We start from the raw sequence: 115,343 nt of genomic DNA, 5'->3' as shown, positions 1-115,343 counted from the left end.
CACGTCGCCGCCGTCCACCGACGCGAAGGTGAGCCGGTAATCGGCGCCGAACCGGTTGGCCTCGACGAAGACTTCGCCCGCCCCGGCGACGTCCAGCAGCGTCACCCCGTCGAAGACGACGATGACCACCACCCGGGAACGCGCTCCACCTGTAGCCACGTGAGCCATTGTGTCGCTTTCTGGGGAGTTGACGGCTGAAACGACCGGCGTCGGATCGTCCGGACCGTCGCACACTGAGCACGACGGTCACCGGAGAAGGAGACGACAAGATGACCACCAGTTCGATCGACACCATCGCCGGCATCCACGTGCCCGACACCGCGCTGGTGCGCGAGGTCACCGACTTCATTCGCGACAGCGCAGACGAGTTGCTGTTCAACCACTCCCGGCGGGTGTTCTTCTTCGGCGCGCTGCAGGGCATGCGCCGCGGGGTGCAACCCAACCTGGAGTTGCTCTACGTCGCGGCCATGTTCCACGACCTCGGCCTGACGGAGCACTACCGCAACTCGACCGTCCGCTTCGAGGTCGACGGCGCCAACGCGGCGCGGGACTTCCTGATGGACGCCGGCGTCGACAAGGCCGACGCCGACACGGTGTGGCTCGGCATCGCCCTGCACACCACCCCCGGCGTGCCGGAGTTCCTGGCGCCCGAAGTCGCGCTGCTGCAGGCCGGTGTGGAAGTCGACGTGGTCGGCGTCGGGCGCGAGCAGCTGGCCCCCGAAGCGCTCGCCGCGGTGATCGCCGCCCACCCGCGCCCGCAGTTCAAGCAGCGCATCCTGGCGGCGTTCAACGACGGCATGAAGCACCGCCCGCACACCACGGCCGGCACCATGAACGCCGACGTCCTGGCGCACTTCGATCCGGCGTTCGAGCGCGTCGATTTCGTCGACAAGATCCTCAACAACGGCTGGCCGGAATAGCCCGGACGGGAGTAGACAGATGGACATCTACGAAGCGCTGTACACGACCAGGATGATGCGGCGCCTGCGGCCCGATCCGGTTCCGCTGGACACGCACGCCCGGATCCTCGACGCGGCCGTTCGCGCCCCCAACGGGGCCAACACCCAACGCTGGCACTTTGTGGCCGTTGACGATCCGGCGCTCATCCGCGAGTTCGCTCAGCTGTTCCGGCAGGCCCGCGCCCTCGAATACGAGAAGTTCGGGGCGGGGACGGGGCCGATGGTGGCGCCCGCGCCCGGCGCCGACGCGGCCGCACACGCCGAAACGATGCGCCGGATCAAAGGTTCGGGGGACTACCTCGCCGACCATTTCGAAGAAATTCCCTTGTTGCTCTTCGTCTTCGCGATCGACGACCTCGGCGGCGCCAACATCTTCCCGGCGATCTGGAGTGTGCTGCTCGCCGCCCGCGCCGAGGGTGTCGGCGGCGTCATGACGATGGTGCTCCGCAACTTCGAGGACAGGGTCGACGAGTTGTTGGGCGTGCCCGTCGAGGAGGGCTGGACGATGTCGGCCATGCTGGCCCTCGGCTACCCGCGGGGCACATGGGGTGTCGCGGCCAATCGCCATCCCGTGCACGAGGTTTCATCCCGTAACGGCTGGGACACGCCGTTCGGTGTCGAAGTGCCGCAGCCGCTTTGGCCGCCCCAGGGCGACACGGCGACCGCGGTCGGGTTCTGAAAAGGAGGAACGTCAGATGAGCGGCGCGAACGAAATCGGGGTCACGGTCGTGCAGCCGGGGGAGGGCGATTACGTTGCCCTGCCTGGGTTTGGGGCCGTCTTCAAGCTGTCCGGCAAGACCAACGGCGGCGAGGTGTCCATCGTCGAGCACCCGTTTGCGGTCGGCCTGCTCACCGCCGCGCACCGGCACACCCGCGAGGACGAGCATTCGATCGTGCTGGCTGGCGAGATCGGCTTCCGCTCGGACGACAGTGAGGTCGTCCTCGGGCCCGGCGGCTACATCACCAAGCCCCGCGGGCAGATGCACGCGATGTGGAACGCCGGCAGCGAGCCGGGCCGCATCATCGAAGTCATCACCCCGGGCGGGTTCGAGAACTATTTCCGCGAACTCGGTGAGCTGCTCCTCGAGCACGCCGACGACCCGGCCGGCAAGCCGCTGCACGAGTTGCCCGAGTTCGGCGAACTCGCCGACAAATACGGGCTGACCTACGGGTCACCGGAGTGGATGGACGACATCGCCCAGCGATATGGACTGAACCCGCCGTCACACTGAACGAGGCCGCCCGCCCCGCTGAGCGCGCGATTTGGTCGCCGTGACACCGGTTCGGTAACCTGGCATTCACCAACGCGGGGTGGAGCAGCTCGGTAGCTCGCTGGGCTCATAACCCAGAGGTCGCAGGTTCGAATCCTGTCCCCGCTACCAGGTAAAACGGCCCCCGGAGATGGCTCCGGGGGCCGTTTTCATGCCGGGTGGGACGCGTTCGCAAAGCGAATGATCCGTTGGGAATGTGTTCGCGAGGCACGCGATGGCCTATCTTTACCTCCGTCCGTCGCATCGGTACCGCGAGTTGTCGGAGGAGATCCCACATGCGCAGCTTCAAGGTGGCAGCGTCCGCCACGGCCCTCGTCCTCTTCGGCCCGGCTGGCGTCGCCGCTGCCGCGCCGCCGAAGGACTACTGCGCCGAACTCAAGGGTGCCAACACCGGCCAGGCATGCCAGATCCAGATGGCCGACCCCGGCTACAACGTCAACATCAGCTTCCCGGTGAACTACCCCGACGAGAAGTCCGTGGCGGAGTTCATCGCCAAGGAGCGCGACGATTTCGTCAGTGCCGCCAAATCCTCCGCACCCCGCGACCAGCCCTACCAGCTGACTATTTCGTCGACGAACTACGGGTCGGCGATACCGCCGCGCGGCACCGAGGCCGTGGTGTTCAAGGTCGTCGAGAACACCGGCGCCCCCAAGACGACGTTCAAGTCGTTCAACTGGGACCAGACCTATCGCAAGGCGATCGTGTGGACCGCAGCCTCAGACGACAAGAACAACACGCCCTTGTGGCGCGTCGACGACCCGCTGCAGACCGTCGCGCCCGTCGTGCAGAGCGAGCTGCAGAAGCAGGCCGCGCCGCCCGCGAACCCGGCGCAGACCCCGCCGGGGAACCAGCCGCAGACCGCACCGCCCGCGAGCCCGACGCAGACGGCACCGCCGGTGACGATCGCGCCGGCCGCCGCCTACGACCCCGCGAACTACCAGAATTTCGCCGTCACGAACGACGGTGTGATCTTCTTTTTCGACCAAGGTCGCATGCTGCCCGACGCCACTCAGGTGCTGGTGCCGCGCTCCGCGATCGACCCGATGCTCGCTTAGCGAGCGCAGATCTACCGCGGCAGCACGGCCTCGATGGCGCTGATGACCTCGGGGGCGTCGGGCTCGGTGCGGGGCCGGAAGCGCTGGACCACCGCGCCGTCGGGTGCGAGGAGGAACTTCTCGAAGTTCCACTGGATGTCTCCGGCCTGGCCCTCGGCATCGGAGGCTTTGGTCAACTCGGCGTACAGCGGGTGCCGGTCGTCGCCGTTGACGTCGGTCTTCGCCAACAACGGGAACGTCACCCCGTAGGTCCTCGAGCAGAACTCCTGGATCTCGTCGGCCGTGCCCGGTTCCTGGCCCATGAACTGGTTGCAGGGCACGCCGACGACCGTCAGGCCGCGCTCGCCATAGTCCGTGGCCAGCTTCTCGAGGGCGGTGTACTGCGGGGTCAGACCGCATTTGGAGGCGACGTTGACGACCAGCGTTGCGCCGCCGGACAATTCGGCAAGCGTGGTGGGCCGGCCGTCAAGGGTGGTAAGGGCGATGTCTTTGAGGGTCACGCCGACGACGCTAACGCAGATCAGAGCCAGCCGGTACGGGCGGCCGCAACCGGCTCGGCGGGGGCCGGGGCCAGCTCCCCGTCCCGCACCCCGTCGAGCAGCCGCTGCACCGCGGCGACGATCTCCGGCGCCGCGGCGGCGAGCCCCTTCTTGTCGGCCTCGCTGACCTCGTCGGCGTCGACGCCGGCCCGGGCCAGCACGGCGGACGGGTCGGCCAACTGCTCGGCCAACCACGACACCGGGTCGGCCGACAGCTCGGGCACGAAGTGCCGGCGTCCGGGTTCCCAACCGTCGAAACGCGGGTGGTGATGGGCCCGGTCCAGCGTCCCCGGCGGGCTTTCCGCCGATCCGAATAGGTCCACCCGCCACACCGGGCGGGTAAAGGCGATCGGGACGCCGGCATAGATCGAGCCCTGCGGCTCGGCCCGGTCGACGAGGCGCAGTTCCAGTCTGACTCCCCGCTCCGGGGTTTCCTGACCTTCGAGCGGGGACGGGTCGACGAAATACATGTCCCCGACGACCACACCCAGGGATTCGAATCCGAACGCTGCGAGCATTGCGCCCCTTTCCTGACCGCTATCCGAGCGTAGACCCGGACGTGGACGGGCGTGCCGCTACCGGAGACGGGTCGCGCCGTCGCGTCTCGTAAAATTGAGCGCGCTGCAAAAGGCGTCAGACGAATTTGTTAATGACGGTTCGCACAAGCGGGGCCGTCGCGGTACATTTCAGTGAACCTTGTTGCAAGGGCCCCTGGTATCGGCTCTGACCCGGGGGACGCGGTTCGCCACAGCACCGGGAAGGCGCGTGGCGCGAACGTGAGGGGCGGCGACGGTGGTGTCGGAACAGCGAAGTCCCGGTTCACCCGTGCAGATCAACTCGCAACGAACACCGCCCTACAAGTGGATCGCCCTCGTCACGCTGCTCGTGCTCGCGGTGATTTTGGCCTTGGTGTATGGGCAGTTCCGAGGGGGCTTCACCGCTAAGACCAACCTGACGATGTTGGCGTCGCGGGCGGGGTTGGTGATGGATCCGGGGTCGAAGGTCACTTATAACGGGGTGGAGATCGGCCGGGTCGGCAAGATCGCCGAGACGGTGCGTGACGGGAAGCCGGCGGCGAAGTTCACGCTGGAGGTCTATCCGCGGTACCTGAAGCTGATCCCGTCGAATGTGAATGCTGATATCAAGGCGACGACGGTGTTCGGCGGCAAGTATGTGTCGCTGACGACGCCGGCCAACCCGTCGGCGCAGAAGATCTCGGCGCACACCGTGCTCGATGCGCGTTCGGTGACCACCGAGATCAACACGTTGTTTCAGACGATCACCTCGATCGCGCAGAAGGTCGATCCGGTCAAGCTGAATCTGACGTTGAGCGCGGCGGCGCAGTCGTTGGCCGGGCTGGGGGACAAGTTCGGCCAGTCGGTGGTGAACGCGAACGCGGTTCTTGATGAGGTGAATCCGCGGATGCCGCAGGCGCGCAAGGATATTCAGCAGTTGGCGGCGTTGGGGGACACCTATGCCGACGCGTCGCCGGATCTGTTCGACTTCTTGAACAACGCGGTGGTCACCGCGCGCACATTCAACGCGCAGCAAAAGGATTTGGATCAGGCGTTGTTGTCGGCGGCGGGGTTCGGTAGCACCGGGGCGGAGATCTTCGAGAAGGGTGGGCCGTTTCTGGCGCGCGGCGCCGCCGATCTGGTGCCGACGGCCCAGCTGCTGGACACCTACAGCCCCGAACTTTATTGCACCCTGCACAACTACCACGACATCGTGCCCATCACCGGCGCCTCCGAGGGCGGCTTCAACGGCTACTCGCTGAACATGGACACCGAGGTCACCTCGGGCTTAGGTCTGTTGCTCAACCCGGTCGCCACCGTCCCCGTCCTCGCCTCGCTCCTCGGCGGCATCGCCGGGGTGGTCGGCGGGGCGCCCAACCCCTACGTCTGGCCCGAGAACCTGCCGCGGGTGAACGCCCGCGGCGGCCCCGGGGGTGCGCCGGGTTGCTGGCAGCGGGTCACCCGCGATCTGTGGCCCGCACCGGAATTGGTGATGGACACCGGCAACAGCCTTGCGCCCTACAACCACCTGGACACCGGATCGCCGTACGCGATCGAGTACGTCTGGGGCCGTCAGGTCGGCGACAACACGATCAACCCCTAGCGCGCGAAAGAGTTGCCGGGAACCATCATTCGCGCGCCGGCATGATCGGTGGTCCGCCGCGCTCGGCGCGAGTATTCGGTGTTGCTTTGTTCGTGCCGCCGCGTCGCGGTACATTGCACTGGTCTTCGTTATTGCATCTGTGTACAGAGCCCCTGGTAACGGACAGTAAGTCGGGGGAGTGATTTGCCGCAGCGCCGTCAGGCCGCGGCACCGACCATGAGGGGCAGTGGTGGCGTCGGTGGGTTATCTGAATAACCAACCGCATCCCTGGCTGTCGCCGAGCGCGGAATACCGGCCGACCTTCGGACTCCTGGTGTAACGCCATGGAAGGTTCACCTGTTCAGATCAACGACTCGCGGGAGCCGCCCTACAAGTGGATCACCCTCGTCGTCGTGGTGGTGCTCGCGGTGATCTTCACCTTGGTGTACATCCAGTTCCGAGGGGGCTTCACCGCTAAGACCAACCTGACGATGTTGGCGTCGCGGGCGGGGTTGGTGATGGATCCGGGGTCGAAGGTCACTTATAACGGGGTGGAGATCGGCCGGGTCGGCAAGATCGCCGAGACGGTGCGTGACGGGAAGCCGGCGGCGAAGTTCACGCTGGAGGTCTATCCGCGGTACCTGAAGCTGATCCCGTCGAATGTGAATGCTGATATCAAGGCGACGACGGTGTTCGGCGGCAAGTATGTGTCGCTGACGACGCCGGCCAACCCGTCGGCGCAGAAGATCTCGGCGCACACCGTGCTCGATGCGCGTTCGGTGACCACCGAGATCAACACGTTGTTTCAGACGATCACCTCGATCGCGCAGAAGGTCGATCCGGTCAAGCTGAATCTGACGTTGAGCGCGGCGGCGCAGTCGTTGGCCGGGCTGGGGGACAAGTTCGGCCAGTCGGTGGTGAACGCGAACGCGGTTCTTGATGAGGTGAATCCGCGGATGCCGCAGGCGCGCAAGGATATTCAGCAGTTGGCGGCGTTGGGGGACACCTATGCCGACGCGTCGCCGGATCTGTTCGACTTCTTGAACAACGCGGTGGTCACCGCGCGCACATTCAACGCGCAGCAAAAGGATTTGGATCAGGCGTTGTTGTCGGCGGCGGGGTTCGGTAGCACCGGGGCGGAGATCTTCGAGAAGGGTGGGCCGTTTCTGGCGCGCGGCGCCGCCGATCTGGTGCCGACGGCCCAGCTGCTGGACACCTACAGCCCGGAAATCTATTGCCTGATGCGCAGCGAAGTTGACGCGTTGGGCCCCACGGGCGCTGCCGAAGGCGGGTTCAACGGCTACTCGCTGAACATGGACACCGAGGTGCTCTCCGGGCTCGGACTGATCGCGAACCCGGTGTCTGCGGTGCCCGTCATCGCGTCGCTGGTGGGCGGCGTCGCCGGGGTGGTCGGCGGGGCGCCCAACCCCTACATCTGGCCCGAGAACCTGCCGCGGGTGAACGCCCGCGGCGGCCCCGGGGGTGCGCCGGGTTGCTGGCAGAAGATCAGCCGCGACCTGTGGCCCGCACCGGAATTGGTGATGGACACCGGCAACAGCATCGCGCCCTACAACCACCTGGACACCGGATCGCCGTACGCGATCGAGTACGTCTGGGGCCGCCAGGTCGGCGACAACACCATCAACCCCTAGCGGCCCAGCCCCGACAACGCTTGGCGCAAGCCAGGTTTCGCGCTTTCAAGGATTGGTGAAGCGCCGTAAGCGCGATGCTTATTTCGCGTGCACGCGCCCGGCTGGAGCACTTAGGTAAGGCTAACGTAAGCTCACTGAGTTGTGGGCGCCGTTGCCTGGATCGAGGGGGGCGTAGCCACTGGTCGTCCGTCACGAGCTACAAGGGGTTCACGCATGCGCATCGTCTTTTTCGGATTCCAGACCTGGGGCTACCGGACCCTCGAGGCGCTCACCGAGATGGACCATGAGGTCCCCCTGGCGGTCACCCACCCTTCCAGCGAGGAATCGTACAAGGCGATCTGGTCGGCGCCGGTGGAGGACCTCGCGCGTGACCACGGCATCCCGTTGCATCTGACCGAGACGGTCGACGCGGAAACCATCGATCTGGTCAAGCGCGCCGAGCCCGACGTCATCGTCGTCAACAGTTGGTACTACCGGATGCCGGCGGAACTGTACAACCTGCCGCCGCACGGAACCTTGAACTTCCACGACTCGCTGTTGCCGAGGTTCACCGGGTTTTCGCCCGTGCTGTGGGCGTTGATCAGCGGCGAGTCCGAGTTCGGGCTGACGGTGCACCGGATGGACGACGGCCTGGACACCGGGGACATTCTCGTGCAGCGCTCGGTGCCGATCGGTCCCGACGACACCGGCACCGAACTGGTGCTGCGCGGCATGGATCTGATCCCGGAAGTGCTGGCCGAGGCACTCGGTGCGCTGGAGTCCGGCACTGCGGTCTGGCGACCGCAGAACAAGGCCGAGCGGACGTACTTCCACAAGCGTTCGGAGCGTGACAGTTTGATCGACTGGGGTTGGGCGGCCGAGGACCTGGAGCGGTTTGTGCGCGCGCTGTCCGACCCCTACCCGCGCGCCTACAGCTTCTACCGAGGCGAGCGGATCGAAATCCTCGAGGCGCGCGTTTCCGAGGCCGGTTACGGTGGCACGCCGGGCCGGGTGATCGTCCAGGAGGAGGGCGGCGCGGTGGTCTGCGGCCCCGACTCGAATCGGGGCAACAACCGCGGGCTGGTGATCACCCGCGTCCGCTCTGCGGACGGAGTCGAGTGCGGCGGGGGAAAGTTCTTCCGGCGAGGCGGTTACCTGACCAGCCAGCCCTGACACGTTGCCTGTTCTGAAAGGCTGCGATGGACAACGCATCTTCGGCCACTAGCGCTGCATTGATATCCGCCGTCCCCGCCGGGCAATCGGACGCACACGCCCCCGATTACCCGGACAAGATCGACGGCAGATTGCTCTGGATCGGCGCGGTGTGCGGTCTGGCCAGCACGATGGGAAACCTGGACGGTACCGCGGTCGCCGTCGCTCAGCGGACCTTTGTCACCGAATTCGGCTCTACCCAGGCGATCGTCTCGTGGACGATGGCCGGCTACATGCTGGCGTTCGCCGCCGTCGTCCCCGTCACCGGTTGGGCCGCCGACCGATTCGGCACCAAACGCCTCTTCATGGGCGGTGTCCTGGTGTTCACGCTGGCCTCCTTGCTCTGCGCGATCGCCCCGAACATCGTGCAGCTCGTCGGCCTCCGTGTGCTCCAAGGGATCGGCAGCGGCATCATGACGCCGCTGTGCTTCGTGATCTTGACCCGCGAGTCGGGTCCCAAGCGACTCGGCCGCCTGGTCGCGATCGGGGCAGTTCCGTTCCTGCTCGGCCCACTTGGCGGGCCGATCCTGGGCGGATGGTTGATCGGCACCTGCGGCTGGGAGTGGATATTTTTGATCAACCTGCCGATCGGGCTGAGCGCCCTGGCGGTCGCGGCGGTGATGTTGCCGAAGGACCGTTCCGCGCCCTCGGAAACGCTCGACGTGACCGGAGTGCTGCTGCTCTCACCCGGCATGGCGGCCTTGCTGGGCGGGATGTCGTCCATCCCGGGACGTCGCACGCTCGCCGACCCCCATGTGCTGTTGCCCTCGATAGCCGGCCTGACACTGATTGCCGCCTTCGTTTTTCACGCCTGGCGTCGGGCGGATGCCCCACTGATCGACCTACGCCTGTTGAAGAATCGCGTGGTCCGGCAGGCCAACCTGACATTGCTGATCTTCGCGGTCACCTATGTCGGAATCTTGTTGCTTGTCCCAAGCTATTTCCAGGTTGCGCTGCACCAGACGCCGATGCAGGCCGGGGTGCACTTGATCGCCATGGGATTGGGCGTCGTACTGACCACACCCGTGGCCGGAATAGTCATGGACCGACACGGGCCGGGCAAGATCGTCCTGGCCGGCTTCCCGCTGATCGCAGCGGGATTGGGCATCTTCACCATCGGAGTCGCCCGGCAAGCAGACTATGCACCGACGCTGATGGCCGGCCTGCTGCTCATGGGCATGGGAATGGGCTGTGTCGCAACGCCTCTCTCCGCGGCGTGCGTGCAGCCGTTGGCGCCGCATCAGATCGCCCGCGGCGCGACCCTGCGCAGCGTCAACAATCAGCTCGGCGGGGCGGTCGGGGCCGCCCTGATGACGGTGCTGTTGACGAATCAGCTCATCCACCGCGAGGACACCGGCACCGCGTCCGCCCACCTCGTCCACGCCTACACGCTGGTATTTGCGGTTGCCGCCGCGGTGGCGGCGGTCGCGATCGTCGCCGCGGCGTTCCTGCCGGCGACTGCTGATGACGCAGCGCGACGAGGCCAACCTGACGAGCGCCCGAGCGCTCGCCCAATGAGAAAGTTCGTTGCCTGATGCTCAATTACGGGACGCAACCAGACACGCTGGGGCCGTTGACCGCCGCCCAGCGGGCACTATGGGCCGCGCAGCAACTTCGGCCCGAGATCCCTTACAACTTCGCCGGTTATCTGGCGATCGACCACGACGTCGACGCCGACAAGCTCATGGTTGCCTGCGAATCGGCGGCCGCGCGGTTCGGTACGCCCTGCGCGCGGCTGTCCCTCGAGGACGGCGAGCCGGTCTTCATCGTCGACCGCACTTTCCCGCTGACCCTGTGCTGCGTCGACCTGCGCGCCGCGGCCGACCCGGCGGGCGCCGCGCACAGCTGGATGGAAGACGACTACTGCCGGCCCGTCGACCTGCTCGCCGACCGGCTCATCAACTTCGCGCTGCTGCGGATCGCCGACGATCTGTCCTACTTCTACCTGCGTACCCACCACGTCCTCGTCGACGGCTACGGCGCCAACAACATCATTCGCCACGTCGCGGCGGTCTACTCGGGAGACCGGCCCCACACCGGCGAAGTCGACTTTTCCGCGTTCGCCCTGCTGCCCGAGGCCGACGGGAAGTATCGGCAGTCTTCACGCAGCGCCGCCGACGCCGAGTACTGGAAGACCGTCGTGCGGGGGCCGCTGGACATCACCGACCTGGCGGGAACGCAACGCCCCGTCGCGCCACGCCATCCGATGGTGCGCGAGTTGGTGTGCACGCACGGACTCCTGGGAAATGGCCAAGACCAGTTCGACGTCGCGAGGGTCGTCGCGGCAACGGCGGCGTTCGTCGCGAAAACGACTGGACGGCAGACTATTTCGCTGTCGCTACCGGTGTCGGCGCGGACCACCGCGGCGCTGAAGAAAAGCGCGGGCATGGTATCCAACATGGTGCCGCTGGTCATCGGCGTCGATGACGGCGACACCGTCGGCGACCTGACCGATCGGGTCGGCACGGCCGTCATCGGTGCCCTGCGGCATCAACAGTTCCGGGGCTGGCCGGACCTGGTCGCCGACGCGACCGGTCACGACACCAACCTCGAGTTCGGACAGGTGGTCAACGTCTTCAACTTCGCCGAGCCGATGCGGTTCGGTCCGTCGCTGCCCATGTGCAATGTGTTGACCACCCTGCCGATCCAAGACATGGCGATCAACATCTATCCGCCGCTCGGTGGCGGCACGCCGCGAATTCAGTTTGCCTGGAACCCAGATCGATACACCGCCGACGAGGTCGACCGGCACATCACACGTTTGGAGTCGCTGTTCGACCGCCTTCTGATGGCGGACGCATCGGTGGTGCTGCGGGAGGTGCCGCTGCTGGATCGCGGCGAACGCGATCTGCTGCTGTCGAGGTGGTCCGGCGCCGGTGTGGATGCCCCGGTCGGCTTGGCGCCGGAGCTGTTGGCCGCCGCGGTGACCGCCGATCCGGACGCGGTGGCGATCGTCGATGGTGACCGTGAGTTGTCGTACCGAGAGCTCGACGAGTCCTCGACGCGGTTGGCGCGGGCGCTGATCGATGTCGGCGTCGGCCCCGAGCGCGCGGTGGGCGTGGCGATCGACCGTTCCGCGGAATTGGTGGTCGCCTGGTGGGCGGTGGCCAAGGCCGGCGGCATGTATGTACCGGTGGATCAGGCCCAGCCGGTCGAGCGCGTCGCCGCGGTGCTCGATGCGGTGGCGGCCGTGTGCGTATTGGCTTGCGGCAGCGGCGATGTGGCCGGTGCCGGGGCGCGGCCGGTGCTCCGCGTGGACGACCCGGAGCTGGCCGGGCGAAGCGCGGATCGCATCACCGACGCGGATCGGGTGGCGCCGCTGGACGTGGACGGCGCGGCGTATGTGATCTTCACCTCGGGGTCCACCGGCACCCCCAAGGGCGTGACCGTCACGCACGCCGGCCTGTTGGGGGTGGCCTCGGCGCAGCGCGCGGTGTTCGGGTTGGGTGCGGACGCGCGGGTGCTGATGGTGGCTTCCCCGGTCTTCGATGCGTCGGTGTTCGAGATGCTCTGGGCGGCCGGCTCACGGGCAACGCAGGTCGTTGCGTCGCGCGACGTCTATGCCGGTGACGCGTTGGCCGCGTTCCTGCGGGCGCACCGGGTGAGCGCCGCCGTGTTGACGCCGACGGTGCTCTCGTCGTTGGATCCGGCGCGACTGGATGGGCTCGGCACGGTGATCACCGCCGGCGAGGCCTGCCCCGCCGAGCTGGCGGCCGTCTGGGCCACGGGCCGGCGGATGGTCAACGCCTACGGCCCGACCGAGGCCACCATCTGGGCCACGTGCAGCGCGCCGCTGGCCGCGGGGCAGCCGGTCCGCATCGGCGCCGCCATCCCCGGGGTGCGCACGCTGGTGCTCGACGCGCAACTGAACCCCGCGCCGATCGGGGTGGTCGGCGAGCTCTATCTGAGCGGGCCCGCGCTGGCGCGCGGATACGTGGGCCAGGCGGCCTTGAGCGCAGAACGCTTCGTCGCCAACCCCTTTGGCGGCGCCGGATCGCGGATGTATCGCACCGGCGACCGCGTGTGCTGGGATCCGGACGGTCAATTGCGTTACCTCGGGCGGACCGACGCGCAGGTCAAGGTTCGCGGCTATCGCATCGAACCCGGCGAGGTCCAAAGCGCCATGGCGGCGGTGGACGGGGTGGGGCAGGCGGTCGTGATCGCCCGCGAGGGGCACGGAGGCGACACGCGTCTGATCGGTTACATCACCGGGACGGCCGATCCCGTGGCGATCCGTGACCAACTCGCCGAGCGGCTCCCGGCCTACATGGTGCCCGCCGCGGTCGTCGTGATCGATGCGCTGCCCCTTACGGCCAACGGCAAGTTGGACACCCGGGCCCTGCCCGCGCCGGAATACACGGCCGGCGCCTACCGGGCGCCCGCCGACGCCGTCGAGGAGATCTTGGCCGGCATCTACGCCCAAGTCCTCGGCGTGGAGCGGGTCGGCGCGGACGACTCGTTCTTTGATCTGGGCGGCGACAGCATCATGTCGCTGCAGGTGGTGGCCCGCGCGCGGGCCGCCGGCGTGATGTGCCGTCCGCGTGACGTTTTCGTCGAGCAGACGGTGGCCCGGCTGGCCCGGGTGGCCACGGTGACCACCGGCGACGACGACGCTCTCGACGATGGCACCGGGCCGGTGACCGCGACCCCGATCATGCGGTGGCTGCACGACATCGACGGCCCGGTCGACCAGTTCAACCAGACGATGCTCGTGCAGGCCCCGGCGGGGGCGGGCGAGGCCGACGCGGTGGCGGTCCTGCAAGCGCTGCTGGACCGGCACGCCATGTTGCGGCTGCGCGTCGACGATGACGGCGCCGGCGGATGGTCGCTGTCGGTGCTCGACGCGGGTTCGGTCGATGCCGCCGGGCGCGTGCGGGCGGTGGACGTGTTGTCCGATGAGGCGCTCGTCGACGCGCGCTCGCGGCTGAACCCGGGCGCCGGGGCCATGCTCAGCGCGCTGTGGGTGTCCACCACCGGCCAGCTGGTGTTGATGATTCACCACCTGGCCGTCGACGGGGTTTCGTGGCGAATCCTGTTGGAAGACTTAAATATCGCGTGGGCCCAGCACCGTAGCGGTCAGCCGGTGGTCTTGCCGCCGGGCGGCACGTCGTTTGCCCGGTGGTCGGCGCTGCTGAACGAGCACGCGCGCCACCCCGAGGTGGTGGCCCAGGCCGACGCATGGCGGCGGGTATCGGCCACGCCCCCGGCGTTGCCGGCGGCTCACGTTACCGATACCCACGCCAATGCCGGCCATCTGTCGGCCCAGCTGGATGTCGAAACCACCCGCATGCTGCTGGGCGAGGTGCCCGCCGCGTTTCGCGTCGGCGCGCACGATATCTTGCTGATCGCGTTCGGCATGGCGGTCACGCAGCTGTCCGGCAACGGCGGCACACCGATCGGCATCGACGTGGAAGGCCATGGGCGCCAGGAGCTGAGCGCCACTGTGGACCTGTCGCGCACGGTGGGTTGGTTCACCGCCACGTACCCGGTTGCATTGCATCTTGGCGGCCTGGACTGGGCGCAGGTCGCGGCTGGTGACACCGCCCTGGGAGCGGTGCTCAAGGGGGCTAAGGAACAGCTGCGCGCCCTGCCGGACGGCCTCACCTATGGGCTGTTGCGCTACCTCAATCCCGATGCGGGCCTGGATGATTGCGATCCCACGGTCGTGTTCAATTACCTGGGACGACTCGCCGGTACGGCGGAGCTCTCCGACGACGTGTGGCGGCCAAGCCTCGACAGCTTGTCGGCCACCGCCGTCGCGTCGGCGGTGCCCGTGCCGCTGTCCCACACCGTGACGCTCGACGCCGGTGTCCTGGACGACGAGGGCGGACCACGGCTGCACGCCAACTGGACCTGGGCGACGTCGGTGCTGGATCACGCGGACGCAACACGCCTGAGCGAGTTGTGCTTTGAGGCACTGCGGGGCATCTGCGCGCACGTGCGCCGCGGTGGCGGCGGCCTCACCCCGTCGGACGTGGCCCCCGCACTTCTCACCCAGCAACAGATCGATGTCTTCGAGCGGCACGGGCGCGTCGCCGACGTCTTGCCGCTGACCCCGCTGCAGCAGGGGCTGTACTTTCACGCCGCGGCCGCGCAGGCCGGCGGCGTCGACCTGTACGCGCTCCAGCTCGAAATCGGCATCGCCGGTCCCCTCGACCCGCAGCGGCTGCGCGAGGCGGTCCACACCGCCGTGCGCCGCCACCCCAACCTCGCCGCCCGCTTCTGCGCCGACATCGACCCGCCCGTGCAGATCATCCCCGGCGACCCCACGATCCCTTGGCATTACGTCGATCTCGGCACCGATCAGGCCGACCTTGACGACCGCGTCCAACGGTTGTCCGCCGCAGAACGCGCCGCGGTCTGCGAACTGGCCGACCCGCCCGCCTTCCGGGCGACGCTTATTCGCACCGCCCACGACCGCTACCGGTTCGTGCTCACCGCCCACCACGTCGTGCTCGACGGCTCATCCCTGCCGATCCTGCTGCAGGAAATCTTCGCCGCCTACCACGCACAGCACCTGCCCGCGCCGGTGCCCTACCGGAGGTTCGTGGCCTGGCAGGCCGGCCGAGACCTCGACGCCGCGCATGCCGGCTGGCGAGAAGTGCTGGCCGGCTTCGACACTCCCACGCTGGTGGGACCGCCGCACCGGCAGAGGCTGGGGCGCCAAGGCCTGGAATCGCGCAGGCTCTCCGAACAGACCACTCAGGCGCTGCACCACTTGGCGCGGGCCCACCACACCACCATCAACACCGTGCTGCGGGCCGCGTGGGCGCAGCTGTTGATGTCGCTGACCGGGCAGCGCGATGTGGTCTTCGGCGCCGCGGTCTCGGGACGCACGGCCGACGTGGCCGGCGTCGAATCGATGGTGGGCCTGCTGATCAACACCGTGCCGGTGCGGGCGCACGTGTCCCCGCAGACCACCATCGCCGGCCTACTGAGCAAGCTGCACAACGACTTTCAGCAGACTCTGGATCACGAACACCTGGCGCTGACCGAGATTCACCGCATCACCGGTCACGACCAGCTGTTCGACACCCTGTTCGTCTTCGAGAACTACCCGCTGGATGCGGCGGCCTCGATGGAGCTCGGTGAGCTGTCCGTCACCGACTTCCGCAGTCACGAATCCACCCACTACCCACTGACCCTGCAAGCCACACCGGGCCGCGAGCTCGCGCTCGGCATCGAATACGATGCTGATCTTTTCGATGCGGGAACCGTTGCAGCGCTTGCTGACCGAGTTGAGCGAGTCCTGCTGGCGATGATCGACGACCCGTCACGGCGGCTGTCATCGGTGGACATGGTCGCGCTGGACGAGCACGAGCGTTTCGACGAGTTCGGCAATCGGGCGGTGCTTGCCCGCGCGGCGGGCGGGGCTTCCATTCCTGAACTGTTCGCCGCACAGGCGCTTCGCACACCGGACGCCGTCGCACTGAGCTGCGGCCAAGTCTCCTGGACCTACCGCGAGCTCGATCTGGCGTCTAATCGACTGGCGCACCTGTTAATCGGCCACGGCGCGCGCCCCGGACAGTCTGTGGCGCTGATGTTCGGACGATCGGCGGAGGCAATCGTCGCGATCTTGGCGGTGCTCAAGTCGGGGGCGGCGTATCTGCCGATCGACCCCGCCGTGCCCGACGCGCGCATCGAATTCGTGCTCGGCGACGCCGCGCCCGTCGCGGCGGTGACGACCGCGGAGCTGACATCGCGGTTCGACGGCCACGCACTGACCGTGATCGACGTCGCCGATCCCGGCATTACCACCCAGCCCGATGCGGGGCTGCCGCCGCCGGCCGGCGCCGACATCGCCCACATCGTGTACACCTCGGGGACCACCGGTGTGCCCAAGGGCGTAGCGACCACGCACCACAACGTGACCCAGCTGCTGGAGTCACTGCACATCGGGTTGCCGTCGGGGCCGGGGCAGGTGTGGTCGCAGTGGTATTCGTACGCGTTCGACGCCTCGGTCGAAGAGATCTGGGGCGCGCTGCTGCACGGCAGCCGCCTGCTGGTGGTGCCCGAATCGGTGGCTGCCGTCCCAGAACACTTTCAGGCCTTGCTGGTTCGCGAACGCGTCACCGTACTGCATCAGACTCCGTCCGCGCTGGCGGCGTTGTCGCCGCAGGGCCTGGAGTCCGCGGCGCTGGTGGTGGCCGCCGAGCCGTGCGCGGTGGAGATGGTGGACCGCTGGGCGCCCGGCCGGATCATGACCAATGCTTACGGCCCGACGGAAACCACGTTGTGCGTGACGGTCAGCGTGCCGCTGGTGCCCGGCGCCGGGGTGGTGCCGATCGGTGTGCCGGTCCCGGGTGCGGCGTTGTTCGTGCTCGACGCGTGGCTGCGCCCGGTGCCAGTCGGTGTGGTCGGCGAGTTATATGTGGCCGGCCGTGGTGTGGGGGTGGGGTATGTGCACCGGGCGGGGCTGACGGCGTCGCGGTTCGTGGCATGCCCGTTCGGCCAGCCCGGACAACGGATGTATCGCACCGGGGACCTGGTGTCCTGGGGCGCCGACGGCCAGTTGCGCTATCTGGGCCGCGCCGATGAGCAGGTCAAGATCCGCGGCTATCGCATCGAGCTCGGCGAAATCCAGTCGGCGCTGGGCGGTTTGGCTGCGGTGGATCAGGCCGTGGTGATCGTCCGCGAGGACCGCCCCGGCGACAAGCGCCTGGTCGGGTATGTCACCGAATCGGGGAGCGGCGCGCTGGATCCCGCCGCTGCGCGCACCGAGCTGGGTGAGCGGTTGCCCGCCTACATGGTGCCGGCGGCGATCGTGGTCGTCGAGGCGCTGCCGTTGACGGTCAATGGCAAGCTGGACGCCCGGGCACTGCCGATACCGGAATATCGCGACACCGCATATCGCGCTCCGTCGAACGCCGTCGAGGAAATCCTCGCCGGTGTCTACGCCCAAGTGCTCGGACTCGACCGCGTCGGCGTCGACGACTCGTTCTTCGACCTCGGTGGTGACTCCCTATCCGCGATGCGCCTCATCGCGACCATCAACACAACGTTGCACACAGACCTGACCGTGCGCTCCCTCTTCAACACCCCCACGGTCGCCCAGCTCGCGCCGCAACTCCGCGAAACCGCGGGGAGGGACGAGCCCTTGGTCGCTGCCGACCGGCCCGACTTGATTCCGCTGTCGTATGCCCAAAGCCGATTGTGGTTCCTCGGCCAATTGCACGGGCCCTCACCGGTTTACAACATGACCGTGGGGCTGCGGCTACGCGGGCGACTCGATGCCGGCGCGTTGGGCGCCGCGCTGCGCGACGTCGTGGCCCGCCACGAATCGTTGCGCACGATCTTCCCCCACATCGAGGGCGTGCCATACCAGGAGGTGGTGTCACCGGAGCGGGCGGACCTCGGCTGGGAGGTGGCGGATGCCACCGGGTGGACACAGGCCCGGCTGGCCGATGCCATCGACGCCGTGGCGCGCCACGCGTTCGACCTGGCGACCGAGACCCCGCTACGCGCAAAGCTTTTCAAGCTCGCCGAAGACGAGCACGTGCTGGCGGCCGTCGTGCACCATATCGCCGCCGACGGATCCTCGATCACCCCGCTGGTGCGTGACCTGGGGATGGCCTACGCCGCCCGCTGTGGCGGACAGGCCCCCGACTGGAACCCGCTGGCGGTGCAGTACGCCGACTACACGTTGTGGCAACGAGCCCGCTTCGGTGAGTTCGACGAGACCGACGGCCCGATCGCCGACCAGTTGGCCTACTGGCAAGGGGCTTTGGCCGGGATGCCCGAACGCCTGGAGCTGCCCACCGATCGGCCGTATCCCGCGGTCGCCGACTATCGGGGTGCCAATGCGGCCGTGGAGTGGTCCGCCGACGTGCAGCAGCGGGTGCGCGCGTTGGCCCGTGAGCACGACGCGACGAGCTTCATGGTGATGCAGGCCGCGCTCGCGGTGCTGCTGGGCAAGCTATGCGCGACCGACGATGTGGCCGTGGGGTTCCCGGTCGCCGGGCGGCCCGACCCCGCGCTGGATGACCTGGTGGGCTTCTTCGTCAACAGATTGGTACTACGGGTCGAGCTGGCCGGCGATCCCACCGTCGCCGACGTGCTGGCTCAGGTTCGCTCCCGCAGTCTCGCCGCCTACGAGCACCAGGATGTGCCCTTCGACGTGTTGGTGGACCGGCTCAATCCGGCCCGATCGATGGCGCAGGCCCCGCTGGTCCAGGTGTCGTTGGCATGGCAGAACCTGCCCGGGCAGCACGACCCGGCGGCCGGACTGGACTTGGGCGATCTGCATATCACCCCGATGCCGCTGGACACCCACACCGCGCGCATGGACCTGACCCTCTCGCTGGCCGAACGGTGGAATCAGGCAGGCGAACCCGCGGGGATTTCCGGGGCGGTGGAATTCCGCACCGATGTGTTCGACGCGAAAAGCGTTGAGGCGCTGATCGCCCGGTTGGAGCGGGTGGTGGCGGCCATGACGGCGGATCCCACCCGCCGGTTGTCGTCCATCGATGTGCTCGACGAAGGCGAATACGCGCGGCTGGACGAGATGGGCAACCGCGCCGCGTTGACCCAGCCCGTCGCCGGCGTGTCGATACCGGAACTGTTTGCGGCGCAGGCGAATCAAACGCCCGACGCGGTGGCGATCACCTGTGCGGGCCGCTCGATGACCTACGACGAGTTGGAGCGGGCCGCCAATCGGTTGGCGCACCACCTGGCCGGCCAGGGTGTGGGGCCGGGTCAGTGTGTGGCGCTGCTGCTTTCGCGCTCGACCGAAGCCATCATGGCCATCCTGGCCGTTTTGAAGACGGGGGCGGCATACCTGCCCATCGATCCCGCGGTGCCCGATGCCCGGATCGGGTTCCTTGTCGGCGACGCCGGACCGATCGCCGCGCTCACCACCGCCGAGTTGGCCGGCCGGCTCGAAGGTTACGACCTGCGCGTCATCGATGTCGACGTGCCGGTCGACGCCCAGCCCGGCTTCGCGCCCCCGGCGCCGGCCGCTGACAACATCGCCCACATCATCTACACCTCGGGCACGACTGGCGTCCCCAAAGGTGTTGCGGTGACACACCACAACGTCACACAGTTGATGCGGGGACTGGACGCGGGCATGACCGCACCCGGACCGGTGAAGGTGTCGACGCAGTGGCATTCCTATGCGTTCGACGCGTCGGTCCGCGAGATCTGGGGTGCGTTGCTGCACGGCGGGCGGCTGGTCGTGGTGCCCGAGGCGGTGGCGGGATCACCGGAAGAGCTGCGCGCCCTGCTGGTCGACGAACGGGTCGACGTGGTGAGCCAGACCCCATCCGCCTTGGCCGCGTTGGCCCTCGACGGTCTGGAATCGGCGGCGTTGATCGTGGGCGGAGAGGCCTGCCCGACCGAGTTGGTGGATCGGTGGGCGCCGGGGCGGGTGATGACGAACGCGTACGGCCCCACGGAAACCACCGTGGACGTGACGATCAGCGCCCCGCTGGAGGCGGGCGCCCCGGCGGTGCCCATCGGCGCGCCGGTGGCGGGTGCGGCGCTGTTCGTTCTCGACAAGTCGCTGCGCCCGGTGCCGCCCGGGGTGGTCGGCGAGTTGTATGTGGCCGGCCGCGGCGTCGGCGTCGGATACCTGCGCCGCGCGGCGCTGACGGCATCGCGATTCGTGGCATGCCCGTTCGCGGAAGTACCCGGCGCCCGCATGTACCGCACCGGTGACCTGGTGCGCTGGGGCGCCGACGGGCAGCTGCACTACGTGGGGCGCGCCGACGAGCAGGTCAAGATCCGCGGCTACCGCGTCGAGCTCGGCGAAATCCGCACCGCGCTGGCCGGTTTGGACGGCGTGGAGACCGCGGCGGTGATCGCCCGCGAGGACCGCCACGGCGCCTTGCGACTCGTCGGCTACATCACCGGCACCGCGGACCCGGCCGTCGCGCGCGCCGAGCTGGCCACCCGGCTGCCCGCCTACCTGGTGCCTGCCGCGATCGTGGCGATCGACGCGTTGCCGCTGACCGTCACCGGCAAGCTGGACACCCGCACACTGCCCGCACCGGAATACCGCGACGCCGCATACCGCGCCCCGGGCAACGCCATCGAGGAAATCCTGGCCGACACCTACGCCGAAGTTCTCGGCCTGGACCGCGTCGGCGTCGACGACTCCTTCTTCGACCTGGGCGGGGATTCCCTGACCGCGATGCGCCTGATCGCCGCGATCAACAAGACGCTGAACACCCGCCTGGGCGTGCGCGCCCTCTTCGACACACCCGACATCGCCCAGTTGGCCCCCCGGGTCCGCGCGGGCGAGGCCGGGCTGGAGCCGTTGGTGGCGGGGGAGCGGCCCGACGTTATTCCGCTGTCCTACGGACAGAGCCGGCTGTGGTTCCTCGACCAATTGCACGGCGCCTCACCGGTTTACAATATGGCGGTGGCGCTGCGGTTGAGCGGGCGGCTCGACGCCGACGCGTTGGCTGCGGCGCTGACCGACGTGCTGGCCCGCCACGAAGCGCTGCGCACCGTGTTTCCGCACACCGACGGCGTGCCTTACCAGGACGTGGTGGCGACCGAGCGCGCGGACTTCGGTTGGGAGGTCGTCGATGCCACCGCATGGCCGCCCGCCCGGCTGGACGACGCCGTCGGCGCCGCCGCCTATCACCGGTTCACGCTGGGTACCCAGATTCCCTTGTTCGCCAAGCTTTTCCGCCTCGCCGAGGATGAGCATGTGCTGGTCGCCACCGTGCATCACATCGCGGCCGACGGCTGGTCCGTGGCCCCGCTGGTGCGCGACCTGGGAGCGGCCTATGCCGCCCGGCGGGCAGGCCAGGCCCCCGGGTGGGCCGCGCTGCCCGTGCAATACGCCGACTACACGCTGTGGCAGCGCGCCAAATTCGGCGACCTCGAGGACAGCGACAGCCCCATCGGCGTCGAGCTGGCCTACTGGCAGGAGGTGCTGGCGGGGATGCCCGAGCGGCTGCCACTGCCCACCGACCGGCCCTACCCGCCGGTCGCCGACTACCGCGGTGCGAGCGTGGCCGTGGAATGGCCGGCGGAGCTGCAGCAGCGGGTGCGTGCCCTGGCCCGCGCGCACAACGCGACCAGCTTCATGGTCATCCAGGCCGCCCTCGCCGCGCTGCTCTCCAAACTCACCGCGATCAACGACATTTCGGTCGGGTTCGCCATCGCGGGTCGCACCGACGCCGCGCTCGATCAGCTGGTCGGGTTCTTCGTCAACACCCTGATCCTGCGCGTGGACGTCAGCGGGGACGCCACGGTCGCCGACCTGTTGGCCCAGGTCCGCTCCCGCAGCCTGGAGGCCCTCGAACACCAGGATGTGCCCTTCGAATTGCTGGTGGAAAGGCTCAACCCGATCCGGTCTTTGGCCCACCACCCGCTGGTCCAGGTTTCGATGACCTGGCAGAACCTCCGCGAGCACGGCAACGACCCCGCCGCGGGCCTGGACCTGGGCGACCTGCAGGTCACCCAGCTGCCCCTGGAAACCCGCACGGCCCGCATGGATCTGACCTTTTCCCTCGGCGAACGCTTCACCGAGGACGGCGAGCCCGCGGGCATCGGCGGCGCGGTGGAATTCCGCACCGACGTGTTCGACGCCAAAACCGTTGAGGGCCTCATCGATCGGCTGGAACGCGTGTTGGCGGCGATGACAACCGACCCGGCCCTGCGGCTGTCGTCGGTGGACGTTCTCGACGCCGCCGAACGTGCGCACTTGGATGCGCTGGGGAATCGGGCGGCGTTAGACGCGCCCACCGCCGGTGTGTCGGTCCCGGAGCTGTTCGCCCGGCAGGTGGCTCGCACCCCGGACGCGGTGGCGGTCAGTTGCGGCGGCGGCTCGATGACGTATCGGGAGCTCGACGAGGCCGCCAATCGGTTGGCGCACTTGCTGATCGACCATGGTGCCCGCCGCGGTGAATGCGTGGCGGTGTTGTTCGAACGCTCGGCGCCGGCGATCGTGGCGATTTTGGGGGTGCTCAAGTCCGGGGCGGCGTATCTGCCGATGGATCCGGCGGTCCCCGACGCCCGTATCGAGTTCATGGTCGGCGACGCGCGCCCGGTCGCGGCGGTGACCACCACCGGGCTGGTCGATCGGTTCGCCGGGCTCGTGGTTCCGGCACTCGAAATGAATGACCCCGCGATGACGCGCCAACCGTGCACCGGGTTGCCGATGCCGGATGGCGAGGACATCGCCCACATCATCTACACCTCGGGCACGACCGGGGTGCCCAAAGGCGTTGCAACCACGCATGCCAATGTGACGCAGTTGCTGGGGACGCTGCACGTCGGGTTGCCCTCGGGGCCCGGACAGGTGTGGTCGCAGTGGTATTCGTATGCCTTCGACGCCTCGGTGGAAGAGATCTGGGGCGCCTTGCTGCACGGGTCGCGGTTGGTCATCGTGCCTGAGTCGGTGGCCGCGTTGCCAGAAGACCTGCAGGCCTTGCTGATTGACGAGCAGGTCACCGTATTGCACCAGACCCCCTCGGCGGTCTCGGCGCTGTCACCGCGGGTGCTGGGGTCCACGGCGTTGGTGGTGGCCGCCGAGGCGTGCTCGGCCGAACTGGTGGATCGGTGGGCGCCCGGGCGGGTGATGACCAATGCCTACGGGCCGACCGAGACCACGATGTGCGTGGCGGTCAGCCCGCCGCTGAGCGCCGGGATGGGGACGCCACCGATCGGCGCGCCCGTGCCCGGGGCGGCGTTCTTCGTCCTCGACCCGTGGCTGCGGCCGGTGCCGATGGGCACCGTGGGCGAGTTGTACGTGGCCGGGCGCGGGCTCGGCGCCGGCTATCTGCGGCGGCCGGGCTTGACCGCGTCCCGGTTCGTGGCGTGCCCATTCGGACAGCCCGGACAGCGGATGTATCGCACCGGGGATCTGGTGCGCTGGCGTCCCGATGGACAGTTGCAGTACCTGGGCCGCATCGACGAGCAGGTCAAGATCCGCGGATACCGCATCGAGCTCGGCGAAATTCAGGCGGCACTAAGCGGTTTGGACGAGGTGGATCAGGCCGTCGTGATCGTGCGTGAGGACCGCCCCGGCGACAAGCGTTTGGTGGGCTATGTCACCGAGTCGGCCCCGGGGGCACTGGATGTGGTCACCGCGCGGGCGCGGCTGCGAGAAGGGTTGCCGCCCTACATGGTTCCCGCCGCCCTGGTGGTGATCGAGGCGTTGCCGCTGACGGTCAACGGCAAGCTCGACACCCGCGCGCTGCCGGTGCCGACCTACCGCGACGCAGACTATCGCGCCCCGGGCAACGAACTCGAACACCTGCTCGCCGAGACCTACGCCGAGGTTCTGGGCCTGGACCGCGTGGGGATGGACGACTCCTTCTTCGACCTCGGCGGCGACTCCCTGTCCGCGATGCGGCTGGTCGCCACCCTCAACAAGGCTCTGCAGACCCACCTGAGCGTGCGGACCCTGTTCAACGCCCCTACCGTCGCCGCCCTGAGCCAACAGGTGGACAAACACACCGATGACCCGCGCTTCGTCGCCGTCCACGGCGCGCAGGCCGCCGAGGTGTATGCCCGTGACTTGACGCTGGACAAGTTCATCGACGCCGCGACGCTGGCCGCGGCTTCGTCGTTGCCGGGACCCGGCACCGAGATACGTACCGTGTTGCTCACCGGGGCAACGGGATTCCTTGGACGGTATCTGGCGCTGCAGTGGCTCGAGCGGCTGGAACTGGCCGACGGAAAGCTGATCTGCCTGGTGCGCGCCGGCTCCGACGAGGAGGCGCGCCGCCGCCTGGAGAAGACCTTCGACAGTGGGGACCCACAGCTGCTGCGGTATTTCCACGAGCTGGCCGGCGACCATCTCGAGGTCATCGCGGGCGACAAGGGCGAGGCGAACCTGGGCCTCGACGAGCAAACCTGGCGCCGGCTGGCCGAATCCGTCGATCTGATCGTGGATCCCGCGGCCGTCGTCAACGGCGCGCTGCCCTACAGCGAGTTGTTCGGACCCAACGTGGCGGGCACCGCCGAGCTGATCCGGTTGGCCCTCACCGCGAAACTCAAGCCTTTCACCTACGTGTCGACGGCCAACGTCGGCGATCAGGTCGCGCCGGCGGCGTTCACCGAGGACGCCGACATCCGGATCATCAGCTCCAGCCGGCGCAACGACGGCAGCCGCGCCAACGGCTACGGCAACAGCAAGTGGGCCGGTGAGGTGTTGCTGCGGGAGGCCAACGACCTGTACGGGCTGCCGGTCGCGGTGTTCCGCAGCGGAATGATTTTGGCCGACACCACCTTTGCGGGCCAGCTCAACCTGTCGGACCTGGTCACCCGGATGGTGCTCAGCGTGGTCGCCACCGGTGTCGCGCCGCGGTCGTTCTATCAGCTTGACGCCCAAGGCAATCGGCAGCGGGCGCACTATGACGGGCTGCCCGTGGAATTCGTCGCCGAGGCGATCGCCACGTTGGGGGCCCGCGTCGGCCGGGAATCGGGGAGCGGGTTTGAGACCTATCACGTGATGAACCAGCACGACGACGGCATCGGGCTCGACGAGTACGTCGACTGGTTGATCGAGGCCGGTCATCCGATCGAGCGCATCGACGACTTCGGCGACTGGCTGCGCCGGTTCGAGGCCGGGCTGCGTGCACTGCCGGATCGGGTGCGCGAGCATTCCATCCTGGCGGTGTTGATGTCGACGAATGCGCTTCAGTTGCAGCCCGCGGACCCGGCCTGGAATTCCGCCGTCTCGACCGATCGGTTCCGCGCCGCGGTCCAAGACGCGAAAGTCGGCCCCGACAAGAACAATCCGGACATTCCGCATGTCACGCCGGGAGTGATCATCCAGTACGTCGTCGGCTTGCAGCTGTGCGGGCTGCTCTAACCCCGGGGACCGTCAGCCGCTCAGGCCCGCCTCGAGCTTGGTGTCGGTGGATTTCACGTCGCGCCCCGCGCCGGCCGACACGGTCGCCGCCTCACCGCGGGCCAGCCCCACCGTCGCGACGATCACCACCACCGCCGTCGCGGCGAGGGCGAGCCACTCCCAGCCGCTGGCCGCCAACGTCTCGCCGAGCACGACGATCCCGAGGATCCCGCCCACCACGGGCTTCGCCACGATGATCGTGGGCAGGGATGCGGTGAGCGCGCCGGCCCGATACGCCGATTGGTGATAGATCATGCCGGCCACCCCGCAGGCCACCAGCGCGTAGAGCTCGAAGGAACGCCACACCTGGCCCGGGTGGCGCTCGAGGATGTCGACGACGCCCTTCATCAGGACCGCGAACACCGCCAGCAGCGAGCCGGCCACCGCCGCAAGCAGCAGCGCCGCGACGGGACGATCCACCCAGATGCGGGCGCCCAACAAGCCCAGCAGCAACAGCGGGCCGATCACCGCGGCCACCACGAGCCACGTCTGCAGCGGCGCCCGCTGCTGACCGCCGGTCGGGTCTCCGATCGCGATGAGCACCGCCAGCGCGACCGCCAGTAGTAGCGCCCAGGTCCACTCCCGGCGGGTGATCGGGTGATGGCTCATCCGCGCGTAAATCGGCAGCGCGAACAGCAGCGCCGTCACCTGCAGCGACATCACCAGCAACACCGAGCCCTTGTCGAGGGCGGCGGCCAGCAGCAGGTAACTGCCGATGTCGCCCAAACCGCCCAGCCACCACCGGGTGTCGCGCAGCAACATGCCGAACAACGTCAGGTGGCCCACCCGCCTGTCGGTGACCTCCTGCGCGGACCGCTGACGCACGACGTTGCCGATCGCAGATGCCAGCGCGGCGCACAGGGCAAGAATGGCCGCCAGATGCACGTCGGACATGGCATAACCTCCTCACCCAGCTGGCTTGCGCTTGAACTACCAATTTAATGCGGCCCGGGGCGACCGGCGCGCCCGAGGTTGTCCGGCCGCAAAGACCCGGCCCGCTCAGAGCGGGAATGTGGTTCCGGTGAGCCGCTCGGACAGCTCCCAGAGCGCGGCGGCGGTGCCCGCGCGCCTGGCCGGCCAGTTGCGCCACGTCGGCTGGGTGCGGCCGTACAGTCCGAACCGCGGACCGACGAAGGTGTTGCCCGGCAGATCCTGCGACACCGCATACAGCGTCTGGCGGGCGCCGAAATCGGCGTCGGTGGACACGATGCGGTCGACCGCCAGGACCGCCGCGTCGCCGAGTTTGCGCCCGGAGTTGCCCTGCAGGTTCGTGTGCGACCAGCCGGGGTGGGCGGCCAGGGCGCGCAGCGACGAACCGACGCCGTCCAGGCGCCGTTGCAGCTCGCTGGTGAACAGCAGATTGGCCAGCTTCGACTGGCTGTAGGACAGCCACGCCGAATACGGCCGGGACCGAAAGTTCAAGTCTTTGAGGCTGATATAGCCGAAGTGGTGCATCAGCGAGGACACCGTCACCACGCGGTCGGTCAGCTTGGGCAACAGCAGGTTGGTCAGCGCGAAATGGCCGAGGTGGTTGGTGCCGATCTGACCCTCGAAGCCGTCGACGGTCACCGCGTGTTTGGTGGCCATGATGCCCGCGTTGTTGACCAGGATGTCGACCTTCTCGATGCCCTCGGCGAAGCGCCGCACCGACCCCAGATCTTGCAGATCGAGCTCGCGCACCTCGACCCGGCCGGCGGCCGAGCGCGCCATGCGGGCGGCCGCGGCGTGACCCTTGTCGGTGTTGCGGACGGCCAGGATGACGTGGCCACCGACCCGGACCAACTCGCGGGCGGTGATCTCACCCAGCCCGGCGTTGGCGCCGGTGATGATGATGGTCCGTCCGGCGAACGAGGGCAGCTGGGCTGCGGTCCAATCGGCCATGGCAGACACCCTAACCACGCAGCCGCGAACGCCGCCGCGGGGCCGAGCGGCCTCGCGGTGGCGCCGAGGACGCGTTCGGGGTCCGGCGGTGCTCCCGGGTATCGTGCCTGGGATGACCAGCGACATCCCACCGGCGCGGGTAGCACGACAGCGGTGTTTTGTCAGGTACGCGCGGGGGATCGCCGGATGTTTCTAGGCGTCATCGTCAATCCGAAAGCGCGGAAGAATCGTGCCGCTCCCCGCGATCGCATCGACGAGCTGCGTCGCCTCGTCGGTCCCTGGGGCGAGGTGCACGAGACCGCATCCATCGACGATCTCCGCGACACCATCAAGCGGATCGGCCCGCGCGTCACCCACCTGGTGGGCGACGGCGGCGACGGCGCGCTGCATTGGTTGATCAACGAAACCGAGCAATGCGAACCGGACCCCGAACGCTGGCCGGCGTTCGTCCCCTCCAACGGTGGCAGCGTGAACGCCGTTGCGCGCAAGGCCCGGGTGCGCGGCCGGCCGGAGACGATCATCCGCGCATTGACGGCGGCCGCCGAAGCCGATCGACCTCCGCCCGAGGTGCGCCTGGACACGTTGGTGCTCGACGGCGAAACCGCCGACGGCGCGGCGTTTCATCGGCTCTGCTTCGGGCTGGCCGCCGGGGGTGTCGGCAACCGCTTCTATGACCGGTACTACGCGGCCCCCGACCACGGTCGGCTGGCCGTCGCGCGGGTGATCGCCCGCAGCTTCGGCGACTACATCACGTCCAAGGTCGCCCCGAGCCGGGTGAAGACCCCGAACTACGCGTCGATCCTGTTTACCCCGACGAGCGCCCGCGTCGTCATCGACGGCGACGAGGTCCCGTCTCGCACGCACAGCCTGCTGCACGCGGGCGCGATCGACCTGCGCATCGGTGGCCCCCTGCGGTTGTTCCCGAAGGCGGCCGAACCCGGCGCGCTGCACTTTCAGGCCGGATACCTACGGCCCTCGAGAATCGTGGCGCAGCTTCCCACCGCCCTCACCAACGGCATGCTCCGTGGCAAGGGGCTGCGCGACGTCAACGGCCACGAGATGATCATCGAAGCCGAGGGCGAGCCGCTGTCGCCCATCATCGATGGGGAGCGCTTCCTGGGCATCGTGAAGCTCGTGGCCCGGGCGGGGCCGCGGATCCGCATCGCGCAGGTCGCGCCGTCCAGCATCGCCCGGGCGCGCAGCGCGACGGCGTCGTGACGCACGCCACGTCATAGTTCCGCAATCCGGTTCCGACACCGTGCGGCGCGCGTAAAAGGCCCGGTAAATCCGACCCCGGAAATGCTTTATGGCTTTGCGAATTGACGCCTCGGCCAAGCGGATGAAAGACTATTACGGCCCGCACTATAGGCATCTGAATTACGCGAATTAGTACATCCGTAGGTCAGTATCTGAGGAGCCTGTTCGGGCAATAACGCCAGGTCGCTGACCACTGAGATACTGAAGTCCGTATCGTCGCAGATCAGCATTTGCGGAATTAATTTCGCCGCTTAAGCCAGAGCTGTGAATGTGTTGTGCATAGCCCATTAATGGCGCTGAATGTTTTGCTCTTCACCGGTCGGCGGCGCTACATTGGTTTTATATTCATGACGGAAGTCGTTCCCGGGCTCAGCCCGAACCGGAAGGGGGTCGCTCCTACGATGGAGACGCTGATCGATTACCTGCACAAGTGGGAAGCGCTGAAGCCGGACCAGACCCTTTTCCGCTTCGTCGACGTCGACGGGCGCGAACTCGAGCACTACACCTATCAGGGCTTCGCCGACCGTACCCGCGAGCTGGCCGCCTACCTCTCCAAAGAGGCCGGCCTCAAGGCGGGTGAGCGGGCGTTGCTCGTCTACCCCCCCGGCCTGGAGATGATCGCGGCGCTGTATGCCTGCGCGCGCATCGGGGTGATCGCCGTTCCGGTCAGCCCTCCGCTGCCCATGTCGTTCGATTCCGGGCTGGCCAAGCTCAGCTTCATCGCGCGGGATTGCGGCGCCAGGGCCGTGCTGTCGACGAAGCAGTTCGAGTACGACTTCCGGCTGCTGCTCGGCCAGCGGCACGGTGGGCAGGGCTGGTCCGACGCCGCCCTGCCCGAGCTGCCCTGGTTCGCCACCGACGGTGCCCAAGAGTTCGGCGGCGCCCCGGTGGCGGACACCCCGGGGGACGTGCTCTTCCTGCAATACACGTCGGGCTCGACGAACGACCCCAAGGGCGTCATCGTCAGCCACGCCAACGTGATTGCCAACGGGTCCGCCTTCACCGGCGACGTGGTGCTGGCCTCGTGGCTTCCGCAGCATCACGACATGGGCCTGATCTCAGCCTACATGTTCATCCTGCTGCTGGGTGGGTCCACCCATGCGATGTCGCCGTTGGACTTCCTCGCACGGCCCTCGTCGTGGCTTCGGCTCATCAGCGACGTCCGCGCCACACACACGCCGGGACCGAACTTCGCGCTCGAATACTGCCTGCGTGAGGACAAGCTGCCCGCCGCCGAGCTCGCCGGTGTCGACCTGAGCAGCCTCGAGTGCATCGTCGTGGGGGCGGAACCGTTGCGGGCCAACACCTTCGACCAATTCCGGCAGCGGTTCGCCGACTATGGCCTGCGGCCCGAAGCGCTGACGGGCGCTTACGGCATGGCCGAGTCCACGCTGATCGTGTCGATCCGGGGGCGCCAGACCATCGCGGTGAACAAGCGGGGGCTGGAAAAGAATGTCGCGCGGGTCGAAAAGGCGTTGCCGGAGAACAGCAATCAGGTGCCGTTGGTCAGCTGCGGCAAGCCCATCGACGACACGCTGGTTCGCATCGTCGAACCCGAATCGCGAAAGGCGCTGGGCGAGGGCCGGGTCGGCGAAGTCTGGCTGGACGGGCCCTCCAAGGGCGGCGGCTACTGGAACCGCCCGGAGCTCACCGCGGAGATGTTCGGCGCCCGCATAGCCGGCGATGACGAACACACCTACCTGCGCACCGGCGATCTCGGCTTCCTCTACGAGGGCGAGCTGTTCGTCTGCGGCCGCAGCAAGGATCTGATCATCGTGCGCGGTGTCAACTGCTACCCCTCCGACATCGAAGCCATCGTCGAACGCTCGGACGCGCACGTCCGCAGCGGGTGCGTCGCCGCGCTGTCGGTCGAGCGCGACGAGCAGGAGGCGTTGGTCGTGGTCGCCGAGGTGCGAGACGAGCACAACCTGCCCGACGCGAAGGCCCTGGCCCGCGCCATCCGGCGGCACTGCCACGTCGATCCGCACACCATCGTGTTCGCGCCGCCGCGCAGCATCCCCAAGACCACCTCGGGCAAGATCCGGCGCGCGCGGACCCGCCAGCTGTGGCTGGACGGCACGCTGCCCGCGTTCACTAGTTGGGTCAACCCGGCGGTCACCCGGGCCCACGAGGGTCTGGAGGTCGGTGCGGGCCCGCTGGAGCGGTTCCGCAATCTCATCGAGAGCTACGACCTCACCGGCGACGAGGACTGCTCGTTCGCCGACCTCGGCATCGATTCGCTGGCGCTGGCCGAACTGCGCACCGACCTGCAGGCCGTGCTGGAGGAGCACGGCGCGGGCGAGCTCGCCGAAGAGGTCAACACGCGCCTGCTGCAGCGGCTGACGGTGGCCGAATTCTTCGGGCTGATGCGGCAATTCGGGGAGGGATCCGGGCAGCCGCTGGACGCCCTGCGCCGGGCGCTGGACCAGATCTCCGCCGACTACGAGGCATACGAGACCGCCCAGATGCGCGCCGACGCCGCCCTGCCGCTGCCGGAGCCGGCACCGGCGCGGGCGGGTGCGCCCACCGACATCCTGCTGACCGGCGCGACCGGGTTCCTGGGGCCGTTCCTGGTGGGCAGCCTGCTCGGCAGGACGTCCTACAAGGTGCACGCACTGGTGCGCGCCACGGACGCGGCGCACGGCTTGGACCGCATCGTCGCGTCGCTGCGCCGCGCTCAGCTCTGGACGCCGGCGCTGGAGGCCGAGGTCCGGGCGCGGGTGCGGGTGATCTGTGGCGATCTCGCCGAGCCCGCGCTGGGCATCGGGGAGGCGGCCTTCCAGCAACTCGCCGAGGACGTCGACGCCGTCGTGCACAACGGCGCCCTGGTCAACTACGTGCGGACCTACGACGCCCTGCGGCCCGCCAACGTGGAGGGCACCCGCGAGCTGTTGCGGCTGGCGATGACCGCCCACCGCAAGACTTTCCACCTGGTCTCGAGCACCTTCATCTACGGCTGGAGCACCGAGCCGGTGGTCGGGGAGTGGGACGCGAACGAGAAGATGGCCGGGCTGGACTTCGGCTACTCGCAAACCAAGTGGGTCGGCGAGCAGCTGGCGCTGGCCGCGCAGCGCAAAGGGCTCGACGTCCGCATCTACCGGCCCTCGCTGATCTCTCCGACCCGGGCGGGCTTCGGCAGCCAGGACGACATCTTGGTGCGCCTCACGGCGTTCATGATCGAGCACGGCCTGGCCGTCAACGCGCTCAACCAGATCAGCCTGCTGCCGGCGGACCTGATCGCGGACCACATCGTCGCGCTGATGGATCTCCCGGACGAGTCGGGCAGTGTTTTCAATATGACGGCCGACGACTACTACAACCTGACCGACATCACCCGGATCCTGTCCGAACGCTACGGGTATCGCTTTGACTACCACGACATTCCGTCGTTCGCCGAGCAGCTGGACCGCCGCTGCACGCCGAACGACCAGATGTATCCGCTGGTTGACTTCCTCACGCGGTCGGCGGGCAAGATCGCGGCGATGCGCGACAAGCGCTACGACAACACCCAGTACCGGCACCGGCGGGGGCTCGCCACGGTCCGCCTGCGCGAGCCGGCCCTGACCGAGACGGTCGATTACCTCGTCCGGTTCTTGCGCAGCGAGCGTCTGATCACTGAGGTAGAGGATGAGGCGCAACGCAGCGCCTAGCACGGAAAGGGATGGCAACGATGTTCACCGTCGACGACAAGGCGGCGGGCCCGCATGACGCCTCGCTCGATCACGAGCGCATCGTCCTGCAGGCGCGTGACGTCGACTTCGATTGGTCGACGCTCCCGTTCTATTACGTGCCGAACGAGCCCTTCACCACCCACTTCTGCAACGTGCTGCACCTGCTGCTGCCGGCGGGTGAGGAGTTCATCGTCGACGCGTTCAAGGACACCCTGCCGCTGATCAAAGACGATCAATTGCGGCGCGACGTGCAGGGATTCGTCAGCCAGGAGGCCATGCATTCGCAGGCGCACGCCGGGGTGCTCGGGCACTTCGCGGCCAACGACATCGACGTCACACCGTTCACCGACCAGATGCGTTGGCTGTTCGGCCAACTCATCGGTGACCGCCCGCACTGGAGCCGGCGCCGGCGGCAGAGCTGGTTGCTCGAACGGGTCTCGATGGTGGCGGCGCTCGAGCACTACACCGCGATCCTGGGCGAGTGGATCCTGGATACCCCCCAGCACGACGCCCTGGGCACCGATCCGGTGATGCTGGACTTGCTGCGCTGGCACGGCGCGGAGGAGGTCGAGCACAAGGCCGTCGCGTTCGACACCATGAAGCATCTGCGCGCCGGGTACTGGCGGCAGGTGCGCACCCAGCTGCTGGTGACGCCCGCGCTGCTGTGGCTGTTCATCCGCGGCGTGCGATTCATGTATTCGGTCGACCCCTATCTGCCGCCGGGGACCAAACCGCGCTGGCGCGACTATTTCCGCGCGGCCCGAAGGGGCTTGGTGCCGGGGCCATTCCAGTTCCTGCGGGTCATCGGCGCCTATTACACGCCGAGTTTCCATCCGTCCCAGCTGGGCGGGGTGGGACGCGCGGTCGACTATTTGGCCCGCTCGCCCGCCGCCCGAGCGTCGCACTGAATACGGGAGCGTTCGGGATGACTCAGTCCAGCACCGTGATCGCCTCCGACGGGGTTTCCTTGGCGGTCCACGCCTATACCGAGATCGACCCGCGGCGGCCCACCGTTCTGGCGATCCACGGCTACCCGGATAACCACCGCGTGTGGGACGGCGTCGCACACGAACTCGCCGACCGGTTCAACGTGGTGGCCTATGACGTGCGCGGGTCCGGCGAATCGTCGAGGCCGACGGGGCGATCGGGTTACGTTCTGCCGCAGCTGGTTTCCGATGTCGGCGCGGTGATCGACAGTCTCGGGGTGGGCCAGGTTCACCTGTTGGCCCACGACTGGGGTTCGATCCAGGGCTGGGCGGCGGTCACCGACGACTCGGTGATGGCCAAGGTCGCCTCGTTCACGTCGATCTCCGGGCCGCACCTGAACTATGCGGGCAGGTTCCTGCGGTCTCCGCGCACACCGCGCGCCGTTTTCGACGTCGTCAAGCAGGCCCTGGCCTCCTCCTACATCTGGTTCTTCCTGTGCCCGGGTGTGCCGGAGCTGGCGATCCGGTCGCGGGCGACCGTGAAAGTCTTTGCCGCGGTGGAACGTATCGGCCGCGGGCGCAGCAGCGATCGGCAACGCGCGGCCACGACCCGCTCGATCGAGGACTACCTCAACGGGCTGAACCTGTACCGGGCGAACATGCCGGCGCCGTTCTTCGTCCCGGTGCGGCAGTTGCCGCAGACCCGGGTGCCGGTGCAGGTGCTCGTCGCGCGGCGGGACTATTTCGTATCGCCCGCCCTGCAACGGTTTACCGGCTCTATTCCCGACCGCGGCAGGATCGTCCCGATCGAGGGTGGCCATTGGGTGGTCACCTCCCATCCCGACGTCATCGCCGGGTTCACCGGCGAGTGGGTCAACCTGACGTCGGAGAGTGCGGGCCGCCGCGAAATGGGGCAGGCGTGAGAACGGCTGTGACACGGGCTATTTGGGACAGCATTCCGGCCGATCTCTACGGCCGGCGCAAACGCGACCGGATGTACACGGCGTTGTACGGGGTCGGCACGCTGTTCGGGGGCATGGCGTCGGCGTCGCGGTGGACGCCCTCCCGGGTACAGCCCGTGCAGCGGACCACCACCGCGGTAGTCACCAAACGTGAGGAACTGACGCCCGATGTGGTCGCGTTGACGCTGGCCGACCCGGACGGTGGGTTGTTGCCGTCCTGGACACCCGGCGCGCACATCGACGTTCGGCTCCCGTCGGGCCGGCGCCGGCAGTATTCGCTGTGCGGGCCACCCGGGCGGCGCACCGACTATCGCATCGCCGTGCGCCGCATTGCCGACGGCGGCGGTGGCTCGATCGAGATGCACGACACCTTCACCGTGGGGGACCCGCTCGAGTTCGAAGGGCCCCGCAACGCGTTCTATCTCGTCACCGACGAGCATGAGGTGTTGTTCGTGATCGGCGGCATCGGGGTGACGCCCATCCTGCCGATGATCCAGACCGCGCAGCAGCACGGAATCGCTTGGCGCGCCGTCTATGCCGGGCGCAGCCGGGACTACATGCCGCTGCTCGACGAAGTGGTGGCGGTCGCGCCGGACCGGGTCACGGTGTGGGCCGACGACGAGCGCGGCCGGATCCCCACCGCGGCGGACCTGCTCGCCGACGCCGGCCCGACGACCGCCGTCTACGTGTGTGGCCCCACGGCGCTGCTGGAATCGGTGCGCACCGTGCGTGACGAGCACGCCGGCGCGCCGCTGCACTACGAACGTTTCGGGCCGCCGCCGGTGATCGACGGCGTCCCCTTCGAACTGGAACTGGCGCGTTCGCGGCGGGTGCTCACGGTGCCGGCCAACCGTTCGGCGCTGGACGTCATGCTCGACCGCGACTCGACGACGGCCTATTCCTGCCAGCAAGGCTTCTGCGGCACCTGCAAGGTGAAAGTGCTTGCCGGACAGGTCGATCGGCGGGGTAGCGCCGCCGAGGGGGACGACGAGATGCTGGTCTGCGTGTCCCGGGCGAAAAACGGGCGTGTGGTCATCAACGCCTGACCGTTTCGAATCGCCTACATGGGGCCGGGAAGCTCTCCCAGGCTGGAAAGTTCGGCATGCACGGGTCCAATGGCGGCCTGATATTGCTCGTCGGTGAGGGTCTTGGCGTAGTAGCGGCTCATGCGGAGCTGGTATTGCTGGTCCCGAAGTTGGCGGATCCGATCGAGCCTGGCGGCGTTTGCCGCGCCGAATTTGAGCTGCTCGACGCTGATGTGGCCGGCCATGACCTGTTCGATCGGCGAGAGCCGGTAGCCGCAATGGGCGAGCAACTCCAGGTAGGCCTTGCAATGTGCCCGTTCCCCCTCCCGCCACGTGCCGCGTTGGGTTCCCCATTCGAAGGCGGCCAGCACCATCGCGAGCGTCACGACGTTGGGGCGCGCGTCGGCATGGGCCAGCGCCGCCAAGTCCTCGCTCCGGGATCCGTCGACGCCGAGGAGCTTTGCGGCTATTGACATGCTGGCCGGGCAGTGCAATTCGGTCAGGTAGTGGAAGTTGCGTGCGATGAAGATGTCGATCCACGGCGGCGGCGCCGCAAGCAGATTGGCCCGAACCCAGTCGCGGCGCGCCCCGGCGACGCTCCGCGCGAGTCGGTCCAGCTCGCGCATCAGCACCCAGTCGCGGTTGGCGTCGGCGGCGGCCTCGGATTCCAGCTTGGTGGGCCGGCACCCAGTGAACGTGGAGCATCCTTCAACCTCGTCGAGACTCCAGGGTCGCGCTTCGTCGAAGGTCAGGTAGGACGCATAGACACCCAATTCCGGGCACCCCACGCGTTTTGCCAAATCGCTCACCGTCGTTTTTCCGGGCAACAACCTGCAGATGTGATCCCGCTGGCCGAGGTCATCCCGGCTATAGATGAGGCCGATTTCCCGGTGGCGCGATCGGTCGTCGTTGTCCAGAAACACGCACCACCCGGCCGGCCCGGCGATTCCCGGTACATAGTGGGTAGAAATCTCGATCAGCAGGTCATCGATGGTCGCCGAGGCGGGATAGACCCAGAACTCGCGATGGGAGTCGACATCGTCGCCCATGGCGACCGAGTCCCGGTCGACGGTCACCTTCACCGTGTCAGACATATTGAGCCCCACCTACCTCGACCCTGGGCTACCAACGTATCGGAACGCGTTGGTGTTCGGTGTTCGATTGCGCGGCGCTGCGTCATGCTTAGCCAATGCCGAAGAAATCGTTGCGCCCGCCGGCGCAGCCGGAATCTGGGCCGCAGGGTCCGCTGCTGGGGACGTGGCGAGCGGCCGGCCTGAGCATGGCCGTGATCGCGTCTGCGGCGGCGGATGGGTTGGGCGCGCTGCTCGGGGCGGCGATCGTGATTCCGGTGATCTATGCCTTGACGCGACTGCGCGCGTACGCCCCGCACGCGCGCAGTACCGCCGAATTGATCGGCGCCACGCTGGGCCCCAGGGCTGGGTTCGCTGCGGGCGCCATTCAGCTGCTTGCCTACCTCGCCTTGGCGGCCAAGTTCGCCATCACGCTCGGAGCGGTTGTGCTGGTGGACGTTTCATCCGGTGACGACCCCGCCAAGGTTGTTTCGTGGTTGCCGGTTGGCGCACTGGTGGCCGCGATCGTCGTCGGTGCCGTCGTCTGCTGGGCGTCGACCCGGGCCGTCGCCTCGGTGGTGGCGCCGCTCGTGGTCGCGGGTTTGCTCGTGTGCGTCTACCTCGCCGTGGCGGTCGCCGCCCGCGTCGCCGCGGGCAGTGACGCGGTCGTCATCGGTACGGCCGCAACGCCGCACCAGCTGTCCGACCAACTCGTCGGCTTCGGTCTGGGGATGGTGGGCGTCGAGCTCGTCACGGTCCGCGGCGCGCGCATCGGCAGGCCGGGCCGGTCGATGTCGCTGGCGGTCGCGGTGATGGCCGGGGCGGCTGTGGTGTTGTGGGTGGCCGACCATCAGGGTGTCGCGGGGCCGTGGCGGTGGAGCGCCAAATTTCTGTCCGAGGCTGTTCCGGAGTTCTACGCCGATGCCGGTTGGATGTGGATGGCCGTCGCCGGCGTCACGTTGGCGACGGCGGCCGCGTTGGCTTCGGGGTGGGCGGTGGTGCGCGTCGCCGTTGGCCTGGCGGCCACTGGTGAGGCAACGCCGAATACTGGCCTGCGAGTGGCGGTGGCAGTGCTTGTCGCGGCGATGGCGGCCGTCTTGTCCGCGCACGGGGCTCGCGCGGTCGCCGCGGTCGTTTTCGGCGCGGCGGCGCTATTGCTGGTTGTGTTGTATGTCGCCGTCGCAGAGGCCAATTCACGAATTCCCGGTGACAGCGTCGTGGCCTGGTGGGTGCGGCTGATCATGCCCGCGCTGGCAGTGGTGGCCGTGGTCAAACCGGTGGTGGATGCCCACCTCGGTGTGGTGGAGGTGGCGACGGTGATTGTCGCAATGCTCGGGGTGTGCGCCGCGTTGGCCGTGGCGTCGCTGTCGAGGGCGCCAGGGGTGCCCGGCCAAATCTGAGTAGTCTTACGGATCCCACCAAGGGTGCGCCGTCGCAGGCTTATTCGCATGACCGTTCCCAACAGCATGTCAAAAACCACCGCCGCCTTCTTCGTTCAGGCCGCCGTCGCCTTCGCGATCAGCTTTGTGACCGCGCTGGCCGGGATCTACTTTCTTCCCCTTGACGCGTGGCAACGACTGTTCCTCGGCATCACCTTCCTCTTCCTGGTATCGAGCGCGTTCACGCTGGCCAAGGTCATCCGCGACCACCAGGAAGCCGCGACCGTTCGGGTCCGACTCGATGAAGCCCGCATCGAGAGGCTGCTGGCCGACTACGACCCGCTGGGCGCCGCGAGCTGAGTAGTACTACTCAGGCTCAACGCGCAGAACTGCGCAGGCCCTGGGCGGCCTGCTCGGCAACGCTTCTTTCATCGCACGACTTCGACTCCGCCGCAACGCTTCTATCCCTATTCACAGAAGGACACCCATGACAACTCTCGCGAGATTTCCCGACGCCGCCGAGGTGGCCGTGCGCACGCCGGCCGACCGTGATCGCGTCCTGGACGTCATCCGCATCACCTCCCTGATCGGTGTGGTGCTCGGCCATACCGTGATGGCCATCAGCGTCATCGAAAACCATGTCCTGATCTGGGATAACCTGCTCACCACCTCGACGCTGTTCCAGGTAGCGACCTGGCTGCTTCAGATCATGCCGCTGTTCTTCTTCGCCGGCGCCGCGGCCTGCCTGTCCTCCTGGTCCCCGGGCACCAACTGGGGAGACTGGCTGATGAAACGCTGCACCAGGCTGTTCCGGCCCGTGTTCTACTACCTGGCATTCTGGGCGGTCGCACTGACCGTGCTGTATCGGGCGCTGCCCCAACACATCTACGAGCCGATCGCCGGCGTCAGCACACAGCTGCTGTGGTTCCTGGGCGCCTACGTCCTGGTGCTCGCCGCCATGCCGGTGCTGCACCGCATCACCACGGCGCGGCGCCTCGCCGCGGGGGTGGCCGCCGTCTACGGGGCGATCGCGGTGATCGACCTGATCCGGCTGCACTGGCCGGCGGCGATGCCCCTGGGCTACCTCAACCTCGCCGTCTGGCTCATCCCCGCCATGTTCGGGGTCGCCTACCGCCGCCGGCTACTCAGCGGTCGCGCCGCGCTGGCCGTGGCCGGCGCCTTCTTCGCCGTCGACGTCGCACTGGTGCGCTGGGGGCCGTACCAGATCAGCATGGTCGGCACCGGGGATCACCACCTCTCCAACACCAGCCCGCCGTCGCTGCTGTTGGCCGGGCACGCAATCATCTTGAGCGCCTTGGCCATCGCGGCCGCACCGGCGATCGCGCGCTGGGCGCAGCGGCCACGGGTGTGGTGGTGGACCGCAATCGGCAACTCCGGGGCGATGACCCTCTACCTGTGGCACATGCCGGTGCTGCTGGGCGTGCACCTGCTCTTCGATTACCTTGACTGCCCGCGGTTTCCGGGCCAGCCGGACTTCCCCGCCATCAGCGTCGCGCAGGTGCTCATCGTGGTCCTCGCCGTGGCCGTGCTGTTCGTCGCGTTGCGGCCGCTCGAAAACAACCCGCTGGCCGGCTGGGACGGCGCCGGGACCGTCACCTCGCGCGGGCGGGGCGCGGTCGTCGGCGCGCTGCTGTGCGTGGCCGGTGTCGCGATCCTGGCCGCGATCAGGTGGGGCCTCAAGGACGACGGGCTGGTGTGCATGGCCGTGGTCGTGGCCGCACTCGTCGCCGCGCGGGCGATGGCCCACGAGACCGGCGGGGGCACCCCGCTAACAGCGGGTCACGGTTCGGAGTCCAGGCCATGCTTGATCGCATAGCGCGCCAATTCCACCCGGTTCGCGACCTGAAGCTTGCGAAATGTCGCCTGCACGTGGTTTTCGACCGTGCGGTGGCTCAACGACAGCTTCGCGGCGATCTGCTTGGCGGACAGCCCTTTTGCGACGTAGCGCAACACCTCCGTCTCGCGTTCGGTCAGGCTGGGACGAGCGGGGCCGTCGTCCTTGCTCTGCGCGATACGCCGGTATTCACCCAACACCAGTCCGGCCAGGCCCGGGGTGAACACGGCCCGGCCCGCGGCCGTCGCCGTCACAGCCTGTGCCAGTTCGGGTTTCGAGGCGCTCTTGACCAGATATCCCGTCGCACCAGCTTTGACGGCCTCCAAGACGTCGTCACGTTCGTCGGAGGCCGACAGCACCAGCACCCGCGTCGACGGCGACACCGCGAGCACCGCGGCGGTGGCCTGTGCGCCATTCCCGTCGGGCAGTTGCATATCCATCACCACCACGTCGGGTTTGACCACGCCCGCCCGCCGCCCCGCGGCGGCCACCCCATCGGCCGTGGCCACCACGGTGAATCCGCCCTCGGCCAGGTCGCGCGCGACCGCGTCACGCCAGATGGGATGGTCGTCGACCACCATCACCGTCGCCGGCGTCACATCCTCAGCCATGCCGTCCCTCCCCGCGCGGCACGCACAACTCCCACTCGGTCCCCTCGCCAGGGGCGCTGCGCAGTTGCGCGGTGCCGCCCAGCGACGTCAACCGCCCCACGATCGACTGGGAGACGCCCAGGCGTCCCTGACGCGCCGCTTCCTCGAGTCGACCGTCGGCGATGCCCACGCCGTCGTCGCGCACACTGACTACGACGGAATCGCCGAGGTCCTCCACGAGTACGTACGCGCGCGCCTCCGGGCCCGCATGGGCCCCGGCGTTGTCCAGCGCATTGCCCACCGCGGCGTCGAGCTCGGTCCCTACCCGGCGCCCCAGCGACACCGGAGTCGCCGGCAGGCTGATCGACACCCGGTCGGACGCCCGGCAACGCAGCAGCGTGCGCAGATCGATCGTCGCGCCGTCGGCCTCCGGATCCAGGTCGGCGCACGCCACCCACCGGCGCAGCGCACGCTCTTGCTCGCTCGCCAGGTCGGCGAGTTCCGCTGTCGCGCCGCCGATTTCATGGCCCTTTTTGGCGACCAGCGCCAGCACCTGGATGGCGCCGTCGTGCACCTCGCGGGACAGCCGCTCGCGTTCTTGCACCGCGGCGCTCAACCGGGCCGCCCGTTGCAGTTCGGCGTGCGCACGTCGAGCGGTCTGCGCGGCCATACCGATCGCCATGCCGATGGCCAGCTCGATGATGACGGTGGCGTTGTGCCCCAGGTTAAGGGCGAGGTAGTCCTTGACCGCGAAATTGGTGGCCATCACCGCCAGACCTGTGAGCATCCCCCCGCCGGGGCCGAACTGGATCGCGGCGGAAATCGTGGGATTGCTCGCCCACAACGTCGTCGGCCAGGTCTGGTTCTCGGCCGCCCAGTGCGGCGTCGCGACGACGGTGTTCGACCACATGAGCAAGACCGCGATCACGATCTCGGCGAGCACCCAGGACGGTCTTCGGCCGAACCCCCGCAGGTAGCCGACGGCACACGCCGCGCTCCAGCCGATCAGGAGCGCGAACAGGATCCACCCCAGCGCGGGTCGGCGCAGATCGGGATTGATCCCGATTTGAAAGCCGGCGGCATAAACGCAACTCAGCAGCCGGAAAACCTGCGCTGCGCGCCACAGCGGCGTCGTGGGATCGGGATCCTGGTTCGGCATCGTGATCAGCATAAATGGCCTCGCGCCGACGAACCGACGGCGCGATCGTGGAGACCTAGACGGCGCCGCGAGAGGGAGGGCGGCACCCGGGTGCACTGGATCGCTCCGCTGCGCGATCCCTGACAACGAATTGCCTTGCCCTGCAGCTCCTTACTGACGCTTGTCGGCGGGACGGACGCGGCGGTGCGCGGTCAGGAGCAGGTGGTCGAATTCCGATTGGGTGTTGAGCGGCAGGCCGGCGCCGCGGAAGTCCTGAGCGATCTGCTCGGCGAGCGTCCGCAACTTGACGTTCGCCTCCTGCGACAGCCATCTGAGCAACTCGAAGGCCGCGCTGTCGCTGAGGCCGTAGACCAGCATCAGCATTCCCTTGGCGCGTTCGATGCCGGCCCGATTCTCGTTGATCTCAGCGAGTTTCGCGCTGACGGCCTCCTCGTTCACGTGCCCGTTCGGCGCGGAGATGTCGATGTAGAACCCGTGCGTTCCGATCACGCCGCCGTCGTCGTCGTAGAGCCGATCGCCGACCACGACGACCTGGCGTACGTTGCCGGCGGTGTCGATGATCCGGTGGCGGGTGCTGAACGCCTGGCGGGTGTTCACGAGCTGATCGATGGTCGCCGCGACCTGTCCGCGGTCATCGGGATGCTTGTGTGAGAGCACCAGCTCGGTGGTGGGAACGACGCTGCCCGGCTCGTAGCCGTGCATCCGCTGCACCTGTTCCGACCATTCCCACCGCTGATCGGTGAAGTAGAACCGAAACCAGCCCGCGGGTTGGGCGTCGCCGCCGGACAAGGCCTGCTCGACGCTGGCCGTTTCGCCGTTGAGTTCCCATGTCGCTTCCACGGTGGCTCCTAGCTCGGTGCACGCAGCCGAGGGCGGGCGGCGGCCGCGGGGCCGGCACGCGAGCGCGTGCCGTGGGTGCCGCCGCCCGGCCCGCTATCCGGTCAGGCGTTGATGACTTCGCGATGGCCGGCGCCGTCGGCGACGGCCCGGGGAGCGTCGCCGCGACCGACGGCGATCTTGCGCGGCTTGGCCTTCTCGGCCACCGGGATGTGCAGACTCAGCACGCCTTCGGCGTAGGACGCCTGGATCTTGTCGGTGTCGAGGTTTTCGCCGAGCACCAGCTGGCGGCTGAACACGCCGCGTGGCCGCTCGGTGGCCAGCATCTCGCGGTTGGGGTCGAGGGCCGGTCGTTCTGCCCGCACGGTTACCACATTGCGCTCGATGTCGATGTCCAGTGAGTCGGCATCGATGCCGGGCAGGTCGAACTCGACGACGAACTTCTCGCCTTCGCGCCAGGCGTCCATCGGCATCACCGCCGGCCGGGCGGCCGTACCGAGCACCTGGTGGGCAAAGCGGTCGAGCTCACGGAAGGGATCTGAACGCATCAGCATGGTAGTCACCTCTCACTCCGATCTACGCGGTGGTCCGGTAATTTCCTATGTCTAATGACATAGATTCGGTATAGCACCATCGACATATTGACGCAAGTATGCTAAACAGATTTTCAAGTGAATCAGCTGAGGGGATGTGCGATGGTCGAGCACCGCGGCGAGGCCGGGGCTCCGGCGTCCGACCACGGGGTGTACGGCATCTCGGTGGCCGCCGAACTGTCCGGGATTCCGGTGCAATCGTTGCGGCTCTACGAACGCTATGGATTGCTGACGCCCGCGAGAAGTCAAGGGGGAACCCGCCGTTACAGCGCCGACGACCTGACGCGGCTGCGGCGCATCAGCGGGCTGGTCGAGGCCGGGGTCAACCTGGCCGGCATCGCGCGCATCCTCGATCTCGAAGACGACAACGAGACGCTGTCGGCCGCCAACACCGACCTGCGCTCCACCAATCGCACATTGCGCGAAGCCGCGAAGGCGCCGAAGGCCGCCGCCGGCCCCGGCGAACGCGGCGCGACCAGGCCCTGAACCGGTCGCAGATTGCGCCCACCTCCGTCGGGTACTCACCCCGCTGTGCCTTGAAGCGCGGCGAACGAGTCTTGAAGGAGACGCAATGGGAGATCTGACCGAAACCGGCGCTCAGGTGGTGGACGGCGCGCGGCACGAAGCCGACGCCTACCGCGGCGACAACCCCCGGCCGTTGGGCGGCTACCTGGTGGTCCTGGTCGTCTACGCCGTCGTGGTGTCCGTGGCGACGGCGGCCGCGGTCGCGAGCGGGCGCACCTTGCCGACGCGCTGGCGGATCCAGGATCTGATCATCCTCACCCTGGGCACCCACAAGCTCTCGCGAACCTTGACCAAAGACGCGGTGACCAGCCCCCTACGCGCCCCGTTCACGCATTACGCGGGCACGGGCGGCCCCGCCGAGGTCCAGGAGGAGGTTCGGGAGCACAGTCAGCTCCGGCACAGCCTGGGCGAGCTGTTGACCTGCCCGTTCTGCCTGGACATGTGGGTCGCCACCGGATTTGCCATCGGCCTGGTGTTCGTACCCCGGTTCACCCGGCTGATCGCGGGCGTCTTCAGCGCACTGGCCGGGGCGGATTTTCTTCAACTCGCCTACGCGATGGCCCAGCAGTCCGCCGAAGGCTGAGATCAGCTCGTCTTGGGCATCGGGATGCCCTCGCTGGCCGTGAATTGTGCGTCGTCCTCGGAGGACAACCCGATGGACACGACGGAGCGGTTGAACAGCATGTCGGTCAGGTAGGCCAGCGACACCGCCCACCGGTTGACGCCGCGGGGGATCGCGTACAGGTGGTAGGACCTCGTCACGACCTTGGCCGGCAGCCCGGACAGATGGATGTTGAGCGGGTTGGCCACCGCTTTTCGGGGCCCCAGATCGACCACCAGGCCCAGGTTGCGGTGCTTGTAATCCTTGGGGCTGCCGTAACCGAGGCTGGCGGCGACGTTGCGGGCCAGCACCTTGCCCTGCCGGGTGGCGTGTTGGGCGGTCGGCGGCGTGACCTTGCCGGGCTGGGTGAGGTCGGGAACCGCCGCCGCGTCACCGGCCGCGAACACCTCGGGGTGACCGGGCACCTGTAGATCGGGCTGCACCGTGAGCCGGCCCTTCTCGGTCGGCAAACCCAGGTCTTGGATCAACGGGGCACCCGTCACCCCCGTCACCCAGGCGATCGTGTGCGTGTCGATGCGCGAATCATCGCTCAGTACAACGTGATCGGCGTGCGCCTGCTTGAGCGTGACACCGAGCCGGACGTCGATGCCGCGCCGCCGTAACACCTTCATCGCCGCCTCGCCGAGCTTCTTGCCCACCTCGGGCATCACCTGCTCGGCCAGGTCCAAAAGCAGGAACCGCACTTCGGCCGGGTTGAAGCCCATCTGTTTGGCCGCCGCGTCGGCCAAGGCCCGCAGCTGCACCACCAACTCGGTGCCCGAGTAGGAGGCGCCGACCACCACGACGGTGCGCCGGGCGGCGGCCACCCGGGGATCGTCTTCGATGTTGGCCAGCTCCAGCTGCTCGACGAAGTGGTCCCGCAGGTAGAGGGCCTCGGCGGTGGTCTTCAACCCGCGCGCATGTCGCGCGAGGCCCGGGACGTCGAACAACCGCGTCACCGATCCCGGCGTGAGCACCAGCCGGTCCCAGGACATGGAATGGCTGCGTTCCTCGGGATCGCAGTACGTCAGCGTCTGTTGCGCGAAGTCGACCCCGTCGACGCGCCCGCGCACCGCATGCACGCCCCGCAGCGAATTGGCCAGTGGGATAGCGACAAAGCGGGCATCGACGACACCGCCGGCCACGTCCGGCAGCAACGGGGTGTAAAGCATGTAGTCGACCGGAGAAATGATCGTGATGTCGACGGGTGCGTGCCGCCGGCGCAGAATTCGCGCCAGATGGCGGGCGCAGGTGAATCCGGTGAAGCCGCTTCCCACAATCGCAATGGAGGTCACCGACCCGAGTGTAGGCGGACTTCCGCGGCAAGGAGTCCTCGCGCCGTCGGAAGCCAGCAGACGATCGCGAAAACACTTGATCAGCAAGGTGTTTCGAGGAAGCGGGCACTCAGAAGCGGTCCGGGCCTCTTCCCTTTCGGAGGCCCCGGCCACCGCCGTCGTCCCACCGGTTTCGTTATCGTGCCTTGCGCTTCGTTGGATGGCTCATAGACTTCTCGTTGAGCGGTGGCATTCGCGCGTTGGCCGATGCCGGCGCGACGCCATCAGGAAGGGCTCTGCGGGCCATGACGGTTCCGGGGGTGATGTGATGCGAGACGGCAGCGCCACGATCGTCAATCAACTGGTGGAGCTGGTGGCCAACCTGGAGCGTGAACAACGCGGCATCGCGGCCGGTCTGCACGAACTCCTCGACAACGGGGTCCACCACGTGGCCGGCTCACAGTACGCGGGGATCACCCTGGCCGAGAAGAACGCATCGGTCAGCAACGTGGCCGCGACGCACCGCTACCCGATGGTCCCGGACGCCATCCAGGACAGCTCCGGCGAAGGGCCGTGCCTGACCGCCGCCTGGGAGCACCACATGATGCACATCGCCGACCTGAGCTCCGAACGGCGCTGGCTGCGCTACCGCCGGCTGGCGCTCGAACAGACCCCGATCCGCTCCATCCTGTCGTTCGAGTTGTTCATCGACGGTGGCAGCATGGCGGCGCTGAACTTCTACGCCGACCGCCCGCACGCTTTCACCGAGGAGTCGGTGGAGATCGGCACGGTTTTCGCCACGCACATCGCCGTGGGATGGTCGATGATGCGCCGCCAAGACCAATTCCGTAGCGCCCTGGCGTCGCGCGACATCATCGGGCAGGCGAAGGGGGTCATCATGGAGCGCTTCGGCATCGACTCCGTCGCAGCGTTCCAGTTGCTGACCCGGGTTTCGCAACAATCCAACATCAAGCTGATCGAAATCGCTCGGGCGCTCATCGAGAGCGAACATCCGCTCCAGTGCCGCCGGCACTGACCACGACCCATGCGGGCGACCGACGCCGCCGTTTCGACCGGTGGCAGGCGGGTATGCGCCCTTGCCATGAAGGCTGTCACGTGGCACGGCAAGCGCGATGTACGGGTGGATTCGGTGCCCGACCCCAAGATCGAGCAGCCCACCGATGCCATCATCGAAGTCACCTCCACCAACATTTGCGGATCCGACCTGCACCTCTACGAGGTTCTCGGGGCCTTCATGAAGCCGGGGGACATCCTCGGCCACGAACCGATGGGCATCGTGCGGGAGGTCGGCGCCGAAACGGGCGACCTTCGGGTGGGGGACCGGGTCGTCATTCCCTTCCAAATCTCTTGCGGCAGTTGCTACATGTGCGGCCAACAGCTCTATACCCAGTGCGAGACCACCCAGGTGCGCGACCAGGGCATGGGGGCGGCGCTGTTCGGCTACTCGGAGCTCTACGGCGAAGTCCCCGGCGGGCAAGCCGAGCTGCTGCGCGTTCCCCAGGCCCAGTTCACCCACATCAAAGTCCCTGTGGGGCCGCCTGATTCGCGATTCGTCTATCTGTCCGACGTGCTACCCACCGCCTGGCAGGCGGTCGCGTACGCCGACATCCCGGAGGGTGGCACGGTCACCGTGCTCGGTCTGGGCCCCATCGGGGACATGGCCGCCCGCATCGCCGACCACCTCGGTTACCGCGTCATCGCCGTCGACCTGGTTTCCGAACGGCTGGGCCGCGCCGCGCAACGCGGCATCCACACCATCGATGTGGGCCGGCTCGACTCGTCGCTCGGTGACGCGATCCGCGACCTGACCGACGGACGTGGATCCGACTCCGTCATCGAAGCGGTGGGCATGGAGGCGCACGGTTCGCCGGCGGCCAAACTGGCGCAGCAGGCCACCGGGCTGTTGCCGGACGCGCTGGCCAAGCGGCTCATGCAAACCGCCGGCGTGGACCGGCTGTCCGCCCTGTACTCGGCCATCGACATCGTGCGGCGCGGGGGAACGATCTCGCTGATCGGCGTCTACGGCGGAATGGCGGACCCGCTGCCGATGCTCACCCTCTTCGACAAGCAGGTGACCCTGCGGATGGGCCAGGCCAACGTGAAACGCTGGGTCGACGACATCATGCCGCTGCTGACCGACGACGACCCGCTCGGCGTCGACACCTTCGCCACCCACGTGCTTCCGCTCGATGAGGCCCCGCACGCGTACGAGATATTCCAAAAGAAACAGGACGGAGCGGTGAAGGTCATGCTCAATCCGTGATTGACTCTGCCACAACGCTTTCCGCGTAGTGGCGCCGCCCCGGCGGGCGGCCGGGGAGTTTGACCGCCACGCCGGCGGGGTATTGATGCGCCATGACTCACGCAGAGGCCGCAGCCCCCACGCCCACCGGAGAGGTGTGGCCGGGTAGGGCCTATCCGCTGGGCGCGTCATACGACGGCGCGGGCACCAATTTCGCGGTGTTCAGCGAGGTGGCCGAGCGGGTGGAGCTGTGCCTGTTCGACGCCGAGGGCACCGAGAGCCGCATCACCTTGCCCGAGGTCGACGGCTTCATCTGGCACGCCTACATCCCCAACATCGAACCGGGCCAGCGCTACGGCTACCGCGTGCACGGTCCGTACGACCCGCAAGCCGGACACCGATGCAACCCGAACAAGCTGCTGGTGGACCCGTATTCCAAAGCCATTGACGGCTCGTTCGAGTGGAATCAATCGCTCTTCAGCTATAACTTCGGCGACCCCGACAGCCGCAACGACGACGACTCGGCGGACAGCATGCCCAAGTCGGTCGTGATCAACCCCTTCTTCGACTGGGGCAACGACCGCCCACCGGATCGCCACTACGCCGACACCGTCATCTACGAGGCCCACGTGAAGGGCCTGACCCAGACCCACCCGGACATCCCCGAACAGCTGCGCGGCACCTACGCCGCGGTGGCGCACCCGGTGATCATCGACCACCTCAAGGGTCTCGGCATCACGGCCATCGAACTGATGCCGGTGCACCACTTCGCCAACGACTCCACCCTGGTCGACAAGGGTCTGTCCAACTACTGGGGCTACAACACGATCGGATTCTTCGCGCCCGACTTCAAGTACTCCGGCGCCACCACGCCGGGCGGGCAGGTCCAGGAGTTCAAGGCCATGGTGCGGTCGCTGCACGAGGCCGGCATCGAGGTCATCCTCGACGTGGTCTACAACCACACGGCCGAGGGCAACCACCTCGGCCCCACGTTGTCGATGCGCGGCATCGACAACGCCGCCTACTACCGGCTGGTCGACGACGACAAGCAGTACTACATGGACTACACCGGCACGGGCAACAGCCTCAACGTCGGGCATCCGCACGCGCTGCAGCTGATCATGGATTCCCTGCGCTACTGGGTGACCGAGATGCATGTCGACGGTTTCCGCTTCGACCTGGCCTCGACGCTGGCCCGCGAGTTCTACGACGTCGACCGGCTGTCGACGTTTTTCGAACTCGTGCAACAGGATCCGACCGTCAGCCAGGTCAAGCTGATCGCCGAACCGTGGGACGTCGGGCCGGGCGGCTATCAGGTGGGCAACTTCCCGCCGCAGTGGACGGAATGGAACGGCAAGTACCGCGACACGGTCCGCGACTTCTGGCGCGGCGAGCCCGCCACCCTCGACGAGTTCGCCTACCGGCTGTCCGGATCGGCCGACCTCTATGAGCACACCGCGCGCCGGCCGGTGGCGTCGATCAACTTCGTCATCGCCCACGACGGGTTCACGCTGCGCGACCTGGTGTCCTACAACGAGAAGCACAACGAGGCCAACGGCGAGGACAACAACGACGGCGAAAGCCACAACCGGTCGTGGAACTGCGGGGCGGAGGGGCCCACCGACGACGAGCAAGTCAACGCCCTGCGCGCCCGCCAGCAGCGCAACTTCCTGACCACTTTGCTGTTGTCCCAGGGCGTGCCGATGATCTGTCACGGCGACGAACTCGGACGCACCCAAAACGGCAACAACAACGGCTATTGCCAGGACAACGAGCTCACCTGGATCGATTGGGGCGCCGCCGATGCGGGCCTGCTGGAGTTCACCCGGACGGTGTCGGCGCTGCGCGCCGAGCACCCGGTGTTCCGCAGGCGCCGGTTCTTTTCCGGCAAGCCGGTGCGCCGGCGCGGCCAGGACAGCGTGCCTGATATCTCCTGGTTCACCCCCGAGGGTGCGGAGATGACCGACGAGGACTGGGGCGCGAGTTTCGCCAAGTCGGTCGCGGTGTTCCTCAACGGCCACGGCATCGCCGGCCGCGACGAGCGGGGCCAACGGGTACTGGACGACTCGTTCCTGCTGTGTTTCAACGCCCACTACGAGCCGATCGAATTCACCCTTCCGCCAAAGGAATTCGGTTCCTCCTGGCAGGTCGTGGTGTACACCGGGCCCGAAGAGACCACGCCCGCCGACGAGGTGCCCGGCGCGGGCAAGCTCAACGTGGAGGCCCACACCGCGGTGGTGCTGCGGGGACTTCCCTCGGCCTAGCGGATCCGGCGAATTACTCTCGCCGACAAGGCCGCATCGGCTATTTTTCTTCCGCACGATGTCGATGCCGCGTGTCGACCGCCGGGAACGAGAGGGACAGCCGATGGACAGGCCCGGTCCCGGCGCGCGTCTGGAATCGGCGATGAACACCTCCGGGCGGGCGGCCGCGCTGTTGGTGCTCGTGGTCGCCGCGCTGACGTGGGTGGGCTGGACGGCCGGCATCGAGCGGTTGACGCGGATCTATCCGACCTGGCCGCAGATGATGCCGTGGACCGCGCTGTGGCTGGCCGCGCTGAGCGCGGCGATCCTGGTGCAATGGGGGAGTCCGTCGCGCGAACGGATTTGGGCCGGACGGGGTTTGGCCGCCGCCGCGGCCGCCTTCGCGGTCGTCGTCCTCGCGGAGTACGCGAGCCTCGGCTCGTTCACCGTGGACAGGATCTGGTTCGGCGAGGCCGTCGGCATGCACGAGTGGTCCTGGCCGGGGCGCCCGAGCGTTCAGACGGCGTTGTCGGCGCTGCCCTTGGCGACCGTCATCGCGCTGATCCGGGTGGATCGGTCGACCCGCGTGGTCTGGCCCCTGTGCCTGGCGGGCAGTGCGGCCATCCCGTTCGTCACGGCGGGGGCCTACCTGTTCGACGCCTTGGCGCTGGTGGGCGTTTCGCCGTCGAAGGGCCAGGCGTTCCTGACGGCCGTGGCCCTGTTGCTGCTCGTCGCGGCCACCGCGCTGGCGCGCGCCGACCGGTTTCCGCTCGCGTGGCTGCTCGCCCGACCGGACCGTTCCTCGTTGGTTCGGTTGCTCGGGATCCTGGCCGGCTTTCCGCTCGTCGTGGCCGTGGCGAGGCCGATCTTCGTGGAGCTCGGCCCGGACGACAACGCGCAGTGGACCTTCTCGATCCTGTTGGGAACCGCGGTCGTCGGGGCGGTGACCTTCTACTTCAGCCAGCGCGAGCAGCACCTGCTGATCGCCAAGGAGGTGGCCAGCAAGCAACGCGCCGAGGCCGAGATGCGCTATCGCCTTCTCGCGGACAACGCCGTCGACATCATCGTGCACTTCCGCGGCGGCGAGGTCGCGTGGGTCTCCCCGTCGGTGGAACCCGCGCTGGGTGGCCCGCTGTCCCGGTGGACCGGCCCGGATTTCGCCGGCCGCATCCACCCCGAGGATCGCGACAACCTCCAAACCGCCCTCCGCCGTATCGCGGGCGGCGAACAGGTGCTCCAACGCTTCCGGGTGTGTGCCCTCGACGGCGAATACCACTGGGTCGACGGTCACGGGAAGCCCTACACCGATGCCCGGGGCGACACCGACGGGCTGATCGCGGCGTTGCGGGTGGTCGACGATCAGGTCGAGGCCGAACAGCGACTGGAACGGTTGGCGCGGTTCGACACCCTCACCGGTTTGGTGAACCGGGCCGAGGCCCTGGCCCGGCTGGAGGCCGCGCTGCGGCAACCGCAGCCCGCGGGCACCCATGTCGGTGTCCTGTTTTGCGACGTCGACCGCTTCAAGGCGATCAACGACCGGTGGGGACACGGGACGGGCGACGTCGTACTCGCGACCGTGGCGGCGCGGATCCGGGCGAGCGTTCGCCGCGGGGACACGGTCGGGCGCACCGGCGGCGACGAAATGCTGATCCTGTTGCCCGGCGTCCGCAGCGCCGACGAACTCGCCCAGATCGCCGAGAAGATCCGCCGTCGCGTCGCCGAACCCATCGCCGTCTCCGGCGACACGATCGGCGCGACCCTGAGCATCGGTGCCACGCTTGCCCGTCCCGCCGAGTCCGTCGACGCGGTCACCGCGCGCGCCGACGAGGCCATGTACCGGGCCAAGTCGGGCGACCGGAACACCGTCGAGGCGACGTAAGTAGCGAGTGATCGCCACCGGACGAGTCGCATCCGGTAGGTTTCTCGCGACAGCGTCTCGCGTTACAAGAGAGGGCGAATATGTCAAGGACAGTGGTGGTCGGCGCTTCGAGTGGGCTGGGCCGTTGCATCGGGGTCGGTCTCGCCCAGCGCGGCGATCAGGTCGCGCTTCTTGCCCGGCGTCTGCAGCGCATCGAGTCCGCGGCCAAGGATGCCGGCCCGAACGCGATCGCCATCGAATGCGATGTCACCGACGAGGCGTCCTGCCGGTCGGCGATCGGTCGGGCCGCCGACGCCCTCGGTGGGATCGACAACCTCGTCTACACCCCCGCCGTCGGGCCGCTCGTCCGCATGGTGGACACCGACGCCGACACGTGGCGGCGCGTCTTCGACACCAACGTCATCGGCGCGTCGCTCGTGACGGCCGCGGCGATGCCGCACTTGACCGCGTCGGCCGGCAAGGCGGTGTACCTGTCCTCCGACGCCGGCACCTTCGGACCGCCGTGGCCGGGCCTGGGCGCGTACGGCGTCAGCAAGGCCGCCCTGGAACGGCTGGTCGAGGCGTGGCGGGCCGAACACTCCGACGTCGGCTTCACCAACCTGATCGTCGGGGAGTGCGCCGGCGGAGAGGGCGACGCGGCAACGGGAATGAACGCCGACTGGGATATGGACCTCGCCATGAAGGCGGTCCCGCTGTGGTCGTCGCGCGGTTGCATGCCCGGCAAGTTGATGCCCGTCGACGACCTGATCGACGTCGTGCACACCATCCTGCGCACCAACGCCTCGACGTCGATGCCGCTCGTGGTTGCGCGCGGCGCCCCGGCCAGCCCCGCGGCGTTCGCGGAAGCCAACCAGTCCTGATCAGCCGGACTAGCTGCGGCCGAGCTTTTCCCGCGCGAGGTCGGTGAGGAAACGCGCCGCCGACGTCGGCCGGAACGCCAGCGCCGCCTCGGTGAGCGCGTCGCGGGATTCCGTGGGTAGCTCGATGTCGGCGGCGGCGACGTTGAACTCGAGCTGCTCGACGCTGGACGCGCCCGGAATGGCCACCACGCCCGGGTAACTGATCAACCAGGCCAGCGCCACCTGTGCCGGCTTGGCGCCGACTTGCGTTGCGACGTCGCGCAACACCTGCAGCAGCGGCTCGACGCGGCGCAGGTTCTCGGTGCCGAACAACGAGTTCATCGCGCGAACGCCGCCGGGGCGGTTGTCGACGCCGTACTTGCCGCCCAGCAGCCCCTGTTCCAGTGGGCTGTAGGCGATCACGATGCGGTTCTCCCGTTCGGCGAACGGCACCAGGTTCTTGAGCGCTTTCGGGTAGGCGAGCGAGAAATGCACCTGATTGCTGATCACCGGCCGGCCCAGCGCGGCGTCGGCCTTCTGCCACCGCTGCAGCGAATAGTTCGAGACGCCCGCCGCCCCGATCGTGCCGCGGTCCAGCAGATCTCGCATCCCGGGCATGATTACCGAGTCCGGCACCACCGGGTTGGGTTGGTGGACCTGGTAGAGCGGGATGCGATCCAGCCCCAGCCGCCGGGCGCTGGCTCGCGCGCGTTGCCTGACCACGGCCGGGAAGGGGGCGACCGGCATGATCTTGCTGGCCACCGCCACCTCGGCGCGTTCGTCCCCGAGCGCCTCGCCCAGGATCCGCTCGCTCTTGCCCAGCCCGTAAACCTCGGCGGTGTCGAACAGCGTCACCCCCAAGGCGCGGGCGCGCCGCACGATGTCACCCGCGGCGCCGGTGGCATAGCTGTCCCCGTAACCCCATTCGCGTGAGCCGAACTGCCAGGTGCCCAAGCCGATCCGGCTGACCCGTCCGACCCCGTCGACGTCGACATACTTCATCCGCTCAGCGTAGTGGCGATCGCAAGAGCGGCGGAGCCGGTCGCGGCGGCGGAGCCGCTCAGCCGGGGATCTTGCCGAGGATGTAGTTGGCGATGGTGACCGCGGCCACCCGGGGCCGCTCGCTGTCCGTGCTGCCGCTGGCGGACACGTTCAGGTCGATGACGACGTTGGCCTTGGCCGCGACCGCCCGCGCCGAGCGCACCTGTATTCCCTTGGGCGTCAAGTCCAATGTGGTGATGCCGTTGCCGGCGTCGGCGGGAGCGCTCACCGCCATCGCGATCGGCTGCCCCCCGGACGCCGTCACGGTGACGGTCGATCCGCCGCACTGGCGCCATCCGGACAGCAGCGTGTCCAGCTGTGACTGCGCCCCGGCCGGATCGCGGAACGCCGCCACGCCCTGGATGACTTGGATCGACTTCAGCATGCTGCGCGTGTCGGTGAATTCGCCCGCGTGATAACCGGTGAAGGAGCCGGGGGTGTAGGCGTCCGGGCTCCCGGCGGCGATGCTTCCCCAGCATTCCGGGCGGTTGATGCTGCCGTCCTGCGCCGAGCGGCCGGGGCTGTTCCACGTCGGCCCGACCTCCAGGTTCGCGTCGGCGGTGATGTTCCTCAGCGCGTCCAACCCGGGCAGCAGCGTGGTGATGGTGTCCGGCGGGACGGTGGGCGGCGGGGGACCGCTGGACGTGGTGGTCTCGCGCGCCGCCCGGTGTGACGAGGTGGAGCCGCCCAGCGTCGCCCACCCGGCCAGCGCGACGACCGCGAGCAGGATGAACACGTACGACAGCGTCACACCCACCAGGGCGCGGTCACGGCCGAGTTCGCCGGTCCGCCGGATTCGCGCCAACCCGAGGTGTCCCAGGACCGCTCCGGCGGGCGCGAACACGAACGCGAAAATCAGTGACAGCGTGGCCAACGTGTTGACGGCCGGGCGGTACGGCGGGGGCGCGGGCGGCGGCGTGAACGCGGGTGGTTCCGCCGGCGGCTCGATCGGCTCGATCGGCTCCATCGGCGGGACTGACGGCGGCATCCGGCCGAGCGGGTCGTAGCTCAGCGGGTTCTGCCAATACGGGTCCTGCGGGTTGGTCACGCCGTGCCTCCTTCGCGGCCGAACCTGCCCGAAATGTAGCCGACGGCCAGGGACCGTGCCCGAACCCACGCGCCCCAGGCGCGGCCTGGCGATGCTGAGCACATACCCCACCGGGGCGCGGCCACACCCGTTTGACGGCCGATTTCGCCGGGTAGCCGCTTCGGTGAGCGCGCAACAGCCCTGCGCGTCGAACCAAGGAAGATGGGAGGGACACCATGGCACGCACCGCCATCACGTCGCCCACCGACGTGGTCGACTTTCTCCTCAGTCAGCACGAGCAGATCAAGGCGAGGTTCGCCGAAACGCTGGCGGCGTCCGGACAGGCGCGGGAGAAGGCTTTCGTCGAGCTTCGGCGACTGCTCGCCGTGCACGAGACCGCGGAGGAAGAGATCGTTCACCCGCGAGCCAAGCGCAAGATCGCCAACGGCACCGCCGTGGTGGGCAAGCGGCTGCACGAAGAGCACGAGGCCAAGACGGTTCTGCAGCGGCTGGAAAAACTCGACGTCGACAGCGAGGAATTCACCCGCGAGCTGACCACGCTGCGCGACGCGGTGATCGACCACGCCGAGCACGAGGAGCACGACGAATTCGCCAAGCTGGGCGAGGAATTGAGCGCCGACGAGCTGGAACGGATGGGCCGCGCCGCGCAGCTCGCCGAAGCCATCGCCCCCACCCGGCCGCACGCCGGGGTGGAATCCCAGGTGGCCAACCTGGCCGCGGGTCCGTTCGCCGCGATGCTGGACCGCGCCCGCGACGCCATCATCGGGAAGGGCTGACGAGCCACCCGGGGCTGGGTACCCCCGCTCAGTGGGGGAGCGGGGGTACCCACGCCACGGCATTCACATGACCGCCACATCGAAGGCCCCCGGCGCCGCCCGCTACCTCCCCGAGGAGCGGGGCATCGACGCGCTGCGCAGCGCGGCCGAAACATGCCATGGCTGTTCGCTTTTCGAAGACGCCACCCAAACCGTATTCGGTAACGGGCATCCGGGAGCGCCGATCATGTTGGTGGGCGAGCAGCCCGGCGACCAGGAGGACCGCGCCGGTGAGCCGTTCGTCGGCCCGGCGGGGCGACTGCTCGCCCGGGCGCTCGAAGACGCCGGCATCGACCCGGTGCTGACCTATCAGACCAACGCCGTCAAGCATTTCAAGTTCACCCGCAAGGGCGGCAAACGGCGCATCCACCAGAAGCCGGGCCGCACCGAAGTCGTCGCCTGCCGGCCCTGGCTGATCGCCGAGATCGAGGCCGTGCAACCCGAGGTCATCGTGTGCCTGGGAGCAACGGCCGCTCAATCGTTGCTGGGCACCACTTTTCGGGTTTCGGTGCAGCGCGGACGCGAGCTGAAGCTCCCGTCGTCCGTCGACATCGCGATGACGCCCGAGCCGATCGTGGTGGCCACGGTGCACCCGTCGTCGGTGTTGCGGGACCGCAGCGACCGGCACGACGAGGTCTACCGGTCGTTCGTCGACGACCTGCGCAGCGCGCGTTCCGGGCTGGCCTGACCGGGCGGCCGACCGCCGGGTCAGCTCTTCTTGTGCGGCATGAATTCCTGCATCTTGGTTTTCAGGCCGACCTTGACGAAGCCCACACGGTCCTCGTCGCCGGACAACACCGCCGCGGTGGCCGACTTGAACTGCTCCCAGGTGGCGTGCGGCGGGATGGGCGGCATGTCGGGATCGGTGAATACGTCCAGCACGGTGGGACGGTCGGCCGACAGGGCATTGCGCCACGCGTCCGACAATTCGTCGGGATCCTTGATGGCCATGGCGTTGAGACCCAGGCTGGCAGCGAAGGCGGCGAAGTCGACGTCGGGAAGGTTTTGGGACTCCGCGAATTTCGGCGCGCCCGCCATGGCGCGCATTTCCCAGGTGACCTGGTTGAGGTCGTTGTTGTGCAGGATCGCGATGATCAGGCGGGGGTCTTTCCATTCGCTCCAGTAGCGCTTGATCGTGATCAGCTCGGCCATGCCGTTCATCTGCATGGCGCCGTCACCGGCGAACACGATGACGGGCCGGTCGGGATTGCCGAATTTCGCACCGATGCCGTAGGGAACCCCGGGCCCCATCGTCGCCAGCGTGCCCGACAGCGAGCCGCGCATGTCGCCGCGGAAGCGCAGGTTGCGCGCGTACCAGTTGGCCGACGAGCCGGAATCGGCTGTGACGATGGCATTCTCAGGCAGCTGCGGGGACAGCTCGGAGAACAGCCGCATCGGGTTGATCGGATCGGCGCTGACCATCGCTTCCTTGTCCATGGTCTCCCACCAACGCGCCACGTTCTTCTCGACGCCCTCCCGCCACGACCGGTCCTCCTTGCGGCGCAGGTGCGGAATCAGGGCCCGCAGTGCGGACTTCGCATCAGCGACCAGGTTGACCTCGTACGGGTAGCGCATCCCGATCATTCGCCCGTCGACGTCGATCTGCACCGCCCGGCACTGGTCGAACTGGGGCAGGAACTGCGTGTAGGGGAAGCTGGATCCCACCGTGAGCAGCGTGTCGCAGCCCATCATCAGCTCGTAGCTCGGCCGTGTCCCAAGCAGCCCGATAGACCCTGTGACCCAAGGCAATTCGTCCGACAGGACGTCCTTGCCCAACAGCGCCTTGGCCGCGCCCGCGCCGAGCAGGTCGGCGACCTCGGCCAGCTCTTCGCGGGCCCCGCGCGCACCGGTACCCACCAGCATGGCGACCTTCTTGCCGGCGTTGAGGACGTCGGCGGCGCGCGCGATGGCGGTGTCGTCCGGGGCGATGTCCGGGTATTCGATGCCCAGGCTGGAGGGCACCATCTTGAACGCGTGCTCCGGCGGGGAGTACGGCAGCTCTTGGACGTCGCTGGGGATGATCAACGCCGTCGGCGCCCGCTGGGTCATCGCGATGCGGATCGCGCGGTCCAGGACGTTGGGCAATTGCTCGGGGACGGTGACCATTTGGACGTAATCGCTGGCGACGTCCTTGAACAGGTTCAGCAGGTCGACCTCCTGCTGGTAGTTCCCGCCCATGGCGCTGCGGTTGGTTTGACCGACGATCGCCACCACCGGCACGTGGTCGAGTTTGGCGTCGTAGAGGCCGTTGAGCAGGTGGACCGCGCCGGGGCCCGACGTCGCCGCGCACACTCCCACCCGGCCGGTGAATTTCGCGTAGCCGACCGCCTCGAAGGCGCTCATCTCCTCGTGGCGCGACTGGATGAACTGGGGTTTGTTGTCGGCCCGCCCCCACGCGGCGAGGAGCCCGTTGATGCCGTCGCCGGGATAGCCGAACACGTGCTCGACGCCCCACGCCCGCAGCCGCTCCAGCAGGTAGTCGGAGACTTCTTGTTTGGACATGTTTCCCTCCTGGGCAGACGGTTCTTCAGTGCTGGCGGGTGGGCGTGTGTGGCTGTTGGTTGAACCACCTGCAGGCAGGCGTGGCTACGGCAGACAGCCGCGCATGGGCGGCTTTGGCACTTCCCACAGGTGCCGGGTTACCCGCAAACGGTGTTGTTATTCCCCTTCACGAGCCGGCCAGCTGACTCACAGCCAGTTAACAGCTGGCGGTGGGGAACAGTTCATGCCGTCTTACGCAGGGTGGACGAGCCGTTGGCGCTGTCGCTCTTGGCTACGCGCCGGATCAGCATCCGGGTGGCCTTGTCCAGAATCTCCTGGGCCACGTCGGGCTTGCGGGCGCGCTCGGCGCGGCGCACCGCCGCGGCGATGGTCAGGCCCTGCTCATAGCCGGTGACGACGCGGGGATCCACATAGGAACCGCGCGCCACCGCCGGCGTGTTGCCCAGCTCCTCGGCCACCTCTTTCATCACGGCGGCCTCGACGCGCTTGGCGACCCGGCCCGACACCGCCGGGTCGGCGTCGGCGAAGGCCGCCGCCGCCAGCACCGTGCCGTGCCACGTTCGCAGGTCCTTGACGGTGTAGTCGTCGCCGGCCAGCTCCTTGAATCGGGCGTTGAGGTCGTCGGCGCGCACGTCGAGCCACCCGGAAGCGGTGCGGCACACCAGCAATCGCTCGGTGCGGTTGGGCCTGCGCATCAGCGAGCGCACCGCCCGGACAACGTCGGCGTCCTCGATCTCCACGGTGCGCCGGACCCCGCTCTTGGCGGGAAAGTCGAATTCGACGGCGTCACTCCGGATTACCACATGTTCACACAGCAGCGTGGACAAACCGTAGGACTCGTGTTCCTCGGCGTATTGCTCGCCGCCGGCGCGGAAGTAGCCGCGATCGAGCAGCCGCAGCGCGAGCGCCAACACCCGCTTCCGGGTCAAGCCCTGGCGCGCAAGGTCTTTGGCGATCTCGGCGCGCCATGCCGGTAGCCGCGTCGACAGTTCCAGCACCCGGTCGAACTTCTCCTCGGCGCGTTCGGCCTGCCAGGCGGAGTGGTAGAGGTACTGGCGGCGGCCGGCGGCGTCGACGCCGACGGCCTGGATGTGACCGTTGGGAAACGGCGAGATCCACACCTTCTTCCACGCCGGCGGAATGACGAGATCCTTGATGCGCTGCAGGGTTTCCGGATCGGAAACCGGCTTGCCGCTTGGCTCGTAGTAGGAGAAGCCCTTTCCGCGGCGCTTGCGCGCGATTCCCGGCTTGCTCAGCACGCTGCGACGCAGTCGCATCCTCGGCCCTCCAGTTCCGTCCGCCGGCCGCATCACTATTCGCCAGAAGTACCCGCCGGCAAAGGCGTTCACACGGACCGTCACGGTTCAACGCGGAAACGACCCGCCACAACGTTGTGGCGGGTCGTCTCGTGGGCTGGATCAGCCGGCCATGAACTCGTGGTAGGCCGACTCCAGGTTCGGCGGCAGGGCGGTGACGTTGCACTGCCGTTCGGTGTCGCCGATCGGGGCCAGGATGCCGCGCAGGTCGTAGTACTCCTGCGGGTGTCCGGTGAAGTAGCTGCGCAGGCTTGATGCAGCTTCGGGCCGCGGCTGGCCGTAGGCGGCCGTCACCACCTGGTTCGCCCCCGGGTGCGCCGCCAGATACTGCTCGGCGGATCCCTGCACCGAGGAGACGGTGGAGTTCACACCCTCGGGGCTGCAGTCGGGTGCTGCGGACGCCGACGGCGCGCCGACGATGCCCATGGCCATCCCCCCGAGCAGGCAGCCGGCGCTGATTCCGGCCATTCGACGGCGCGCGACAATACTGCTGATTTTCATGATGATTGTTGTCCTTCGAAGCGAAATGGTTTTCTCTCGACTGAGGCTCCCGATCCTCGAAATCCAAAGTAGCCGAGGCAAACGGTGGCGATGTTCGCTGACGACGAACGTCGGGGCGCGCTTGGGGCCGTTGAGGGCGCTCGCGACCGTCTTTGCTAAGTGAACGGTGAAGCGGTCCGCAAATTTCTAAGAGAACGCACCCGTTCTTAACCAATCGTGATGTCGATCGTGACGCAATCGTTATTCGCGGATGCGCTGACGAGACGTCCCCGCGATACCAGGGCGAGAGGTCACCGTCGGGATGATCGTTGTCAGTTGCGCGTTGCTGCTGTGACCTCAGCTCCCGCTGGGCTCTTCGCCGTCGGCGACCTGATGCCCATCGATGCTGGGCGGCGCCAAGGTCTGCAGCCACGTGTCGACGTCGGGACCGACGACCACCGCGTGACCGGACGCCAACAGTACCCCGTTGGCGAGCGCGGCCACCGCGGGCCGGACGGCCCGCACCTGCCGGCTATCGCCTTGCTGGGCAAGCAATTTCGACGTCAGCTCGGGCAGGCGGATGGGGTGCGGGCCGGTGATGGTGCGCGGCGTGTGCGACTGTCCCAGCGCCGCCTCCACCAGGACGTCGGCGACGGTGTCGGCGGCGATCGGCTGGATCAGCCAGTCCTCGACGATCACCTCGTCACCGTCGCAGCTCACCGCATCGCAATGGGTGGCGCATTCATACCACTGCGTGGACTTGACGATCGTGGTCGGCACCGGGCCGTCGAGCAGGATGTTCTTCGCCGCCCGTTTGCCTTCGTAGTAGGGGATGCCGTCGAATTCCGGGTGGTCGATGCCCGCGATCGTCGGCACCACCAGGCGCTGCACGTCCTGTGTGGCACACGCACCCACGATGTTGTGGGAGGCGGTGGCCAGCGCTTGGCTGACGTCGACCGGTTCGGGCGGCACCGGATCGGATACGTCGATCGCGACGTCGACCCCCTTGAGCGCCTCGCAGAGGTCCGGCCCGCTGAACAGATCGATGCCCTGCTCGCGTGAGATCTCAACCACCGCGACGTCGCGTGACCTCAGCCGGGCGACGACGCGGGATCCGGCCGTACCGGTCGCCCCTATCACGGCGATGGTGGACACCGCCCTCACCCCCCTTCGCGCCGCCGGCTAGTACTACCCGGTAAAACCCGTTTCAAACCGATTGCCCGGCCTGATATGTGCGTGCGGAAGGCAACGCGGGACGGGCCGTTTGATGAAGCTTGCGACGGGAACGCCCTAGGTGCCATCGAGCGCAAGCTCACTCACCACCGAGAGGAAGGTCAACCCATGGGAGACCAGAAGAGCGGGCCGCAGGAAGCGGTGCAGGGCGCCGTCGAGGGCGTGAAGGGCAAGGCCAAAGAGGTCGGGGGGACCGTGCTCGGTCGCGACGACCTTGTCGACGAGGGCCAGGCTCAGCAAGACAAAGCCGACGCCCAACGCGACGCGGGCAAGAAGGAAGCCGAAGCCGAGTCGGCGCGCGCCGGTGCGGACGCGGCCGAAGAGCGCCAGAAGAAAAACCAGTAGGCAGCTTCAGTCAGGGGGTCCGGTCCGTTTCTCGGCCGGACCCCCTGACTCACACCCGCTGCAGGTCGACCACCAGCGGGCGGTGATCGGAAATCGGCATCGGGCTGGCCTCGACCGGGCCGCCGCGCAGCCGCGGGTCGTCGGTCAAGATGTGGTCGAGCTGGCGGTTGGGGTGATCGGCGGGAAACGTGTCGGCGACGGCCAGTGCCCGCATGCCCGACCAGCGGCGAACGGTTTTCGGCGTCATGTTCAAGTCGCCGGTCAGCAACCGTGGGCCCGGGAAGCCGCGCAGGTCGTGAATCACCCGCAGCAGCTGGCGCCGGTTCCAGCCCGGAACGAACGACAGGTGCGTGTTGGCCACCGTCAGACCGCCCATCGGGGTGCGCAGCCGGGCGATGACCGCCGCGCGCGGCTCCTCATCGACGATCATCACCCGGTTGGGGCCGGGCAGGTACATCGGAAACCGCATCGGGATGCGGGGGAGTCGCAAGACCTGCCAACTGGCCACGGGGTATCGGGACAGCAGGGCGATCCCGTACGCGGCGGTCCCGGGCTGTTCGCGGCCGGTGGCGGCCATCCAGGTGGCGCCCGGGGTACCGGAAATCGCCGCCACGAACCGGTGCTCCACCGCGCCCATGGCCTCGGCGGCGGCAGCGGTCAGGTCGGCCCGCTCGGAGCGTGGTTGATCGCAGTCGACCTCCTGCAAGCTGAGCACGTCCGGATCGAGGCGGCGCACGCAATCGCGCAGGCGCGCAACGTCGACGCCGTTCCCGACCGTGCGGCCGTGCAGGATGTTGAAGGTCGCCACGCGCATAGGTTTTCGCCTACCCACTTTCCCGCTCGGGCACGCACCGCGGCATTTCCGCAGCGGGTCGGTGCGTGGATCACCGAAATACGACTTCCCCCACGGCGGAGCCCACCGCGAGCAGCCGCGCGAGCACGAAACTCGGCAATATGGGCGAGGATTCCCCATCGGTGGGCTCGAGTTGACTTCGATAGCATTGCGCCGCAAGGCGTTTGCGACCCATCGCCCAGCTGGGAGATGGCACCGAATAGGCCCGGGTCCACGGCACCGCCGGATCGGCGAGATGCGCCCAATGCCACATCAGCACCGGATATTCCAGCAGCGTCGCGCCGGTGCGGGCGCACGCGTCCGAGGCCGCGCGCCCCACGGCTTCGTGGTCGGGATGCCCGTCGCCCCGCCAGGTCGCCGCGCACCAGGTCGCCGGACCGCCATCGGCGAGCATCTGCACCAGCGTGTCGGCCAGGCTGTCCTCGTGATCCGTCAGCTCACCGTCGGGAAAGCCCAGCGAGATCGGGCTGGGGACATTCAAATGTCTGGCCGCCCGGCCCATTTCGTATCTGCGAATGGTCGCCATGCGAAGCCGGTCGGAGACCGACACTCCGGGTTGGGCGGCGCCGCCGTCGCTGACCGAGATCACGTGAACGTCAACCCCCCTCGCGGTCAGTTGCGTGGTCATCGCGCCCAGGCCGAGGGTTTCGTCGTCGGGGTGCGGGGCCACGACGATCAGCCGTCGGCACTCCGCCAAATCCAGTGTGGGCAGGGGCCGTTCGGCGAAGGCGGCCAGCCACAACGGCACCGGGGTGCCGCCATGGGTCAGCGGATCGGGGGCAAACGCGCAGTTGCCCGCCGGCACGGTTTTCACGGCGCCCTCATCGCCTGCTTGCCCGCCAGCTGCCCGAGTTCGGCCAGGTCTCGCTCCGCGTGGCTCTGCCGGATGTAGATGCTCAGGTCCGCGACCCGTTGAGCGTGCCGTCCGTCCTGGCATAGCGGGCCCGGGCCCAGGGCGCGGCCGGTGCGCGTAATCGCTTCGTCGACAGCGTGTTCCACGACCGTGCGGACGCGGCGCGCCAGCAGTTGCGCGGTTCCGGAGCGGTCGAACGGATCGGCGTCGACCTGGACCGCGGCCTCGGCGAGGATCGCGTCGCTGGCGGCCAGCGCGGCGTCCACGGCACCCAAGTGTGCCAGCGAGTACGCGTCGGCGGATTGGCTTGCGGCGCAGCGATACAGCGGGTCGGCGACCCGGCGGGCGCCGCCGAGCCAACAGGCGGCGACACCGATTGCGCCGTGCCAGAATCCCGGTCGATCCAGGTAGTCCCCGGGGTCGCCCACGGCGACGGCCTGGGCGTTGGTGAACAGAACCGGCCTGGTGTCGCTCCCGGCCATCCCCGCGTTCCACCAGGTGCTGGGCAACGCCTTGACGGCCGGGTCGGTCACCGTCACCGCGAACAGGCCTTGCGTCCCGTCCCCGAGCCGTGCGGTCACCAGCGCGTGCGTGCAGAACCCGGCACCCGCGCACCACACCTTGGTGCCGTTCAAGGTGAACGCCCCGTCGGTGTCGGTGGCCGTCAGCGCCGTGTCCGGGGCTTCGGCGGCCCACACGCCCCACAGCTGACCCGGGTCGGGGGGCTTGCCGCCCAACTCGTGCAGGATCGCGACGGCATCGACGTGGGACTCGGCGATCCTGGCCGCGACGATGTTGTCCTCGGCCAGCCGCGCCAGCCGCTGCCAGCGTTCGGCCGTGCGCCCCGACGCGGGAAGAGGCAGATCGAGTCGTCCGGACTCGAGCCAATGTTCGATGAGCCCCGCCGTCACGCCGGACCCCCCGCCGGGGATGCCCCCGATCGCACGGCCGGAATCACACCGGCCGCAGCATCATATGAACGTGGCACCGCGGTTGACATAACGGGACGTTTTCCCCATTGGCCGGAAGTTAAACGGCCTTACGATCGTGCGTCGGCAGGTTGTCCGCGGCGCCGGCGGGGTATCACCTAATGCACCATGGCACCCCTCGACGCACATGCCGACGCAACCAGCTGCGCCTCGCGGTTGCGAGAGGCGCTGAAGGGCGCCGCCTCGGCGCTCAAGGAGCATGGGCCGCGTTTCGCCCTGGCGGGCAGCTACGCGTTATGGGCTTACGGCGCACCGGAACCCAGTCACGATGTGGACCTCGTGGTAGCCGAGGCCGACGTGGAGACGGCCGTGGCCACCCTCACCAATGCCGGGTTCGTCGTCGAACGGCCCCCGGAGGATTGGTTGTTCAAGGCCCGCACCGGCGACACGCTGGTCGATGTCCTGCATCGCATCAACGGCGTACCGGTCGATGCCGACACGCTGGATCAGGCCGAACAGCAGGAGGTCCTGGCGATCAGCATGCCGGTGCTGCCGCCCACCATGGTGCTTGTCCAACAGCTGCGCTCCCTGGGGGAGCATCACTGCGACTTCGCCAGATTGCTGCCGGCCGTGCGCGCGGTGCGCGAACGCCTGGACTGGCGGCGCATCGCCGCGCAGACCGCCGAAAACGATTACGCGGTCGCCTTCTTGGTGCTGGCCGACCGGCTCGGGCTGACGCGTCAGTGATTACGCAGCTTGGCCACCAGCTTGTCCTTCGTCAGGCTCGAATAGCCTGACATGCCAAGCTCTTTGGCCCGCTTCTTCAGTTCGGGAACGGTCCAGTCCTGGTAAGACCCGGACTTGCCGCCCTTGCGACCCACCGAGGACTTGCCCCGGCCGGCGGCCGCATTCGAAATCCGCGCGGCCTTCTCCTTGGAGTCACCCTTCTTGCGCAGATCCTGGTACAGCTTCTCGTTCTTGATCGACGAACGCGGCATGATCCATCCTCCTGTCCACGATGAGACGCCTTTTCAGTTATGCCCGCCCCGACCGCGGGGAAAACACCGGCGCTAGGCCGGAACCGGGTCGGTGCGACGCTGCCAGCAACGGTGTTGAGCGAGCGCGCCGGCGAATTCCTCGACGAAGCGGTCGGGCAACTCGTCGGCGGCGGCCGTGGTGGTGATGACGGATTGGTCGTTGAGCACGTCGGTGTCCTCGGCGAGGCGGTTGGTGATGCCGGCGGTGCGCAGCAGGTCGACGCCGGCGCCGTACGCGCCGATGGGCTTGAGATGCTTGTAGGCCTCGGTCACGAAGTGCACCGCATACCCGTCGTTGGACAGCGTCGCTATCGACCGCGGCCCGCACGCCACCACGACCGCGTCGTAGAGCACCGACGCCATCGTCGTGAAGGAACGGTCGACGGGCAGTTCGCCGCCGGATCCACCCTCCAACGTGCCGCCGGCCACCGGGGCCAACACCTCGACCACCGCGCCGCGCTGTCCCATCAGCTCGATAAAGCGCTGTGTTCCCACCACATCGACGCCGTCGGCGGCCAGCACCGCGACCTTGCGCGATTCGATGGTGTCGCCCGCGTCGGTGACTTGTGACAGCGCCGGCGAGGCGGCCACCGCGTCGTCGACCTGCTCCTCGGGCGGCGCGGGAAGTCCCAGCTTCGCGGCCACCTGGGCGGCCAGTTCGCCGTCGACCCGGGCGAGCTGCGCGACCACCGCCGAACGGATCTCGGGTATCTCCACCTTGCCGAGCTCGAAGGCGAACGCGGCGACGATGTGTTCGGCTTCCACGCGCGTCATGCTCTTCCAGAACATCCGCGCCTGGCTGTAGTGATTCTCGAAGGACTCGGCCCGCTTGCGCATGGTCTGCCCGTCGAGCCGCTGGGTGTAGTGCCGGAATACGTTCTCGTCGGCTAGCGCGGGGCAGCCGCCGCCGATGGTGTTCTTGTAGTAGCTGGAGCGGCCCTGCGGAATCGCGTGCTGTCCGTAACCGTCGTGCTGGTTGGTGCGGACCTCGGCCACCGGACGGTTGATCGGCAGCTGGGCGAAGTTGGGGCCGCCCAGCCGGATCAGCTGGGTGTCCAGGTAGGAGAAGTTGCGGAACTGCAGCAGCGGATCATTGGTGAAGTCGATGCCCGGCACCACGTTCGCCGTGTGGAACGCGACCTGCTCCGTCTCGGCGAAGAAGTTGTCCGGGTTGCGGTTCAACACCATCTTCCCCACCGGACGAACCGGAACCTGTTCCTCGGGAATGATTTTCGTCGCATCGAGAAGATCGAAATCGAATTTGAACTCGTCCTCCTCGGGCACGAGCTGGACGCCGAGCTCCCATTCCGGGTACTGGCCCGACTCGATGGCCTCCCACAGGTCGCGTCGGTTGTAGTCGGGGTCTTTGCCGGCGATCTTCTGGCATTCGTCCCAGATCAGCGAGTGCACACCGAGCCGCGGCTTCCAGTGGAACTTCACGAAAGTTCCCTCGCCGCGGTCGTTTACCAGCCGGAAGGTGTGCACGCCGAAGCCTTGCATCATGCGGTAGCTGCGCGGTAGGGCCCGGTCCGACATCAGCCACATGATGGTGTGCAGCGTCTCGGGCTGCAGCGACACGAAATCCCAAAGTGTGTCGTGTGCGGACTGCGCCTGCGGAATCTCGTTGTGCGGCTCGGGTTTCACCGCGTGCACGAAGTCGGGGAACTTGATCCCGTCCTGGATGAAGAACACCGGGAAGTTGTTGCCCACCAGGTCGTAATTGCCTTGTTCGGTGTAGAACTTGGTGGCGAAGCCGCGCACGTCGCGCACGGTGTCGGCCGACCCTCGGGAGCCGGCCACCGTGGAGAATCGCACGAACACCGGGGTTTGCAGGCCCGGCGTCGTCAAGAACTTCGCCGCGGTGTACTGCGCCAGCGAGTCGTCATACGGTTCGAAATAGCCGTAGGCGCCGGCACCCCGCGCGTGCACCACGCGCTCCGGGATGCGCTCGTGGTCGAAATGGGTGATCTTCTCGCGGGCGTGAAAGTCCTCCAGCAGCGTCGGCCCCCGCTCACCGACCGACAGCGAATCGTCGGTGTGGTCGACGCGCACACCCTGTTGGGTCGTCAGGTATCCGGTGTCCCGACGGAACCGGGCGGACTCCAGGTCGCGCTGCTTGGGATTGGGGTCGGTAGCCATGACTGCCTTTCTGGGGTGATTTGCTGTGACGGGCCGCTCACGATCGCTCAACGGTGTGGAGTACCACCGTCAAACCCGAGTAAAACGGCCCGAATCCGGCACCGGTCCATGGCTTCGAGGGTTGCCTGCCATCGATGCGGGTAGACGGCAGTGGTGATTGCGGCGGCTGACGAAAACGGCGGAAATCGGGCGGCCCGGAAGCTCCACCGGAGCGACATCCGATGAATGTCCCTCCGCCGGCTATCTGGATCGAGAGGGAAACCCCTCAAGACGTACCAATCCTGACGATGGAAGGCGTGCTCGACAGCGAGACCTATCTCGCGGTCCGCGACGCCGTGATCACGGCAGCGATCGACGAGCCGCATGCGGTGATCGTTGATGTCGATCGTTTGCGCGCTTCATCCATTTCGGCCTGGACGGTGTTCAAAAGCGCTCGTTGGCATGTCAGCGTGTGGCCGGACGTCCCGATATTGCTGGTGTGCGGACAGCCGGCGGTGCGCCGGGCGATCGCGACGGCCGGCGTCGCCCGATATGTGCCGATCCATTCCACCCGGCGGCTCGCGCTGGACGCAGTGCACGATCAATCCCGCAAGGTCCGGCGACGGGCGCGCACCGAGCTTGCGCGATCCTGCGACAGCATCGACCATGCACGTGGCGTGGTCACCGACCGCCTTACCAGATGGGACATCCGCGAAGTAGTCGCGGCCGCGGCCACGGTGGCGACCGTCTTCGTCGAGAACGCTCTCGACCACACCGAGAGTGCGCCGGTGTTGATCGTCGAGAGCTATCGAGACACCGTCACCGTTGCGGTCGCGGACGACAGTCCCCAGCTGCCCGGCCGGCGCGAGGCTCCCGAGCGCGGTGCCGACGTCGTCTCCGGACTGGCCATCGTCTCCGCGGTGTCGCGCGCGTGGGGCGCGGCCCCCACATCGTCGGGCAAAACCGTATGGGCATTGGTCGGCCGGGAAAACCAGCTCTGACGCCGCCTCCGAGCGTTTTCACTCGGGGCCAGCAGACGAAACCCCGGCCACCAAACGAAGTCGCGGTCTTGTTCGTTTCGCGGACGCCCACAAGAGGTATGCCACGTGATGCCGGGGGACGGACGACGTGCGGGGAGGAACCGCGGTTGAAGATCGCAATTGTCAGCGGCGACGACGTGGTCGGGGAGGACCCCGAGCAGCTGGGTGTCGCGCTGACGGCGCAGGGGCATGACGCGACGGTCTGCCTGCGCCAAAGCGGTCGACGGCGCGCGAAGGCAGCCACCGGCGGCTGCCGCCGTGTGTCGGTTCCGGTCGGCCCGCGCACGGCGGCGTCCGCCGTCGACGTGCTGCCCTACGTCGGGGAATGGGCGGCGAAACTGGAGCGCGTCTGGTCGAAGGAACATCCCGACGTCGTGCATGCGTACGGGTGGCTGGGCGGCCTGGCCGCGCAACTGGCCGCACGACGTCGGTGTGTCCCGGTCGTGCAGACGTTCTTGGGCCTGGCCGCGACGGCGCGCGACCGTGCCGTGGCCGCACCGCCAAAGAGCGAACGCGAGCGTATCGAGCCGCTGCTGGCGCGTAGCGCGATGTGGGCGACCGGCGAGAGCAGCGCCGAGGTCGACATGCTGGCCCAACTGCGCCACAGCCGCGCGCGGGTGTCCGCGTTGACCTGCGGCGTGGACTCCGAGCGCTACACGCCGGCCGGTCCGGAAATTGCCCGCAACGGGCTGCAACGCGTCCTGTGTGTGGCGCCGAACCCGCTGCAGCATAACGGTTTTGATATCGCAATCAGTGCGCTGTACCGGGTCCCGGGCGCCGAGTTGGTCATCGCGGAAACCGACGCGACCAACACCGTGCACGATGACGCGCGAGCCCAGTTGCAGTATCTCGCCAAGGAATTCGGGGTCGCCGACCGTGTCCGCTTCGCGGGCACGATCCCCGGCAGCGAAATGCCGATGTGGGTGCGGTCCGCCGACGTCATGGTGTGCACACCTCGCCAACCGCTGCGCCCCTCGACCGCGCTGCAGGCCATGGCCAGTGGCGTGGTGGTGGTCGCCGCGACCGTGGGCGCCCTGGCCGACGTCGTCCTCGACGACATCACCGGCATCGTACTGCCTCCGGAAAATCCCGTCGGCCTGGCCGCCGCGCTGAGAAGGCTCCTCGCCCAGCACTTTCAGTGCGAAAGCATGGGCGCGGCCGGACGCAGCCGCGCACAGTCACGCTTCGCGTGGGACCGGATCGCGCTCGACGCGCTGAACGTTTACCAGAGCCTGGGGGCGCACGACCGGGCAGTGACGAGGGTGCCCACAGTCCTTCCTCTGAGCCGGCCATGACTACCGCGACCCGCGGGACCGCCGGCTTACCGTCCGGGGAGTTCGTCAGTCCTACGGGCGCACCGGTCGAGGAGGATCGGGCCGAGTACTGTCCAGGCCGGCCCGAGCTCGGCGCCGACCCGGATCACGGGGTCCAACCAGTCGCGGTGGAATACAAGCAGTTTCGTAGCAGCGATGTGCAGGCGGCGCGCCGGCTTTTCGCCGGCGCCTATCGGCCGGGCTGGCGGCTCTCCGGCTTCACCGGCCACTGCGCGGTGTCGCATCGGCGCCGGGACACCGGGTCGATGACGGTGGACGAGGTGGCCATCCAGGGTCGGTTGACGCTCGAGATCCCGGCGGCCGACACCGTTGTCGTCATACAACCGCGCGCGGGATCGCTGAGCGTCGCGGGCGGCCCCTCGGCGACCGCGGACTTCCCGATTCTCGTCACGCACGGTATGTCCTGTGTATTGCACTGCAACGGCGCGCGTTTCGATGTGGTTGTCCTCGCGGCGGAGGTGCTGCACGCGGTCGCCGCCGAATGGCACACGGCGCTGTCGCAACAGACCCAGTTCCTGAAATGGCGTCCACGTTCGCGTGCCGCCGTGCGGGCCTGGCATCGAGCGCTCGACTACGTGTTGACGACGTTGGCCTGTGCCGACACCGCCCAGCAACCGATGATCGCCGCGGGTATGGCCAACCTGCTCGCCAGCGCGTTGCTCGAGTGCTATCCGTCCAACCTGACCGAGCAGGATCCGGCCAGCGGCCTCGCGCTGCCCGAAACGCTCAAGGAGGCGGTGTCTTTCATCCACCGCCACACCACCGAGGACATCGGCATCAACGACGTCGCGGCCGCCGTGCATCTGACCCCACGGGCGGTCCAGTACCTGTTCCGCCGCCGGCTCGACACCACACCGACCGAGTACATGCGTCGGGTCCGGCTTCGCCGCGCCCACCAAGAGCTGATCGCGGCGACGGCGGGCACGTCGACCGTCACCGAGATCGCCCGGCGGTGGGGGTTCGCGCACACCGGGCGCTTCGCCGTGCTCTACCGGCAGACCTACGGGCAAAGCCCCCACACCACGCTGCGGCAACAGACCCCGGCGTGACGCCCGCGCGGTCAACCACTCAACCGGTGCAGCAGCTGGTTCGCGGCATAGCGGCCACTGAGCACGGCGCCGGCCGCCGTGGCCGGATTGTCCACGCCGACCGCCTCGCCCGCCAGATAGAGCCGGTCGCTGATCGGCTGCTGTAGTCGGCGCCGGTCGTCGGGACCGGAGCCGGGCGGGTGAAACGAATAGGCGCCGAGCGCATACGGATCGACGCTCCAGTTGGACGTCCGCACGTCGGTCAGCGCGATGTGCTCACCGAAGAGCCGGCGCGCGATCGGTGCCGCACTGGCCAACAGATCCTGGGGCGAGCGCGACTCCACGAATCGGCCGCGGGTGCCGCCGTTGAGGGCGACCGCCACCGGCGCCACATCGCTGGCCACGGTGAACCATTGCGACCACAGGCCGCCGTCGGGCCCGAGGTATTGGTAGAAGGCGTTGTCCGCCTTCCACGTTCGTTGATCGAAGCGGAAGAAGCTTTTGGACAAGACGCCGAAGCCCAGCGCGTCGATCGCCCGGGCGTGCCCATCGGGCAGAGCTGGATCAAAGGCGATCGCACCGGTTTTCAGCACGCCGAGGGGAACGGTGACAATCGCGGCCGGTCCCCGGTATGCGTTGTGCTTGGTCCGCACGACGACGGCGTCCTCACCGTGCACGATCGCGGTCACCGGTTCGTTGAGCTCGATCGCGAGCCCGTCGGCGAGCGACTTCGGCAGGGCGTCATAGCCGTTCGTGATCACGTCCTGGTCGCCGCCGGAGTAGTCACCCTTATCGAAGGTGCCGGCCGACAGCTGATCCGCGTCGGCGGCGTATTCGTCCTCGACCTCGGTGGTGAGGTAGAACGCCAGTTGGGCTCGATCGGACGGGGAAAGCCTCGCGGCGGTGGCGGCGGCCTTGACGGCGTCGCCCAGGCTGCCGGCGCCGGCTTGGTCGCGGGCTCGTTCCACGAACGCGCGCCAGGTGGCGCTGCGGTAATCGGCCGGCCGCAGAGCGGGATCGGCCACGAGCTCGGCCCACCCGTAATAGTCGGTGGCGACCAGCCGGGCCCCCGCCCGTCGCGCCAGTTCGGTCAGCGGGTTGCCCGTCGCGCCGTGGATCCACGACGCGCCCAGCTCCAGGGGCGTCCCCCAGCCGCGGTCGGTGCATACCCTGCCACCGATGCGGTCGCGGGCCTCGATGACGCGCACCGCCCGCCCGGCGTCGTCGAGGCTGCGGGCGGCGGACAATCCCGCCAGTCCGGCGCCGACGACGAGGACCGAGTCGATGTCCTCGGACGGCGGATGCTTCGGCGCGCACGCGGACGCCATCCCGGCGCCGACGACGCCCGCGGTGGCCGCGAGAAACGCCCGCCGCGACAACCAAGACACGGGTCTAAGCGTCTCATAAGAACCGTTTGCCGGATTTCCCAAATCCCCGCCGAATATCGGGATAAAATCGTCTCATCCTTAGCTGCGGCGACGGGGCCGCGTTCGAGGGGGGAGCGGCGATGAGTGCTCGACGGTCGGTACGCGCAATTGACCCCTTCCCCGAACGGCTGCCGCCGAGTGAGACCGTGTCGGTCCGCGCGGCCGACGGCACCCGGCTGCATGCGGAGGTGTTCGGGCCTCCCGACGGTTATCCGATTGTCCTGGCGCACGGCATCACCTGCGCGATCCGCGCGTGGGCCTACCAGATCGCCGAGCTGGCCGGCGACTACCGGGTGATCGCGTTCGATCATCGCGGGCACGGCCGAAGTGGCGTGCCGCGGGCCAAGGGTTACAGCCTCAAACACCTTGCGTCCGACCTGGATTCGGTGCTGGATGCGACGCTGGCGCCGCACGAGCGGGCGGTGCTGGCCGGTCACTCGATGGGCGGCATGACCATCGCCGCATGGTCGGAGCGTTACCGGCACAAGGTCGCGCGGCGCGCCGACGCCGTCGCGCTGATCAACACCACGACCGGTGACCTGATCCGCAACGTGCAACTGCTCGCTGTCCCGCACGGGTTGTCGCCGGCGCGGGTGCTCGCGGGGCGGGCCCTGATCGGCGCGTTCGGGGGGTTTCCCGTCCCGGGGGCGGCCCGCATCCCGAGCCGTTATGTGGTTGCGATGCTCGCGACCGGGCGCGACGCCGACCCGAGCATCGCGCGGATCGTCTACGAGCTCTTCGAGAAGACGTCGCCGCTGGGGCGGGCCGGATGCGCGCGGGCGCTGGTCGCGTCGGTGGGGTCGCGCTATCTCGACCTCAGCGGGCTGACGGTGCCCACGCTGGTCATCGGCAGCGAACGCGACCGGCTGACACCGATCGGCCAGTCCCGCAGGATCGCACGTGACGCGCCCAACCTGATCGGCCTGGTAGAGCTACCCGGGGGGCACTGCTCGATGCTGGAGCACCCCCGCGAGGTGAGCCGCCAGCTGCGCGCGCTGGCCGAAGCGGCCATCCACAACGCCGCGACCAGCCGGATCAGTTCATAGCAGCGCGGTGACCTCGGCGGCCGCCCGCTGGCCGGACCTGATCGCCCCGTCGAGGAAGCCCGTCCACTCGTCGGCGGTTTCGGTGCCGGCCCAGTGGATCGGGCCGACCGGTTCGCGCAGCCACCGCCCGAATCGCATCCACGACCCTGGCGGCACCGCCGCGGTCGGGCCGCCGGGCGCGAATTCCTCTGCGCCCCAACGATGATCGACGTAGTCGAGAGGCTTGAGTGCGTCGTCGCCGAAAAGCGTTGCAAAGCAACGTAACACGTCGCGGCGGCGCTGATCGCCGGGCAGCGAGTCGAACGCGCGGGCGTCGACGAAACCCATGAGAATGCCCGGACCGTCCGGATGCGGGCTGACGTCGAACGTGATGAAAACGGGGCCCTGGTCGGACAGCGCCTGCCCGGAGAATCCGTTGGCCCGCCAAAACGGCGTGGAATAGGCCGCATACGCCTTGCTGAGCCGGCCCTGCGGCCAATGCCGGGCGAGTTGCTCGTACTCGGCGGGCAGCGGGGGAGTGAACTCGATCGAGGCGCGATGGGCCGGCGGGATCGCGACGATGACGAAGCCGGCCTCGGTTTCGCCGACATCGGTCGTGACGGTCACGCCCGCGCCGTGGCGTTCGATGCGCCGCACCGGCGCGCCCAGCACCACCCGCGTGTCCAGCTCGGCGGCCGCGGCCTCGGCGATCTGTTGCGTGCCGCCGGGAAAGCGGTCCTGCTGGGCGCCGTCCTCGACGTCGAGCAGCCGGTCCAGGCCGCCGGCCGCGTGCGCGTAGCGGGCCGCGTGCAGCATCGACACGTCGTCGGGTTCGCACCCCCAGGTCACCCGCGCCACGATCGCCAGCAGGTCGCGCGACGAGGCCGTTGCCCGCACCGAGCGCAGCCAGCCGCCGAGCGACACGCCGTCGAGTTCGCGCGCCCGCCGGGCGTCCCACGGGGCCGCCAGCGGGACCCCGCGGGCAATCCTGTCGAACTGCCAGCGCAGCCGGCCGATGTCCAGCAGGCCGGTCAGGGACAGCTTGGGAATCGTGCCGCGATACGCGTGCGTCCAACCGCGCCAGTGGATCAGGTTCTTGCCGTCGTGGTGCGTGGGAATCGTGGGAACGTCGAGTTCGGCCGCCATCGCCAGCACGGCGTCTTGGGTCGGCCCGACGAACGTGCCGCCCAGATCGGCCGGCAATCCGGCGACGCTGCCAGTCAGCGACCGTCCACCGACCCGGTCGCGGCCCTCGAAGACCACCACGTCGTGGCCCTGCCGGGTCAGCTCGCGTGCGGCGGCGAGTCCGGCAAAGCCCGCCCCGACCACGACGACGTCGACGATCCGGGGCGGCTTTGACACGCGCTCTAGTGAACCGCATTTCTGCGATTTGCAGGGCGAAATTGTGAAGCCCGCGAGGCTGCGCTGGTTGCGCGAATGAGCCGAGAACCGTCGAACGGGTCGACGTTTCGCATAGCGGCTAAGGCGCGACCGTGAGCCAGTCTTTGAATCCCGACGGGTCGTGGCGGCCAAGCGCGCCGTGCTCGTAGAGGCCCCAGCCCTCGACCGGGGGCTTGTCGCCGTCGCGGCACACCGCCCGGCCGACGTGGTCGATCACGCCGAACCCCGCGCGGGCGATGATCGCCGGGTCGGTCATGTCGTAGGTCAGCCGCTCGGCGAACTTCTCGCCCTTCCACATGCCGTGGATCCAGTCGGAGTCACCGCCGTAGCCGCCGCCGACGTGAATGGGGACCGGCAGCTTGGACTCCACGTCGAAGTGGACGCCGGTGCCGTCGGGGGCGGTGGCCTCGATCGTCGCGCCGGTCGGGATGCGGGTGCCGGAGCGGTAGTGGATCTTGACCCGCGGCCAGCCCAGCTGCTCGACGCGGCCGTCGCGCCAGATCCGGGTGCAGTCGTTGAGCGAGCGGAACCCGTTGGGCTCCTCCTGGATGATCAGCACGATCGCGAACTCGTCGAACGCCATCGGCACGTACAGCCACCACATGCCCTCGAAGGGCGGATCGGCGGGCCGCCCCGCGGGCTCGGCCTCGCCGATCGGACGGATGCCCCAGGACCGGTCGCGGCTGCCCAGCCAGGTGTTGGGGTCGACGGTGATTTCCTCGCCGTCGACGACGATGTGCCCGCTCCAGCTGCCGAGCTGTGCGAAACGCTGCGCGTCCAGCGTGACCCGGTTGCCGGAACGCAGGATGTGCGGCTGTTCCTGGACGACATCAAACAGCCCCTTCCAGGTGAGATCGGCTGCGATGCCTTCGGTTTCGTCGAGGACCAGCCGCAGCTTGTTCAGCGGCTCGATGACCTCGATCCGGTAACCGTTGACGTGCTGGTTGAGGCGGTCCTGATCGATGGCGTCCGAAACGTGCACGGCGGTCTGCGTGTCCCCGCGCCGCACGAGCAGGAACGCGTCCTTGACCCCGAGGTTGGGGTAGTAACCGATGCCGCTGATCACGAAGATGTTCCCGGTGCGGTCGTGGGCGTTGAAGTAGGAGCGGTCGTAGAAGTTGCGGTCCGAGGATCCCGGCCACGCGATCGGCTGGGGAATCTGATGTACCGGGAACTCGTCGAGCGGTCCGAGCATTTACTGGTCCTCTCCGATAAGACGTTTCATCAATCCGGCGTGGTAGAACAGCGATTCGACATCGTCGGGCTTTTCGGTTTCGCCGAAGTGCACCCGTCGCGCGCCGGTGCGCATGAACACGCACGCCCACATCACGCCCGAATACACGTAAAACCAGTGCAGGTCGCCGATTTCGACGCCGGTCAGGCGCGCGTAGGTAGCGCGCACGTCGTCCTCGCGCATCACCTCCGGCAACCCCGGCAGCGTCGCCAGCCCGGCGAGCTCTTGAAACACCATGTGCGCGAATATCATCCACGCCACGTCGAGCTCACGTGGGCCCAGCGTCACCATCTCCCAGTCCAGCACCGCCACCGGCGCGAAGTCCTGGTACAGCACGTTGCCGACGCGCGCGTCACCCCACAGCAGCACCGGTTCGGCGGCGGCCGCCTCGGCGGGCCAGTTGGCTTCCAGCCAGTCGAAGGTGCGTTCCAAAAGCGGCGATCGCCCGATGTCGGGCACCGCGAAGTCATACCAGGACCGCACCCAGTTGAAGTGCTTGCGCAGCGCGGTGTCGCCGCTCAGTCCCTCGGTGAGGAAGCCAAATGTGTTCTGCGCGTTCGGAATCGAGTGCAACGCGGCGAGTACTCCGACGGTCGCGTCCTGCAGTTCGCGCTGCCGCTCGGCGGGCGCGTCGGCAAACCAGTTGCCGCCGAACGTGTAGGGCATGACGTCGGGCGGCACCTCACCCTCGACGTAGTCCATCACGAAGAAGGGGGTGCCGAGGACGTCGCCGGTGTTCTCCAGCCAGCGCACCCGGGGGACCGGCACGTCGGTCAGTTCGCCGACCTTGCGGATGACGTCGAACTGATGGTCGAGGCGGTAGGTCGGGAAGACCTGCACGTCCTCGGCGGTGGGCGCCACCCGCGTCACGAGCTTCTGCTGCGTCGGCTGTCCGTCCTGCTGCCAGCGGACGGTCAAGATGATGGTCTCCGACGACATGCCCGTCGAATCCACGCCGCTTTCCACGGTCACCTCGGGTTTTGCGCCGTCGGGCAGTACGGTAGAAAGCCAGCGCGACATCACCGCCGGCAAGGTGGTGACGTCGCGGCTGGAGCGCTGCAGTCGGTCGACGTTGTCGACTGCCGGTTCAGTGGCCACGGGAGTGCCTCCGTCCTTTGGGACTTTTTCGCGGCAATTACGATACGGTAGGTAGCGTTATGAAAGCAGACCCGTCCGGCCTTGACAAGGCCCCCGGCGCCGGCCGCCCGCGCGATCCGCGTATCGACTCGGCCATCCTATCGGCGACCGCGGAACTGCTTGTCCAAACGGGCTATTCAAATATCAGTCTGGCCGCGGTCGCCGAGCGGGCCGGCACCACGAAATCGGCGCTGTACCGGCGATGGTCGAGCAAGGCCGAACTGGTGCACGAGGCGGCCTTCCCGGTGGCTCCCACCGCGCTGGAGGCGCCGGCGGGGGATATCGCCGCCGACATGCGGATGATGATCGAGGCCACCCGTGACGTGTTCACCACCCCGGTGGTGCGCGCCGCGCTGCCCGGCCTGGTCGCCGACATGACGGCCGATCCCGCGCTCAACGCGCGGGTGATGTCGAGATTCGTGGACTTGTTCACCGCGGTGCGGCTGCGGCTGCGTGAGGCGGTTGACCGGGGCGAAGCCCATCCCGATGTGGATCCGGACCGGTTGATCGAGTTGATCGGGGGGGCGACGATGCTGCGGATGCTGCTGCGCCCGGAAGAAGCGCTCGACGATGCGTGGGTGGAACAGACCACGGCCATCGTCGTGCACGGGGTGCGGCGATGACGGGCCGGCTCGCGGGGCGCGCCGCGATCGTCACCGGCGCCAGCCGCGGCCTGGGCCGGGCGATCGCGCTGGCGCTGGCCGCCGAGGGTGCCGCGGTGGCCGTCGGCGGGCGCACCGAAGAGGTCTGGGATGAGCGGCTGCCGGGAACCATCGGTGAGACGGTCGCCGACATCGAGGCGGCGGGCGGACGTGCCGTCGCGGTGCGGGCCGATTTGACCGACCGTGACGAGATCGCCCGGTTGGTGGCATCGGCGCGAGACGCGTTGGGCCCCATCGCGATTCTGGTCAACAACGCCGCCTTCACCGCGCCGGGACGCCCACCGGTGCCCGGCGCCGAGCCGCGCGCGAAACCCGCAAAGCCCAGCGGCGCCAAGCCCGGCTGGCCGGGGTTCGTCAGCACGCCCTTGCACGCGTATCGCCGGCATTTCGACATCGCGGTCTTTGCGGCTTACGAGCTGATGCAAATGGTGTGCCCCGACATGATCGAGGCGGGTGGCGGCTCGATCATCAACATCACCTCGGTGGCGTCGCGACTGCCCGGTGACGGCCCCTACGCCGACCGCAGCGGCGGAGTGCTGCCCGGGTACGGCGGATCCAAGGCCGCGCTCGAGCATCTGACCCAGTGCGCGGCATTCGATCTCACCGACCACAACATCGCGGTCAACGCGCTCTCGCCGTCCAAACCGATACTCACGCCGGGCCTCTCCTACTATGCCCGCACCTTCGACGACACCGCCTCGGCGGACGAATTCGCTCGCGCGGCAGTGGAATTGGCCCTTGTCGACCCTGCCAAGGTCACCGGGCGCACCATCGGTCACCTGCAGGTGCTCGACGGCAGTTTCCGGCCGTTCGCGCTGGACTAGGCCGGGGTGGTGGCCGTGACCGCGTTGATGATCACGGCGTGCAGCGGGTGCCATTGCGCCAGTCCTGGCCCTAGGGCCGTCTGACGTGCAAGTATGAGCAAAGCCAGTGCCGCAACGGCGGCAGGCAACCGGTTGAGTGGTGTGCCCCATGCCTGGTATGGACAAGCCGACAGGGCGGGTCGTGGCCCTGATCGTTCTCCTACTCGTGGTCGCGGCCGCCCTGCGCGGGTATCTCCCGGCTCCGCAGCATGCGGTCCGCAGCGAGTCGGGGGGCCGGGCGGCGATGGTGTTCGTGGTCGCGATCCTGGCGGCGATGTTGGCATTGGTCGCGATTGCGGTCGTCGCGCGGTTGCGGGACCCGCGTGCGCCCGCGCCGTCCGCGGGTGCACTGTCCGACATGCTGGGCACCGGAAGGGGCCGACCGAGTTGGCGCGTGTTGCTGATCGGCCTCGGGGTGATCGTGGTCTGGCTGCTGATCGTGATCCTGCTGACCCGCCTCGTGGGGCCCCACGGCATCGGGCCGGCGCCGTCGTCGTCCGAGACGGGGGCCCCGCCGCCGTCGCATGCGGGCTCGCCACCACCGCACCAGCAGCATCGGCAGCGGCCGCGCGACGGCTCGCAGAACCTGCTCGGCGTGCTGCTCGCCAGCACGGCCGCGATGCTGTTGGCGACCGTCGCCGGATCGGTCGCCGCGGCGAGGCGACGGTGGCGCCCGGTGGCGCCCCGCATCGCCGACGAGCCGGCCGAACCCCCGGCGGCCGCGGCGCGTTCGAAGTCACTGGCGCGGGCGGCCGAGCGTGGATTGGCCGAGATGACGGATCTGCGCCGCGAACCGCGCGAGGCGATCATCGCGTGCTACGCCGCGATGGAACGCGAACTCGCACATGTTCCCGGCGCCGTGCCCCAGGACTTCGACACACCGTCCGAGGTGTTGGCCCGTGCGGTCGAACACCATGCCCTGCACGCCGATAACGCAGTACAACTGGTGAACCTGTTCACCGAGGCGCGGTTCAGTCCGCACGTGATGAACGAAGGTCACCGCGACGTGGCCGTGCATGTGCTTCGCTTGGTCCTCGACGAACTGGGAGCGCGGAGCGCGGCATGAAAAAGACCACGGCCCTGGGTATTTGCCTCATCATCGGCATCGAGGTGCTGGCGCTGACGCAGCATGACCGCCGATTCGTGTTGGCGGCCTCCGGCATTGGGCTGGCCCTGGTGCTGCTCAGCATGCGGCGCACCCTGGGACGCGGGCACCAAACCGGGGCCGAGGCGGACGCCGACGACCTCGGGGATTCGTTGCGCCGCTGGCTTTCCACCACCGAGACGACGATCCGCTGGGCGGAGGCCACCCGGGCCGACTGGGATCGGCATCTGCGCCCGATGCTGGCCCGACGATACGAAATCGCCACGGGCCAACGGCAAGCCAAGGATCCCGCGGCATTCCACGCGACCGGTCGAATGCTCTTCGGTGTCGAACTGTGGGAATGGGTCAACCCCAACAACGTCATCCGCAATGGCGACCGCCAACCGGGGCCGGGCAGGGCGGCCCTGGAAGAGATCCTGCGAAAGTTGGAACAGGTATGACGGAAGGCGCGATTCAGACATGACGCTGCCGGCGGCAACCACGACCGCACACTGCGAGGCGATTCTCGACGAGATCGAACGCGTGGTGGTGGGAAAACGCTCCGCGCTCAAGCTCATCCTCACCGCGGTTCTCGCCCGCGGCCACATCCTCATCGAGGACCTGCCGGGCCTCGGCAAGACGCTGATCGCGAGATCCTTCGCGGCCGCGCTGGGCCTGCAATTCACCCGTGTGCAGTTCACCCCCGATCTGTTGCCGGCGGACCTGCTCGGGTCGACGATCTACGACATGCAATCGGGCCGCTTCGCGTTCCGGCCCGGACCGATCTTCACCAACCTGTTGCTCGCCGACGAGATCAACCGCACGCCGCCGAAAACCCAGGCGGCGCTGCTGGAGGCGATGGCCGAACGCCAGGTCAGCATCGACGGCGAAACACACCAACTGTCAAGGCCTTTCATCGTGCTGGCCACCGACAACCCGATCGAGTACGAGGGCACGTACCCGCTGCCCGAGGCGCAGCTCGATCGGTTCGCGATCCGGCTCGAACTGCGGTATCTCAACGAGCGCGACGAGACCTCGATGTTGCGCCGCCGCCTCGAACGCGGGTCGGCCGAGCCGACGGTCAATCAGGTCGTGGACGCGCACGACCTGCTGGCGATGCGGGAATCGGTCGAGCAGGTGACCGTGCACGAAGACGTCCTGCATTACGTGGTCTCACTGGCCAACGCGACGCGGCACCATCCGCAGGTCGCGGTCGGCGCCAGCCCCCGCGCCGAACTCGATCTGGTCCAGCTTGCCCGCGCCCGCGCGCTGCTGCTCGGCCGCGACTACGTGATCCCCGAGGACGTCAAGGCACTCGCCACCGCGGCGGTCGCGCACCGCATCACCCTGCGCCCGGAAATGTGGGTGCGAAAGATCCAGGGAGCCGACGTCATCGGTGAGCTGTTGCACCGGCTGCCGGTGCCGCGCACCGGCGCCAGCCCGCAGGAGACGGGATGAGTCCGGCGTGACGCAAAGCCACGGGGTCGAGTTCCACTGGCGTGCATCGGGATTGACACGGGCGATCGCCACCTGCGCGGGGTTTGCGATGGCCGCGGCCGTCATCGGCGCCCGGTGGCAGCTGATCGCGTTCGCGGCGCCGCTGCTCGGCGTGCTGTGTTCGATCAGCTGGCAGCGGCCGGTGCCGGCAATTCGCGTGCACGGCGCGCCCGACGCGCAGCGATGCTTCGAAAACGAACAGGCGCACCTACGGGTGTGGATCACCGGCGAAGAGGAAGGGCTGTCGGCCGTCCGGCTCACGATCCCGGACGTCGACGGGATGGATCTCGAGATCCCCGATTCCGATGGGGGCCAGCAGATCACGGTCACGGCGACGGCGCGGCGGTGGGGCCGGTACTCGATCGCGGTCCGCCTCGACGCGACCGCCCGGGGCGGGCTGCTCACCGGCACAGCCCTCGTCGACGCCGCGGAGGTCATCGTGTTTCCGCTGACGTCGCCGCAGGCGACGCCCATCCCGCAGACCGAACTCCTCGACCGGCTGGGCGCCCACCTGACCCGGCACATCGGCCCCGGCGTGGAATACGCCGACATTCGTCCCTACGTGCCCGGAGACCAACTGCGCGCGGTGAATTGGCCGGTGAGCGCGCGCCGCGGCCAGCTACACGTCACCGAGCGGTTGACCGACCGCGCGGCCGATGTGGTGGTGCTGATCGACGGGTACCGGCAGCCGGCCGGACCGGCGACCGCGGCGACCGAACGGGTCGTGCGGGGCGCGGCGCAAGTGGTGCAAACCGCGTTGCGGCACGGTGATCGGGCCGGGATCGTCGCGCTCGGGGGCAACCGTCCGCGCTGGCTCGGCGCCGACATCGGGCAGCGCCAGTTCTATCGGGTGCTCGACACCGTGCTCGGCGCGGGCGACCGATTCGAACGAACGACCGGCACATTGGCGCCCCGCGCGGCGGTCCCGGCCGGGGCGATCGTCATCGCGTTCTCCACGCTGCTCGACACCGAATTCGCGCTCGCCCTCATCGATCTGCGGAAGCGGGGCCATGTCGTGTTGGCCGTGGACATCCTCGACAGTTCGCCCTTCGAGGACGACCAGGATCCGTTGGTCGATCGGATGTGGGCGCTGCAGCGCTCCGCGATGTATCGCGACATGGCCACCATCGGTGTGGACATCGTGTCGTGGCGAGGCGACAGCGGTCTCGAGCAGTCGATGGGTGTGCTGCCCGATCGCCGCCGCCGGGTGCGCGGGAGGCTTCGTGGATAGCGGTGGCACGGGGGCGCTGGCGCGGGTGGGGGCGCCCGCGTTCGCGACCGGGTTCGGTGTGCTCATGGTGGGGTTGGCGGCGGCCGGCGGTTCGCACGGCTTCGCGGTGGCCGCGTGGGTGGCGGCGCTGATTGGGGTCGCCGTGGGGACGGTCTTCCGTTCCGCCGCGACGGTTGCCGTGCTGCTGGCGGTCGCGACGGTCGTGCTGTCCGATCCGCCGCTCGTGTTCGTCGCGCTCTCCGGGTTGTGTGCGACCGCCTACCTGGTGTGCCGCCATGCGTTCGGCGCGGCCGCCCCGGTGGTGCTGAGCAGCTGGCCGACGGCCGTTGCCGCCGTGGGGTTTACGTTCGCCGGCCTGGCCGCGACGTCGTTTCCGCTGCAGCTGCCGTGGCTGCCGCTGGCCGCCCCGCTGGGGGCGCTGGTGATCTACCTGTTGGCGATCCGGCCGTTCCTGGCCTGACCGCGGCCCCGACGCTTGCTCAGTGCAGCAGGTGCGCGGCGTGATCGGCCAGGTCGAGCAGTGGCTGCGGGAAGATGCCCAGCACCACGGTGACCGCGGCGCAGACCGCGATCGCGGCCTTGCTCAGGATGCCCGGGGCCACCACGTGCGGGGTGTCCTCGGTTGCCTCGGTGAAGAACATCGACACGATGACCCGCACGTAGAAGTAGGCGGCGACGCCGCTGGCGACCACACCGACGATCACCAGGGGCGCGGCACCCCCCTGGGCGGCGGCCTTGAACACGGCGAGTTTACTGACGAACCCACTGGTCAGCGGGATGCCGGCGAAAGCCAACAAGAACATCGAAAACATCACGCCCACAATGGGTGAGCGCTGCCCCAGCCCGGCCCAGTGCGACAGCGCGGCGTCCTCGACACCGTCGTCGTCGCGGATCAGGCCCACGATGGCGAACGCGCCCACGGTGCTGAAGCTGTAGGCGAGCAGATAGAACAACGTGGAGGACAGGCCGGTGTGGTTGTCGGCGATGACGCCGGTGAGGATGAATCCGACGTGGGCGACCGACGAGTAGGCCAGCATCCGTTTGACGTCGGTCTGGTTCACCGCGGTGATGGTCCCCACCACCATGGTCAGGATGGAAATCGCCCACAGCACCGGCCGCCACTGATCATGCAGCGGTGGCAGCGCGACGTAGATCACCCGAAGCAGCGCACCGAAAGCCGCGACCTTGGTGGCCGCCGCCATGAACCCCGTGATGGGGGTGGGGGCGCCCTGATACACGTCGGGAATCCACGAGTGGAACGGCACGGCGCCGACCTTGAACAGCAGGCCGACCGACAGCAGCGCGACACCGACCAGCGCCAGCGAGCTGTCGCCGCGCGCGGCCAGCGCATCCCGGATACCGGTCAAAAGCAGCGTGCCGGTCGCGCCATACAGCAGCGCCACCCCGTAAAGGAAGAACGCCGACGAAAACGCGCCCAGCAGAAAGTACTTCATGGCCGCTTCCTGTGACAGCAGGCGGCGGTGACGGGCCAGGCCGCACATCAGGTACAGCGGCAGGGACAACACTTCCAGCGCGACGAACATGGTCAGCAGGTCATTGGACGCCGGGAAGACCATCATGCCGCCGACCGAGAGCATCGCCAGCGGGAAGAGCTCCGTCTGGGCGGCACCCGCCCGCTCGGCCTCCCGCTCGGCGTCGCTGTCGGGCACCGCGGACGCCTGCGGGGTGAACGAGTCCAGGCCACCCGATCCGCCGGAGCCCGCCGCAACCGAAACCCTGCTTTCCGCTTTGGTTTGGGTGCGTTCGGCGATGAAGATGACCGCCATCACCGCGACCAGCAGCACGGTGCCCTGCAGGTACAGCGTCGGCCGGTCGATGGCCATGGCGCCCAGCACCGCGGCCCGCCCGGAGCTCTTGATCGAGCGGCTCACGGCGATGACGGCGACGAACGCCGCGATCAAACCGCCGAGGGCAAGCGTCACTTGGCCGCTGTAGCGAATGCGCCTGGGCAGGAACGCTTCAGCGAGGACCCCCACCACGGCGATGCCGAACACGATGAGGGTGGGGGACAGCAGGAAGTACTGGATGCTGGGGGTGGGGAGGGTCATCGCGGTCCTTCAGCGGTCCGGGCTTCGACTGGCCTGGGATTTCCCACCGGGACAGTCGGTTTGGGGTCGTGCTGGCCGATGGTGGTCATGGTGTTCTCGACGGCGGGATTGATGATGTCGAGCACCGGCTTGGGATAGATCCCGAGCACGAGCAGCAGCGCAATCAACGGTGCGACGACGACCAATTCGCGCGCCCTCAGGTCGCCGATCTTCTCGTTGCCGGCGGCCACCGGCCCGGTCATCACGCGCTGGTAGAGCCACAACATATATACGGCCGACAGCACCAGCGCGGTGACGCCGAATCCGGCGGCCAGCCAATACCGGTTGAAAGTCCCCAGCAGGACCAGGAACTCGCTGATGAACGGGGCCAGGCCGGGCAGTGACAGGGTGGCCATGGCCGAGACCAGGAAGGTACCCGCCAGGATGGGCGCCACCTTCTGCACGCCGCCGTAGTCGGCGATCGCCCGGCTGCCGTGCCGCGATATCAGGAAGCCGGCGATCAGGAAGACCGCCGCCGTGGACAACCCGTGGTTGAGCATGTACAGCGTCGACCCGCTCTGGCCCTGGCTGGTCATCACGAAGATGCCCAGGATGATGAACCCGAAGTGCGAGATCGACGTGTAGGCGATCAGGCGCATGATGTCGGTCTGGCCGATGGCGACGACCGCCCCGTAGACCACCCCGATGACCGCCAGCACGACGATCAGCGGACGGAAATACGTTGAGGCGTCGGGGAACAGCTGCAGGCAGTAGCGCAACATGCCGAAGGTGCCGACCTTGTCCATCACCGCCATCATCAGCACCGCGGTCGCCGGGGTGGCCTCGACCGCGGCGTCGGGCAGCCAGCGGTGGAACGGCCATAGCGGGGCCTTGATCGCGAACGCGAACATGAAGCCCAGGAACAGCGCCTTGAACACCGCGGAGTCCGCCCCGTAGCGTCCGGAGGCGACACCGGCGACGATCTCACGGAAGTCGAACGTGCCCGACCCGTGCTGCGAGGTCACCACGTACAGCCCGATCACCGCGGCCAGCATGATCAGCCCGCCGAACAGGTTGTACAGCAAGAACTTCACGGCCGCGCGCGAGCGGCCCGGCCCCCCGCCGAAGCCGCCGATCAGGAAGTACATCGGAATGAGCATGGCTTCGAAGAACACGTAGAACAGCAGCACGTCCAGCGCGATCACCGAGATCAGCACCATGGATTCGATGGCCAGCGTCAGGGCGATGTAGGCGTGCACACCGCGTGACGATTGCAAGCTCGGCGAAGCCGGGCGCAGCAGGTCGTCACCATCGACTTGCGTGCGTTCGCCCCCGTCGTTCCAGCCGGCCACCTGCAGCACCGGGATCAGCACCGCGGTCAGCAGCACCAGCACCACCGCGATGCCGTCCACGCCCAGGGTGTAGCCGGCGCCGAAAGCCGGGATCCACTGGTGCTTTTCGACGAACTGGTACGGCGCGCCCCCGGTTTTGAACCCGAGGGTGACGACGACCGCGACCGCGAGGGTCAGGACGCCGAAGACCAGTCCGGTCCACTTGGCGAGCTGTCGCAGCCCGGGCGGCATGAGGATGATCAGCACGGAGCCGGCCAGCGGGACCAGCCACAGCACGCTGAGCCACGGAACCGAATTCAGCGAGTTCACCACAGTTTCACCGCCAGGATCATCGCGACGACCAGCACGGCGCCCGTCAGCATGGACAACGCGTAGTTGCGGGCGAAGCCGGTTTGCAGTCCCCGCAGGCGATTTGACGCCTGGCTCACCAGCGCCGCCAGCGCGTTGACCGAGCCGTCGACGCCCGCGTTGTCGACTTCGACAAGCGCGTGGGTCAGTTGCGCGCCGGGGCGCATGAACACCTCCTCGTTGAAGGCATCGCCGTAGAAGTCCTTGCGGACGGCGGTCGTCAGGGGGGAGACCGACAGCGGAGCCACCCGGGGGATGGGCGCGGTGGCATAAAGCCGGTAGGCCACCGCGATCCCGACGACGACCACACCCAGCGCCAGGGCGCTGGGTACCCAGGCCGGGAAGGCGTGGGTCACTTCCTCGTGTTTCCCGACGACCGGTTCAAGCCAGCGCGCCAAGGTCCCGCCGACCGCCAGCAGGCCACCGGAGAACACCGAGCCGACCGCCAGCAGGATCATGGGCCACGTCATCAGGGCGGGCGCCTCGTGCGGGTGGGCGTCCGGACCCCAGCGCTTCTTACCGAAGAAGGTCATCAGCATCACGCGGGTCATGTAGAACGCGGTGACGCCCGCACCCAGCAGCGCCGCCCCGCCCAGCACGTAACCTCGAACGCCGCCGGCGGCCAGCGCCGCCTCGATGATGGCGTCCTTGGAGAAGTAACCCGCGAACGGCGGCACACCGATGATCGCCAGGTATCCCAGGCCGAACGTCGCGAACGTGATCGGCAGCGCCGCGCGCAGGCCGCCGTAGCGGCGCATGTCCTGCTCTTCGTCCATCGCGTGGATGACCGCACCGGATCCGAGGAACAGCCCGGCCTTGAAGAACCCGTGGGTGAGCAGATGCATGATCGCGAACGCGTAGCCGGCCGGACCCAGGCCGGCGGCCAGCACCATGTAGCCGATCTGGCTCATCGTCGACGCCGCCAGCGCCCGCTTGATGTCGTCCTTGGCGCAGCCGATGAAGGCCCCGAGCAGCAACGTGACCGCACCCACGATGACCACTGCCAGTTGGGCGTCGGGCGACAGGTTGTACAGCGGGTTGGACCGCACGATCAGATACACCCCGGCGGTCACCATGGTGGCGGCGTGGATCAACGCGGACACCGGGGTGGGGCCCTCCATGGCGTCGCCCAGCCAGGCCTGCAGCGGTACCTGGGCGGACTTGGCGCAGGCGCCGAGCAGCAGCAACAATCCCATGGCGGTCAGCGCGCTGGAATTTTCAGGCCCCGTGGCCTTAGCCCCGGCGAACACCCCGGCGTAGGACAGCGTGCCGAAAGTGCTGAACATCAAGAACATTCCCAGCGCCAGCCCGGCGTCGCCGACCCGGTTCATCACGAAAGCCTTCTTGGCGGCCGTGGCCGCCGTCGGCTTGTGGTACCAGAACCCGATCAGCAGGTAGGACGCCAGGCCCACCCCTTCCCAGCCGACGTAGAGCACCACGTAGTTGTCGGCGACGACGAGCAGCAGCATCGAGGCGAGGAACAGGTTGAGGTAGCCGAAAAACCTTCGGCGGTCCGGGTCTTCGGCCATGTAGGCGACCGAATAGATGTGGATCAGCGAGCCGACCCCGGAGATCAGCAACACGAAACACACCGACAGCTGGTCGATCTGCATCCCCAGGTCGACCTGGAGCTGGCCGACCGGGATCCAGCTGAACACCTTTTGGTGGATGACGCGGTCGTCGGCGGCGCGGCCGAGCAACTCGCCCAACAGGCTCAGGCCCAGGCCGAACGCCGCGAGGGCGGTAGCGCAGCCCAGCCAGTGCCCCCACCGGTCGGTGCGCCGCCCGCCGAACAGCAGGATCGTGGCACCCGCCAACGGCAGCGCCACCAGCAGCCAGGTGTATTGAGTCATCTTGGCGTCTTCAGCCTTTGAGTAGATTCGCGTCGTCGACGGACGCCGATTTGCGGGCACGGAAAATGGTCATGATGATGGCCAGGCCGATGACCACTTCGCAGGCGGCCACCACCATCGTGAAGAACGCGATCATCTGCCCGTCCAGGTGGCCGTGCATCCGCGCGAACGTGACGAACGCGAGGTTGACCGCGTTGAGCATCAGCTCGACGCACATGAACATGACGATGGCGTTGCGGCGCAACAACACGCCGGCGGCCCCGATGGTGAACAGCAGCGCCGAAAGGTACAGGTAATTCGCGGGATTCACGACGCACCGCCTTGTGACAAACTCGGGCTCCCCTCGGGGGACGGGGTCTTCTTGCCGTCGGCGCCGCGGCTCTGCAGCATCGGCGACACCGACAGCTTCGAGTACGAGCCGTCCGGCAGCAGCGCGGCCACGTCGACGGCGTTGTGGCGGGCGTAGACGCCGGGGCTGGGCAGCGGGGTGGGGTGCCCGCCGGGCTGGAATCGTTCCTGGGAGAGCTCGCGTTGTGTCTTGCGGCGCTCGAAGCGCTCGCGGTGCGCCAGCACCATGGCCCCGACCGCCGCCGTGATGAGCAGCGCGCTGGTGAGCTCGAACGCCCAGAGGTAGCGCGAAAAGATCAGCGCCGCCAGCCCTTCCACGTTGCCGGCGGCGTTCGCGGTGGTCAGTCCGGCGAAACCGCCCGTGGACACGTTGCCGATGGCGGCGATGAGCAGGATGCCGAACCCGACACCGGCGGCCACCGCGGCGACGCGCTGCCCCCGCAGCGTCTCCCGCAGCGATTCCGCCGAGTCCACGCCGATGAGCATCAGCACGAACAAAAACAGCATCATCACCGCGCCGGTGTAGACCACGACCTGAACGACGCCCAAGAACAACGCGTCCTGGATCATGTAGAACACCGCGAGGATGATCATCGTCATCGCCAGGAACATCGCCGAGTACACGGCGTTGACCGCCACCACGACGCCGAGCGCACCGAGCACGGCCAGCGCGCCCAGCACCCAGAACGTCACCGCTTCGCCGGTGGAGGTTCGAGTGATGGTGTCGTGGGCGAAGCTGGATGCCAGAACTGACGTGACGGCATGGCCCGCGAAACCGGTCACCGGGAGTCCCCGGCGTGCCGGGTGTCCCGCAGCCCGTGCGCGGTCACGTTGCCCTGGTAGTAATCCTTGTCGGTGGCGCCGTCGGTCCTGGGGTGCGGCGGCGCGAGCATGTCTTGCAGCAGCGGCGCCAGCAGCCGGTCCTTCTCATAGATCAGGTCGGCGCGGTTGTCGTCGGCCATCTCGTAGTCGTTGGTCATCGTCAGCGCCCGGGTCGGGCAGGCCTCGATGCACAGGCCGCAGCCGATGCAGCGCAGATAGTTGATCTGATACACCCGGCCGTAGCGTTCCCCGGGCGAATACCTGAGTTCCTCGGTGTTGTCGGCGCCCTCGACGTAGATCGCGTCCGCCGGGCACGCCCACGCGCACAGCTCGCAGCCGATGCATTTCTCCAGGCCGTCCGGATAACGGTTGAGCTGGTGACGGCCGTGGTAGCGCGGCATGACCGGGCCCGGCTTTTCCGGATACTCCTCGGTGACATTCTTTTTGAACATAGATCCGAACGTCACGCCGAATCCGGCGATGGCGTCCAAGAATTTAGCCACGTGCTTTCTCCTTGCTCGCAGCCGCCAACGACTTCTGGGTCGTCGCCGGCAGCGGCGGCGTCGGGAATACCGGTGTGGAGATCGATGCGGCGGGCAGTTTCTTCGCGTCGCGCCGCAGCTGGCGCTCCAACGCGCGAATACCCGGCGCGCTGAACGGTTTTCGCAGCAACAGCACCAGCGCCGTGGCGAACACGACGCTGCTGACCACCAGGACCGGGGTCCAGTGCGCATACCCCTGGTTGCGCAGCGTGCGGACCACCGCCGCGATCAGCACCCAGACCAGCGAGGCCGGGATCAGCAGCTTCCAGCCCAGTCCCATGAACTGGTCGTAACGCAGCCGGGGCAGCGAGGCCCGCAGCCAGAAGTAGATGAACAAGAACGTCCACATCTTGGCGGTGAACCAGAGCACCGGCCACCACCCGGTGTTGGCGCCCGCCCACATGTTCAGTGGCCACGGCGCGTGCCAGCCACCGAAGAACAAGATGGTGGCGAGCGAGGAGACCGTCATCATGTTGACGTACTCGGCCAGCATGAACATCGCGAACTTCAGCGACGAGTACTCGGTGTGGAATCCCGCGACCAGTTCACCCTCGGCCTCGGGCAAATCGAATGGCGCCCGGTTGGTTTCGCCGACCATCGAGATCAAATAGATCACGAACGACGGCAGCAGCAGGAACACGTACCAGACGTGGTCCTGCGCGGAGACGATCTGTGACGTCGACATGGAGCCGGCGTAGAGGAACACCGCCGCGAACGACAGCCCCATCGCCACCTCGTAGGAGATGACCTGGGCGGTGGAACGCACCCCGCCCAGCAGCGGGTAGGTAGACCCGGATGCCCAGCCGCCCAACACGATTCCGTATACGCCGATCGCCGACAGCCCCAGGATGAACAGCACCGCGACCGGGAGGTCGGTCAGCTGCAGCGGCGTGCGGTGGCCGAACACCGACACCACGGGGCCGAACGGAATGAACGCGAACGCGGTGAACGCCGGGATCGTGGAGATGACCGGCGCCGCGAAGTAGACGAACTTGTCGACACCGCCGGGGGTGATGGTTTCCTTGAGGGCCAACTTGATTCCGTCGGCCAGGCTCTGCAGGACGCCCCAGGGGCCGGCGCGGTTGGGTCCGGGGCGCCGCTGCATCCAGCCGAGGATCTTGCGTTCGAGCAGAATCGCGACCAGCACGTTGAGCATGAGGAACACGAAGATCGCCAGCGCCTTGCCGAGCACCAGCCACCAGGTGTCGTGCCCGAAGGCGGTCAAGCCGGTAGTCACTTTCCCACTCCGATGTTCACTGTGCTGCCCAGGGTGACGCCGAGCTGGCGGTGCACCGCCGACGCCGACGAGTTCAGCGGGAGCCACACCACCCGGTCGGGCATGTCGGTGACGACCAGCGGCAGGCTGACGGATCCGCGTGACGTGCTGACGGTCACCGCGTCGCCGTCGGCGGCGCCGATCTCGGCGGCGGTCTCCGCGGACAGCCGCACCACGGGTTTGCGCGCCGTTCCCGCCAGATGTGGCTCACCGTCTTGCATTCGGGCGTTGTCCAGCAGCATCCGCCAGCCGGCCAACACCGCTTGTCCCGCGCCGGGCTGGACAGGGTCCGGGGCGGCGACGGCCGGGTTCGCGGCGCGCTTGCCGTCCCAGTGCCGTAGCGCGGCCATTTCCTGGCGGGCCACCTCGACGTCCGACATTCCCAGATAGACGCCCATCTCGTCGGCCAGCGCGTCGAGCACCTGGTGGTCGGACTGGCCGGCCTGCTGGGCGGTGCCGCGCAGCGCGGCCTCGAACGGCCGGAAGCGGCCCTCCCAGTTGACGAACGCGCCCGCCTTCTGTGTCGTCGACGCGACGGGGAACACCACATCGGCGCGTTCGGTGACCGCGCTGTGCCGCATCTCCAGGCTGACCACGAAGCCGGCGCCGTCCAGCGCCGCCAGCACCGCTTGCGGGTCGGCGAAGTCGTCGGGCTCGACACCGCCCACCAGCAGCGCGCCCAGCGTTCCGTCGGTCGCGGCGCTCAGGATGCCGTGGACGTCACGCCCACGGCCGGAAGGCAATTCGGACACGTTCCACGCCTGCGCGACCTGGGCCCGGGCGGTGTCGTCGTCCACCGGGCGCCCGCCGGGCAGCAACCCGGGCAGCGCACCGGCGTCCAGCGCACCCCGCTCACCGGCCCGTCGCGGCACCCAGGCAAGGCGAGCGCCGGTGGTGTCGGCGAGCCGGGCCGCCGCGGACAATCCGCCGGGCACGGTGGCCAGACGTTCGCCGACCATGATGACCGCGCCCGGGGTGGACAGCAGGTCGCCCACCTCGCCGGTGGCCAGGCCGTCCAGCGCCGAGGCTTCGGCGCCGGGCACGGTCTTGATCAGCCGGCCGGACATCTTGTCCAGCGCCCGGCTGGCGAACGGCGCCACCGCGAAGACCGGCAACCCGTGTTTGCGGGCAGCCTTGCGCAGCCGCAGGAACACGATGGGCGACTCGTCCTCGGGCTCGAACCCGACCAGCACGACCACCGGAGCCGATTCCAGGTCGGCGTAGCTGACGGCGATCGGCCTGCCGGCGATGCGCGCCGCCAAGAAGTCGGCCTCTTCGGCCGAGCTCGAGCGGGCCCGGAAGTCGATGTCGTTGCTGTCCAGGACGATTCGCGCGAACTTGGAGTATGCGTAGGCGTCCTCCAAGGTCGCCCGGCCGCCGACGAGCACCCCGGCGCGCCCGCGCGCGGCTTCGAGGCCCTGCGTCGCGACGGCGATCGCGTGCGACCACGACGCCGGTTGCAGCGAGCCGTCGGCATCGCGAACCAGGGGAGTGGTGATCACGTCGGGCTGGGTTGCGTAATTGAACGCCCACCGGCCCTTGTCGCAATTCCACTCCTCGTTGACTTCCGGGTCGTCGCCGGCCAGCCGGCGCAGCACCTTGCCGCGGCGGTGATCGGTGCGCTGTGCGCACCCGGAGGCGCAGTGTTCGCAGACGCTCGGGCTGGAGACCAGATCGAAAGGTCGCGCCCGGAACCGGTAGGCGGTCCCGGTCAGCGCGCCCACCGGGCAGATCTGCACCGTGTTGCCCGAGAAGTACGAGTCGAACGGCTCATTGGCGTAGATGCCGACCTGCTGCAGCGCGCCCCGCTCCTGCATGTCGATGAAGGGGTCGCCGGCGATCTGTTCGGAGAATCGCGTGCAGCGCGCGCACAGGATGCAGCGCTCGCGGTCCAACAGCACCTGCGAGGAGATGTTGATCGGCTTGGCGAAGGTGCGCTTGTCGTCGGTGAAGCGAGAATCGGCCCGCCCGTTGGACATTGCCTGGTTCTGCAGCGGGCATTCGCCGCCCTTGTCGCACATCGGGCAGTCGAGCGGATGGTTGATCAGCAGCAGCTCCATCACGCCGTGCTGCGCCTTGTCGGCGGCCTCGGAGGTGAGCTGGGTGCGTACCACCATGTCGTCGGTGGCCACGGTGGTGCACGAGGCCATCGGCTTGCGTTGGCCCTCGACCTCGACCAGGCACTGCCGGCAGGCGCCGACCGGCTCGAGCAGCGGGTGGTCGCAGAACCGTGGGATCTGGATGCCCATCAATTCGGCGGCGCGGATCACCAAAGTGCCCTTGGGAACGCTGATTTCGATGTCGTCGATGGTCAGTGTCACCATCTCAGGCGGGCGCGCCTCGTTGCCGGTCTCGGTTTTGGCAAGGCTCGTCATCAGCTCGTCATGCCTTTCCGTTCGCCGTCAGCATGGAGTCTCGTGGATCGAACGGGCATCCGCCGCCCTCGACATGGGCGACGTACTCGTCGCGGAAGTACTGGATCGACGACATGACGGGGCTGGCGGCGCCATCGCCCAAGGCGCAGAACGCTTTACCCAAGATGGAGTCGGAAATGTCCAGCAGCTTGTCGAGGTCCTCGTGCGTGCCGGTGCCGGCCTCCAGCCGCTCGTAGATCTTGTCCAGCCAGAAGGTGCCCTCGCGGCACGGCGTGCATTTGCCGCATGATTCGTGCTTGTAGAAGTACGTCCAGCGCTGCACCGCACGCACCACGCAGGTGGTTTCGTCGAAGATCTCCAGCGCCTTGGTGCCCAGCATCGAGCCGGCGCCGCCCACGCCCTCGTAGTCCAGTGGGACGTCGAGATGCTCGTCGGTCAGCAGCGGGGTGGACGAGCCGCCGGGCGTCCAGAACTTGAGCCGGTGACCGGCCCGCACCCCGCCGGCGTAGGCGAGCAACTCCCGCAACGTGATTCCCAGCGGGGCCTCGTACTGCCCGGGGCGGGTGACGTGCCCGGACAGCGAATACAACGTGAAGCCGGGGGACTTCTCGCTTCCCATCGAGCGGAACCAGTCCACGCCGTTGCCGATGATCGACGGCACGCTCGCGATGGTCTCGACGTTGTTGATCACCGTCGGGCAGCCGTACAGGCCGGCCACCGCGGGGAACGGCGGGCGCAGCCGCGGCTGGCCGCGTCGGCCCTCCAGCGAATCCAGCAGCGCGGTTTCCTCGCCGCAGATGTACGCACCGGCGCCGGCGTGCACCACCAGCTCCAGATCGAACCCCGAGCCGTTGATGTCACGCCCCAAATAGCCCGCGGCGTAGGCCTCGGCCACCGCGTTCTGCAGGCGGCGCAGCACCGGCAGCACCTCGCCGCGCACATAGATGAACGCGTGGTTGGCCCGGATCGCGTAGGCGGCGATGATGACGCCCTCGACGAGGACGTGCGGTGTCGCCAGCATCAGCGGAATGTCTTTGCACGTACCAGGTTCGGACTCGTCGGCGTTGACCACCAGGTAGTGCGGTTTGGCGGCCGCGCCGGTGTCGCCCTGCGGGATGAACGACCACTTGGTCCCGGTCGAGAAGCCGGCGCCGCCGCGCCCACGCAGCCCGGAATCCTTCACCAACCCGATCACCGCGTCGGGCTCCATCCCCAGCGCCTTCTTCATCGCCTCGTAGCCGCCGTGGCGGCGGTAGGTCTGCAGCGTCCAGGACTCGGGGTCGTCCCAGAAGCGACTGAGCACCGGAGTGAGCGGCGTGGCGCCCGACGACTCGGAAGTGGTTGTCATTGCTGGCCTTCCGGCGCGCTGGGCGCAGCCATGCCGTGTTCCTTGGCTACCTTCAGGCCGGCCAGGGTCGCGGCACCGGCGCCGCCCTGCCCCTGGTCGGGCCGCTCGTCGGGCAAGCCGGCCAGGATGCGCGACGTCTCCCGGAAGGCGCACAGCGGCGCACCGCGGGTGGGGGGCTTGGGCTGACCGGAACGCAGCGAGTCGACGAGTTCGCGCGCCGACTCGCAGGTCTGGTTGTCGAAGAACTCCCAGTTCACCATCACCACGGGCGCGTAGTCGCAGGCGGCATTGCATTCGATGTGTTGCAGGGTGACCGATCCGTCGGGGGTCGTCTCGTCGTTGCCGATGCCCAGATGTTCTTTCAGGGCATCGAAAATGGCGTCGCCGCCCATGACGGCGCACAACGTGTTGGTGCAGACGCCCACCAGGTAATCGCCGGTTGGGCCGCGGCGATACATGGTGTAGAAGCTCGCCACCGCCGACACCTCGGCCCCGCTGAGTCCGAGCTGCTCGCCGCAGAACTCCAGGCCCGCCGGTGTCAGGTAGGAGTCCTGAGCCTGCACCAGGTGCAGCAACGGCAGCAGCGCCGAGCGCTTCTCGGGGTAGCGGCCCATGATCTCCTTGGCGTCGACCTCGAGCCGGGCCCGCACCTCGGGCGGATACGACGTGGGCGCGCCCTCGACCACGAACGCGTTGGGCTCGTCGGGCGGCGGGCCGAGCCGGAGGAAGACCGGCTGTCCCTGCGGGCCGGTCACCGGTCCACCCCGCCCATGACCGGGTCGATGCTGGCGACCGAGGTGATCAGGTCGGCGACCATCCCGCCCTCGCACATCGCGGCGACCGACTGCAGGTTGGTGAACGAGGGGTCTCGGTAATGCACCCGGTAGGGCCGGGTGCCGCCGTCGCTGACCATGTGCACGCCGAGTTCCCCGCGCGGCGACTCGACCGCGGTGTACACCTGGCCGGGAGGGACCCTGATGCCCTCGGTGACCAGTTTGAAGTGGTGGATCAGGGCCTCCATCGAGCCGCCCATGATCTTGGCGATGTGCTCCGGCGAGTTGCCCATGCCGTCGGGTCCCACCTTCAAGTCGGCCGGCCAGGCGATCTTGCGGTCCTCAACCATGGTCGGGCCCGGCTTCAACTTGTCCAGACACTGCTCGACGATCTTGATCGACTCCCACATCTCGTTCACACGAATCATGTAGCGCCCGTAAGCATCACACGTGTCCTCGGTGATTACGTCGAATTCGTAGTTTTCGTATCCGCAGTACGGTTCGCTCTTGCGCAGATCGTGCGGGAGCCCGGTGGCGCGCAGGATCGGTCCGGTGATGCCCAGCGCCATGCACCCCGTCAAGTCCAGGTAGCCGACGTCCTGGGTGCGGGCCTTCCAGATGGCGTTCTCGTTGAGCAGACCGCTCATTTCGCGCAGCACTTGGCGCAGCGGCTCGAGGGCCTCGGCGATCTCGGTCTGCGCGTTGGGCGGCAGGTCTTGGGCCACGCCGCCGGGCCGGATGTAGCCGCTGTTCATGCGCAAGCCGGTGATCGATTCGAACAGGGTCAGGACGATCTCGCGGCCCCGGAAGCCGACGAACATCGGGGTCATGGCGCCCAGTTCCATGCCGCCGGTGGCCAGGGCCACCAGGTGCGACGAAATCCGGTTGAGCTCCATCATCAACACGCGGATGACGTCGACGCGCTCGGGTATCTGGTCGGTGATGCCGAGCAGTTTCTCCACACCCAGGCAGTAGGCGGTCTCGTTGAAAAACGGTGCGAGGTAATCCATCCGGGTCACGAAGGTGACGCCCTGGGTCCAGTAGCGGTATTCGAGGTTCTTTTCGATACCGGTGTGCAAGTACCCGATCCCGCAGCGTGCGTCGGTGACCGTCTCGCCCTCGATCTCCAGGATCAGCCGCAGCACCCCGTGCGTGGACGGGTGCTGGGGACCCATGTTGACGACGATGCGTTCGCCGGGATCGGCATTGCGGGCGGCTTCGACGACCTTGTCCCAGTCCTGGCCGCCGGCGACCACGAGTGTCTCGCCGGCGCCGTCGTGCGTCGATTCTGTGGTGGTGCTCATCAGTTGTACGCTCTCCGCTCGTCGGGCGGGGGTATCTGTGCGCCTTTGTATTCGACGGGAATCCCGCCGAGGGGGTAGTCCTTGCGCTGCGGATGTCCGTGCCAGTCGTCGGGCATTTCGATGCGGGTCAGCGACGGGTGACCGTCGAAGATGATGCCGAAGAAGTCATAGGTCTCACGCTCGTGCCAGTCGGTCGTCGGATAGATGCCGAACAGCGACGGGATGTGTGGATCACCGTCGGGCGCAGACACTTCCAGGCGGACGCGGCGGGTGTGCGTGATCGACTGCAGCGGGTACACCGCGTGCAGCTCGCGGCCCGCCTCGTGCGGGTAGTGCACCCCGCTGACCCCCAGGCACATTTCGAAACGCAGTTGCGGTTCGTCGCGAAGGCGCTGGGCGACCTGCGGCAGCGCCTCGCGGCGCACGTGCAGGGTGAGCTCGTCGCGGTACACCACGACTTTTTCTATCGCGTCGGTGAATTCGACGCCGCCCTTTTTCAGCGCCTCGGCCAGGCCGTCGACCAGCTCGTCGAAATAGCCGCCGTAGGGCCGCGGGCTGCTGCCCGGAAGCAGGACTTCGCGCACCAGCCGCCCGTAGCCGGACGTGTCACCGGAGCCGTTGACGCCGAACATGCCGCGGCGCACGTCGATGACTTCTTCGTCGGCGCCGCTGATTGCTTCTTTCGGGTCCTGGTCCGGCGAGCTCATCGCAGCAGTCCGCGCATCTCGATGGTGGGCCGGGCCGACAGCGCCGCCTGTTCGGCTTCGGCGATGGCGTCTTCGCGGTTGACGCCCAGCGGCATGTCCTGAATCTTCTCGTGCAGCTTCAGGATTGCGTACAGCAGCATCTCCGGTCGCGGCGGGCATCCGGGCAGGTAGATGTCCACCGGGACCACGTGATCCACGCCCTGGACCACCGCGTAGTTGTTGAACATTCCGCCCGACGACGCGCACACGCCCATGGCCAGCACCCATTTCGGCTCGGCCATCTGGTCATAGATCTGGCGCAGCACCGGTGCCATCTTCTGGCTGACCCGCCCGGCGACGATCATCAGGTCGGCCTGCCGCGGGGTGGCCGAGAAGCGCTCCATGCCGAACCGCGCGATGTCGAATCTTGGCCCGGCGGTTGCCATCATCTCGATGGCGCAGCAGGCCAACCCGAACGTCGCCGGCCACAGCGAGTTCTTGCGGACGTAGCCCGCCACCTTCTCGACCGTGGACAGCAGAATCCCGCCGGGCAGCTGTTCCTCAAGACCCACGTCTTACCTCAATCCCACGTCAGGCCGCCGCGGCGCCACACATAGGCGTAGGCCACGAAAACCGTGAGCATGAACACCACCATTTCGACCAGAGCGAACGTGCCCAGCGCGTCGTAGCTGACCGCCCACGGATACAGGAACACGATCTCGATGTCGAAGACGATAAAAAGCATCGCGGTCAGGTAGTACTTCACCGGAAACCGCTGTCCCGCCGTCGCCTGTGGGCCGCTCACCGGGGTCGCGGTGGGTTCGATTCCACACTCGTACGCCGCCATCTTCGACTTGTTGAAACGTGACGGGCCGGCCAGGCTCGCGATCACCACCGAGCCCACGGCAAAGGCGGCGGCAATCGCACCGAGCACCAGGATGGGTATGTAGACGTTCAATTCGCTCCATGATCCGTACGAGCCGCCTGCGGCGGCCAGGCGGTAACCGGGCTGCTGTGACGAACTGGGTCTGAAGCCCGTCACAGTGATCTTCAACATAGCGTCGCGGCGTGCGGTGCGCTTGCCCGGGGTGGGCGTTTTGCAGTATTGGGCCACCGCGCGCGTGCTGTGCTGCGCGAACTCGGGAGGCGACGCGTTCGGGACGCGCGCCGGGATCAACGGCGGGAGGCGGCGCCCACGCGGTCAGGACCGCCGCAGGCGGTCACCGGAGGGCAAAAGCCGCGGCAGGGCGCGGCTTCGCGTGGGTCAGCGAACCGGGGTTCGCAGCAAATTGAGGACGGTGCGGCCCAGCAGGATGGGGTCGATGGGGTGCGGCACCGCGCCCTCGGCGCGCGACCAGGACGCCAACCACGCATCGTCGGGACGCCCGGTGAGCACGACCAGCGGCGGGCAGGTCTCGAGTTCGTCCTTGAGCTGTTTCGCGATTCCCATGCCGCCCGTCGGGGTCGCTTCGCCGTCCAGGATGGCCAAGTCGATGCCGCCCTGGTCCATTGTCCGCACCACCATCGGGCCGGTCGCCACCTCGACGTAGCTCAACTCGGGCAAATCCGGGTGCAGCTGCTTGCCCAGCGCGCGCATCACCCGTTCGCGGGTGTGGGCGTTGCTGCTGTAGACGAGGATCCGCAGGGCGACGCTGGATTGGGGGGTGGAGTCGGCCACGGTGCAGATGCTACTGGGGTCGCCGCGGGTTTAGCGGGGTGCCCGCGGAAATCTCAATGCGATTCGCGCACGAAGATGGCCTCCGCCGCCGCGGTCACCGTCGAGCTCATCATGCCGAGCCGGTTCCAACCCAGGTCGAAACGGCCCCGATCGAGGGTGGTTTCGCCGGCGATCCGGATCGAGCCGTCGTCGAGCTCGGAGATCGTGACGGGCAGCGGCAGCTCCGCGGTGATGCCCTTGATGGTGAAGTTGGCCCGAACGTCGGCCGCCTTGCCCGTCGTCGGGTGCAGCGCGGTGACGACGACGTTGATCTCCCCGAACCGGTCGACGTCGAAGAAGTCGGGCGACCGCAGGTGTTTGTCGCGAAGGCCGATCCCGGTGTCCAGTGATGCGGCCCGGATGTCGACGCGCCCGAAAACCGCTCCCTGGCCGGTCAGTTGGCCGTCACCGGTGAAGTCGGTGAAGCGGCCTTTGACGTTCACCAGCCCCCACATGTTGCCGACCTTGAACGTGATGGCCGAGCGATCCGGAACCAGGTTCCACGCGCCGGCCATGTCGGGATCGTGAAGCAGTGTCTCCAAAGTCGTCATCGTCACCCCCATGCCTTGTGGCGAATCTAGCCTCAATCCATCAACGGCGCGATCCCGGCGGGATCGAAATATTCGTCGATGCGTTCGATGAGGCCGTGACTGCCCACCCTGATCACGATGCAGACCCGCAGCGAGATCGATTGCCCCGCATGCCCGGTGGCGTGCAGGACGTGCTGCTGGACGAAGCCTTGAGCCGAGCCGTCATCGAAGAACTGCCGGTCGAGAATCTCGTAGCGGCGCTGCGTGGTCGCGCCGATGAACCAGCCGATGACCCGCATCGCCCGGGCCTTGTCGTCTGTTTGGAGGGGGTCGCGGCGCGAGCCGACGCGCCACACCGCGATGTCGTCGCTCCACATCGCCTCGACCGCCGCGACATCGCTTCGCTCGATCGCGGTGAACAGGCGGTTGGCGGCCTCGACGACCGCTTCTGCGCGGGAAGCGGGCATGGCACGGCTCCTATTCGCTGTCGTATCCGGGGTGGGCGACGGCGAGCCGGCGCCGTACCAGGGTTCGCAGGCAGGCCGTGACGTCGGCCGCTCGGGCGTCCATCTCGCCGGACCGGATCGCGGCGGCAAGCTGTTCCTCGTCGGCGACGCCCAACCCGGACAGCGCCGCGCGGGATTCGGCCTCGTTGTCGTCGAGCAGTTCGCGCTCGACGATGCGCAACGCGTTGGCCGCCACCCTGGCGTGAAAGTTGACCTGGCCGTCGGTCGCCGACCGCACGTCGGTCTCCAGGAATTCGGCCACCGCGGCCACGAGTTCGGCCGCCAGCGGGCGGCCGTGCGCGCCGATCACGGCGCGGCCCGGCCCCGATTGCCCGCCTCCTCCTCGCGCCGCCGCGCGGCGCGCATCGTCGGCGGGCGCGAGCAGGTTGAGCAGGTCCCACTCCGTCTCGCAGACGCGCCGCCCGATGGTGGCCAGCTCGACCGAACGGTGCTGGCCGCTCAGATGCCGTTCCGCCTGGAATCGGCAGATGACACCCCAGCGCAGCGTGGCCAGCACCAGCCACCAGTGAAACGCCACCCGGTCGACGGTAGTTGCGCTGGCCTGCTCGTAGGCCCGCAGGAAGCTCTCGATGCTGCCGAGGCCGCCGGCGCCGAGGCCGGCCGGGGCGCCGAATCGCCAGGCCCGGATGCAGAACCACGCCAGGTCTTCGTACGCCTGGCCGGCGTGCACGAGCTCCCAATCCAGCACCGCGGCAAGGTTCGATCCGTCGACGATGAGGTTGCCCATCCGGAAGTCGCCGTGCACCAGCACCGTCGGCGAAGGTTCGGGCCGGTGGGCGCCCAGCCAGCGAAACGCCCATTCGAAGGTGGCGGTGGTATCGCCCATGTCGTCGAGGCGCTGGCGCCATTCGTCGAGTTGGTCCTCGTGGGTGATCCCGGCAACGTGGGGGTCGGCGCGGTGAATGGCGGCCGCCGCCCGCGCGCACTGCTGCAGCAATCGAGCGCGGCCCGCCTGCCCGTCGGCGGCGTCGAGCTGGCGTTGGATGCGCCGCACGATGGTCTCGCCCTTGATCTCGTCGCAGATCAGAAACGGATTGCCCAGTGCGGCAGGCGAATTGTCGGCGATCAGGACGTGGGGGACCGGCGCGCCCGCGGCCGCGGCGGCGGCCTGTGACCGGGCCTCGAGTTCCATGCCGGCATGCACGTCGTCGGGCGGCCCGGTGCGCAAGATCAGCGAGCGGCGTTGCCCGCCGGTGACGGCCTCGAAAGCCCAGGTGGTCCGGCTGGCGCCGCCCGTCAGCGCGCGCAGGTTCTCGACCGCCGTGTCGGCGCCGATGGCCGACGTGAGCACGGCGGCGAGTTTGGCCGTCAGCTCGGCCGTCTCGTCGTGCATCATTTTCGGCCGAATTTGAACAGCCGCTGCGCCACCCGGCGAATCTGGATCTCTTCGGCGCCCTCGGTGATCCGGTAACGACGGTGGTGTCGGTAGATGTGCTCGAACGGTTCGTGCCGGCTGTACCCGAGCCCGCCGAAGATCTGCATGGCGCGATCGGCGGCGTCGCAGACCAGCCGGTTGGCGCGGTAATTCGCCATCGACACCTTGTCGGAGACCTCCATGTGGTGGTCGCGGTCCAAATGCCAGGCGGCGTATTGGACCAGCAGGCGCACCATCTGCGCCTCGGTCTGCAATTCGGCCAGCGGCCATTGCACGGCCTGGTTGACCGACAGCGGCTTGCCGAACACCGTTCGGCCGCCGGCGTATTCCGCGGCGCGGTCGATGCAGTACTGGGCGGCGCCCAGGCTGCTGGCCGCCTGCCGAATCCTGTTCTCGTGCAAGAAGGTTTGCGCCACCTCCAGGCCGCGATCCACCTCGCCGAGCACCGCGTCCGCGGGCACCCGAACGTCGGTCAGCTCGACCTCGCCGTGGTCGGTGGGCATGTTGAACGTCCACCAGTAGTAGGGAACCTTGAATCCGGGTGTATCGGTCGGCACCAGGAACGCCGTGATGCCGCGCGCGCCCCCGGGCTCACCGGAGGTGCGTGCGAAGACCAGATCGTGGGTTGCGCGGTGCACGCCGGTGTTGAATCGCTTGGAGCCGTTGATCACCCAGCTGTCGCCGTCACGTTCGGCGCGTGTTTCGAGCCAGGTGGCGTCCGAGCCGTGCTTCGGCTCGGTCAGCCCGAACGCCATCGAACGCTCGCCGGTGATCAGCGCCTCCGACCACACCCGACGCTGCTCATCGGTGCCGAAGCGCTCCATCATGATCACCTGCGGGAAATTCCCGACGATCGACGACTCGTTCTGCAGATCGTTGTGCAGGCCAAGGCCCTTGTGCGCCAGGTGTTCCCGGATGACGGCCATGTCGACGTTGCTGCCGTCGCGACCGCCCAGCGAGGCCGGCAAGCCGTAGCGCAGCCAGCCCGCCCTGTCGGCGCGCCTGCGCATCTCGGCGAGCAGGTCCTCCCACTCGCGGGTCGGGATGCCGTCGTTGTCCCAATCGGTGCGCGCGTGTTCGCGGCGCTGGTCGAAATACTGGATGTTCTCGCGTTCCAGCGGTTTGATCTCCGCCTCGATGAACTCGTCCATCTCGGCGAGCACACCCGGAAGGTGTTCGGGCAGCGTGAAATCCACAAGTATCTCCTTACGCGCCGTACAGAGTTTTCTTCCAGATCGTCGACAGGGTGGCGATGGCGTCCTTGTCGCTGATCTTGATGCCGAGGTTGGAGGGGCCGACGAAGACGGTGGTGAAGTTCTCGAAGAGCAAGGCGATGGCCGCCGCGGTGTGCTGGGGATGCAGCTCGGCGCCGTATCCCTGATCCTGGGCGCGGCGCACCGACGCCGCCACGAGATCCATGCCGAAGCGCCGGAATTCGTTTTGCACGGCGGCGAAGCGCTGCTGGGTGGCGGCCAGCTGGGCCACCGCGATCATGATGCCGATGTTCTGTTTGAACATGTTCCAGTAACCGGTGACCACCGAGGTGAAGAAGGCGTCGTCGTCGGGGGAGTCCGGCAGGTGAACGCTCAACCCCGACGGTGTGACCACCTCGTGCAGGAACGATTCCGCCAGCGCCGCCAACAAATCTTCCTTGTCGGTGAAGTAGCGGTAGAACACCGCCGGTGATTTTCCCGCGGCCGACGTGATGTCGGCCAACGTGGTGCCGTGAAAGCCCCGTTCGGCGAACAGCTTACGGGCGGCCTGCTCGAGGGCCTGCCTGGTTTGGCGGCCTTTGGCGGTCAGCTCGCGGGTTGCCTCCGGGGCGGACATCAGTTCCCCCGCACTCAATGTCTCCGTCGGTCGCCGGCGCGCAACAGGGCGCTCGGCAGATCGTGGCCCACCAACGACTTCGCCACGGCGGCCGCGGCGATGGCGGCATCCAGGTCGACGTCGACGCCGATACCGCTATCGCGCAGCAGGTACACCAGATCCTCGGTGGCGATGTTGCCCGTGGCGCCCGGCGCGAACGGGCAGCCGCCCAGGCCGCCGACCGAGGCGTCCAGCCGGGTCACCCCGGAGCTGACCGCCGCGTACGCGCTGGCCAGCCCGGAGCCGCGGGTGTTGTGGAAATGACCGCCCAGCGGCATGTCCCCGATGACCGGACGCAGTTGGGCGATCAGCGAACTCACGCGGCCCGGGGTGGCGGTGCCGATCGTGTCGGCGATCGACAGGCGGTCGGCGCCGCGCTCGCGCGCGGCCGCGGCGATGTCGAGCACCCGCTGCGGCGGGGTGGGACCTTCGAACGGCGAATCCCACGCGGTGGCGATCACCACTTCGACGGTGACCCGGGGGGTGGGGCCGTCGTGCGCGATGGCGACGATCTCGTCGATCGCCTTGGTGGCCTCGGCGCTGGTGCGCCCGACATTGGCCTGGCTGAACGTGTCGTCGGCGGCCACCACGTACTCGATGGAGCGCAGACCCGCGGCGACGGCCCGCTTGGCCCCGTTGGGGCTGGCGACCAGCGCGGAGAATTCGATGTCGGGGTAGTCGTGCAGATGGGCGGCGAGCTCGGCGGCGTCGGCCATCGACGGCACCTTCGTCGGGGAGACGAACGCGGTGGCCTCCACCTGGCGGACCCCGGTGGCCGCGACCGCGGCCAGCAGTTCGAGCTTGGCCGGCAACGGGATTGGCGTCTCGATCTGTAGACCGTCGCGCAGAGAGACCTCGCGAATATCGACGTGCTGGGTGGTCACAGTACCTCCTCGGCGCGCAGCTCCTCGAGCTCCTCGGCGGTCCTGCCCAGCAACCCGGTGTAGACGTCGTCGTTGTGTTGGCCGGGTCGCGCGGGACCGGCGTTGCGCAGCCGGCCCGGAGATTCCGAGAGCACGGGAACGATGCCGGGCCCGAGGACGTTGCGTTGCAGCCGCTGGTCGTAGTGCTCGACCAGCATGTCGCGGGCCCGCAGCTGCGGGTCGTTGACGACCTCGGCGACCGTGTTGATCGGCCCCGCGATCACCCCTGCCGCGGAAAGGGTTTCGATGATCTCGCCCGGTTGGCGTTCGGCGGCCCAGCAGCCGATGACGTTGTCGAGCTCGTCCTGGTTGCGGCCGCGTGCGACATGCGTGGCGAACCGGTCGTCGGTGGCCAGCTCCGGGCGCCCCATGGCCTTGCACAGCCGGGCGAAGACGGTGTCCTGGTTGGCGGCGATCACCACCCACGAGCCGTCGGCGCTGCGGTAGATGTTGGACGGGGCGATGCCCTCCAGCCGGGTGCCCGACGGTCCGCGCACCACACCGCCGACATCGTAGTCGGGGATCGTGGATTCCTGGACGGCCAAACAGGATTCGGTGAGCGCGACGTCGACCACCTGGCCGCGCCCGGTGATGCTGCGGCGGTACAGCGCGGCAAGCGCGCCCTGGGCGCCGAACATGCCGGCCAGGCTGTCACCGAGCGAGAGCGCCAGCCGCGGCGGCGGGCCGCCGGGGAAACCGTTGAGGTGTCGCAGTCCGCTGGCCGCCTCGGCGACCGAGGCGTAGCCGGCTTTGGAGGCGTCGGGTCCGGTCTGCCCGTAGCCGGACACGCGCACCAGGATGATGCCCGGATTGCGTTGACTGAGCACGTCGTAGCCCAGGTTCCATTTTTCCAGCGTGCCGGGGCGGAAGTTCTCCACCACGATGTCGGATTTCTCGACGAGCTCACAGAACAGTTCGCGCCCCCGGGGGTGGCGCAGGTCGAGGGTGATGGCCCTCTTGTTGCGCGCGTGCACCGTCCAAAAGACGTGCTGCCCATCGACTTCGGCCTGGCCCCAGGTGCGCAATGGGTCCGGGGCCTTGGGCAGTTCCACCTTGATGACGTCGGCCCCCATGTCGCCCAGCAGCCGGCCGGCGAACGGGCCGGCGATCAACGTGCCGAGTTCGAGGACCCGGACGCCGTCGAGCGGACCCGCTACATCGATGCGCCGCTCTCCCCCGCAAGCGGGAGGTGCCCCCGCCTCATCGCTGCGCTCTGCATCGTCGCCGGCGGAGATTTTGCGCCGCTCCTCCTCATCGCTGCGCTCTGCATCGTCGCCGGCGGAAGTAGTCACTCGGCGCTCGCGAAGTCGTGCCGGACCAGCCAGTCGGTGACGATGGTGACGGCCGTGCGCAGCGCCTCGCGCTGGTCGGGTCCCGCGTAATAGTGTGTGGCGCCGGGAATTTCGTGCATCTCCTTGTCGGGGTGCCCGATCGCTTGGAAGAGCCGGCGGGTGTGGCTGGGCGTGCAGGCGTCATCGGCGAGGTTACCGATCACCAGCGCCGGGATCGCGATGTCGGGCCCGCAGGTGACCGCGTCGCCGCGGGCGTCGTCGTAGCTCCACTGCGAGAGCCAGCCGCGCAACGTGGAGAATCGGGCCAACCCGACGGGGCTCATGTTCACCACTTGAGGATCCCCCAGGTAGCACGTCCCCGGGGCGCGTTCGTTGGGATCGACGGTCGGGTCCAGCCACCGCGGGTCGGCCATGGTGCCGTGCACGACGAACCCGAACTCGTCGTCCGGCCGGCCGGCGGCCTTCAGCTCGGCCAGTTTTTCCTTGACCCACGCGGTGATACGACGGTTGCGGTCGATCTGCGCCTGCCGGTACCGGGCCAGGAATTCTTGGCTGTAGGGCGGCTGGTTCGGATTGTCGGGGTTGTACAGGTCAAGCTCGGGATCGCGCTGGGTGGGGTCGGATTCGTCGAGGATCGACGCGTCCAGCCATTCGGTCAGCGTGCCGTGCCGGCTGATGTGCGCGGCCAGCAGCATGATGCCGTCGGCCGGGGGCAGGTCGAGTTTGGTCAGGTCGGGTCCGTCACCGGTCGGGCTGGACGTGATGGTCGGATTCTGCGCCTGCTGCTGGTAGAACACCGACAGTGAACCGCCGCCGCTCCATCCGGCGAGCACCACCTTGGAGTAGCCCAGGCGTTTCTTGGCGTCCTTGATGCACTCGCCGAGATCCTCGACCACCTTCTCCATCAGCAGCGCCGAGTCGGTGCCGCGGAAGCGGCTGTTGCAGTAGATGACGTGATGACCGGCCCGGGCCAGGGCATTGATCATCGGCAGGTAGGCGCCGCCGCCGATCGGGTGCATGAACACCAGCACCGTGTCCGACGGCTTGTCCTTCGGCTTGAGCAGGTAGCTTTCCAGCACGGTGATCTCGGCCAGGCCGCCGTAGACGTCCCGGACACCCGAATTGTTCTGGAAGGCAACGAGATAGGGGATGCGGTCGTACTCGTGCTTAACGGCGCGGGTCATCAATGTTGTCCTAGGTCGTGGGCCAGTACCTCGGCCGACGGGGTCAGCCGCCGGCGGGTGTCGATGGCGATCACCTGCCAGTCGACGCGGGAGTACTCGTCGAACTTGCGGCGCGCCCGCTCGCGCGCCTTCTCCGGTGCGCCGTGGTGAACCCCTTGCGGCGCATGCGAAATCAGGCCGGGCGGCATCGGGATGCCATAGAGCGAGCCACCGTGGAAGAAGGCGATCTCGTCGTAGTCGACGTTGCGGTGATACCACGGTGTGCGCTCGGTGCCCGGGGTGCCTTCGGCGGGCTTGGGCAGGAAGTTCATCACGTAGACGCCGGTGGCTTGCATGAACAGGTGCACGGTCGGCGGCAGGTGGACGCTGTCGGAGGTGACGACGTTGTAGTCGGCGATGTTGAACGTGAACGCGAAGTTGTCACCGCGCCATCCCTCGACGTCGAGCGGATTATGTTGGTAGAACAGCGTTGTCGGGCCGCCATCATGGATGAGCCGGACCTCGTACTCGCCGCCGGAATCGCCCTCGTCGGCGGGGGCCGGCTCGGGGATGACCACCTGCGACGGGTCGAAGGGGAAGTGGCGGCCCAGCGCGCCGGGTGGCGGTATCCGAAACTCGTCGCTGGCCTCGACCATCAGCATCGTCGTCGCGGTGTCGGGCAGCTGGCGCCAGGTGCATGCCTTCGGGATGTACAGCCAGTCGCCCTCCCGGTAGCGCAGCGGCCCGAACTCGGTCTCGGCCAGGCCGCTGCCCTGGTGAACGAAGCACAGCAGGTCGCCGTCGACGTGACGGGCATAGAACGGCATCGGCTCTTGGCGGCGGCTCAACAGAATTCGGCAGTCGTCGTTGCTGAACATCAGCAGCGGCCCGCCGCCCGCGTCCGTGGCGTCAGCCGGCTTGAGCTCACTGGACAGCACGTCGAGGGGGCGCAGCGGGCCGACCGATCGGTAGGCGGTGGGATCGTTGCGCCGATAGAGGTTGGCGGTGCGGCCGGTGAATCCGCCGCGGCCCAGCTCGTCGTCCTTGAGCCCGTCGAGGTCGGCATGCAGGCGGCGTGGCGTTCGGCCTTTCCGCAGGTGCACAAAGGATTCCATGGACGGCTCCTCCGATGGGCCAAGCTCGGCGGTCACAAAACTGAAAGTGACATTACTTTTTGTTTTGGTCGGACACAAGGGCGGCATCGGCGTTGTCGCGAGGCCGTCGTCGTCCCCGTCCCGCGTGAGTCACAGTCGCCACAGGCGTCTCCGTCAACCCCGGACGCGCAGCACGACCTTGCCCTTGGCGGTGCGGTTCTCCAGCGAGGCGACCGCGGCCGCGGCCTCCGCCAGCGGATAGGTCGCCGGCTCGGGCGGGGCCAGCTCCCCGGAGGTGAGCAGCCGCTCGAGTCCGGCCCACTGCTCGGCCAGCGCGCCCGGATGCGTCCCCGCCCACGCGCCCCAACCGACGCCGACGACGTCAATGTTGTTGAGCAGCAATCGGTTGACCTTGACCGTGGGGATTTCCCCGCCGGTGAATCCGACGACCAGAAGCCGTCCCCCGGGGGCGAGCGAGCGCAGGGAATCGGTGAACCGGTCACCGCCGACCGGATCGACGACGATGTCGACGCCGCGGCCGTGGGTCAACTCCTTGACCGCGTCCTTGAACCCGTCGGCCAGCACCACGTCCGTCGCGCCGGCGGCCGTGGCGATGTCGGCCTTGTCCTGCGTGCTGACGACGGCGATGGTGCGCGAGGCCCCCAGCGCCGGCGCCAGCCGCAGCGCCGAGGTCCCGATGCCGCCGGCCGCGCCGTGGACGAGCACCGTCTCACCGCGCTGCAGCCGGCCCCGCACGGTGAGCGAGAAGTACACGGTGAGGTCATTGAAGAGCAGGCCGGCGCCGGCCTCGAAGCTCACGTTGTCGGGCAGCTTGAACACCCGGTCCGGGGCCAAGATCGCGACCTCGGCCATGCCGCCGGACAGCATCGTGAGGCCGACGACCCGGTCGCCGGGACGCACGTGCGCGCCCTCGGGCGCCGAGCGGACCACGCCGGCGATCTCGGCGCCGAGCACGAACGGCAACTCCGGGCGGTATTGGTACAGGCCGCGGGTGAGCAGCGCGTCCGGGAACGCCACCCCGGCGGCGTGCACGTCGACGACGACCCCGTCGCCCGTCGGTTCGTCGATGTCGGCCAACTCGACCGCGTCTGGACCATCGAGCCGAGTCACCCGTACCGCGCGCATGCCAGCAGAGCCTACTGCCGGCTCAAAAACCGCCCGCGACCCGCACCACGGCCCGGCCGGAGAACTTGCCGGCGCGCACCTGATCGATCACCCCGACGACGTCCTTCACGTCGACATCGCTCACCAGCGAGTCGAGGTGACGCGGCCGCAACGAATCACCCAGCCGGCCCCACAGCGCGCGCCGCCGCCCGATGGGCATCAGCACCGAGTCCATTCCCAGCAGCGCGACACCGCGCAGGATGAACGGCATCACCGTGGTGTGCAGGGCCGGACCCCCGGTGAGACCGCTGGCCGCCACCGCGCCGCCGTAGTCGATGGTGCTGAGCACGTCGGCGAGCGTCGCCCCACCCACACAATCCACCCCGCCGGCCCAGCGCGCCTTGCCGAGCGCGCGCGGCTTGGCGTCGGGATCGGCGGGCAGGCGGCCGATAACCTCCGCGGCGCCAAGGGCTTTCAGCCGCTCGGCGGCGTCGGCCTTTCCGGTCGAGGCGACGACGCGGTACCCGGCGGCCGCCAGCAGGTCCACGCTGACCGAGCCGACTCCGCCGGTGGCCCCGGTGACCACGATGGCGCCGGCGTCGGGCGCAATGCCCCAGTCGATCAGCGCCTGCACGCTCATCGCCGCGGTGAAGCCCGCGGTTCCGATCGCCGCGCCCTCGTGTGGACTCAATGCGCCGAGCGCCACCACCTGGTCGGCCGGTAACCGTGCGTATTCGGCGTAGCCGCCGTGGTGGCCGGTGCCGATCAAATAGCCGTGGGCCAGCACGTTGTCGCCGACGGCGAAGTCGGCCGACGTCGACTCCACGACCTCGCCGGTCAGGTCGATGCCGGGGACCACCGGATAGTTGCGCACCACGCCGCCGCCGGGCGTCAAGGCCAGGGCGTCTTTGTAGTTGACGCTCGAATACAGGACCCGGATCGTCACGTCCCCGGGCGGCAGGTCGTCGGGACGAAGTGTCTCGACCGATGCGGTGATCCGGTCACCATGTTGGCGCGCGACAAGCGCGTGAAACGTGTCCATTCCTCGACGCTAACCTCACCGCGTGAAAACCCGCGAGTGGGCTGAACGCGGGCGCTACCTGAGCTCGGCCGACGACAGGCCGAGCAATCGGCGGGCGACCACCAGCTGCTGGATCTGTTGGGTGCCCTCGAAGATGTCCAGGATCTTGGAGTCGCGCGCCCACTTCTCCAGCAGGGTCTGCTCGGAATAACCTGCGGTGCCGGCCAATTCGACGGACTTGAGGGTGACGTCGGTGACCATCCGGCCGGCCTTGGCCTTGCTCATCGACGCTTCTTTGGAGTTGGGGATCTTGTTGTCGGCCTGCCAGGCCGCCCGCAACGACAGCAGGTAGCTGGCCTCCCAGTCGGCTTCCATCCGCAAGAACTCCGCCGCCGCAGCGCTCTGGGCGTGCGACGGCCGGTCGTAGGAGATCTCCACGCCGGCGTCGGTGAGGATCTTGCGAATTTCCTCCAGGGCCGCGCGGCCCACCCCAACGGCCATGGCGGCGACGATAGGGCGGGTGTTGTCGAAGGTCTCCATGACACCGGCAAAGCCCTTGCCGACCTCGATTTCGGGATTGCCGAGCAAGTTTTCCTTCGGGATGCGGACATTGTCGAACCGGATGGCGGCGGTGTCGGAACCCTTGATGCCCAGCTTGTGCTCGAGCCGCTCGACCGTGACCCCGGGGTGCTCGCGCGGCACGACGAACGACTTGATCGCCGCGCGGCCCTGTGACTTGTCCAGCGTCGCCCACACCACGATGTGGGTGGCGCGCGACCCGGCGGTGACGAAGATCTTCTCGCCGTTGATCACGTACTCGTCGCCGTCCAGGGTGGCGGTCGTCGCGACCGCCGCCGAGTCCGACCCGAAGCCGGGTTCGGTGATCGCCATCGCCGCCCAGACCTTGCCGAGGCGTTGCAGCTGCTCGTCGTTGGCGACCGCGGAAATGGCGGCGTTGCCCAGCCCCTGGTAAGGGACCGAGAGCATCATCGCGAGGTCGCCCCAGCTGGCTTCCAGCGTCTGGAGCAGTGCGGCCATGTTGGCGCCGTTGTGGTTCTTGTCCCGCTCTTCGTCCTCGCCGCCCAGTGCGTTCGCTCCGGCGAATTCGAATGACTCCGAAGCGCCTTCGAAGAGGCTGAACAGGGTGTCGAGCTCGACCGGGTACGCGTGCTCCTTGAGGTCGTACTTGCGGGCGATCGGCCGCATCAACTCAGCGGCGCCCTGATGCGTCTTGGTCGTCACCGCTTGCATCTTGCGGGGAAGTTCCAGATTGATTGCCATGATTGAACTTTCAGCTCGAATGGGTTAACGACTTAGTGACTGCTAGATGACCACGACACCCTCGGCGACGCCGATGGCCCGCAGGTCGCGGTACCAACGCTCGACCGGGTGCTCCTTGGTGTAGCCGTGGCCGCCGAGCAGCTGAACACCGTCCAGTCCGATCTGCATGCCCTTGTCGGCGCCGAGCCGCTTGGCCAGCGCCGCCTCGCGGATGAACGGCAGGCCCTGCTCGGCGCGTGCCGCGCCGCGCCAGGTGATCAGCCGCAGCCCGTCCAATTCGATGGCGATGTTGGCGCACATGAAGGCCACCGCCTGGCGATGCGCGATCGGCTCGCCGAAGGCCTCGCGTTCCTTCACGTAGGGGACGACGTAGTCGAGGACGGCGTGCGACGTGCCGACCGTCAGCGCCGCCCAGCCCAGCCGGGACAGCGCGATCGCCTCGGAGTAATCCTGATCCGACGCGTCGTCCTCGCCGAGCCGCGCGCCCAGCGGGACCGACACCCCGGAGAGCTCGACGTGGCCCAGGGCCGCCGCGCGGAGCCCCATGCTGGGGTCGGCTTTCACGGTGAGGCCTTTCGCCGACGATTCGACGATGAACAGGGCCGGCTTGCCGTCGAGCTGGGCGCCGACGATGAAAAGCTCGGCGTCGGCCGCGGCCGGCACCAACGACTTCACCCCGTCGAGGCGGTAGCCACTCGGGGTGCGCACCGCGGTCGTCTTCAGCCGGGTGGGGTCGAAGAGCGGTTGCGGTTCAGCGATGGCCACGCAGGCCTGCGGCACGTTCTCGCCGGCGAACTCCGGCAGGTAGGTGGCCTGCTGATCGGCGCTGCCCCAATGGGTCAGCGCGGAGGCCACGCCTCCCGGCGCCAGCAGCGGCAACGCCAAACCCATGTCGCCGTAGGCGAGTGCCTCGGCGACCAGCACGTTGGTCACGCTGGAGCGGTGCGCGGCGATGCCGTCGAAATCCTCGGGAATGTTGATCGCCGTGATGCCCAGTTCGGCGGCCTTGGCGATCAGGTCACGGGGGTAGGTGGCCGCCTCGTCGGCGTCGTGCGCCGCGGGCCGCAGCACTTCTTCGGCGAATTCGTCGAGCGTCTCGACGATCATCTTCTGCTCGTCGTCGGGCGTCAGGTCGAAATAGTCCTTGCCGCTCGACTTGAGTCGGGTCGGCCCGGTGCGCACATTCTGGACCCGCTTGAACTGACGAGAGGTCGTGGCGGCCGTTGAGAAGATCGTCTTCGTGCCGTAGCCCAGGGCGCGGTTGAGCGGGTCGCGCAGCCGGTATTTGTCCAGGAATTCCTGACCGACGAGCGGGGTGATGAGCGCGATGGCGATGTCGACGCCGGTGCGTTTGTGCGGTTGCAAGCCGACCGCGGACTTATGGTCGCGCCGTTTCGCGCGGGAGCGGGAGGTTGTTTGTGGTGAACCGGAATCGGTCATGGGTCAGCGGCCTCAGGTTTGTCGGGCAAGCGGATAGAGCCAATCTTACTCCGGAGTAAGATCACAGAGAACACCTGTTAACTAATTCACAGTGAGGCTGCCGAGCACCTGCCGCTGCAGCAGGCCGTTGGTGGCCACGGCGCTGCCGTGATGCGGGCCCGCGGTGCCGTCGAGCGCCGTCAGCGTCCCGCCCGCTTCGCGCACCAGGATGTCCAGCGCGGCGAGATCCCATACCGACACTTCCGGTTCGGCGGCGATGTCGACCGCCCCCTCGGCCACCAGGCAATAGGACAAGAAGTCGCCGAACGCGCGCACCCGCCACACCGCATCGGTCAGTGCGATGAAGCGGTCCCGCACGCCGAGCTGCGCCCACCCGGACAGACTGGAGAACGACAGGCTGGCCGAATTCAGTTGCGCCACTGAGGAAACCGATATCCGACGGGGTGATGCGCCGTTGACCGCGACGAACGCGCCATGGCCCTGCGCGGCCCACCACCGGCGCTGCAGCGCCGGGGCGCTCACCACGCCGACGACGGGGACGCCGTCGTGCAGCAACGCGATCAAAGTCGCCCATACCGGCACGCCGCGGACGAAGTTCTTGGTGCCGTCGATCGGGTCGATGATCCACTGCCGCCCAGTGAAGGCGGTGTCTCCGCCGAATTCTTCGCCGACGATGCTGTCATCCGGCCGTTCGCGCGCGAGCACCTCGCGCAGCTCGGTTTCGACGGCGCGGTCGGCATCGGTCACCGGCGTCAGGTCCGGTTTGGTGTCGACGCGCAGGTCCAGCGCCCCGAAGCGGGAGGAGGTCAACGAGTCTGCGCGGTCGGCCAGCGCCAGTGCCAGCGCCAGATCGTCGGAACCCATGGCGCAGTCTTATCACGGCCCTACCATGGCGGGGTGTGGGAATTCGGACTGCTGCTCCTGCTGGTCGCGGTGCTGGCGGTATTTCTGGTCCAGCGGTTCGTCCCGCGCGGCCCCCGCGGTGAGCTGCTGAGCGGCACCCTGCTGGTGACCGGAATCAGCCCGCGGCCCGATGCGACCGGCGAGCAGTTCGTCACCATCGCCGGGGTGATCAACGGCCCCTCGGTCAACGAACACGCGGTTTATCAGCGCATGGCCGTCGACGTGAATCAATGGCCGACCATTGGTCAACTGTTTCCGGTGCTGTATTCGTCGAAGAATCCGGACAACTGGAAATTCGCACCGCCGGAACCACCCGCGCCGCAGGAGCCACCGCCGGGCTAGGCGCGCCTCAGCCGGCCGCGGGTGGGCGTGTCATGACCGTGATGCGAACGCCGTAGCGGGGCACCACAAGCGCGGCCCGCGAGACTCTCCCCCCAGGTATTCCGGGAATGCCGGCGGTGGCGGGCCCGGTGCGGGCTATCGCCTCGGTCGCGGGCAGGCCGGACAAGCCGCCACCGGGCACCGCCGTGGCGGGGCCCCCGGCCGCGGCGGCCCACCCCGCGGGCACCGACATCGAGCCGATCCGGCCGGCGCGGGCGAGCACCGCATTGACATTCCCCAGACCGGAGGCGGCACCGCTGAACGCGGGGACCTTCGGGAGCGCGGCCGGAACCGCCGCGAGGTTCGGCAAGATGCCCAAGTTCTTGTCGGCCTGGATGATTCCGGCGTTGAACCCCTCCGTGGTGAAGATTGATCGGAACGCGACCTGGGCCCCCTGGATGGTGTCCAGGATTCGCGCGAATCCGTCTCTTCTGGAAAACGCGAACAGCTGCGAGCCCGGGCCCGCATTCGAGTTCGCGGCATTGGCGGTAGCTTGCGTGACGGCGTCCTGCTGCGCTGTCACCCCATCCTGAGTGGTCGCTTGGCGCGGGGCAGAGAACGGCGAAAACTGCACCGTTGCAGCAGAACTGGCGGAATAGCTGTACATCGCGGAGGCGTCCTGGGCCCAGTATTCGGCGTACTGGGCCTCGTTCGCCGCGATCGCGGCGGTGTTCTGCCCGAAGAAGTTCGTTGCCACCAGCGTCGCCAATTGGGTGCGGTTGGCCGCGACCGCGGGCGGGGGCACGGTCATGGCGCGCGCCAGCTCGTAGGCTGCTGCCGCCGCCCTGGCCTGGATGGCCGTCTGCTGTGCGCGCTCGGCGGTCGCGTGCAGCCATCCCACGTAAGGGGCGGCGCTGGCCGCCATCGCCTGGGAGGCGGGCCCGTACCAGGACAGGCCCGTCAGGCCAGACAGCACCGATTCGTACACGGCGGCCGTGATGCTCAACTCGGCCGCCAGTGAGTCCCAGCTTCCCGCGGCGGCCAACAACGAGCCCGAGCCGGGGCCCGCGTACATGCGGCCAGAGTTCACCTCTGGTGGAAGAAGGCCAAAATCCATTGTCTTACAGCGCTATCAGCTGCGTGCAGCGACTCTGCTCGCGGCACGTCACCCGGCAGCCGGCGGGCGTGGCATCACCGTGAGCCGCACGCCGTAGCGGGGCGGGACACCCGCTCCGACGGATCGCGAGGCGCCGCCACCTGGCATGCCGGGGTAGCCGGGATAACCGGACGCTACCGGCTCCTCGGTTCCCGGCAGCGTGGTGAAACCGGCCGGTTCCAACGGCGAGATATGGGTGCTCGTGGGCGCGGCCCAGCTTGCGGGCACGGACATCGGCCCGATCGATCCGGCGTGCGAGAGGGTCGCTGTGACGTTGCCCAGCCCTCCGCCGAGACCCCCGCCGAGACTCGTTGTGGTGCTGCTGAGCGCGGGGGCCGCGAGGGCAGGGGCAGCGGCCAAGGGTTTGGCGAGAATGCCCAAATTGTTCTCGGCCCCGATGATGCCGGATACGAACTGCTCCATGTTGTAGGGAGCGCTGAAGCCGACGCCGGTGCCCTGAATGGCGTCGAGGGCCGCAAAGAACGGTCTGCCGCCGGCCGCCGCTGTCGTATCGGACAAGTCATAGATGTCGCCGTAGTAGTTGTAGGTGTTGCCCGTTTGCTGCGTGGACAACGGTGAAAAACTCTGC

At 68.2% G+C, this 115,343-nt stretch carries 97 protein-coding genes, 1 tRNA gene and 1 pseudogene (2 of these 99 running past the window's edge); 41 read left to right on the top strand and 58 right to left on the bottom strand.

What is annotated here, in order from left to right:
- A protein-coding gene (locus JF781_RS01365; protein WP_225326332.1) for a GlxA family transcriptional regulator crosses the window boundary here: on the bottom strand, window positions 1-168 show its 5' portion. It extends 813 nt beyond the left edge of the window; only the first 168 of its 981 coding nucleotides appear in the window; it begins with the start codon at window positions 166-168; its stop codon lies beyond the left edge, outside the window.
- A 101-nt stretch (window positions 169-269) separates the two neighbouring features.
- On the opposite strand from JF781_RS01365, the gene JF781_RS01360 reads away from it, so the two are divergent.
- The 5 genes from JF781_RS01360 (at window position 270) to JF781_RS01340 (ending at window position 3,285) form a co-directional block, all read left to right on the top strand.
- The gene (locus JF781_RS01360; protein ID WP_225326333.1) at window positions 270-920 is read left to right on the top strand and encodes an HD domain-containing protein; all 651 of its coding nucleotides are present in this window, start codon (window positions 270-272) and stop codon (window positions 918-920) included.
- A 19-nt stretch (window positions 921-939) separates the two neighbouring features.
- The gene (locus JF781_RS01355) at window positions 940-1,638 is read left to right on the top strand and encodes a nitroreductase family protein (protein WP_225326334.1); all 699 of its coding nucleotides are present in this window, start codon (window positions 940-942) and stop codon (window positions 1,636-1,638) included.
- 16 nt (window positions 1,639-1,654) lie between these two features.
- Window positions 1,655-2,191, top strand: coding sequence for a cupin domain-containing protein (locus tag JF781_RS01350; protein ID WP_225326335.1), 537 nt, complete (start codon window positions 1,655-1,657; stop codon window positions 2,189-2,191).
- A 73-nt stretch (window positions 2,192-2,264) separates the two neighbouring features.
- Window positions 2,265-2,341 (top strand) — tRNA-Met (locus JF781_RS01345).
- A 164-nt stretch (window positions 2,342-2,505) separates the two neighbouring features.
- Entirely contained in the window at window positions 2,506-3,285 is a 780-nt protein-coding gene (locus JF781_RS01340; protein ID WP_225326336.1) for a DUF3298 domain-containing protein, read from the top strand.
- A gap of 11 nt (window positions 3,286-3,296) precedes the next feature.
- On the opposite strand, the gene JF781_RS01335 is transcribed toward JF781_RS01340, so the two are convergent.
- On the bottom strand, window positions 3,297-3,785 hold the full coding sequence (locus JF781_RS01335) for a glutathione peroxidase (protein ID WP_225326337.1): 489 nt from the start codon (window positions 3,783-3,785) through the stop codon (window positions 3,297-3,299).
- Between the two features lie 20 nt (window positions 3,786-3,805).
- Window positions 3,806-4,342, bottom strand: a complete 537-nt coding sequence (locus JF781_RS01330) for a hypothetical protein (protein WP_225326338.1) — start codon at window positions 4,340-4,342, stop codon at window positions 3,806-3,808.
- Between the two features lie 307 nt (window positions 4,343-4,649).
- On the opposite strand from JF781_RS01330, the gene JF781_RS01325 reads away from it, so the two are divergent.
- The 5 genes from JF781_RS01325 to JF781_RS01305 all read left to right on the top strand — a co-directional run bounded on the left by JF781_RS01325 (window position 4,650) and on the right by JF781_RS01305 (window position 25,541).
- Window positions 4,650-5,942: an MCE family protein gene (locus tag JF781_RS01325; RefSeq protein WP_225326569.1), complete on the top strand. Its 1,293-nt coding sequence runs from the start codon at window positions 4,650-4,652 to the stop codon at window positions 5,940-5,942.
- A 323-nt stretch (window positions 5,943-6,265) separates the two neighbouring features.
- Window positions 6,266-7,573 carry an MCE family protein gene (locus tag JF781_RS01320; RefSeq protein WP_225326339.1) on the top strand — a complete coding sequence of 436 codons (1,308 nt, stop codon included), beginning with the start codon at window positions 6,266-6,268 and terminating at the stop codon, window positions 7,571-7,573.
- A gap of 213 nt (window positions 7,574-7,786) precedes the next feature.
- Window positions 7,787-8,725 carry a methionyl-tRNA formyltransferase gene (locus JF781_RS01315; RefSeq protein WP_225326340.1) on the top strand — a complete coding sequence of 313 codons (939 nt, stop codon included), beginning with the start codon at window positions 7,787-7,789 and terminating at the stop codon, window positions 8,723-8,725.
- Window positions 8,726-8,751: 26 nt separating this feature from the next.
- Window positions 8,752-10,299 carry a DHA2 family efflux MFS transporter permease subunit gene (locus JF781_RS01310; protein ID WP_225326341.1) on the top strand — a complete coding sequence of 516 codons (1,548 nt, stop codon included), beginning with the start codon at window positions 8,752-8,754 and terminating at the stop codon, window positions 10,297-10,299.
- Window positions 10,299-25,541: an amino acid adenylation domain-containing protein gene (locus JF781_RS01305; RefSeq protein WP_374109653.1), complete on the top strand. Its 15,243-nt coding sequence runs from the start codon at window positions 10,299-10,301 to the stop codon at window positions 25,539-25,541. The genes JF781_RS01310 and JF781_RS01305 overlap by 1 nt, the downstream gene beginning before the upstream one ends.
- A gap of 12 nt (window positions 25,542-25,553) precedes the next feature.
- Here JF781_RS01305 and JF781_RS01300 read toward each other — a convergent pair whose 3' ends face one another.
- Together JF781_RS01300 and JF781_RS01295 are read right to left on the bottom strand one after the other, a co-directional pair.
- Window positions 25,554-26,474, bottom strand: coding sequence for a DMT family transporter (locus JF781_RS01300; RefSeq protein ID WP_225326342.1), 921 nt, complete (start codon window positions 26,472-26,474; stop codon window positions 25,554-25,556).
- A 105-nt stretch (window positions 26,475-26,579) separates the two neighbouring features.
- Complete coding sequence (locus JF781_RS01295) at window positions 26,580-27,461, bottom strand: oxidoreductase (RefSeq protein WP_225326343.1); 882 nt, start codon at window positions 27,459-27,461, stop codon at window positions 26,580-26,582.
- A 186-nt stretch (window positions 27,462-27,647) separates the two neighbouring features.
- Here JF781_RS01295 and JF781_RS01290 point away from each other — a divergent pair, with 186 nt between their 5' ends.
- The 5 genes from JF781_RS01290 (at window position 27,648) to JF781_RS01270 (ending at window position 35,323) form a co-directional block, all read left to right on the top strand.
- Window positions 27,648-28,679 (top strand): diacylglycerol kinase family protein, encoded by a 1,032-nt coding sequence (locus JF781_RS01290; RefSeq protein WP_225326344.1) that lies wholly within the window; start codon window positions 27,648-27,650, stop codon window positions 28,677-28,679.
- A gap of 440 nt (window positions 28,680-29,119) precedes the next feature.
- The gene (locus JF781_RS01285; RefSeq protein ID WP_225326345.1) at window positions 29,120-32,368 is read left to right on the top strand and encodes a thioester reductase domain-containing protein; all 3,249 of its coding nucleotides are present in this window, start codon (window positions 29,120-29,122) and stop codon (window positions 32,366-32,368) included.
- Window positions 32,369-32,388: 20 nt separating this feature from the next.
- Entirely contained in the window at window positions 32,389-33,297 is a 909-nt protein-coding gene (locus JF781_RS01280) for a metal-dependent hydrolase (RefSeq protein ID WP_225326570.1), read from the top strand.
- A 17-nt stretch (window positions 33,298-33,314) separates the two neighbouring features.
- Complete coding sequence (locus JF781_RS01275; RefSeq protein ID WP_225326346.1) at window positions 33,315-34,238, top strand: alpha/beta fold hydrolase; 924 nt, start codon at window positions 33,315-33,317, stop codon at window positions 34,236-34,238.
- A complete protein-coding gene (locus JF781_RS01270; RefSeq protein WP_374109652.1) occupies window positions 34,235-35,323 on the top strand; it encodes a PDR/VanB family oxidoreductase in 1,089 nt (362 codons plus the stop codon). Before JF781_RS01275 ends, JF781_RS01270 begins: the two co-directional genes overlap by 4 nt.
- Window positions 35,324-35,337: 14 nt before the next feature.
- On the opposite strand, the gene JF781_RS01265 is transcribed toward JF781_RS01270, so the two are convergent.
- Window positions 35,338-36,396, bottom strand: coding sequence for a hypothetical protein (locus tag JF781_RS01265; RefSeq protein WP_225326348.1), 1,059 nt, complete (start codon window positions 36,394-36,396; stop codon window positions 35,338-35,340).
- Window positions 36,397-36,491: 95 nt separating this feature from the next.
- On the opposite strand from JF781_RS01265, the gene JF781_RS01260 reads away from it, so the two are divergent.
- The 3 genes from JF781_RS01260 (at window position 36,492) to JF781_RS01250 (ending at window position 39,588) form a co-directional block, all read left to right on the top strand.
- Window positions 36,492-37,772: a hypothetical protein gene (locus JF781_RS01260; protein WP_225326349.1), complete on the top strand. Its 1,281-nt coding sequence runs from the start codon at window positions 36,492-36,494 to the stop codon at window positions 37,770-37,772.
- Between the two features lie 48 nt (window positions 37,773-37,820).
- Window positions 37,821-38,111: a YiaA/YiaB family inner membrane protein gene (locus JF781_RS01255; RefSeq protein ID WP_225326350.1), complete on the top strand. Its 291-nt coding sequence runs from the start codon at window positions 37,821-37,823 to the stop codon at window positions 38,109-38,111.
- Between the two features lie 127 nt (window positions 38,112-38,238).
- On the top strand, window positions 38,239-39,588 hold the full coding sequence (locus JF781_RS01250; protein ID WP_225326351.1) for an acyltransferase: 1,350 nt from the start codon (window positions 38,239-38,241) through the stop codon (window positions 39,586-39,588).
- Here the strand turns inward: JF781_RS01250 and JF781_RS01245 are convergent.
- The 4 genes from JF781_RS01245 to JF781_RS01230 form a co-directional block, all read right to left on the bottom strand.
- Window positions 39,552-40,217 (bottom strand): response regulator transcription factor, encoded by a 666-nt coding sequence (locus tag JF781_RS01245; RefSeq protein ID WP_225326352.1) that lies wholly within the window; start codon window positions 40,215-40,217, stop codon window positions 39,552-39,554. The genes JF781_RS01250 and JF781_RS01245 overlap by 37 nt on opposite strands.
- Window positions 40,210-41,367, bottom strand: a complete 1,158-nt coding sequence (gene macS, locus JF781_RS01240; protein ID WP_225326353.1) for a MacS family sensor histidine kinase — start codon at window positions 41,365-41,367, stop codon at window positions 40,210-40,212. The genes JF781_RS01245 and macS overlap by 8 nt, the downstream gene beginning before the upstream one ends.
- A gap of 138 nt (window positions 41,368-41,505) precedes the next feature.
- The gene (locus tag JF781_RS01235) at window positions 41,506-42,195 is read right to left on the bottom strand and encodes a PAS and ANTAR domain-containing protein (RefSeq protein ID WP_225326354.1); all 690 of its coding nucleotides are present in this window, start codon (window positions 42,193-42,195) and stop codon (window positions 41,506-41,508) included.
- A 101-nt stretch (window positions 42,196-42,296) separates the two neighbouring features.
- The gene (locus JF781_RS01230) at window positions 42,297-42,746 is read right to left on the bottom strand and encodes an Hsp20/alpha crystallin family protein (RefSeq protein ID WP_225326355.1); all 450 of its coding nucleotides are present in this window, start codon (window positions 42,744-42,746) and stop codon (window positions 42,297-42,299) included.
- 141 nt (window positions 42,747-42,887) lie between these two features.
- Here JF781_RS01230 and JF781_RS01225 point away from each other — a divergent pair, with 141 nt between their 5' ends.
- Together JF781_RS01225 and JF781_RS01220 are read left to right on the top strand one after the other, a co-directional pair.
- On the top strand, window positions 42,888-43,271 hold the full coding sequence (locus JF781_RS01225) for a helix-turn-helix transcriptional regulator (protein WP_225326356.1): 384 nt from the start codon (window positions 42,888-42,890) through the stop codon (window positions 43,269-43,271).
- A gap of 85 nt (window positions 43,272-43,356) precedes the next feature.
- Entirely contained in the window at window positions 43,357-43,893 is a 537-nt protein-coding gene (locus tag JF781_RS01220) for a DUF1360 domain-containing protein (RefSeq protein WP_225326357.1), read from the top strand.
- Window positions 43,894-43,895: 2 nt separating this feature from the next.
- Here the strand turns inward: JF781_RS01220 and JF781_RS01215 are convergent, their stop codons facing one another.
- A complete protein-coding gene (locus JF781_RS01215) occupies window positions 43,896-45,206 on the bottom strand; it encodes an NAD(P)/FAD-dependent oxidoreductase (RefSeq protein WP_225326358.1) in 1,311 nt (436 codons plus the stop codon).
- 307 nt (window positions 45,207-45,513) lie between these two features.
- Between JF781_RS01215 and JF781_RS01210 the strand changes: the two genes are divergently transcribed.
- The 5 genes from JF781_RS01210 (at window position 45,514) to JF781_RS01190 (ending at window position 52,430) form a co-directional block, all read left to right on the top strand.
- Window positions 45,514-46,221, top strand: a complete 708-nt coding sequence (locus JF781_RS01210; RefSeq protein WP_225326359.1) for a GAF and ANTAR domain-containing protein — start codon at window positions 45,514-45,516, stop codon at window positions 46,219-46,221.
- Window positions 46,222-46,287: 66 nt separating this feature from the next.
- Entirely contained in the window at window positions 46,288-47,469 is a 1,182-nt protein-coding gene (locus tag JF781_RS01205) for a zinc-dependent alcohol dehydrogenase (RefSeq protein ID WP_225326360.1), read from the top strand.
- A 92-nt stretch (window positions 47,470-47,561) separates the two neighbouring features.
- Window positions 47,562-49,712 (top strand): glycogen debranching protein GlgX, encoded by a 2,151-nt coding sequence (gene glgX, locus JF781_RS01200; RefSeq protein WP_225326361.1) that lies wholly within the window; start codon window positions 47,562-47,564, stop codon window positions 49,710-49,712.
- Window positions 49,713-49,776: 64 nt separating this feature from the next.
- Window positions 49,777-51,570, top strand: a complete 1,794-nt coding sequence (locus JF781_RS01195) for a sensor domain-containing diguanylate cyclase (protein ID WP_308011527.1) — start codon at window positions 49,777-49,779, stop codon at window positions 51,568-51,570.
- Window positions 51,571-51,662: 92 nt separating this feature from the next.
- The gene (locus tag JF781_RS01190) at window positions 51,663-52,430 is read left to right on the top strand and encodes an SDR family oxidoreductase (protein ID WP_225326571.1); all 768 of its coding nucleotides are present in this window, start codon (window positions 51,663-51,665) and stop codon (window positions 52,428-52,430) included.
- Between the two features lie 9 nt (window positions 52,431-52,439).
- Here the strand turns inward: JF781_RS01190 and JF781_RS01185 are convergent, their stop codons facing one another.
- Together JF781_RS01185 and JF781_RS01180 are read right to left on the bottom strand one after the other, a co-directional pair.
- A complete protein-coding gene (locus JF781_RS01185; protein WP_225326363.1) occupies window positions 52,440-53,411 on the bottom strand; it encodes an aldo/keto reductase in 972 nt (323 codons plus the stop codon).
- Window positions 53,412-53,469: 58 nt separating this feature from the next.
- Window positions 53,470-54,498 carry a sensor domain-containing protein gene (locus JF781_RS01180; protein WP_225326364.1) on the bottom strand — a complete coding sequence of 343 codons (1,029 nt, stop codon included), beginning with the start codon at window positions 54,496-54,498 and terminating at the stop codon, window positions 53,470-53,472.
- Window positions 54,499-54,713: 215 nt separating this feature from the next.
- Here JF781_RS01180 and JF781_RS01175 point away from each other — a divergent pair, with 215 nt between their 5' ends.
- Both JF781_RS01175 and JF781_RS01170 read left to right on the top strand, forming a co-directional pair.
- Window positions 54,714-55,274: a hemerythrin domain-containing protein gene (locus JF781_RS01175; RefSeq protein ID WP_225326365.1), complete on the top strand. Its 561-nt coding sequence runs from the start codon at window positions 54,714-54,716 to the stop codon at window positions 55,272-55,274.
- A gap of 67 nt (window positions 55,275-55,341) precedes the next feature.
- The gene (locus tag JF781_RS01170) at window positions 55,342-56,001 is read left to right on the top strand and encodes a UdgX family uracil-DNA binding protein (protein WP_225326366.1); all 660 of its coding nucleotides are present in this window, start codon (window positions 55,342-55,344) and stop codon (window positions 55,999-56,001) included.
- A 20-nt stretch (window positions 56,002-56,021) separates the two neighbouring features.
- Here JF781_RS01170 and JF781_RS01165 read toward each other — a convergent pair whose 3' ends face one another.
- The 4 genes from JF781_RS01165 to JF781_RS01150 form a co-directional block, all read right to left on the bottom strand.
- Window positions 56,022-57,815: a thiamine pyrophosphate-requiring protein gene (locus JF781_RS01165; RefSeq protein WP_225326367.1), complete on the bottom strand. Its 1,794-nt coding sequence runs from the start codon at window positions 57,813-57,815 to the stop codon at window positions 56,022-56,024.
- Between the two features lie 221 nt (window positions 57,816-58,036).
- Window positions 58,037-59,092 (bottom strand): DNA topoisomerase IB, encoded by a 1,056-nt coding sequence (locus JF781_RS01160; protein WP_225326368.1) that lies wholly within the window; start codon window positions 59,090-59,092, stop codon window positions 58,037-58,039.
- Between the two features lie 141 nt (window positions 59,093-59,233).
- Entirely contained in the window at window positions 59,234-59,632 is a 399-nt protein-coding gene (locus JF781_RS01155; RefSeq protein WP_225326369.1) for a heme-binding protein, read from the bottom strand.
- A gap of 336 nt (window positions 59,633-59,968) precedes the next feature.
- Window positions 59,969-60,775: an SDR family oxidoreductase gene (locus JF781_RS01150; RefSeq protein ID WP_225326370.1), complete on the bottom strand. Its 807-nt coding sequence runs from the start codon at window positions 60,773-60,775 to the stop codon at window positions 59,969-59,971.
- A gap of 177 nt (window positions 60,776-60,952) precedes the next feature.
- On the opposite strand from JF781_RS01150, the gene JF781_RS01145 reads away from it, so the two are divergent.
- The gene (locus tag JF781_RS01145; RefSeq protein ID WP_225326371.1) at window positions 60,953-61,189 is read left to right on the top strand and encodes a CsbD family protein; all 237 of its coding nucleotides are present in this window, start codon (window positions 60,953-60,955) and stop codon (window positions 61,187-61,189) included.
- Between the two features lie 49 nt (window positions 61,190-61,238).
- Here JF781_RS01145 and JF781_RS01140 read toward each other — a convergent pair whose 3' ends face one another.
- The 3 genes from JF781_RS01140 to JF781_RS01130 form a co-directional block, all read right to left on the bottom strand.
- A complete protein-coding gene (locus tag JF781_RS01140) occupies window positions 61,239-62,003 on the bottom strand; it encodes an endonuclease/exonuclease/phosphatase family protein (RefSeq protein WP_225326372.1) in 765 nt (254 codons plus the stop codon).
- A gap of 70 nt (window positions 62,004-62,073) precedes the next feature.
- Entirely contained in the window at window positions 62,074-62,856 is a 783-nt protein-coding gene (locus JF781_RS01135; RefSeq protein ID WP_225326373.1) for a PIG-L deacetylase family protein, read from the bottom strand.
- Window positions 62,853-63,806 (bottom strand): acyl-CoA dehydrogenase family protein, encoded by a 954-nt coding sequence (locus tag JF781_RS01130; RefSeq protein ID WP_225326374.1) that lies wholly within the window; start codon window positions 63,804-63,806, stop codon window positions 62,853-62,855. Before JF781_RS01130 ends, JF781_RS01135 begins: the two co-directional genes overlap by 4 nt.
- A 186-nt stretch (window positions 63,807-63,992) precedes the next feature.
- On the opposite strand from JF781_RS01130, the gene JF781_RS01125 reads away from it, so the two are divergent.
- A complete protein-coding gene (locus JF781_RS01125; RefSeq protein WP_225326375.1) occupies window positions 63,993-64,571 on the top strand; it encodes a nucleotidyltransferase family protein in 579 nt (192 codons plus the stop codon).
- Here JF781_RS01125 and JF781_RS01120 read toward each other — a convergent pair.
- Together JF781_RS01120 and JF781_RS01115 are read right to left on the bottom strand one after the other, a co-directional pair.
- On the bottom strand, window positions 64,565-64,822 hold the full coding sequence (locus tag JF781_RS01120) for a hypothetical protein (protein ID WP_008259505.1): 258 nt from the start codon (window positions 64,820-64,822) through the stop codon (window positions 64,565-64,567). The genes JF781_RS01125 and JF781_RS01120 overlap by 7 nt on opposite strands.
- Before the next feature lie 72 nt (window positions 64,823-64,894).
- Window positions 64,895-67,000 (bottom strand): catalase, encoded by a 2,106-nt coding sequence (locus JF781_RS01115; RefSeq protein ID WP_225326376.1) that lies wholly within the window; start codon window positions 66,998-67,000, stop codon window positions 64,895-64,897.
- 221 nt (window positions 67,001-67,221) lie between these two features.
- Here JF781_RS01115 and JF781_RS01110 point away from each other — a divergent pair, with 221 nt between their 5' ends.
- The 3 genes from JF781_RS01110 (at window position 67,222) to JF781_RS01100 (ending at window position 70,402) form a co-directional block, all read left to right on the top strand.
- The gene (locus JF781_RS01110; protein WP_225326377.1) at window positions 67,222-67,980 is read left to right on the top strand and encodes an STAS domain-containing protein; all 759 of its coding nucleotides are present in this window, start codon (window positions 67,222-67,224) and stop codon (window positions 67,978-67,980) included.
- A gap of 146 nt (window positions 67,981-68,126) precedes the next feature.
- Window positions 68,127-69,314: a glycosyltransferase gene (locus JF781_RS01105; RefSeq protein ID WP_225326378.1), complete on the top strand. Its 1,188-nt coding sequence runs from the start codon at window positions 68,127-68,129 to the stop codon at window positions 69,312-69,314.
- Window positions 69,311-70,402: a helix-turn-helix domain-containing protein gene (locus JF781_RS01100; RefSeq protein ID WP_225326379.1), complete on the top strand. Its 1,092-nt coding sequence runs from the start codon at window positions 69,311-69,313 to the stop codon at window positions 70,400-70,402. Before JF781_RS01105 ends, JF781_RS01100 begins: the two co-directional genes overlap by 4 nt.
- An 11-nt stretch (window positions 70,403-70,413) precedes the next feature.
- On the opposite strand, the gene JF781_RS01095 is transcribed toward JF781_RS01100, so the two are convergent.
- Window positions 70,414-71,769, bottom strand: coding sequence for an NAD(P)/FAD-dependent oxidoreductase (locus JF781_RS01095; RefSeq protein ID WP_225326380.1), 1,356 nt, complete (start codon window positions 71,767-71,769; stop codon window positions 70,414-70,416).
- A gap of 119 nt (window positions 71,770-71,888) precedes the next feature.
- Between JF781_RS01095 and JF781_RS01090 the strand changes: the two genes are divergently transcribed.
- A complete protein-coding gene (locus JF781_RS01090; protein WP_225326381.1) occupies window positions 71,889-72,854 on the top strand; it encodes an alpha/beta fold hydrolase in 966 nt (321 codons plus the stop codon).
- On the opposite strand, the gene JF781_RS01085 is transcribed toward JF781_RS01090, so the two are convergent.
- The 3 genes from JF781_RS01085 to JF781_RS01075 all read right to left on the bottom strand — a co-directional run bounded on the left by JF781_RS01085 (window position 72,849) and on the right by JF781_RS01075 (window position 76,566).
- Complete coding sequence (locus tag JF781_RS01085; protein WP_225326382.1) at window positions 72,849-74,195, bottom strand: flavin monoamine oxidase family protein; 1,347 nt, start codon at window positions 74,193-74,195, stop codon at window positions 72,849-72,851. The genes JF781_RS01090 and JF781_RS01085 overlap by 6 nt on opposite strands.
- A gap of 118 nt (window positions 74,196-74,313) precedes the next feature.
- A complete protein-coding gene (locus JF781_RS01080) occupies window positions 74,314-75,429 on the bottom strand; it encodes a hypothetical protein (RefSeq protein WP_225326383.1) in 1,116 nt (371 codons plus the stop codon).
- Complete coding sequence (locus tag JF781_RS01075; protein ID WP_225326384.1) at window positions 75,430-76,566, bottom strand: phosphotransferase family protein; 1,137 nt, start codon at window positions 76,564-76,566, stop codon at window positions 75,430-75,432.
- Between the two features lie 59 nt (window positions 76,567-76,625).
- Here JF781_RS01075 and JF781_RS01070 point away from each other — a divergent pair, with 59 nt between their 5' ends.
- The 7 genes from JF781_RS01070 (at window position 76,626) to JF781_RS01040 (ending at window position 82,402) form a co-directional block, all read left to right on the top strand.
- A complete protein-coding gene (locus JF781_RS01070; protein ID WP_225326385.1) occupies window positions 76,626-77,228 on the top strand; it encodes a TetR/AcrR family transcriptional regulator in 603 nt (200 codons plus the stop codon).
- Entirely contained in the window at window positions 77,225-78,091 is an 867-nt protein-coding gene (locus tag JF781_RS01065; protein ID WP_225326386.1) for an SDR family NAD(P)-dependent oxidoreductase, read from the top strand. The genes JF781_RS01070 and JF781_RS01065 overlap by 4 nt, the downstream gene beginning before the upstream one ends.
- A 157-nt stretch (window positions 78,092-78,248) precedes the next feature.
- The gene (locus JF781_RS01060; RefSeq protein WP_225326387.1) at window positions 78,249-79,196 is read left to right on the top strand and encodes a DUF4129 domain-containing protein; all 948 of its coding nucleotides are present in this window, start codon (window positions 78,249-78,251) and stop codon (window positions 79,194-79,196) included.
- Complete coding sequence (locus JF781_RS01055; protein ID WP_225326388.1) at window positions 79,193-79,675, top strand: hypothetical protein; 483 nt, start codon at window positions 79,193-79,195, stop codon at window positions 79,673-79,675. The genes JF781_RS01060 and JF781_RS01055 overlap by 4 nt, the downstream gene beginning before the upstream one ends.
- Before the next feature lie 19 nt (window positions 79,676-79,694).
- Window positions 79,695-80,672, top strand: coding sequence for a MoxR family ATPase (locus tag JF781_RS01050; RefSeq protein ID WP_225326389.1), 978 nt, complete (start codon window positions 79,695-79,697; stop codon window positions 80,670-80,672).
- Between the two features lie 7 nt (window positions 80,673-80,679).
- Window positions 80,680-81,942 carry a DUF58 domain-containing protein gene (locus tag JF781_RS01045; RefSeq protein ID WP_225326390.1) on the top strand — a complete coding sequence of 421 codons (1,263 nt, stop codon included), beginning with the start codon at window positions 80,680-80,682 and terminating at the stop codon, window positions 81,940-81,942.
- Complete coding sequence (locus JF781_RS01040; RefSeq protein WP_225326391.1) at window positions 81,935-82,402, top strand: hypothetical protein; 468 nt, start codon at window positions 81,935-81,937, stop codon at window positions 82,400-82,402. The genes JF781_RS01045 and JF781_RS01040 overlap by 8 nt, the downstream gene beginning before the upstream one ends.
- A 19-nt stretch (window positions 82,403-82,421) precedes the next feature.
- Here the strand turns inward: JF781_RS01040 and nuoN are convergent, their stop codons facing one another.
- The 30 genes and pseudogenes from nuoN to hisN all read right to left on the bottom strand — a co-directional run bounded on the left by nuoN (window position 82,422) and on the right by hisN (window position 113,238).
- The gene (gene nuoN / locus JF781_RS01035) at window positions 82,422-84,011 is read right to left on the bottom strand and encodes an NADH-quinone oxidoreductase subunit NuoN (RefSeq protein ID WP_225326392.1); all 1,590 of its coding nucleotides are present in this window, start codon (window positions 84,009-84,011) and stop codon (window positions 82,422-82,424) included.
- Window positions 84,008-85,642: an NADH-quinone oxidoreductase subunit M gene (locus JF781_RS01030; RefSeq protein ID WP_225326572.1), complete on the bottom strand. Its 1,635-nt coding sequence runs from the start codon at window positions 85,640-85,642 to the stop codon at window positions 84,008-84,010. The genes nuoN and JF781_RS01030 overlap by 4 nt, the downstream gene beginning before the upstream one ends.
- Before the next feature lie 5 nt (window positions 85,643-85,647).
- Window positions 85,648-87,543: an NADH-quinone oxidoreductase subunit L gene (gene nuoL / locus JF781_RS01025; protein WP_225326393.1), complete on the bottom strand. Its 1,896-nt coding sequence runs from the start codon at window positions 87,541-87,543 to the stop codon at window positions 85,648-85,650.
- A 10-nt stretch (window positions 87,544-87,553) separates the two neighbouring features.
- On the bottom strand, window positions 87,554-87,853 hold the full coding sequence (gene nuoK / locus JF781_RS01020) for an NADH-quinone oxidoreductase subunit NuoK (protein ID WP_008259456.1): 300 nt from the start codon (window positions 87,851-87,853) through the stop codon (window positions 87,554-87,556).
- Window positions 87,850-88,674, bottom strand: a complete 825-nt coding sequence (locus JF781_RS01015) for an NADH-quinone oxidoreductase subunit J (protein ID WP_225326394.1) — start codon at window positions 88,672-88,674, stop codon at window positions 87,850-87,852. The genes nuoK and JF781_RS01015 overlap by 4 nt, the downstream gene beginning before the upstream one ends.
- Window positions 88,671-89,216: an NADH-quinone oxidoreductase subunit NuoI gene (nuoI, locus tag JF781_RS01010; protein WP_225326395.1), complete on the bottom strand. Its 546-nt coding sequence runs from the start codon at window positions 89,214-89,216 to the stop codon at window positions 88,671-88,673. Before nuoI ends, JF781_RS01015 begins: the two co-directional genes overlap by 4 nt.
- Window positions 89,209-90,480 (bottom strand): NADH-quinone oxidoreductase subunit NuoH, encoded by a 1,272-nt coding sequence (nuoH, locus tag JF781_RS01005; RefSeq protein WP_225326573.1) that lies wholly within the window; start codon window positions 90,478-90,480, stop codon window positions 89,209-89,211. Before nuoH ends, nuoI begins: the two co-directional genes overlap by 8 nt.
- An 8-nt stretch (window positions 90,481-90,488) precedes the next feature.
- Window positions 90,489-92,906 (bottom strand): NADH-quinone oxidoreductase subunit G, encoded by a 2,418-nt coding sequence (locus JF781_RS01000; RefSeq protein WP_225326396.1) that lies wholly within the window; start codon window positions 92,904-92,906, stop codon window positions 90,489-90,491.
- A 7-nt stretch (window positions 92,907-92,913) separates the two neighbouring features.
- Window positions 92,914-94,254, bottom strand: a complete 1,341-nt coding sequence (nuoF, locus tag JF781_RS00995; RefSeq protein WP_225326397.1) for an NADH-quinone oxidoreductase subunit NuoF — start codon at window positions 94,252-94,254, stop codon at window positions 92,914-92,916.
- Window positions 94,251-95,009, bottom strand: coding sequence for an NADH-quinone oxidoreductase subunit NuoE (gene nuoE / locus JF781_RS00990; protein WP_225326398.1), 759 nt, complete (start codon window positions 95,007-95,009; stop codon window positions 94,251-94,253). Before nuoE ends, nuoF begins: the two co-directional genes overlap by 4 nt.
- The gene (gene nuoD, locus JF781_RS00985; protein ID WP_225326399.1) at window positions 95,006-96,331 is read right to left on the bottom strand and encodes an NADH dehydrogenase (quinone) subunit D; all 1,326 of its coding nucleotides are present in this window, start codon (window positions 96,329-96,331) and stop codon (window positions 95,006-95,008) included. The genes nuoE and nuoD overlap by 4 nt, the downstream gene beginning before the upstream one ends.
- On the bottom strand, window positions 96,331-97,038 hold the full coding sequence (locus tag JF781_RS00980) for an NADH-quinone oxidoreductase subunit C (RefSeq protein ID WP_225326400.1): 708 nt from the start codon (window positions 97,036-97,038) through the stop codon (window positions 96,331-96,333). The genes nuoD and JF781_RS00980 overlap by 1 nt, the downstream gene beginning before the upstream one ends.
- Window positions 97,035-97,589 (bottom strand): NADH-quinone oxidoreductase subunit B family protein, encoded by a 555-nt coding sequence (locus tag JF781_RS00975; RefSeq protein ID WP_225326401.1) that lies wholly within the window; start codon window positions 97,587-97,589, stop codon window positions 97,035-97,037. The genes JF781_RS00980 and JF781_RS00975 overlap by 4 nt, the downstream gene beginning before the upstream one ends.
- Window positions 97,590-97,597: 8 nt before the next feature.
- A complete protein-coding gene (locus JF781_RS00970) occupies window positions 97,598-97,975 on the bottom strand; it encodes an NADH-quinone oxidoreductase subunit A (RefSeq protein WP_225326574.1) in 378 nt (125 codons plus the stop codon).
- A gap of 306 nt (window positions 97,976-98,281) precedes the next feature.
- Window positions 98,282-98,695 carry a hypothetical protein gene (locus JF781_RS00965; RefSeq protein ID WP_225326402.1) on the bottom strand — a complete coding sequence of 138 codons (414 nt, stop codon included), beginning with the start codon at window positions 98,693-98,695 and terminating at the stop codon, window positions 98,282-98,284.
- 53 nt (window positions 98,696-98,748) lie between these two features.
- On the bottom strand, window positions 98,749-99,285 hold the full coding sequence (locus JF781_RS00960; protein WP_225326403.1) for a YceI family protein: 537 nt from the start codon (window positions 99,283-99,285) through the stop codon (window positions 98,749-98,751).
- Window positions 99,286-99,317: 32 nt separating this feature from the next.
- Window positions 99,318-99,731: a nuclear transport factor 2 family protein gene (locus JF781_RS00955; protein WP_225326404.1), complete on the bottom strand. Its 414-nt coding sequence runs from the start codon at window positions 99,729-99,731 to the stop codon at window positions 99,318-99,320.
- 10 nt (window positions 99,732-99,741) lie between these two features.
- Window positions 99,742-101,127 (bottom strand): phosphotransferase family protein, encoded by a 1,386-nt coding sequence (locus JF781_RS00950; protein ID WP_225326405.1) that lies wholly within the window; start codon window positions 101,125-101,127, stop codon window positions 99,742-99,744.
- The gene (locus tag JF781_RS00945) at window positions 101,124-102,362 is read right to left on the bottom strand and encodes an acyl-CoA dehydrogenase family protein (protein ID WP_225326406.1); all 1,239 of its coding nucleotides are present in this window, start codon (window positions 102,360-102,362) and stop codon (window positions 101,124-101,126) included. Before JF781_RS00945 ends, JF781_RS00950 begins: the two co-directional genes overlap by 4 nt.
- Window positions 102,363-102,372: 10 nt before the next feature.
- Entirely contained in the window at window positions 102,373-102,996 is a 624-nt protein-coding gene (locus JF781_RS00940) for a TetR/AcrR family transcriptional regulator (RefSeq protein ID WP_225326407.1), read from the bottom strand.
- 14 nt (window positions 102,997-103,010) lie between these two features.
- Window positions 103,011-103,919, bottom strand: a complete 909-nt coding sequence (locus tag JF781_RS00935) for a hydroxymethylglutaryl-CoA lyase (RefSeq protein ID WP_225326408.1) — start codon at window positions 103,917-103,919, stop codon at window positions 103,011-103,013.
- Window positions 103,916-105,121 carry a CaiB/BaiF CoA-transferase family protein gene (locus tag JF781_RS00930; RefSeq protein ID WP_225326575.1) on the bottom strand — a complete coding sequence of 402 codons (1,206 nt, stop codon included), beginning with the start codon at window positions 105,119-105,121 and terminating at the stop codon, window positions 103,916-103,918. Before JF781_RS00930 ends, JF781_RS00935 begins: the two co-directional genes overlap by 4 nt.
- 2 nt (window positions 105,122-105,123) lie before the next feature.
- Window positions 105,124-105,228 (bottom strand): annotated as a pseudogene (locus JF781_RS00925) (sirohydrochlorin chelatase); the annotation flags it as partial.
- An 18-nt stretch (window positions 105,229-105,246) separates the two neighbouring features.
- A complete protein-coding gene (locus JF781_RS00920) occupies window positions 105,247-106,434 on the bottom strand; it encodes a S9 family peptidase (protein WP_225326409.1) in 1,188 nt (395 codons plus the stop codon).
- Entirely contained in the window at window positions 106,434-107,528 is a 1,095-nt protein-coding gene (locus JF781_RS00915; RefSeq protein ID WP_225326410.1) for a homogentisate 1,2-dioxygenase, read from the bottom strand. The genes JF781_RS00920 and JF781_RS00915 overlap by 1 nt, the downstream gene beginning before the upstream one ends.
- A 153-nt stretch (window positions 107,529-107,681) precedes the next feature.
- Window positions 107,682-108,653: an NADPH:quinone oxidoreductase family protein gene (locus JF781_RS00910; protein WP_225326411.1), complete on the bottom strand. Its 972-nt coding sequence runs from the start codon at window positions 108,651-108,653 to the stop codon at window positions 107,682-107,684.
- A gap of 22 nt (window positions 108,654-108,675) precedes the next feature.
- The gene (locus JF781_RS00905) at window positions 108,676-109,674 is read right to left on the bottom strand and encodes an acryloyl-CoA reductase (RefSeq protein ID WP_225326412.1); all 999 of its coding nucleotides are present in this window, start codon (window positions 109,672-109,674) and stop codon (window positions 108,676-108,678) included.
- A 54-nt stretch (window positions 109,675-109,728) separates the two neighbouring features.
- On the bottom strand, window positions 109,729-110,934 hold the full coding sequence (locus JF781_RS00900) for an acyl-CoA dehydrogenase family protein (protein ID WP_225326413.1): 1,206 nt from the start codon (window positions 110,932-110,934) through the stop codon (window positions 109,729-109,731).
- A gap of 42 nt (window positions 110,935-110,976) precedes the next feature.
- The gene (locus JF781_RS00895) at window positions 110,977-112,374 is read right to left on the bottom strand and encodes an acyl-CoA dehydrogenase family protein (protein ID WP_225326414.1); all 1,398 of its coding nucleotides are present in this window, start codon (window positions 112,372-112,374) and stop codon (window positions 110,977-110,979) included.
- An 81-nt stretch (window positions 112,375-112,455) separates the two neighbouring features.
- Entirely contained in the window at window positions 112,456-113,238 is a 783-nt protein-coding gene (hisN, locus tag JF781_RS00890) for a histidinol-phosphatase (protein ID WP_225326415.1), read from the bottom strand.
- A 33-nt stretch (window positions 113,239-113,271) separates the two neighbouring features.
- Between hisN and JF781_RS00885 the strand changes: the two genes are divergently transcribed.
- Complete coding sequence (locus JF781_RS00885) at window positions 113,272-113,619, top strand: hypothetical protein (protein WP_225326416.1); 348 nt, start codon at window positions 113,272-113,274, stop codon at window positions 113,617-113,619.
- Between the two features lie 7 nt (window positions 113,620-113,626).
- On the opposite strand, the gene JF781_RS00880 is transcribed toward JF781_RS00885, so the two are convergent.
- Window positions 113,627-114,715: a PPE family protein gene (locus JF781_RS00880; RefSeq protein WP_225326417.1), complete on the bottom strand. Its 1,089-nt coding sequence runs from the start codon at window positions 114,713-114,715 to the stop codon at window positions 113,627-113,629.
- A gap of 48 nt (window positions 114,716-114,763) precedes the next feature.
- A protein-coding gene (locus JF781_RS00875; RefSeq protein ID WP_225326418.1) for a PPE family protein crosses the window boundary here: on the bottom strand, window positions 114,764-115,343 show its end. The gene runs 596 nt beyond the window's last position; the window shows 580 of its 1,176 coding nt (coding positions 597-1,176); its start codon lies off the right edge, out of view — the gene reads right to left on this strand; the stop codon is at window positions 114,764-114,766.

Source organism: Mycobacterium sp. WUMAC-067, assembly GCF_020217485.1.
In the GTDB taxonomy this organism is placed as follows: domain Bacteria; phylum Actinomycetota; class Actinomycetes; order Mycobacteriales; family Mycobacteriaceae; genus Mycobacterium.
Note: the sequence above shows the minus strand (reverse complement) of the source record. Positions and strands in the feature narration are given on the sequence as shown.

Excerpts from the sequence above, each read along its gene's own strand:
- JF781_RS01360 (WP_225326333.1), top strand. The coding sequence starts at position 270 with ATGACCACCAGTTCGATCGACACCATCGCCGGCATCCACGTGCCCGAC.
- JF781_RS01355 (WP_225326334.1), top strand. The coding sequence starts at position 940 with ATGGACATCTACGAAGCGCTGTACACGACCAGGATGATGCGGCGCCTG.
- JF781_RS01350 (WP_225326335.1), top strand. The coding sequence starts at position 1,655 with ATGAGCGGCGCGAACGAAATCGGGGTCACGGTCGTGCAGCCGGGGGAG.
- JF781_RS01340 (WP_225326336.1), top strand. The coding sequence starts at position 2,506 with ATGCGCAGCTTCAAGGTGGCAGCGTCCGCCACGGCCCTCGTCCTCTTC.
- JF781_RS01330 (WP_225326338.1), bottom strand. The coding sequence starts at position 4,342 with ATGCTCGCAGCGTTCGGATTCGAATCCCTGGGTGTGGTCGTCGGGGAC.
- JF781_RS01320 (WP_225326339.1), top strand. The coding sequence starts at position 6,266 with ATGGAAGGTTCACCTGTTCAGATCAACGACTCGCGGGAGCCGCCCTAC.
- JF781_RS01315 (WP_225326340.1), top strand. The coding sequence starts at position 7,787 with ATGCGCATCGTCTTTTTCGGATTCCAGACCTGGGGCTACCGGACCCTC.
- JF781_RS01310 (WP_225326341.1), top strand. The coding sequence starts at position 8,752 with ATGGACAACGCATCTTCGGCCACTAGCGCTGCATTGATATCCGCCGTC.
- JF781_RS01305 (WP_374109653.1), top strand. The coding sequence starts at position 10,299 with ATGCTCAATTACGGGACGCAACCAGACACGCTGGGGCCGTTGACCGCC.
- JF781_RS01300 (WP_225326342.1), bottom strand. The coding sequence starts at position 26,474 with ATGTCCGACGTGCATCTGGCGGCCATTCTTGCCCTGTGCGCCGCGCTG.
- JF781_RS01295 (WP_225326343.1), bottom strand. The coding sequence starts at position 27,461 with ATGGCCGATTGGACCGCAGCCCAGCTGCCCTCGTTCGCCGGACGGACC.
- JF781_RS01290 (WP_225326344.1), top strand. The coding sequence starts at position 27,648 with ATGTTTCTAGGCGTCATCGTCAATCCGAAAGCGCGGAAGAATCGTGCC.
- JF781_RS01285 (WP_225326345.1), top strand. The coding sequence starts at position 29,120 with ATGGAGACGCTGATCGATTACCTGCACAAGTGGGAAGCGCTGAAGCCG.
- JF781_RS01280 (WP_225326570.1), top strand. The coding sequence starts at position 32,389 with ATGTTCACCGTCGACGACAAGGCGGCGGGCCCGCATGACGCCTCGCTC.
- JF781_RS01275 (WP_225326346.1), top strand. The coding sequence starts at position 33,315 with ATGACTCAGTCCAGCACCGTGATCGCCTCCGACGGGGTTTCCTTGGCG.
- JF781_RS01265 (WP_225326348.1), bottom strand. The coding sequence starts at position 36,396 with ATGTCTGACACGGTGAAGGTGACCGTCGACCGGGACTCGGTCGCCATG.
- JF781_RS01260 (WP_225326349.1), top strand. The coding sequence starts at position 36,492 with ATGCCGAAGAAATCGTTGCGCCCGCCGGCGCAGCCGGAATCTGGGCCG.
- JF781_RS01255 (WP_225326350.1), top strand. The coding sequence starts at position 37,821 with ATGACCGTTCCCAACAGCATGTCAAAAACCACCGCCGCCTTCTTCGTT.
- JF781_RS01250 (WP_225326351.1), top strand. The coding sequence starts at position 38,239 with ATGACAACTCTCGCGAGATTTCCCGACGCCGCCGAGGTGGCCGTGCGC.
- JF781_RS01245 (WP_225326352.1), bottom strand. The coding sequence starts at position 40,217 with ATGGCTGAGGATGTGACGCCGGCGACGGTGATGGTGGTCGACGACCAT.
- macS (WP_225326353.1), bottom strand. The coding sequence starts at position 41,367 with ATGCTGATCACGATGCCGAACCAGGATCCCGATCCCACGACGCCGCTG.
- JF781_RS01230 (WP_225326355.1), bottom strand. The coding sequence starts at position 42,746 with ATGCTGATGCGTTCAGATCCCTTCCGTGAGCTCGACCGCTTTGCCCAC.
- JF781_RS01225 (WP_225326356.1), top strand. The coding sequence starts at position 42,888 with ATGGTCGAGCACCGCGGCGAGGCCGGGGCTCCGGCGTCCGACCACGGG.
- JF781_RS01220 (WP_225326357.1), top strand. The coding sequence starts at position 43,357 with ATGGGAGATCTGACCGAAACCGGCGCTCAGGTGGTGGACGGCGCGCGG.
- JF781_RS01210 (WP_225326359.1), top strand. The coding sequence starts at position 45,514 with ATGCGAGACGGCAGCGCCACGATCGTCAATCAACTGGTGGAGCTGGTG.
- JF781_RS01205 (WP_225326360.1), top strand. The coding sequence starts at position 46,288 with ATGAAGGCTGTCACGTGGCACGGCAAGCGCGATGTACGGGTGGATTCG.
- glgX (WP_225326361.1), top strand. The coding sequence starts at position 47,562 with ATGACTCACGCAGAGGCCGCAGCCCCCACGCCCACCGGAGAGGTGTGG.
- JF781_RS01195 (WP_308011527.1), top strand. The coding sequence starts at position 49,777 with ATGCCGCGTGTCGACCGCCGGGAACGAGAGGGACAGCCGATGGACAGG.
- JF781_RS01185 (WP_225326363.1), bottom strand. The coding sequence starts at position 53,411 with ATGAAGTATGTCGACGTCGACGGGGTCGGACGGGTCAGCCGGATCGGC.
- JF781_RS01175 (WP_225326365.1), top strand. The coding sequence starts at position 54,714 with ATGGCACGCACCGCCATCACGTCGCCCACCGACGTGGTCGACTTTCTC.
- JF781_RS01170 (WP_225326366.1), top strand. The coding sequence starts at position 55,342 with ATGACCGCCACATCGAAGGCCCCCGGCGCCGCCCGCTACCTCCCCGAG.
- JF781_RS01165 (WP_225326367.1), bottom strand. The coding sequence starts at position 57,815 with ATGTCCAAACAAGAAGTCTCCGACTACCTGCTGGAGCGGCTGCGGGCG.
- JF781_RS01160 (WP_225326368.1), bottom strand. The coding sequence starts at position 59,092 with ATGCGACTGCGTCGCAGCGTGCTGAGCAAGCCGGGAATCGCGCGCAAG.
- JF781_RS01155 (WP_225326369.1), bottom strand. The coding sequence starts at position 59,632 with ATGAAAATCAGCAGTATTGTCGCGCGCCGTCGAATGGCCGGAATCAGC.
- JF781_RS01145 (WP_225326371.1), top strand. The coding sequence starts at position 60,953 with ATGGGAGACCAGAAGAGCGGGCCGCAGGAAGCGGTGCAGGGCGCCGTC.
- JF781_RS01140 (WP_225326372.1), bottom strand. The coding sequence starts at position 62,003 with ATGCGCGTGGCGACCTTCAACATCCTGCACGGCCGCACGGTCGGGAAC.
- JF781_RS01125 (WP_225326375.1), top strand. The coding sequence starts at position 63,993 with ATGGCACCCCTCGACGCACATGCCGACGCAACCAGCTGCGCCTCGCGG.
- JF781_RS01120 (WP_008259505.1), bottom strand. The coding sequence starts at position 64,822 with ATGCCGCGTTCGTCGATCAAGAACGAGAAGCTGTACCAGGATCTGCGC.
- JF781_RS01115 (WP_225326376.1), bottom strand. The coding sequence starts at position 67,000 with ATGGCTACCGACCCCAATCCCAAGCAGCGCGACCTGGAGTCCGCCCGG.
- JF781_RS01110 (WP_225326377.1), top strand. The coding sequence starts at position 67,222 with ATGAATGTCCCTCCGCCGGCTATCTGGATCGAGAGGGAAACCCCTCAA.
- JF781_RS01100 (WP_225326379.1), top strand. The coding sequence starts at position 69,311 with ATGACTACCGCGACCCGCGGGACCGCCGGCTTACCGTCCGGGGAGTTC.
- JF781_RS01090 (WP_225326381.1), top strand. The coding sequence starts at position 71,889 with ATGAGTGCTCGACGGTCGGTACGCGCAATTGACCCCTTCCCCGAACGG.
- JF781_RS01080 (WP_225326383.1), bottom strand. The coding sequence starts at position 75,429 with ATGCTCGGACCGCTCGACGAGTTCCCGGTACATCAGATTCCCCAGCCG.
- JF781_RS01070 (WP_225326385.1), top strand. The coding sequence starts at position 76,626 with ATGAAAGCAGACCCGTCCGGCCTTGACAAGGCCCCCGGCGCCGGCCGC.
- JF781_RS01065 (WP_225326386.1), top strand. The coding sequence starts at position 77,225 with ATGACGGGCCGGCTCGCGGGGCGCGCCGCGATCGTCACCGGCGCCAGC.
- JF781_RS01060 (WP_225326387.1), top strand. The coding sequence starts at position 78,249 with ATGGACAAGCCGACAGGGCGGGTCGTGGCCCTGATCGTTCTCCTACTC.
- JF781_RS01055 (WP_225326388.1), top strand. The coding sequence starts at position 79,193 with ATGAAAAAGACCACGGCCCTGGGTATTTGCCTCATCATCGGCATCGAG.
- JF781_RS01050 (WP_225326389.1), top strand. The coding sequence starts at position 79,695 with ATGACGCTGCCGGCGGCAACCACGACCGCACACTGCGAGGCGATTCTC.
- nuoN (WP_225326392.1), bottom strand. The coding sequence starts at position 84,011 with ATGACCCTCCCCACCCCCAGCATCCAGTACTTCCTGCTGTCCCCCACC.
- nuoL (WP_225326393.1), bottom strand. The coding sequence starts at position 87,543 with ATGACTCAATACACCTGGCTGCTGGTGGCGCTGCCGTTGGCGGGTGCC.
- JF781_RS01000 (WP_225326396.1), bottom strand. The coding sequence starts at position 92,906 with ATGACGAGCCTTGCCAAAACCGAGACCGGCAACGAGGCGCGCCCGCCT.
- nuoF (WP_225326397.1), bottom strand. The coding sequence starts at position 94,254 with ATGACAACCACTTCCGAGTCGTCGGGCGCCACGCCGCTCACTCCGGTG.
- nuoD (WP_225326399.1), bottom strand. The coding sequence starts at position 96,331 with ATGAGCACCACCACAGAATCGACGCACGACGGCGCCGGCGAGACACTC.
- JF781_RS00980 (WP_225326400.1), bottom strand. The coding sequence starts at position 97,038 with ATGAGCTCGCCGGACCAGGACCCGAAAGAAGCAATCAGCGGCGCCGAC.
- JF781_RS00960 (WP_225326403.1), bottom strand. The coding sequence starts at position 99,285 with ATGACGACTTTGGAGACACTGCTTCACGATCCCGACATGGCCGGCGCG.
- JF781_RS00955 (WP_225326404.1), bottom strand. The coding sequence starts at position 99,731 with ATGCCCGCTTCCCGCGCAGAAGCGGTCGTCGAGGCCGCCAACCGCCTG.
- JF781_RS00950 (WP_225326405.1), bottom strand. The coding sequence starts at position 101,127 with ATGATGCACGACGAGACGGCCGAGCTGACGGCCAAACTCGCCGCCGTG.
- JF781_RS00940 (WP_225326407.1), bottom strand. The coding sequence starts at position 102,996 with ATGTCCGCCCCGGAGGCAACCCGCGAGCTGACCGCCAAAGGCCGCCAA.
- JF781_RS00920 (WP_225326409.1), bottom strand. The coding sequence starts at position 106,434 with ATGACCCGCGCCGTTAAGCACGAGTACGACCGCATCCCCTATCTCGTT.
- JF781_RS00915 (WP_225326410.1), bottom strand. The coding sequence starts at position 107,528 with ATGGAATCCTTTGTGCACCTGCGGAAAGGCCGAACGCCACGCCGCCTG.
- JF781_RS00910 (WP_225326411.1), bottom strand. The coding sequence starts at position 108,653 with ATGCGCGCGGTACGGGTGACTCGGCTCGATGGTCCAGACGCGGTCGAG.
- JF781_RS00905 (WP_225326412.1), bottom strand. The coding sequence starts at position 109,674 with ATGGACACGTTTCACGCGCTTGTCGCGCGCCAACATGGTGACCGGATC.
- JF781_RS00900 (WP_225326413.1), bottom strand. The coding sequence starts at position 110,934 with ATGGCAATCAATCTGGAACTTCCCCGCAAGATGCAAGCGGTGACGACC.
- JF781_RS00895 (WP_225326414.1), bottom strand. The coding sequence starts at position 112,374 with ATGACCGATTCCGGTTCACCACAAACAACCTCCCGCTCCCGCGCGAAA.
- hisN (WP_225326415.1), bottom strand. The coding sequence starts at position 113,238 with ATGGGTTCCGACGATCTGGCGCTGGCACTGGCGCTGGCCGACCGCGCA.
- JF781_RS00880 (WP_225326417.1), bottom strand. The coding sequence starts at position 114,715 with ATGGATTTTGGCCTTCTTCCACCAGAGGTGAACTCTGGCCGCATGTAC.